The organism is Rhodoferax sp. GW821-FHT07F03 (assembly GCF_059418745.1).
This window is the reverse complement of the sequence record NZ_JBWKQM010000001.1, coordinates 461,374-575,083: the sequence shown is the minus strand read 5'-3', so window position 1 is coordinate 575,083 and position 113,710 is coordinate 461,374. Positions and strand designations below refer to the sequence as shown.

Below are 113,710 nucleotides of genomic sequence, written 5' to 3'. Positions count from 1 at the left end.
AAGGCGGCGATGGTTGGCGCGGTGCTGGACAGCGACAAGGCATTCTTGGCATCAAACGCCTGGGTGTTGGCGGTGGCGTCGAAGAACTTGGTGCCGGGCAGGAACACGGTGTATTCCTCGGGCGACATGCTGACCACCTTAGACATGATCTTGGCGGCTTCGGCGGGTTGCTCGCGGATGAACTTCTCGGTCTCGAACCAGGCCTTGATCATGCCGACCAGCTCCTTGCGCTTGGTCTGGATGGCTTTGTCTTGCGCCACCAGCAGGTCGGGCACCAGGCCCGGCATGTCTTTGGAAGTGAACAGTGGCTTGCCCTTGCCGCTGGCTTCGATCTGGTGCACCCAGGGGTTCCACAGCACGGCAGCATCGACCTTGCCGCTGATGAAGGCGGCGGCGGCATCACCGGCCGACAGGTTGACGATCTTCACGTCGCCCAGCTTCATGCCGTTCTTGGCCAGCGCCGTGGCCAGCACAAAGTGCGAAATGCTGTACTGCTCCAGCGCCACCTTCTTGCCCTTGAGCTGGGCGAAGGAGGTGATCTTGGGGCCGACCATCAGCGCGTCGTTGCCGGCCGAGTTGTCGTTCACCAGAATGGCCTTCAGCGGCAGGCCCTTGGCCAGCGGGCCCAGGGTGTCGGACCAGGTTTGCGAGTTCGCATCCAGCTGACCCGAAGACAGCGCGCCGATGGAGTCGGTGTAGTTGGCGAACCAGACGAGCTTGACGTCAGCGCCATGCTTCTTGAAGAAGCCTTTTTGCTCGGCCACATACCAGGCGACCCAGCCCGGCCAGTCGGACAGGCCGACCTTGATTTCGGCGGCAGCCGGCCGGGGCAGGCTGACCGCCCCCAGGCCGACCAGCACCATACAGACGCTGACGGCACAACGTTTGAACGCAAAAGAAATCGGAGAAAAATGGAAAGACATAACAGCTCCAAGGTTGACGAACAAATGCGGGAGACCACCTCGACAACGAAGTGAACCTCCCGGGCTTTTGTCCCGCCGTGGAGCCGGCAGCGGTATGGGCCGCTGCTGGCCGACTGCTCTCGGACCAGACACCGCTTGATGCTCAAGCGGCCGGAACCCTAGCTGTCATTTGAAGAAGCGATCCAGAGTGGCCGCCCCGCGTTGACGGAGCAAGCAAATTTAATGCCAACAAAGAAGCCTGACTGAAAAACTGCGAGCCCGCCTCTGTGCACACGTTAGCTCAACCCAAAGTTCTAGATCAGCAAGGCATACAAAAGCGCATTTCTCGGCACACAGATGGTGCCTATGCACGACTGCGGTGCACCCATGCCGGGTTCAGCAGTCCCAGTTCTCAAGCTCTACAAATACTATATTTTTCACAGCACCATACGCAGTATTTACATGCGCCAGCCGCACATCAGGCCGCATGCAGCAAGTCCGCCAGCGCGGCCGCCAGGGGCAGACCGCTTTGCGCCTCGAACGCGCTATAGGCGGGCAAGGGGTGGACTTCAAAGCAGACATAGGTGCCGTCCGGGCGCAAGCGCAGGTCTATGCTGGCCAGCGGCAGGTCCATGGCCTGCGACATGCTCACGCATTGGGCGGCTACGGCATCTGGCAGGCTGGTGGCGCTCCAGCCAGCGTCGCTGCTGGCCTCGGCGGCAAACACCTGCTCGCCCACCACATGGACGCAGATGTCCACCCCGGGCACATGGGCCTGGAACTGGGTGGGCAGCAGCGCCAGGCGGTGCATGCGCGACAAGCTGGCGTCATCCAACTCGGCCACACCCACATCTGCGTCGCTGATGGAGCTGAACATCACACGCCCATGCTGATTGCGAAAGCTGCGCACCGCCTCGGGGTCGGAGCTGACCAGGGTGGCCGGCACCAGAAAGCCCGCTTCGCCCATGCGCTGGGTCTGCAGGGGTTTGGAGGCATTGGCCTGTATGGCAGCGGGCCGGCTGACCACCAGTGCCGGGGCGATGTCAAACCAGTCCAGCAGCTGCTGGTGCAGGGTTTGCGCATGCGCATTGGCCGCCGAAGCGCCATCCAGCAGCATGGGTGGAGAGGGGCGCGCGTAGACGGCACGAATGTCTTGCAGGAGCAGTGCCTGCCTGACCACCACCAGTTCGCCCGATATGCCCGGCGGGCCGACCGAGATGTCCAGCGAAGCCTGGTCCAACGCGGCCGTGTCCAGATGCAGATAGGCTGCGTCTACGGCCTGCAAGGCCCGCACCAGGCAGCTGATGGGTGGGTCGTCCGCCTGGCCGTAAACGAGGATCATGCGACGCCGTCGCGCTCCAGCTCGACAGCAGCCTGGCTGTGCACCAGATCACAGATGCAGGTGGCCACAGCGTCTATGTCCTCCAGGTCGGTCAGGGCCGGGTACGGGCTTACGCCGACCAGCACAAAAATCTGGTCTCTGCGCACGAAGCGGAACTCCAACACAGAGAACCCCAAGGCCTGGCTCGCCGCCACGCAAGCCCGGCCAAAGCGACCCGCCAGCACGCCCGTGGTCTGCGTGCCCGCCACCAGTACGGTGGCATCCCATTCCAGCGCCGGCATGCCAGCATCGCGCTGCGCCACGGGCAGGCCGCACTGGGCCGCCGCCTGGGCCCAGCGCAGCATGGGTAACTGCGGTGACAACAAGGGCTGGTTGCGCAGCGAATGCAGAACGCGGTCACCGAAGGATGCCAGCCAGCTTTGCATCAAGGCATGGAACTCGGCCGCCGCGTAGTCGCGGTCCTGGGCGCTGCCGTGCAAAAAACTGGGCATGGGCAGGTGCTGGATACGGTTGAAAACAGCGCGCACCTGGCTGCTGAGCAGCGCGGGCCGGCCCGGCAGCGTGAACTGCGTTTCAGCATGGCCATGGTCATCCACATGGTGCGACCAGATGGCCTGGCTGAGCATGGCGGGCCGCACGGTCCAGACCTCCACCGCAGCGCAGGCGCAGTCTTCGCGCAGCATGGAATGCAAGGATGCCGCAACCGACGCAGCACCCGCATCAGCCGCATGGGCCAGCACCAGAACGACTTCGCTCATAGCACTGCACCTCGCACGGGCACGGGCCGGCCATAGGTCTTGGGCAGGCTGGGGCGTACGGGGCAAAAATGGGCGTTGCGACAGTTCATCAGGGGCTCTCCTCAAGTAGATCTGCAGCGTGACACGCTGCAGCTACGAGAGTGCAACAGCGGGTAAAGCGGTACAGCATTCACCCATTTGGGCGACCCCTGAACGATAGGCGCGCACAGGGGCTACGTCACCCACGTCTTCCACCTTTTTGAGGGAAAAACCCAGCACAAGATATAGCGCGTGTAAAGCTCCGCAACCCGCGCCGGAGCTGCCTGCCTACCAGACGTCGGAGCGCACCTGGGATTCCCATGCACCGTCGCGCACGCGGTAAACACCGATTACGCCATAGCGTTGTTCACCCTTGGCATCCCACTTCATGGAGCCGGTCACGGGTGCATAGCCATCCAGCTTGCGCAGCGCCTCCACGATGGCCGCAGGCTTGGCCGAAGGCGTACGACGGATGGCTGCGGCCAGCACATAGGTGGCGTCGTAACTGTAGTGCCCTGCATAAGCGGGGTCGATCTTGAACTTGGCGCGATATTTGTCCAGGAAGGCCTGGCCGGCGGGGAATTCCCCCACATCCAAACTTGGCGACGTGGCGAATACACGCTGTCCAGCAGAGACTCCCTTGCGCATCAACGTAGTCTTGATGGTGTCGCCGCCGAGCAGGGTCACATCGGCATGGTCAACCTTTTTCAGCGCCTCAAACAGGGCCAGCACCTGGAAGTCGTTCAGCGTAGAAACGATCACTTCCACGCCCTCGGCCTTCATCTTCTGGGCCAGCTCATCGAACGCAGTCGTTTTATCGTCAAACGACTGCACCAAAACGATGTTCTTTTGAGCCGCCTTGAGCTGTGCTCCAGCGCCAGCGGCCAGCCCTTTCCCGTAAGGCGTGCCATCGTCCAGCAACGCGTATTTGCTGCCCTTGATTTGTGATGCCGCAAAGCTGCCAATGGCCTTCGCCTGCAACGTGTCATTGGCTACAAGCCTGAAGGTTGTGTTGAGGCCCAGCTCGGTAAATTTGGGGTTGGTGGAAATAGCCAGCTGTGCGATGCTCTTTTCGGCATAAACAGGCGCCGCCGCGATGCTGACACCGGAATTCAAATCGCCCACGACGGCCACTACGCCGGCATCCACCAGTTGGTGGGCTACCTCCACGCCTGTCTTGGCATCAGCGCGGTCGTCCACGGCCACCACCTCCAAGGTCACAGATTTGCCATTAACCTGAAACCCTTGCTTGTTGAGCTCTTCTACCGCCAATGTGACCCCATTGAGCATGTCTTGCCCCAACGGCGCTAAATTGCCGGTCAAGGGCTGGGCTACACCAATTTTGATAGTCGATGGTGGACTGTCACAACCCTGAAGCAGCGCCAGGCAAGCGCCCAACAGAGCTAAATGCAAGCCACGGGTGTACCGAACGGAAGATCGCAGAGGCATGGGCATTTCCAGTAAAAAAATGGTTCGAATTGAAACAAAGCGTATCTAGTATGCATTCTTTGGGCCAAGGGCGAAAATGCCAGACCCTAACCGCCCCCTCTTTTGCCGCCTTTCCCTGCTTGCACCGGAACGCCTGCGCCTTTCTTTTATTCAGCGTACCGCTGCACTAGATACACAACGGACCCAGGATGTGCACCTGATCTGTGCAGATAGCCTGCCTGGCCTACAGCGACTTTTGCTTGGGTGATACCGGCGCCATATTGGGCCATTCCCAGGCCATTGCGACGCTTAGCGCTTGGCTGGACGTGTTCGAAGCATTTTCACGTGAATTGAGCGCGCACTGATTTGCTATCAAAAAAAGAGCTGCTAGCGCAGTTAGCACCTGCGCTAGCAGCTCTTTCTATTCAAAACCCTGTAGATCAAAATCCGTCCGCGTAACGCTCCAGCTCCCAGGCGCTGACATGACCGGCATACGCGTCCCATTCAGCGGTTTTGAGTGCCAGAAACTGCCGGCAGAACGAGTCGCCCAGGCTTTGGCGCAACACCGCGTCTGCTTCCAGCGCGGCCAATGCCGAGCACAGGTCGCGCGGCAAACGGGCAGGCATGGCATCCGGATGTTGGACCTGCTGGACATACAAATCGACAGAACAAGGCTCGGGCGCCCGCATCTGCTGGTCCAGGCCATCCAGACCAGCCGCCAAGGTCGCGGCCACTGCCGCATACACATTGCAGGACGGGTCTGGCAAGCGCCACTCAATGCGCCCGGCCACTGTGCGCGCCAGGCAGGTACGGTTGTTCTCGCCATAGGCCTTCCACACCGGCGCCCAGGTGGTGCCCGATGCACTGTGGCTGGCAGCCAAACGCTTGTAGCTGTTCACAGTGGGCGCACACAGCGCCGTCAGCGCATCCGCATGGTGCAACAGACCGGCAATAAAACTGTAGCCCCCGGCGCTCAGCCCCAGCGGGTCGGCGCCCTGGGCAAACACCGGCTGGCCCTGGGCATCCGTGATGCTCAGATGCATATGCAAGCCGCTGCCGGGCGCATGCGCCAGTGGTTTGGGCATACAGCTGAAATGCAGCCCGTGTTTTTGCGCCACCGCATGGGCTGCCAGCTTGAACAACATGTAGCGGTCAGCAGCGGCCAGGGCGTCGTCAAAGCGGTAGTTGATCTCGTACTGCCCGGTCGCGTCTTCGTGGTCGATCTGCTCTAGCTGGAAGCCCAACGCCACCAGGGTTTGGCGCATATCGTCCAGATAGGCCTGGTTGCGCTGCAGCGCCTTCAGGTCGTACGAAGGCTTGTCCAAGGTATCGAGCACATCGCCTACGCACCACGCCCCCTGTGCGTCCTTGCGCAGCAAGAAGAACTCGGGCTCTATGCCCACCCAGAGCGTCCAGCCTCGCTCTTTCAAACGCGCCAGCTGCCGCTTCAGCAGTTGCCGGGAACAGGTGTCGAGCGGCTCACCGCCCGCAAAACCATCGGCCACTGCATGGGCCACGCCAGGCATGAAAGGCAGGGCCTGTACATGCTCCAGGCCCATGCGTGCGTAGTACTCGCTGCGTGGCCCCAGGCGCGGCAAGCCCGTGCCCCAGATGCTGGGGCCTGCAAAGCCCGCCCCAACCTCCACCCATTGACGCAGATGCTCCACCGGCACCAGCTTGCCCTTGGCCACACCGTGGATGTCGGCAAACTGCACCAGGATGCTGTGTATGCCCTGGGCCTGCAAGGCTTGCTGCACATCCTCTACCGTCGCTGTCGTATCACCCATGGGATCAGACCGGGCTATCGATACGGATCCACGTTGTCTTGCACTCCGTGTATTTGTCAAAGGCGTGCAGCGACTTGTCACGCCCCACCCCGCTTTGCTTGAAGCCACCAAACGGCACGGTGATGTCGTCCTCGTCATACTGGTTGACGTGCACCGTGCCAGCGCGCAGGGCGCGTGCCACGCCGTGGGCCTTGTTCAGGTCACTGGTCCAGACGCCGGCCTGCAAGCCGTAGATGGTCTGGTTGGCCTGGCGCACTACTTCGGCGGTATCGGTGAAAGACAGCACAGACAGCACCGGGCCGAAAATTTCTTCACGTGCAATCGTCATATCGTTGCGAACGCCGTCAAATACCGTGGCCTGCACGTAGCAGCCGCCGGTGTCTGCCAGGGCCTGTTCGCCACCGGCCAGCAGCTTGGCACCTTCGGACTTGCCCAGCTCGATATACCGCAGCACATTGTTCATCTGCACGGTGTCCACCAGGGCACCCATGATGGTGTCCGGCTCCAAGGGGTTGCGGGGGGCGTACTGGGGCAGCAGGGCCAACGCTTTTTCCAGGAAAGCATCCTTGATGCTGGCTTCCACAAACAAGCGCGAAGGTGCGTTGCAACTCTGGCCCTGGTTGAAGAAGATGCTACCCACGGCGGCTTCCACCGCGCGGTCCAGATTCGGACAATCGGCGAATACGATATTGGGCGACTTGCCGCCCAACTCGGTCCAGGCGCGCTTCAGATTGCTTTGGCCGGCCATCACGTGGATCATCTTGCCCACGGCGGTGGAGCCAGTGAAGGCGATGCAGTCCACGTCCATGTGCAGGGCCAGCGGCGAACCGGCTTCCGGCCCGTAGCCAGGCACCACGTTGAACACGCCGGCGGGTATGCCTGCCTCCAGCGCCAGGTCGCCCAGGCGCAGCGCAGTCAAGGGGGATTTCTCGCTGGGCTTGAGCACCACGGAGTTGCCCGCAGCCAGGGCCGGAGCAATCTTCCAGGCGGCCATGATCATGGGGTAGTTCCAGGGCACGATAACCCCGACCACGCCGACCGGCTCACGCGTGATGAGGGCCAGCGCCGTGTCGGCCGTGGGGGCAATTTCGTCATACACCTTATCCACCGCCTCGCCATACCAGCGCAGACAGTTGGCCGCGCTGTTGACGTCCACGGCCTGGGCATAGCGCAGCGGCTTGCCCATGTCTAAAGTCTCAGTCAAGGCCAACTCCTGGGCATTGGCCAGCACTAGGTCGGCGAAGCGTGTCATCACCTTCTTGCGCTTGGCCGGTGCCATGCCGGACCAGCGGCGATCTTCGAACGCGATGCGTGCGGCTGCCACGGCGGCGTCGATGTCGGCAGCCTCGCAGCGGGCCACCTCGGTCAGCACCGCACCATCCACCGGTGAGATGCAAGTAAAGGTCGCGCCGCTGCGGGACGCTACGCGTTGGCCATTGATAAGTGCACGGCCGTCAAAGGTGGGTCGGGTCAAAGTCTGCATAGCCTCATTTCCTGGACTGAAAAATACGGGAATCAAATACTCTCAAGCCATGAGCGATTCCCGTATTCAATCAAATCCGGATCAAAGCTTTACCCCGCCTCAAAGGCGCGGTCAGAAGTTCACGATGGTCTGTAAACCGATCGTGGTGTTGCTCTTGCGGTAGGTGCCGTCAGACCATTGGTAGAACGAAGGCGTAGTAGCGCGGTCAAACCGCAGCTCGCCACGGAATGCCACATTGCGCGTCAGCCGGTAAGTTGCAGCGCCCGTCACAGAGAACCGGTTCGCACCCTTGTTCGGGTCGTAGTTGGGGTCCGTTGGATCTCCTGGGCCAAATCCGTTGTAGAAGTCGCCCACGGCAACGCCAGCGCCTGAGGGATCATTTGCAAATACGTTCGGCGTTCCGCCACCATTCTTCTGGTTGTTCAGGTAGTCAAAGCGGCCCGCAAATGTCCAGGCAGGCCCCACCTTCTTGGACAACATGTAGGACATGCCGTACCACTGGGAATCCCCCCCATTGAAGGCTGCAAGTTGCTGACGCCCAAGGGTCAGCTGCAGATTGGTGTTGATGTCACCACGCGTCCACCAACCGTCGATCTCGAACTGGTCCAAACGGGTCGCGGAGGGTGTACCAGTCAAAGACGAATTGGGATTGGTCACCTTGCCCTCGTAGCCCGTGAATTCCACCCCCCAGAACTCATCCTTGGCATAGGTTGCGTTGTAGATGAAGGAAGGAAGACGAGAAGACGATGTGCTGCTGCCGCTCACGTCATTGCGCGCCGAGTTGAAGTTGGCCAAGAACAGCTTGGTGTCCCACGGACCTCGCACCAAGTCCAGACCCACGCCGGTATACGCTGTCGCGGCAGTGAAATCAAACAGCAAGTTCTTGGTCACGAAATACTCGGCATAGCCTGGGTACAGTAAGTTGGAAGACAGGCTATTGGCGCCCACAAAGCTATTGAAGAAGGGTTGGTAGCCCGATACATCCGGCATTTGCCCCACCAGCAATCGGGTGGAAGGGCCGTCGATCGGGATGGATACCGACGCTTCGTGCACGATATTGCCGAAATTGAAACCCGCCCCAGCTGATTTGCTAGGCGCCAAGGTCAAACGGAACCGGGTACCGCCGTCGTCCATTTCCTTCTGGATGTCCAAGTAGGCCAAACCAAAGAACGAGTTGTCATAGGAGTACACCTCGCCACTGCCATTCACATCACCAAAATTATTCAAGAACGCAAACGAGCTTGATTGCTTGTTGCGGTTGTAAATATAGGTCGGATCAATTCCGCCGCTGATACGTAGGCCTTTGAAACCAGCCACTTCCGACTGGTCCTCCATAGCCTCCACCTTGGTCTTGATGCGGTTGAACTCATCCGGATCTACCGCTGATGTCTGCGCGGCTTGCACGGGAGCCGACGCCGGCGCAGCACCTTTCAACGCCTCGGTCAACTGCTTAATCTGCAGCTGAAGTGCATCAATTTGGCGTTGCAGATCAGCATTCGACTGGGCGCTGGCCAGTATGGGAAAAACCAGAGATACAGCTAACGCAGTTTGTTTCAGTTTCATCATCGGATCTCCATCTCCATGGGTTACATCAAACAATCAATCCTCAAGCAGCGACGGTCTGGCCCTCTCGATACGCCGCGGCTTGCTCTGCAGAGCGTTGACGCTCCTTGCGGCTCATCCACAAGCTGCCTGCCAACACCCCCACCGACACCACGGCAACGGTGATGGTGGCAATCGCGTTCACCGTAGGATTCAGGCCCAGGCGCGCCCGGGACAAAATCACAATGGGCAAGGTGGTCGATCCAGGGCCGGACAAGAAGGCGGTGGAAACCACGTCATCCAGCGAAATCGTGAATGTCAGCAACCAGGCGGACATTAGCGACGGCGCAATCATGGGCAGGGTGATCAGGTAAAACACCTGGAACGGCTTGCAGCCCAGATCCACAGCGGCTTCCTCCAGAGAGCGGTCCATTTCCAGCAAGCGCGACTGGATCACGACAGCCGCATAGGACAGACCAATCGACGTATGCCCCACCCAAATGGTGAAGATGCCGCGTTCTGGCATGCCAAACATGCGCTCGCACATGACGAAGAACAGCAGCAGAGACAGGCCAGTAATGACTTCGGGCACAACCAGAGGTGCATTGATATGGGCATTGAAAGCCGTGCGGCCAAAAAACTTCTTGTAGCGCACCATAGTGAACGCGGCCAAGGTGCCAAACACCACCGACGCCGTGGCCGTCAAAAGCCCAATCTTGAGTGACAGCAAAAAGCCGTCAATGACCTCAGTATCGTGCGTGATCACCCCATACCACTTGAAGGTAAAGCCGCCCCAGAGGGTGACCATCTTCGAATCGTTGAACGAGAAAACGATCAGCGTGACGATGGGTAGGTAGAGGAACACATACCCTGCCCCCAGCCAGAATCTTCCTATACGCGAGTCCATGTTCAGTTTCCTCTCACACCGCCGGAATCGGCTTGGTATTTGTTGAGAATCGCGAGCGGAATCAGGATCAACACCACCATGGTGACTGCCACCGCAGAAGCCATTGCCCAGTCGTTGTTACTGAAGAACTCGTCCCACAAGACGCGCCCAATCATCAGCGTCGAAGGACCGCCCAGTAATTCCGGGATCACGTATTCACCCACGCTCGGGATAAATACCAACATGGCGCCAGCGATGATGCCGTTCTTGGACAAAGGCACGGTAATCAGCCAGAACGCCTTCCAGGGTGTAGCCCCCAGATCTTTGGCCGCCTCCAGCAAACGCAGGTCCATCTTTACTAGGCTTGCATACAGCGGAAGAATCATGAACGGCAGGTAGGTGTAGACCATGCCGATGGTCATGGAAAACCCGGTGTGCATCATCTTGATCGGTTCGTCGATCGCATGTATGGCAAGCAATATGTTGTTGAAAACGCCGTGGTCATCCAACAATCCCTTCCAGGCATACACGCGCAGCAGATACGACGTCCAGAACGGCAGCGACACCAGCATCAACAGCGCGGGTCGCATGCTCACCGGCGAGCGCACCATGAAATACGCAAACGGGTATCCCACCAACAAACACCAGAATGTATTGATCAGAGCAAACCGTATTGACGACAGATAGGTCTGAACGTAAAGCGGGTCCGTCGTCAAAAACACATAGTTGGACAGCTTGAGGCGCAGCGTCAACATCCCGTCGACATAACTCGTCAAATCGGCATAGTGCACGCCATCGGAGTCCGAGACACTGATCTTCAACACCACGAAAAATGGCACCGTGAAAAACAGTATCAAGAAACTGTAGGGCACGCCGATCACGCTGCGCTTGCCCCACCCCTGCGACAAGGCGCGCAGGTAACGGTTGTTGGATAGGCTGCTCATGGTGGGAATACCCTGTGCTCAGCTTGTCAACACCACCAGAGCATCTGGTGCGAATGTGGCGTATACCGTCTCGCCACGCTGGAACAGCTCACCATGACGCTGACCATGGGTGATCTGGATCTGCAACTTCTTGCCACCCGCCAAGTTCATGCGATAGAGAGAGAAGCTGCCGAAATACCCGTTGTCGGCAATTTCGCCGCGCAGGCAGTTGTGTTGCGCATCGGTTGGCGGGTCGCGCTGCAGGCTGACTTTTTCCGGACGCACAGCCACGGTAGCCGGCATGCCCAGCGTACCCGTCACCCCGTGGTTCACGTAGAAGCTACCATGCTCGGAGCCCACCACGCAGTGGTCTGGCTCATCAATCTCCAGCTTGCCATCGAACAAGTTCACGTTGCCGATGAAGTCAGCCACGAAGCGGCAGCTAGGGGTTTCGTAAATTTCACTAGGCCGCCCCACTTGCTTGAACTGGCCCTCGCTCATGACGGCAATGCGGTCGGCCATGGTCATGGCTTCTTCCTGGTCATGGGTGACCAGCACGCAGGTCACGCCCACGCGTTTGATGATGCTGTGCAGCTCAAACTGGGTTTGTTCACGCAGCTTGCGGTCCAGCGCACCCAAGGGTTCGTCCAACAGCAATAGCTTCGGGCTCTTGGCCAGGCAACGGGCCAATGCCACCCGCTGCTGCTGGCCGCCAGAAAGCTGGTGCGGCTTACGTTTGGCGTAGGGCTTGAGCTTGACGATATTAAGCATGGCATCCACACGCTCATTGATTTCGCTCTTTGGCAAGCTGTCACGCTTCAGACCAAAGGCAATGTTCTCCCACACCGTCAAGTGGGGAAACAAGGCATAGGACTGGAACATCATGTTGATGGGCCGTTCATATGCCGGCATGGAGACGATGTCGGAACCCGCCAACAAGATATGACCAGAAGTGGGCGTCTCAAACCCTGCCAGCATACGCAACAGCGTGGACTTGCCGCAGCCAGATGAACCCAACAAGGCAAAAATTTCGCCCTTCTCGATGTCCAGTGAAACATTGTCTACGGCAGTTGCTTCATCGAAGCGCTTGGTCAAGCGATCAATGCGCAAGAAACTCTTATCGTGGGCTGCGCCAACGGCACCCAACTCTGGATTCGACATATGAAAGCCTCTGTCAATTATTGTTTTGAACCATTGGAGCTGGCGTGCTCCAATGGTTTTCGCTCGCGCCTACAACCCGGTTTTTATGGAGGTGTACAAACGCGTACGTAGTCTACGTATGTCGCTGTTGACTGCATCCGGCGGCACCATCCGTGCCAAGTCATCCTGCGCCATGAAAACCGACTTGTTGCTGGCAACCTCTGGCTTGACGAACTTGAGTGCGCTGGGCACGGGGTTGGCATACAGCACCTTGTTGACGATGCCGGCGTTGACTTCAGGTCGATAGATATAGCTGATCCATTTGTAGGCATTCTCAGCGTGCGGCGCATCGGCAGGAATGGCCATGGTGTCAAAGAACAGAACAGCGCCAGATTTGGGCACCAAGGACTTGATGACATTGCCATTCTTGGCTTCGTTCGCACGGGCCTGGGCAATGCTGATGTCGCCGTTCCAACCCATCACCAGACACAAGGAGCCACCTGCTAGGTCATTGATGTAACCCGAAGAAGAGAACAGCGTGATGCTGGGGCGAATTTTCTTCAACAGCTCCGCAGCTTCCTGGTAGTCCGCAGAATTCTTGCTGAACGGTGGCTTGCCCAAATAATGCAGGGCCGCAGGGAACAGTTCGTCGCCCGAATCCAACACGGACACGCCGCAAGATTTGGCCTTGGCTGCGTACTCCGGCTTGAAGAGCAAGTCCCAGGCATTGTCGGGCCAGGGCAAATTGCCTAACGCTGCTTTAAGCTTGGTTTCATTGACGCCAATCGTGGTGATGCCCCAGGCCCACGGAACCGTGTATTGGTTGCCGGGGTCCATTTCAGCCAACTGCTTCATCACATAGGGGTCAAGATTGGCGTAAGTCGTGATCTTGCTTTTGTCGAGCTTGGCCAAAAGACCGCCCTGGGCCTGGATCTTGGCCCAATGGGATGAGGGCACCACGATGTCATAGCCCGTTTTACCAGCCACCATCTTGGCATGCAGGGTTTCGTTGCTGTCAAAGGTGTCGTAACGCACCTTGATGCCGGTCTCCTTTTCAAAATTGGCGATGGTGTCGTCGCCAATGTAGTCAGACCAGTTGTAGATATTGAGCACCTTCTCATCTGCTGCATGCACGTTTGCGGCAGCACCCAGCAAGGCCCCCACTGCAAACAGGCCATACATGAGTCGACTAACCCCCCGTTTTTTCAAACCCAATTGCATATTTATCTCCTGATGACAAAAGAACAATGTAAAAGCATGAAACAAATCATGATGATGAATGACACCGGCAAGAAAACGAGAAACTTTACGCAACAGTAACAGTCTGTCAACGAAAGCAACTGGCCTACAGCTCGCTAGCCCAATAGCTTCTTGTCTTTCAACTCCGCGTAGGTCAAATCCAGGCACCGCGTAATCAACTCCACCATCTCGTCTATCTGGGCGTGGGTCATGGTTAGCGGTGGTGCAATGATCATCCGGTCGCCGACTGCCCGCATGATCAAGCCATTGGCGAAACAGTGGCGGCGGCACACCATGCCTACCGCCAAATCTTCCGCAAACAGCTCCTGCGTTGCCTTGTTCTTGACCAGAATCAAACCGGCGGTAAAGCCGCAGGTTTCCGCTACGCCAACCAAGGGATGCTCGCCCAAGGCTTTGAATTTTTCTGCAAGATATGGGCCAACATCCGTCCGGACGCGGCCCACCAGGTTCTCGCGTTCCATCAAGGCAATATTGGCCAAGGCCACCGCACAAGCCACGGGGTGGCCGCTATAGGTGTAGCCATGGTTGAACTCTCCACCCTTTTCAATCAGCACCTTGGCAACGCGGTTCCCCACCATCACGCCTCCCAGCGGGATGTAGCCGCTGGTAACACCCTTGGCGAACGTCACCAGATCAGGCTTGTAGCCAAACTTTTCGTAAGCAAACCAGTAGCCCAGACGGCCAAAAGCGCAAATCACCTCGTCGCTGACCAGCAAGATGCCGTATTTATCGACAATGCGCTGGATTTCGGGCCAGTAACTGTCTGGCGGAATGATCACGCCGCCAGCACCCTGCACCGGCTCACCAATGAAGGCCGCCACCTTGTCCGGTCCTACTTCTAATATTTTTTCCTCCAGCCAGCCGGCCGCGCGTAGACCAAAAGCCTCTTGGGTTTCACCGGGCAGCGCATTCTCAAAAAAGTAAGGCTGCTCGATATGGGTGATGTTTGGAATCGGCAAGTCCCCCTGTGCATGCATGCCAGACATGCCGCCGAGCGACGCCCCCGCCATGGTGCTGCCGTGGTAAGCATTCTTGCGGCTGATGATCACCTTGCGCTGGGGTTGGTCCAGCAGATCCCAGTAGCGTCGCACCATGCGCACATTGGTGTCATTGCTTTCGCTACCGCTGCTGGAGAAAAACACGTGGTCAAACCGCCGGTCACCCACAGGCTTGGCCAGGGTGGACAACTTGGCGGCTAGCTGGGTCGCCGGCACATTGGTGGTCTGGAAGAAGCTGTTGTAGAACGGCAGCTCCATCATCTGCTGGAAGGCAGCCTGGGCCAACTCGGTGCGTCCGTAGCCGGCGCTGACGCACCACAGTCCGCTCATGGCATCCAGTATCTTGTTTCCCTCGGAGTCCCACACGTAAATACCATCGGCCTTGGTGATCACTCGCGAGCCACGGGTAGCCAGGTCCTGGTGGTCGGTAAAGGGGTGCATGTAATGCGCGCTGTCCATGGCCTGTATGGCCTTGGTATCCAACACGCTTTCACGGCGAACAATCGCGGGCGGGGACATGAAGTTCATGGGTGAATTCATTTGCGTAACTCCAAATCAAATCAATGCGTTAACCAATTACGGCTGGCCTGACACAGCCATACCAGCCATGCACATCAAACGTGCAACAGCAAGTGCTCTCGCTCCCAGGGAGAAATCACTTTCATGAACTCTTCGAATTCCAGGTCTTTGACCTCGGTGTAGACGGTGATGAACTCCTTGCCCAGCACCTCGTGCAGGTCTGGCTCATTGCGCAGCAAGTCCAGCGCCTCGCCCAGGCTGCGGGGCAATGAATACGGCGCCAGATAGGCGTCGCCCTTCATCTCGGCCTTGGGTTTGATCTTCTTCTTCATGCCCAGATAGCCGCAGGCCAAAGTCATGGCCATGGCTACATACGGGTTCGCGTCCACGCCGATCACCCGGTTTTCCACGCGCCGTGCAGCCGGCGTCGAAATGGGGGAGCGGATGCCAACGGTACGGTTATCAAAGCCCCACTCGATGTTGATGGGTGCAGCCGTATTGCGCGACAGACGGCGGTAGCTGTTCACATAGGGCGCCACCAGGGCCATGGCTGCAGGTATGTAGCGCTGCAAGCCGCCGATGTAGTGGAAGAAAGCCTCCGAGGGCGTACCGTCCTCGTTACTGAAGATATTCTTGCCAGTAGCGACATTGAGAATGCTCTGGTGCACATGCATGGCACTACCCGGCTCGCCGGCAATCGGCTTGGCCATAAAGGTGCAGTACATGTCGTGGCGCAAGGCCACCTCGCGGGCCATGCGCTTGAAGAAGAAAACCTCGTCCGCCAATCCCAACGGATGGGCGTGGAAGAAATTGATCTCCATCTGCCCGGCACCCGCCTCATGGATCAGCGTGTCGACGTTGAGCTCCATCTTCTCGCAGTAGTCGTACATCTCCTCAAACAGCGGATCGAACTCGTTCACCGCGTCGATGCTGTAAGACTGGCGCGAGGTTTCTGCCCGGCCGCTGCGGCCAATCGGGGGGCGCAACACAGTATTCGGATCGGTATTGCGGGCCACCAGATAAAACTCCAACTCTGGCGCCACCACCGGGTCCAGCCCCTCGGCGGCATACAGGTCGCAAATGCGGCGCAACACACTGCGCGGCGCAAACGGCACCAGCTTGCCGTCGCGGTCATAGCAGTCATGGATTACCTGCGCCGTGGGGTCCGTAGCCCAGGGCACGATGCGCACCGTGGCTTCGTCCGGCTGCAGATGCATGTCCCGATCCGTCGGATCAATCACGTCGTAGTAGGGGCCTTGCTCAGGAAATTCGCCCGTCACACCCATGGCCACAATCGCCTGAGGAATGCGCATGCCGCGGTCTTCGGTGAACTTCTCGCGTGGCAAGATCTTGCCGCGGGCCACCCCGGTCAAGTCGGGTACCAGACATTCCACCTCGGTGACTCTGCGCTCGTTCAGCCACAGCTCCAGATCGTTGAAGCTCATTGCTTTGCGTTGGTCCATTTCCATCTCCTCTTTTAGTTCGACGCGCCAGCCAAGCGCGCGGTGTGGCGGGCCTGGCAGGCCTCACCGAATGCATTCAATATGGCGGTGTAAAACGGGTTCTCGGCAAACTTCCACTCGGGATGCCACTGCACGGCGTAGGCAAAAGCCGGCGCACCTTGCACACCAAACGCCTCCACCAACCCATCCTCAGCCCAACCCAGCGGCTCCAGACCTGGCGCCAGTTTGTGGATGCCCTGGCCATGCAAGGAGTTCACCATGGCGGTGTCTCCACCGGCCCATTGGGTGAATGCACTGCCGGGCGCAAAGCGCACCACATGTCTGGGCGCGTACTGCAAGTCCAGCGGATCTTCCTCGGGCTCGGTGTGGTCCATCAAGCCCGCGACACCATGTACCTTTTGGTGCAGCGAGCCGCCCAGCGCCACGTTGATTTCCTGAAAGCCCCTGCAAATGCCCAACAAGGGCACGCCTTGCTGGATACACGCCTGGATCAAGGGCAGCGTCAAGCTGTCGCGTTCTACATCCAGCGGCAAGCTGGGGTCCAACACGGTTTCAAAAAAATGCGAGGGATGCACATTGGACGGCGAGCCGGTCAACATCACGCCATCCACCAGATCCAGCAGGCTGGCAATCTGGCTGCTTTGCACCAGGGGGAAGATCACGGGCTGGGCATGGGCACCAAATTTGCAGGCGGTTGCGTACTTCTCGCCCAGCATCAAATAAGGCAGATCGGCAGAGCCACTATCACGGCCGCGATGGTCCGCCGGCAGCCATACAAGACAAGCGGTTTGTGCTTTTTGCATGGCTTATATGTGAATAAATAATTGCATATTACTGACAATTGTGCCGGGCTATTGGTTTAATAATAGATCCAGTTTGCAAAGGTCGATGGTGCCACTTTGCAGCCACTTTAGCCCCGGAGCCTGCATGCTGAGCGAATTCCTCGTTACCGAAATCAACAAAGTGGGGGCCCAGGATGCGCTGCCTCTACACCGCCTGCTCTATGAGTCGCTGCGCCGGGCCATCCTGGGCGGCAAGATTGCTGCAGGCGAGCGCCTGCCGTCCAGCCGCAAGCTGTCGGAAGACCTGGACGTGTCGCGCAACACCGTGGTGGCGGCTATCAACCAGCTTACGGTTGAAGGCTATCTGGTGAGCCATGTAGGCAGTGGCACCTTCGTCAGCGACAACCTGAGCAAAGTCACTCTGGCGCGCAAGCACAGCACGCGCGCAGAAGCCGGGCACTGCACCCAGCTGTCCAAACGCGGCCGGGCGCTGGCCGAAACCTTTTGCGCCAGTGAGCTGGAGGTGCAGCCATTCACCCCGGGCATTGCCGACTTCAGCGCCTTTCCGGTACAGCTATGGCAGCGCCTGCAGAACAAATACTGGCGCATGACATACCCCGACATGCTGGACTACAGCAGCTCGGGTGGCTACGCCCCGCTGCGCCGTGCCATTGCCAACCATTTGCGTATGTTCCGCAGCGTCTTCCTGGACCCCAGCCAGGTACTGATCACCAGCGGCACCCAGCAGTCGCTGGAACTGTGCGCGCAGCTGCTGGCCGACCATGGCGATACCGTGTGGCTGGAAGACCCAGCCTACTGGGGCGCCGCCAAGGCCTTCATGGCCACTGGGCTGAAGCTGCACCCCATCTCTGTGGACCAGGAAGGCATTGCGCCCGACGCAGCCGACAACGCCCACGCGCCGCGCCTGGTCTACGTCACGCCATCGCACCAGTACCCCACGGGCGCGGTGATGTCGCTGGCGCGGCGGCACTTGCTGCTGGCCGCCGCACGCAAACACGACGCCTGGATACTGGAAGACGACTACGACAGCGAGTTCCGCTTCACCGGCCCCCCACTCTCGTCACTAGAAGGGCTGGACCAGGACGGCCGGGTGCTCTACATGGGCAGCTTTTCCAAGGTGATGTACCCGGGTCTGAAGCTGGGCTACCTGGTCGTACCCAAAGCCCTGATCACATCCTTCAAGCAAGCCCACTACGACCTGAACCGACCGGGCCAGATGCACCTGCAGGCGGCCCTGGCCGAATTCATTGAAATGGGACACTTTGCCAGTACCCTGCGCCGCGCCAAGCAAAGCCACGCGCAACGCCGCCAATGCCTGCTGGAAGCCCTGGCGCCCTGCCTGGGCGAACACGCCAGCATCACCGGTGCCGAACAAGGGCTGCACCTGTGCCTCAAGCTGCCGCCGCAAGTGGACGACGCTGCGTTGGCCAAGGCCCTGGGCGGTTACGGGTTGACCGTGCGCCCGCTATCCGCCTACTGCCTGGCCCGGCGCGACATCCGCGGCCTGGTGATTGGTTACGGCTACACCATACAGGCCGATATTGCCGCCAGCGGCAAACGCATCGCCGACATGGTGGCTGGCGTCACGGCTGCAGCCGCGCCCAAAAAGACCAGCCGCAAAAATTAAACCAGATCGCGCAAGCGGTGGTACAGCATGCCCAGCACCAGGCTGGGCGTGCGCAGCAAGGCGCCGCCAGGGAAGCTCTGGTGCCGCAGCCGCGCAAACACATCGAAGCGCTCGGCCTGGCCGGCAATCGACTCGGCTACCAGCTGCCCTGCCAGCCCCGTCAGCGCCACGCCGTGGCCGCTGAAGCCCTGCAGGTAATACACATTCGTGCCCAGCCGGCCAAAGTCAGGTGCGCGGTTCATGCTGATGTCCACAAAGCCGCCCCACACATAGTCCAGCGGCACACCTTGCAGCCCCGGAAACACTTTGGCAATACGGGCCTGCATGCGCTGCGCCAGATGGGCCGGCGTCGAGGTGCTGTAGCTCACCCGACCGCCAAACAGCAACCGGTGGTCCTCGCTGAAGCGGAAGTAGTCCAGCACAAAATTGTTGTCACACGCCGCCGCGTTGCTGGGTATGAGCTGGCGGCACATCGCCTCGCCCAAAGGCGGTGTGGCCACGATATAGGTGCCCACCGGCATGATGCGCGGAGTAATTTCGGGGGCCACCGCGGCGCCGTATTCGGCCAGCATGCAATTGCCGGCCAGCACCGCGTAATCGGCTCGCACCTGGCCCTGCGCGGTGTGTGCACAAACCTTGGCGCCACGGTCCAGCTGTGTGACCGCCGACCCGGTGTAGATGCGCACGCCCAGTGCCCGAGCCGCTGCAGCCAGGCCCAGCCCGAATTTCAACGGATGCAAATGACCTGACAACCGTTCATAGGCTGCCGCGCAGTAGCGCGGGCTGGCGATATGCCGCTGCACCGCGCTGCCTTCAACAAAGTCCACCGGCAGCCCGTACTGCGACTGGGCCGTGCGCATTTCGGCCTCCAGCGCACGCGCCTTGCGGGGCGAATCCGCCACGTACAAATAGCCGTTGACCCGCTCGCATGCGATGTTGAACTGGGCAATGCGCTGGTCCACTAGCGCAATCGCCTCCAGCGACATCTGCCAGGCCCTGCGGGCATCCGCGGCGCCCAGCTGGTTTTCAAACACGTCTTGGCCACTGGCAAAGCCCACGATGGTCTGGCCGCCGTTGCGCCCGGAGGCACCGCTGCACACCTGGTCTGCCTCCAGCACCGCCACCCGCATGCCACACTGTGCCAGCTCGATGGCGGCAGACAGGCCGGAAAACCCCGCGCCCACGACCACCACATCAGCCGTCTCGGCACCGCGCAACACCGGGTCGGGTACGCCGCGCTGGACGCTGGCTTCGTAATAGCTTTTCTGGTTCAGCTGGGTGTCGGACGCCACCAGAGATTTACGCAGCATGCGGCGCTCCTTTCAGCTTGGCGACCTGCCCGCACAGATAAGTCCACACGCAAGTGGCGGCCGCCAGCGTGGTCAGCTCGGCATGGTCGTACGCGGGTGCCACTTCCACACAATCCATGCCCACCATGTTCAATCCTGCCAATTGCTCCAAGAAGGTCATCAGCTGCGAGCTGGTCAAGCCGGCAGGCTCGGGCGTGCCGGTGCCGGGTGCAAACGCCGGGTCCAGGCAGTCGATATCCAGGGTCAGATAGCAAGGCCGGTCGCCCAGGCGCTGGCGTATGGTGTCCAGCACCGGATTCAGGCCGGCACCGTCCAGACCGCGCAGCTGGCGCGCGGTGAATATCAGGCCACCCTGGTCTTGCACGTATTCACGCGCGGCCCGCTCGCCGCTGGAGCGCAGGCCGATCTGCACGCAATGCGTAGGGCTGACCAGGCCTTCCTGCAGCGCCTCGTAGGTCCAGGTGCCGTGGCCGGACGGCTCGCCAAAATGGTCTACCCAGGTATCGCAGTGCGCGTCGAAATGCACCAATGCCAACGATCCATGCTGGGCGCGGGCGGCCCGCAGCAACGCCAGGGTGACGGAATGGTCACCACCCAGAAACACGCAATGGTGGCGCTCCATAAGCTCCGCCGCCTGTTGCTGGATATGCGCGCGCACCTCGGTCAGGGGCGAAGCATTGGGCAGGCGCATGTCCAACGCATCGCCCAGGTAACCCAAAGGCGACACGCCGAAATAAGGGTGGAGACCGTCGCACAGCATCAGGCTGGCACGGCGAATCTCCTGCGGGCCAAAGCGCGCGCCTGGGCGATTCGTCACAGCGCCGTCAAACGGCACACCAGCCAGTGCAAACGGCTGCGCGGCCAGCGCCTGGGTGGCTAAAAAATGGTTGTTGTTATTGGCGTATGCAAAATTTCCGAGTCCCATAGATTTCAATGCCTTCATGCAAAGACCGCACGATAGGGCAAATTGGCACCTAGCCCGGTGCCACTTTGAAGCGGCTATAGGGGGCCACTCACAACGCGCCCCGCCCTACACTGCGCCCTCCAGCAAAACGAAAACGGGCCTGCGGGCCTGACCCCAGATTCCCTCGCCTGTATGAACCCTGCCCCCCTTGGCCCTTTGACCGCGCGCCTCTGTCTAGCCTCTGGCATGGCCCTGGTTGGCGTGTACGTCACCATATCCAAGCCACTGGTCGCCGCCCTGCCCGTGTTCCTGCTGGCCTGGCTGCGCTTTGGCATTGCAGCAGTAGCCATGCTGCCCTGGCTGAAAAAGCCGGAGTCCGAAGGGCCGATGTCCACCCGCATGCGCTGGCTGGTGTTTCTGGAGTCCTTTCTCGGCAACTTCCTGTTTTCCATCTGCATGCTGTACGGCGTGAGCATGACCAGCGCTGTCTCTGCCGGGGTGATCCTGGCGGCCATCCCGGCTACGGTGGCCGTGCTGAGCTGGCTGATCCTGCGCGAGCGCATCGGCCTGCGAGTGTGGGCTGCGGTGGCTTGCGGCGTGCTCGGCATCGGCCTGCTTGCACTATCAAAACCAGAGCACCTTGCGCAGGTATCTTCTACGTCAGAGGCCGATTTGGCTTCAAATCACCGCTGGGGCAATCTGCTGGTGTTTGGGGCCGTGCTGTGCGAGGCCGCGTATGCAGTGATCGGCAAAAAGCTCACTGGCAGCATCAGCCCCAAGCGCATCAGCGCCCTCATCAATTTGTGGGGTCTGGTGCTGATGACACCCGCCGGCCTGTACATGGCCATGTCGTTCAACTTCGGCACGGTGCATCCGGGCATTTGGTTGCTGCTGGTGTTCTACGCCATGGCCGCCAGTGTGGGCACGGTGTGGCTGTGGATGACTGGCCTGCGCGTGGTGCCGGCGGCACAGGCCGGTGTGTACAGCGTGCTGCTGCCCATCGCCACGGCGCTGACCGGCGTGCTGGTACTGGGCGAAACCTTGGGAGCCATGCAGCTGTTGGCCTTCGGCGTGGCCTTGTTGGGCGTGGTACTTGCAACACTGCCCTCGTCCCTACCTGCAAGCTGAGGAGCCCCCATGCGTCTACGCCACATCGAAGTCTTCAACGCCATCATGCTCACCGGCAGCGTGAGCGCTGCAGCGCGGCTGATCAACGTCACCCAGCCTGCCGTCAGCCGGGTGCTGGCGCATGCCGAGCTGCAGCTGGGCTTTCCGCTGTTCCAGCGCACCAAGGGCCGGCTCACGCCCACCAACGAAGCGCAGACCCTGTACCCGCACATCGAGCGGCTGTTTGCCCAGCTGGACGATGTGCAACGCTTGGCCAACAGCCTGCGCCAGGGCCACCAGGACGGTGAGCTGCACATCCTGACCGTGCTGGCGCTGAGCTACGAGGTGCTGCCCCGGGCGCTGAAGCTGTTCCGCCAGCAGCATCCAAATGTGGTGGTGACCATGGACGCGCTGCACTCGCCGCAGATCATCTCGTCGCTGGTACTGCAGGAGGCCGATGTGGGCCTGGTCTTCAGCGCCATCGCCCACCCCTCGCTAGAGCAAAAGCACCTGGCCGATGGTCGCATGGTCTGCGTAGCGCCCAAGGGCGTTCTCAGTGCCAAGCAAGTCAAACAGGGCCTGGTGAACCTGGCCGACCTGGCCCAGGTGCCGGTAGTGAATATCGATGTGCGCGACCCGGTGGGCTCCACCCTCAGCCACGCCTGCCGCGAGGCCGGCGTGGGCCTGTCATCCAGCATTACCGTGCAGACCTACCACGCGGCACTGGCGCTGGCGCACCATGGCCTGGCGGTGGCGTTGATCGACAGCTGCACCGCCCTGTCCGCCGATCTGGGCAAGGTGGATGTGCTGACCCTGGAGCCGCACATCGCCGTGCCCATCAAGGCCCTGCGCGCGGTGAACCGGCCCGGCTCGCTGCTTGCCAGCGCCATGACGCAGTGCGTGCAGCAGGTGATCGAGCAGGCACTGCAGCCCGCCGCATAGCTAAGCGGCTGCAAGTGCGTCGGCCACCGCCTGGGCTGTACCGAACGCGAGGGTGAACCCCAGGGCCCCGTGGCCGGTATTGAGCAGCAAGTTTTCCGGCCCCTGCGGGTGCCGTCCCACCAGAGGCAGGCCGGTCGGCGTGGCCGGGCGCATGCCGGTCCAAGGGTGCAGTTCCAGTCCCTGGTCCAGCCCAGGGAACACAGCGCGGGTTGCCTCGCTGAGTTGCTGGATGCGCTGAGGAGCAATGCGGCTATCGTGCCCCACCAACTCCGCCATGCCCGCGACACGCAGCCGCTGGCCGATGCGGGCGAAAACCACTTTGCGCGCGGCATCGGTCACACTCACCTGCGGTGCCGCATCCGATCCATCGGCCAGGTCTAGCGTGATGCTGTAGCCCTTCAGCGGGTAAACCGGTAGGCGCAAGCCCAGCGGGCGGGCAAACCCCGCGCTGGCGCTACCCAGGGCCAGTACAAACTGGTCTGCCGCAACATCGCCCGCAGCCGTTCGCACCGCCTGCAACCGCCTTCCCTGCTGCACCACGCCCAGCGCCTCCTGGCCCAGCACAAAACGCACGCCACGCGCTTGCAGTGCCGCGTACAGGCCGTTGCAGACCTTGGCGCAATCAGCAGCACATTCGCTGGGCGTATAAACCGCGCCGGCCATGTGGGCCTGGTAATACTGCAAAGCCGGCTCCAGCTCCACGCAACGCTGGGCCGACACCACCTCTTGCACACTGCCCAGGCGCTGCTGCAGCTCCACCTGTCTGCGTGCGGCCTCCAGGCCGGCGGCACTGCTGTAGACCACCAGCTTGCCGCTGCGCGCAAAATCACAGTCCAGTGCCAAGTCCTGCAGCATGGCTTCAAAACCCTGGCGGCTGCGCAGTGCCAGCTGCAGCAACTGGGCCGTGCTGCGGGCAGAGGTATCGGCATTGCAGGCGCGCAGAAACTCCAGCCCCCAGCGCCACTGCTGCGGGTCCCATTGCGGCTGGAATTTCAACGGTGAGTCGGCCGCCAACAGCAACTTGGGCAACTGGGTCCAGATGCCGGGGTCGGCCAAGGGTTGCACATAGCTGTAGCTCAGCTGGGCCCCGTTGCCACCGCTGGCACCCGCACCGGGAGTGGCTCGGTCGACCACCGTCACCTCCTTACCCTGCAAACGCAATGCGTAAGCCGTGGCCAGCCCAACGATTCCCGCTCCTAAAACAACGACATGCATGTGTATCCACCCTTTGGGCAACACTGTAGGCACGCGATCTGCATGGCGCCAATGCCAAACACAGGCCTAGCCATCAGCAAAAGTTATGCCCAGGTGCCGCCGCCAGCCCATAACTTCAGGTTATGGTGCGCCCCGAAAAAGGCACTATGCACTGCGGCCAGCCCTTTCTAAACTGCCCCACAGCTCCTCCATCACCTCTACTTCAAAGGGTCATCATGCAAGCCTCCTCCGTACTGTCCACGATGTTTCTGGCCGCAGGCCTGGCTGCCACGGCCGTAGCCCATGCGGACACTCTGCAAAAAATCGCCGAATCCGGTCAGATCACCCTGGCCTACCGCGAGTCGTCCGTGCCCTTCAGCTACCTGGCCGGTGGCAGCACGCCCGAAGGCTTCTCGGTAGACATCGCCAACGCCGTAGCCGACGCGGTGAAGAAGCAACTGAAAAAGCCTGACCTCAAGGTTGCGCTACAGGCCGTGACATCGCAAAACCGCATCCCGCTGCTGGTCAACGGCACGGTGGACCTGGAGTGCGGCTCCACCACCAACAACACAGTGCGCGGCAGAGACGTGCAGTTCGCCATCAACCATTTCTACACCGGCACCCGGTTGCTGGCGAAGAAGTCGTCTGGCATCAAAAACTACGCCGACCTGGCCAACAAGCCGGTCGCCAGCACCTCGGGCACCACCAACGCCCAGGTCATCCGCAAATACAACCAGGACAAGAGCCTGGGCATGGACATCAAACTGGGCAAGGACCACGACGACTCCATGCTGCTGGTGGACAGCGGCCGCGCCGTGGCCTTTGCGATGGACGACATCCTACTGTTCGGCCTGATCGGCAATGCCAAGAACCCGGCGGAATGGGAAGTCGTAGGCGACTCGCTGCAAGTCGAGCCCTATGCCTGCATGCTGCGCAAGGACGACCCGCAATTCAAGCAGCTGGTCGATGGAGTCATCGCCGGCATGATGAAGTCCGGCCAGTTCGAGAAGCTCTACACCAAGTGGTTCATGTCGCCCATTCCCCCCAAGGGCCAGAACCTGAACCTGCCCATGAGCAAAGATTTGCGCGACAACCTCAAGGCGCTGAGCGACAAACCGGCGGTCTAACCATGCAAGTCGTAGGCATCCTGGGCGGCATGGGGCCTGCCGCCGGCGCGGACTTCGTGCGCTTGTTCGTGCAGTCCTGTATCGAGCATATGCAGGCCATCGGTGTGACGGTGAGCGACCAGCGCTTCCCCGAGCATTGGCTGGCCCAGGTGCCGGTACCGGATCGTACGCAGGCGCTGGAAGACGATACCAGTGGCGCACAGCAGCCACTGGAGCCCATGTTGCAGGCGCTGGGCCGTCTGGCAGCCTTGGGTGCGCGCTGCGTGGCCATGCCCTGCAACACCGCCCACGCCTGGCATAGCCGTATGCAGGCGCGCTTTCCACAGCTCGACGTGCTGCATATCGCCAACGAGATGGCGCAGCAGTTGGCCTTGCAGCGCATACCGGCAGCCGCGCTGATGGCCACCGATGGCACCTACCGTAGCGGCGTGTACGAGCAGGCGCTGCAGCGCGCCGGAGTGCAATGCCATTTGCCAACAGCCGCTGAGCGCGCGCGCATCATGCAAGGCATTTACGACGGTGTAAAAGCCGGCAATATGCCGCTGGCGCAGCGCTGCTTTGGCGAGGTGGCCCAGGCCCTGGCCGAACGCCACGGCGGTGCGCCGCTGATACTGGGCTGCACCGAAATTCCGCTGGCACTGGACGGCGCGGCACAGATGACCGGTTTGCGCAGTTTCAACCCAGCACAGGTGCTGGCAAAAACCTTGGCGCAGCGCGCGTACGCAGCAGCTTAAAGAGCTTCAGGCCCAAACGCCGGTAGCCTCCAGCACCGGCGACAGCTGGGCCTCGCCCCAACGCAAGGCCAATGCACCGGGCCGGCGCAAAGCGCCCAGCACCTGCATCCGCAGCAGACGCTGGGCGCCGGCAAAGCCAGCCAGATCCGGGCCGTCCCACAGAATCTCTGCACGCACCGCCACCTGCAGCAGATCGCCGGTGGCGTAGTCAATGAACAGCAGTCCGGCCTGCGGGTTCACCGCCAGATTGCCCAGGGTGTTGAAAAAGAAGTTGCCTAAAAAGTCTGGCGCCGTCAGCCACTGCTGGCCAGCGGCATCCACCTCGACCCGCACAAAGCCCGACTTGCCGCCACGGTGCGATACGTCCACCCCATCGGCACGCCCCTCGGGCTGCAAGGCCTGCGGGTGCGCGGAGGCGATGAAGAAAGTGTCCGCCCCACGCACCAGCCGCAGCGCGGCCGCGTCAAGCTGGCTGCTGGCAATCGCCGCCGCCGGCACTTCGATCGGGGCCAAATACACCGGCTCGCGCGCCTGGATGTACTTGGGGCAGTTGCCAAAACTCTGCTCTATGCGCAAGCCAAAGCCGGTGCCATCCAGCGCCATCACCCTGCCGTTGGCGCGGTTGCGCCTGCGGGTATGCGGCTCAATACCCAGCAGGCCAATGGGCGCGTCTGGCTGCAGCGTTTGCGCCAATGGGTCGGCGGCATCCGGCAGCGCCTGCAGCCGCAACAGCGTGGCATCCGGTGAACGGATGAAACCCGGCGGCTGTGCCAGCACCGAGGCCCAGGGCTGGCCCTGCGCGTCCAGGCTGCCCAGCACCACAAAGGGCAACTGGGCGAAGAAATCGCGGTGCTGGTCGGGCATGTAATCGCGGATCACCCGCGGCCCGACCTCGGCCATGCGCTCGAACACACCGGCGCGCTGCTGCACCGCACGCTCACCGGCATGGAAGGTGGCGTTCATGCGGCCAACCCAATACGGCTGCGCACCATGGGCACAAAGCCGGGCAATGCCTCGATGCGGGCCAGCCAGGCGCGCAGATACGGATACGGCTCCAGCGCCACATTGCCCTCGGGTGCATGGGCGATGTAGCTGTAGTTGGCAATATCGGCAATGGTTGGCGCGCTGCCGACCAGGTAGTCGGACTGCTGCAGGTGCGCGTCCATCACCTGGAACAGCTGGTTCGCCCGCTGGATCGCATCTTTGGGATCGGTGGGCAGCTTGAACAACTGGATCACCCGCGCCACCGCCGGGCCAAAGGCGATCTGCCCGGCCGCCACTGACAACCAGCGCTGCACCTGGGCCGCCCCCAGTGCTTCGGTAGGCAGCCAGGCGCCAGGCGCGCCATAACGCGTCGCCAGATACACCAGGATGGCGTTGGAGTCGGCCAGCGTGACGTCGCCGTCCTGGATCACCGGCACCTGGCCAAAGGCATTCAGCGCCAAAAATTCCGGCGTTTTTTGGGCCTTGGCCAGCAGGTCCACATCAATCAGATCGAACGGCAGATCCAGCAGTGACAACATCAGCTGCACGCGGTGCGCGTGGCCCGAGATGGCATGGCGGTACAACTTGATCGGCTGCGCGGGGCAGGGGGACGTTGATATGGACATATTGTTCCTAGGTGCAAAGTGGTGAAAGAAGTAGTGATTGTGTTTAATCCACTTCACAAGATAAATGACGACCCAGGCATTTAACTACTCCATATATCGGTTTAATATGACCGTATGGACAAACTCAAAGCCATGCACACCTTTGTGCAGATTGCTGACCAGGGCAGCCTGACCGCCGCCGCCCAAGCGATGGACGCGTCGCTGCCTGCCGTGGTGCGCAGCCTGGCCGCGTTCGAGGCAGAGCTGGGGGTGCGCCTGTTCAACCGCACCACGCGGCGCATCTCGCTCACCGACGAGGGTCGCCGCCACCTGGACAGCTGCCGCCAGGTGCTGGCCACATTGCAGGAGGCCGAGGCGGCCCTGAAGGCCGAATCTAGCGAACCCGCAGGCCACCTCACCATCACCGCGCCAGTGCAGTTTGGCCAGCTCCATGTGGCCCCGGCCGTCACCCGTTTTGTACAGCGCTATCCGCAGATGCGCTGCAGCGTGCTGCTGTACGACCGGGTGGTGAATTTGCTGGAAGAAGGCATAGACCTGGGCATACGCATAGGCCCGTTGGAGGACTCTTCTCTGGTGGCGCAAACCATAGGCCGTATCCGCCGCGTGGTGGTTGCCAGCCCCGGCTACCTAAAGCGCGTAGGGCTCCCCCGCCACCCCAAGGACCTGCTACAGGCCAACTGCATACGTAACACCGGCAACAACCCCAGCTGGGGGCCCTTCATCGACAAGGGCCGGTCTTTCAGCATTGCCGTCAGCGGCAACCTGGAGTTCAACCAGATCGCGCCCACGGTGCAAGCCTGCGTAGCAGGCCTGGGTTTGGGCATGTTTCTGTCTTACCAGGTAGCCCCCTATCTGGCGCAGAAGCAGCTGCAGGTGGTACTGGAAAGCTTCGAATCACCACCCCGTCCGCTAAGCGTGGTCTACCCGCATGCACGCTTGCTGCCCACCCGAACGCGGGTCCTGGTGGACTGGATGCGTGAGGAATTGAAAGGCTTTGCCAATCCAGCTGACCAAGGCGAGCGACGCTAGACCAGCGCGGCTGCTCCCAGCACGATGCCGTCCTCGTCGGCATACAACCAGTCGCCGGGCATGACCCACACGCCTTGCACATGCACCGCCACATTGCTCTGGCCCTGGTTGCGCTTTTCGGTGGGCAGGGGCATGGACGCTAGTGCACGTATGCCTATCGGCAAGGCAGCCAACTCGGCCACGTCCCGCACACAGCCGTCGATGACCACGCCGGCCCAGCCATTGCGGTGGGCAGCCGCCCCCAAATTGCCGCCCAGCAAGGCACGGCGCAAAGAGCCGCCGCCATCCACCACCAGCACCCGGCCCTCGCCGGGCATGTCCAGCGCAGCCTTGACCAGGGAGTTGTCTTCAAAGCATTGCACGGTCCACACCGGGCCGCTGAAGGTGCGCGTGCCGCCAAAGTCGCGGAACACTGGCGGCAATACACGGAAGGCGCCAGACACATCGTTCTTGTGCACATCGCACAGGTCGCAGGTCGCAAACACAGTCGTCATGGAGAGCTCACTTTCTGGGCAGAAGGCTTGATGTTCTCACGCCGCGCGGGCAGCACCTGGGCGTTTTCGCGCGGAGCGTTCAACACGATCGAAGTCGAGGTGGTACTGAGCAGACAGAACTTGCTGACCACCGCATCCAGGTGCTGCACATCGATGACGGCGATCTCCAGCACCCAGCTGTCTTCGCCGGTCACGTTGTAGGCATTCAGCACCTCCGGGGTCTGGCCAATCAGCTTGACCACCCGTGCGTACTCGGCCCGGGCCACGCGGATGATGGCGCGGATACCATAGCCCAGCCGGGTCAGATCCACTTCGGCGCGGTAGCCCTTGATGACGCCACTGGTCTCCAGCTTGCGCACCCGCTCGGTCACCGCCGGCTGGCTCAGGTGTACGCGTCGCCCCAGCTCGGCCATGGTGATGCGCGCGTCGCGCTGCAGCTCCGCCAGGATACGATCGTCGCACGCGTCAAATTCAGAAACTTCGGTCAGCATAGTGCTCCAGCAAGAAAATTGAGGCCAATATCCGTTATTACCAAGAATATTGCATGGCGCAGACGGGTTTGACTGCCTAACATCATGGCATGCAAAACCCGCGCCACAACTCTACCCACAACCGCCTCGTGCTGCCCGCATTACTGGCTTGCTATTTCATCTGGGGCTCGACCTACCTCGCCATCCATATTGCCCTGCCCAGCTTTCCGCCGTTCTTCCAGATGGCGACCCGCTTTCTGGCGGCCGGCGGCCTGCTGATGGCATGGCTGTGCCTGCGCGGCCATGCCCGGCCCACACGCACTGAATGGCGCAACGCCCTGCTGATTGGCATTCTGATGCTGGGCGGCGGCATGGGGCTGACAGCCCAGGCCTCGCTGCACATAGGCTCCGGCCTGATCGCCACCTTTATCGCCATCGTGCCCATGATGACCAGTGGCTGGGGCCTGTTGTTCGGGCAACGCCCGTCGCGGCTGGAACTGGCGGGCATGCTGACCGGACTGGTAGGCGTGTGCGTGCTGGTGCAGGGTGCCAGCTTTTCCGCGGCGCCCGTGGGTCTGCTGTGCATCATCGGCGCCACGCTGACCTGGTCGCTGGGCTCGGTACTGTCCACCACCCGCCTGCCCCTGACCAAGGGACCGATGGGCTTTGCCAGCCAGATGCTGTGCGGTGGGGCCGCCCTGCTGCTGGTATCCCTGGCGCTGGGCGAGCACATGGTGTGGCCGCCCACGCTGGAAGCCAGCGCCGCCTGGCTGTACCTGGTGCTGGCCGGTTCGCTGGTGGCCTTCAGCGCCTATATGTACCTGCTGGCCCACGCCAGTTCTGCCGTGGCCACCAGCTATGCGTTCGTGAACCCCTTGATCGCGCTGTTTCTGGGTGTAGTGCTGGCCGGTGAGGTGGTAATGGCCAAGGAATGGCTGGCCTGCGGCATCATCCTTTTGGGGGTGGTTTTCATCCTCGTGGCGGGTCAAAAGTCGCCGAAACACTGAAAACGCATACCCCAGAGAGGCTTTACACGGAAAAACACGGGTCTTCAGAGCTAAAAATATGCGCTCCACCTAGGAAACCCGTTTTTTCTCCAGTAGCATCTCGGCCTACCGGTGGAGAAGCTGTTTTTCGCTGGTGAATATTCAACTCCAAGAAGGACCGTCCGTCATGGCAACTGCGAAAAAAACCCCGGCTAAAGCCGCCGCTCCTGCAAAGAAAGCTGCACCAGCAGCCAAAGCCGCTCCGGCAAAAGTAGCCGCCAAGGCAGCGCCTGCCAAGAAGGCAGCTGCAGCCGCTCCTAAGCGCGCCGTCAACGCCGCTTTCATGAAGGCTCTGACCCCCAGCGCCGCTCTGGCTGCTGTGGTCGGTGCAGCACCGCTGCCACGTACCGAAGTCGTCAAGCAACTGTGGGTCTACATCAAGAAGCACAAGCTGCAAAACGAAGCCAACAAGCGCAACATCAAGTCCGACGCCAAGCTCAAGGCTGTGTTCGGCAAGGACGAAGTCACGATGTTCGAAATGGCTGGCCTGATCGGCAAGCACCTGAAGTAATCGGCCCACGGCCATTACCAAAAGCCGCAGCGATGCGGCTTTTTTTGTTTCTGCCAGGGATGATGACTCTGGCAAGGATGTGGTGGTGAGGATCGGGATGGGTAAGAAGAGCAACATCCTAGACCGCCCGAGTCCATGCCGCCACAGACCGCAGGAAGTTATGCAGAGCATCCCTTGGTGTAACCTTTTCCGGCCTGGCCGGTATAAGAGCCACACAACACGAAGGCAACTATGAAACGCTGGCTCCTGAACAACCGTGGCTTCCTGGCATTTGTACTGTGCCTGGGCCTGTTCCGCACCGTCATGGCCGACTGGAACCCCATTCCCTCGGGCTCCATGCGCCCTACCTTGCTGGAAGGCGATGTGGTGCTGGTCAACCGCCTGGCCTACGACCTGAAGCTGCCGCTGAGCGATATCAGCCTGGCCCCTACCGGCCAACCGCAGCGCTTCGACGTAGTGACCTTCAGCTCACCGACGGATGGCGTGCGTCTGATCAAACGCATCGTCGGCCTGCCCGGCGACGTGGTGGAGATGCGCGACGAGGTGCTCTACATCAACGGTGTGGCGGCCAGCTACGACCCGCTGCGCTCCAGCGAAGCCCTGAACGGGGTATCCCACAGGCTGCAACTGCTGCCCCAAACTCCCGCCCTGCGCAGTTTCGGTCCGGTCACCGTGCCTCCCGACCAGTACTTCATGCTGGGTGACAACCGCGACAACAGCGCCGACTCACGCTACATCGGCCCGGTGCCGCGCAAGCTGCTGATCGGCCGGGCCCACCACATCCTGGTGTCGGCCAATATCCTGGACCACTGGCAGCCCCGCCTGGACCGCATCGCCCACGCCGTGCAGTAATCTACGCCAGCAATCTTGCCCTTGCCCCCCGCTTTGTTGCAACGCATGGCCGCTGGCGATACGCAGGCCTTTGCCGAACTGGTGGATATGTACCAAGGCCCGCTGTTCGGCTTTCTGGGCCGCATGGGCTGCCAGCAGGCACAGGCGGAAGACCTGGCGCAAGAAACCTTCTTGCGCGCCTGGACGCAGCTGCCCCGCTACCAGCCCGATCGCGCCCAGTTCAATACCTGGTTGTTCACGATAGCCCGCAACCTGGCCTGCAACGCACTGCAGAGTGCGGCGCACCGGCAAGAAGCCAGCGGCGAGGCCCTGCCCGAAATCGCCTGCCCCCAGCCCGGCCCCGAACACACACTGGACCAGCTGCAGCAAAGCGCCCGCCTGCAGGCCGCACTGCGCCAGTTGCCCCTGGCCGACCGCAGCGCGCTGGCCCTGGTGTATGTGCAGGACCTGGCCCTGGCCGACGTGGCACGCATAGAAGGCGACAGCCTGGCCGCCATCAAAACCCGCCTGCACCGGGCCAAACAACGGCTGCGCGCCTTGCTGGCCACTGACACGGAGAAGCCCCATGACTGATACCGATCTGGACACCCTGCTGCAGCGCGAACTGCTGCAACCACCGCCCGACTTTGCACAGCGCGTGCTGCGGCAACTGCCACGCCAGACCATGCCTGTGGCACCACCAAAGCAGTACAAGCAGCCCACGCCATGGTCGCGCCTGCGCTGGCTGCTGGCTGCTACCGGCCTGCTGGGCGGTGGTGTGCTGGGTCTGAGCCAGGCCGGCGGCTTTGTCTTTGGCCTGTGGCTCGGTGCCGCAGCCTTGTAGAACTGTTTGAAGGAGCCCCCATGCCCTCTATCTCCATCACCCCACGCCGCCCACTGGTGGCGGCTCTGGCCTCGCTGGTGTTACCCGGCTTTGGCCAGCTCTACAACGGCGCGCTGAACCGTGGCATCTGGCAGTTCCTGGTATTTGCGCTGCTGTGCATTCCCGGTGTGGCGCTGGTCGCGCTCTACCTGCCAAGCAGGCTGATGCTGCCCACGCTGCTGCTGGGCCTGGGCCTGACCCTGGCCGTGTGGGCCTACAGCGTGTGGGATGCCTGGCGCGGCGCGCGGCGCCACCCCGGCGGCCCGGCCCTGGCCTGGCAGCAAAGCGGGGTGTATGCGCTGGTGTTCGTGCTGTGCGATTTACTGGCCCTGCCCCTACTCAGCCTGTACGTGCGCCAGCACCAGGTGGAGCCCTTCTACATCCCGTCCAGCAGCATGGAACCCAGCGTGCGCCGGGGTGACTTGATCTGGGCCGACAAGCGCTACAACTGCCCCGGCTGCCAGCAAGGCGTGCACCGTGGCGACATCGCCGTATTTGCCTACCCCAATGACCGCAGCGTGCGCTACATCAAGCGCGTGATCGGCCTGCCCGGCGACCACATCCAGATCGACGGCCAGCAGATCTGGGTCAACGGCCAGGCCTTGCGGCGTGACCCACCTGCGCCCGGCAGCACCACGGTGACCGAGTCCATAGGCCCGCGCCAATGGCAAGTGCAGTGGCAGGCGCCCCCCGCCCTGCCCGCCCCCGCCACGCCCAACCCGGACGTGAACCGTGCCCCACATAGCCCGCAGACCAACGCCGACCTTACCGTGCCCGACGGCCAGGTCTTCGTGCTCGGCGACAACCGGCTGGCCAGCACCGATTCCCGCAGCTTTGGAACCGTGCCCATGCAGGACATTCTGGGTCGAGCCCGGCAGGTATGGTTCTCCATGGACAGCCAGGGCGTGCGCTGGGAGCGCCTGGGCCAGGTTCTGGACCAAGCATCAAAATAGCCTTCAGCGCAGGTATCTTCTGCGCAAGCAGCTACCAATTCAATAGCAAACCATCAAATCAGGTTGCGCATGGCCTGGGCGGTTTCGCGCAGCACCGGCAGCACCCGGGCCACGGCATCCGCGCCCGACTCATGGCCCATGGGCATGGTGACGCTGAGGGCGCCCACGGCATCGCCGTTGCGGTCGCGCAGCGCCACGGCGATGCCGCGGTATTTCAGCTCCAACTGCTGCTCCGACAAGGCCCAGCCCTGCTGGCGTATTTGCGCCAAGGTGGTCAGCAGCTTGTCCTTGTCGGTGATGGTGTGGGTGGTGTAGGTCTTCAGCTCATGGCCGGCCAGCCACTCCTCCAGCTGCGCAGGCGTGCGCAGGGCTAGCATCTGCATGCCGGCGGCGGTGATCTCGGCCTGCACCCGGCCGCCCAGCACATAACCGGTGTTCATGGCCCGGGTGGGGCCGTTGCGGGCGATGTATACGATGTCGTCGCCATCCAGCACGCTGAGGTAGGCCACCTCCATGGTGCCGGCCGTGATGCGCTGCAAAAACGGCTGCACGATGCGCGGCAGGCGGGCCGACTCCAGATAACTTTGCCCCAGCCGCAGCACCCGCGGCGTCAGCCAGAACAGCTTGCCATCGGTCGCCAGATAACCCAGATGCGACAGCGTCAGCAGATAGCGGCGCGCTGCAGTGCGTGTCAGCCCGCAGCGCTGCCCTACCTGGGTGGCGGTCATGCGCGGATGGGCGTCGTCAAACGACTCCATCAGGCCCAGCCCCTTGTCCAGGCCGGCGATCCAGTCTCGGCGGGCCAATGGGGTCGACTTGTCAGTTTCTGTTGCCATGTGTTAACCCTAGTTACGTTTAATTATCGCACTCACGTGTTCATTAATCGCGCATTTAAGTCCCACAAGAATTCCGCAGCACCGATGGCTCCCCTACATTCCACCCCCATCAACGCCCCATTCATGCCCACCCCGATCTGACCATGCCCAACGCCGATATCCGCACCGTCATGCCGACGATCAACGGCCATACCGATGTGTATTTCATCGTCGGGGATCCGGTGCAGCAGGTGCAGGCGCCCACCACCTTCAACCGCATCTTCAGCCTGCTGGGCATCAACGCGGTACTGGTGCCGGTGCACATTGCGTCGGCGGACCTGCAGGGTTTTGTCAGTTCCGCCTTCAAGGCACCGAACATCAAAGGTGTGTGGGTCACCATTCCGCACAAGGCGCCCATGCTGTCCTGGCTGGACAGTTGCAGCGACCTGGCCACCATGGCCGGTGCCGTGAACGCAGTGCGCCGCAATGCAGATGGCCGGCTGGAAGGCGGGCTGTTCGACGGTGAAGGGTTTGTAGCCAGTCTGGACTATTTCCAGATCCGCTACCAGGCCAGCCGGGTGCTGATTCTGGGTGCGGGTGGCGCTGCGGCGGCCATTGCCGCATCGCTCGCCCTGGCCGGTGCCTCGGCCCCGGCAGAAATTGCTTTTTTCGACCCCGCTCCGGGCCGCGCAGCCAGTGCCGCACAGCGCATGGCGGCCATGTCACCGGTGCCCTTGGTGGTGGCGGCCAACAACGACCCTGCGGGCTACGACCTGGTGATCAACGCCACGCCGCTGGGCATGCAGGCCAGCGACCCGCTGCCCTTCGATGTGCGCCGCATGGGGCCGCAAGCGGCACTGGTGGACATCCTGATGAAGAACCAGCCCACGCCGGCCGTGCGTGCCGTGCGCGCCCGCGGCTTGGTGGCCGAACCCGGCTTTGAAATGCTGATCCAGCAAACCCATCGCTACCTGGACTTCTTCGGCTTTCATGCTGCAGCGCAACACGTACGCCAGGATGCAAATTTTTTGCGCGAACTTATCTACCCAAGCGAGTTGCTGGATGAAATTCGCCGCTAAATTACCGTAAGCTTTCAACCCACCTCGTTACCCCAACCTCACTCCAGGAGACAGTGCATGCAATCCCAAGTTCAAAAACGATTCGCTCTTAAAGTCATAGCAGCTTGCGCAATTGCAGCCAGCGCTGGCGGCGCATTCGCCCAAGCAACCATCAAGCTGGCGAATATCGTCGAGCTGTCCGGTGGCGGCGCAACGGCAGGCACCAACTTCAAAAACGGCGTGGAGCTGGCCGTCAAGGAAATCAATGCCGACGGCGGCGTGCTGGGCAAGAAATTCGAAACCATCACCACCGACACGCAAAGCAACCCCGGCGTGGCCAAGGGCCTGACCCAAAAAGCCATCGACAACGATGTGTTCGCCATCTTTGGTCCGGTGTTCTCCGGCTCCATCATGGTGAGCATGGCCGAAAGCCGTAAGGCCGAGGTGCCGAACTTCACCGGTGGTGAAGCGGCCTCCATCACCAAGCAGGGCAACCCCTACGTCTTCCGCACCAGCTTCACCCAAGAAACCGCCATGCCCAAGGTGGCGCGCTACATCAACCAAACCGTCAAGGCCAAAACCCTGGCAGTGATCTACGTAAACAACGACTTCGGCAAGGGCGGCCTGGACTCCATCAAAAAAGCCCTGGCCGGCACCGACACCAAGATCGTTGCAGAAATCTCGTCTGACAGCGGCCAGGTGGACTTCACCGCCCCCGTGCTGAAGGCCAAGCAGGCCGACCCAGATGCGCTGTTCGTCTACACCAACGAAGAAGAATCCGCCCGTGCCCTGCGCGAGCTGAAGAAGCAAGGCTGGAGCAAGCCCATCATCGGCGAAACCACCCTGACCGGCCAAAAAGTGATCGACCTGGCAGGTGAATCCGCCAACGGCGCCATCGCCCACGTGGGCCTGACCGTGGATGCGCCCATCCCGTCGATCCGCGCCTTCAGCGCCAAGTTCGAAAAGGCCTACGGCTATGTGTCGGACCACAACGGCATGAAGGGCTATAGCGGCGTATATGTGTTGAAGGCCGCGATTGAAAAGGTCGGCAAGCTGGACCGCAAGGCCGTGGCTGCCGCGCTGCACGGCCTGAAGGTCACCACCGACAAATACCCAGGCGTGCTGATGAACGTGGAGCTCGACCAGAACGGTGACCTGGACCGCGAAAGCTTCATCGTCCAGGTGAAGAACAACAAGCAAGACGTGATCGCCATCGTGCCACCGCTGAACGCCTCCAACGTCAACGTCAAGACCAAGAAGTAAACGCCCGGCGGACACTCGCGCCAGCCCTCTCCCCTGCGCGGGAGAGGGCATCACAAAGTGCCCCACCCACTGCCGTGGGTGCGTACAACACCTCCAGGAGCCCCTCCCGTGACCGACTTCCTCCAACTCTTCTTCAGTGGCCTGGCCACCGGAGGCATCTATGCGCTGGCCGCACTCGGCTTCACGCTGCTGTGGCAAGCCGCCGGCACCATCAACTTCGCCCAGGGCGAGTTCGTCATGCTGCCCGCCTTCATGATGCTGGCCTTCATCAACATGGGAGCGCCATTCCTGGTCAGCTTTCTGCTCACCTGCATACTGGCCACCGCCGTCCTCGGCTGGGCCTTCAAACGCGGCATCGTGGACCCGCTGTTCAAGTTCGGCATGATGCCCATCGTGGTGGCCACCATCGGCTTGTCGATTGCCATGCGCAACGGCATGCGTGCCGGCTACAGTGCCGAAGCCCACCCCTTCCCCAGCCTGTTTGCCGACAAGCTGTTCAACATCGCCGGCGTCACCATCACCATGGCCGACGTAGGCACCCTGGTGCTGGCCCTGCTGCTGGTGTTCGGCACCCAAGCCTTTCTGAATAAGACCATCACCGGCCGCGCCATGCAGGCCGTGGCGCAGAACACCGAGAGCGCCAGCGTGCTGGGCATCAATGTGCCGCGCATGATCTTCTACACATTCGCCATCAACGCCATCCTGGCCTGCGCCGCCGCCGTGCTGATCACGCCGACCTACCTGGCCAAGTTCGACATGGGTGAAAGCCTGGGCAACAAGGCCTTCTTCGCGGCCATCATCGGCGGCTTCAACAACTCGCGCGGTGCACTGCTGGGCGGGCTGATCGTCGGCGTCTGCGAAAACCTGGCTGCTGCCTATATCTCGCCGGCCTACAAGGACGCCGTGGCGCTGGTGATTTTCATGGTGGTGATCCTGTTCAAACCCCAAGGCCTGCTGGGCAAAAAAGAAGAACGCAAGGTCTGATCATGAAAAAGAGCACTCTCATTTCCATAGCAGTCGCCGCAGTATTTCTGTGCGTTACGCCGCAATTTCTTAAAAACTACGGAATCTACCTGCTGACCACCTGGCTGATCTTCGTGGTCGCCACCATGGGCTTGAACCTGACCGTGGGTTACGCCGGCCAGAAATCTCTGGGCCACGCCGCCTTCTTCGGCATTGGCGCCTACACCATGGCCCTGCTGCTCAAGGCGGGCTTCAGCTGGTGGCTGGGCATTCCGGCTGCGGCACTGCTGTGCTTTGCAGTAGGCCTGGTGCTGGGCTTCCCGGCACTGCGCGTGCAGACCATCTACCTGGCGTTTGCCACCCTGGGCTTCAACACCGCCGTCTGGCTGGTGATGCGCAACGAGGAATGGCTGACCGGCGGCACCTTCGGTATCAACGATATCGCCCGCCCCGCATTTGCCAACGCCAACCTGAACTATTACTACCTGGTACTGGCCTTTGCCGTGGTGCTGGCACTGCTGCTGTGGGGCCTGCTGCGCTCACCTTGGGGCAAAGCCTTCACAGCGCTGCGCGACAACCCGATCCGTGCGGAAAGCCTGGGCATCAACATCCGCAGCTACACCCTGCTGTCCTTCGCCATCGGCGCGGCCTACGCAGGCATTGCCGGCGCACTGTTCGCCTCGCTGGTGCAGTTCATCGAACCCGCCCCGTTCGCCGTAGGCGCATCGATCATGATGTACCTGATGGTGGTGGTCGGCGGCCCCGGCTACTTCCTCGGCCCCATCGTTGGCGCCGCCGTCGGCGTGGTCGTGCCAGAGTGGCTGCGTGACGTGCCCGGCGTGTCCGACTGGTACCTGCCGCTATTCGGCGCCGCTGTGGTGGTGCTGATGGTTTGGCTGCCCGATGGGCTGCTGAGCCTGCCTGACCGCCTGAAGGCCAAGAAACAATCCAAAGAAGCCAGCGCCGCACGTGCTGCCGCAGGAGCCAAACCATGAGCCAGTCCCTGTTAAAAGTCACTGACCTGAAGAAAGCCTACGGCGCCATCCAGGCCGTGGGCGGTGTCAGCTTCGAAGTCCAGCCCGGCGAAATCTTCGGCGTCATCGGCCCCAATGGTTCGGGCAAGACCACGCTGTTCAACAGCATGCTGGGCCAGATCACGCCCGACACCGGCAAGATCGAACTCAACGGCGAAGACGTGACCCATTGCGGTCCGCTGGAGCTGAACCGCAAGGGCGTGGGCCGCACCTTCCAGACGCTGCAGGTGTTTGGCAAGATGAGCGTGCGCGACAACCTGATCGTGGCGGCCCAAGAGCACCACGGCAGCATGTTCAGCCGAATGTTCGCGCCCGGTGACTCGGGCCTGGGCGGCAAGGCCGATGCCTTGATCAAGCGCTTCCGCATTGAGCACGTAGCCGACAAAAAGGCCGGCGAACTCAGCTACGGCCAGCAAAAGCTGGTCGACATCGCCATGGCCTTCATGAGCGAGCCCGACCTGGTGCTGCTGGACGAACCCTGCGCCGGCGTGAACCCCAGCCTGGTGGGTGGCATCTCCACGCTGCTGAAGGACCTGAACCGCAACCCTGCCAGCGGCAAGAAAAGCAGCTTCGTGGTCATCGAACACAACATGGACTTTGTGATGGACCTGTGCCACCGCATCATGGTGATGGTCGAAGGCAAGGTCATGGCCATCGGCACACCGGCGGAAATCCGTGGCAACAAGCAGGTGCTGGACGCCTACCTCGGAGCATAAAAATGAGCGATATTTGCATTGAATTCGACGACGTGGTGGCCGGGTACAAGGACTTTATGATCCTGAACAACCTGAGCTTCAAGGCCAAGACCGGCTCCATCACCCTGCTGCTGGGCCCCAACGGTGCCGGCAAGTCCACGGTGCTGAAGACCTTGTTCGGCCTGCTCAAGCCCCGCCAGGGCACGATCAAGCTGCACGGCGAAAGCATTGGCGGCGCCACGCAAAAGGAACTGCTGGCCAAGGGCATCGCCTTCGTGCCGCAGGGCCGCAATCTGTTCGGCCAGCTGACGGTGTGGCAGAACCTGGAACTCGGCGGCATCACCATCGGCAAGGAGCTGACGCACGCGCGCATCCCCGAGGTGCTGGAGTTCTTCCCGCGGGTCAAGCAGCGCATGAACAGCATGGCCTCGGCCCTGTCGGGCGGCGAGCAGAAGCAGCTGGAGATCGGCCGCGCCCTGCTGCTGCGCCCCAAGGTGATACTGATCGACGAGCCCAGCATCGGCCTGAGCCCCATGGTGGTGGGCGATGTGTTCAAGCTGCTGCGCAAGCTGGCCGACCAGGGCACAACCGTGCTGATGGTGGAACAAAACGTGAAAAGCGCGCTCAAAATTTCGGACGAAGCCATCGCACTCGAATCCGGCCGCCTGGTGCTGCAAAAGCCGGCATCCGAATTGCTTGCCGATCCGAATATTGAACGACTATTCTTGGGTGGGGCGCACGCAGCGCCTGCACCAGCAGCTATTTAATCAGGAGCAACCTAGCTATGAGTGACTTACTCGTCAACGACAGCCGCGAGCCGCTGCAGGCCTCTTTCAGTGACGCTGCCAACCCCCTGGGGCTGGACGGAATCGAGTTTGTCGAATACTCCACGCCCAAGCCCCAGGCCCTGGGCCAGGTGCTGGAAATGATGGGCTTCAAGCCCGTGGCGCGGCACCGCTCGCGCGAGATCCAGCTGTACCGCCAGGGCGGGCTGAACATCGTGGTCAACGGCCACCCCAGTGATGCCCAGGGCGCCGGCCATGGCAGCGAGTCGCCCACCATCTCGGCGGTGGCCCTGCGGGTGCGCGATGCCCGTGCCGCCTACCACTATGTGCTGGAGCGCGGCGCCTGGGAGGTGCCCACCCACGCCGAGGTAATGGAGCTGAACATCCCCGCCATCCACGGCGCGGGCGGCAGCCGCATCTACTTTGTGGACCGCTACAACGAGTTCTCCATCTACGACGTGGACTTCATCCCAATTCCTTCGGTGGAGCAGCATCCTGAGGCCACCGCTGGCTTGCACTTCTTCGGCGTAGTGCAGTACATCGGCCCCGAGCGCAGCTACGACTGGATCGAGTTCTACAACGCGTTGTTCGGCTTGGAGCTGATCCCCGACGAGCAACGCTTCGGCATCATGCCCAAGGGCAAGTTGCTGCGCAGCCCCGCGCTCTCCGAAGGCAGCAGCTTCATGCTGCAGCTGATCGAGCCTGAGGTCAATGTGATCGACGTGAATGAACGCCTGCAGCGCATCGGCCTGGGCGTGCCGGACGTGCTGGCTGCCGTGGCTGCGCTGCGCAAGCTGGGCGTGGAGTTTGTGGAAACCCAGGCCACCCACACCGAAAGCCGTGGCGCCATCACCAAGACCTATCTGGGTTCCGTAGTATTCGAACTCGTGCACAGCGAGAAAGCAGCATGAAAGCCCACGCCATCCAAGGCTTCGGCATGGACACCATCACCCTGGCCGGGCCGCTGAAGGCCAAGCTCAAGGCCATGGTGGATGCCGGTTTCACCCAGGTGATGCTGAAGGCCAATGACATTGTCGGCCACCCAGACGGCATGGAAGCCGCGGTGGCCGAGGTCAAGGCCAGCGGCCTGCGCGGCACCGGATTCCAGGTGCTGCGTGACTTCGAGGGCCTGAGCGGCCACCTGCACGACTACAAGATCGACATCGCCAAGGCCATGCTGCAGATGTGCGCCGCGCTGGACTGCAAGGTGCTGCTGGCCTGCTCGTCCACCTCGGCCCACGCCACCCAGGACCTGGACCACATCGCCAAAGACCTGCGCAAGCTGGCCATGCTGGCCGTGCCCTACGGCATACGCATCGCGTTCGAAGGCCTATCCTGGGGCCGCACCATCAACGAGTTCACCACCGCCTGGGACGTGGTCTGCCGCGCCGACTGCCCCAACCTCGGCATAGGCATAGACTCGTACCACATCCTCGCCGCCAAGACCCCGCTGGACGAGATCGACTACCTGGACCCGTCCAAGATCTTCCTGGTGCAGCTGGCCGACTTCATGTGGCAAGAGACCCGCACCTTTGAAGAGCGCATGACCACCGCCCGCACCTTCCGCGTATTCCCCGGCGAGGGCGTGCACAGTGAGCAGCTGGTGGACCTGGTGCTGCGCCTGGACAAGCTCGGCTACCGAGGTGACTACAGCTTCGAAGTCTTCAACGACGACTACGTCAACATGCCCCTGCCCATGGTGGCGGCCCGCGCCCGCAAGAGCGCGCTGTGGCTGAGCGAAGACGTGCTGCGCCGCTCCACGCCGCTGCCCAATGACATGCGGCTGAAGCAACGCAGCTGAGGGCAGCCCAAGCCTCGCATACCAAACAGGCTGCCAGCGCATGTAAATCCTGCGCTGGAAGCTATTGAATATGTAGCAGACCCAAGAGTGGAACAGCCAGACCAGCCTGCGCCGCGGGCTGTTCGATACACATGCAGCGCCCACCTCCCCACAGGCCGCAAAATAGCAGCCTAGTAAAAGGGACACAAGGGACAACAGTGGCAAAGACTTCCACCATCAAGGACGTAGCAGAACACGCAAAGGTATCCAAGGCAACCGTATCACGCTATCTGGGCGGAACCCTGGTGCTGCCACCCAAAACCGCCAAGCGCGTGGACGATGCAGTCGTCGCGCTCAAATACCACCAGAACAGCCTGGCCCGGCGCCTCAGCCTGGGCAGCAGCGAAACCATAGGGCTGGCCATGCCCGACGTGGCCAACCCCTTCTTCGCCGAGCTGGCCGACGAGGTGGAACAGGCCGCTTCTGAGGCCGGCTACGGCCTGGCGCTGTGCATTACCCGCAACCTGCTGCAGCGCGAGGAAACCTATTTGCGCTGGCTGGACACCACGCACCTGGACGGCCTGATCCTGATCACCAACCGGCCAGACGACGGCTCGCTCAAGACACTTCTGAGCGGGCGCAGCAACATCGTGCTGATCGACGAAGACGTGCCGGGCGCGGTGGTGCCCAAGGTGTTTGTCGACAACGTGGAAGGCGGCTACCTCGCCACCCTCCATCTGCTGGCCGCAGGCCACACCCGCATCGCCCACGTAACCGGCCCCCAGGATTTGTTCACCGTGCGCGAACGCCTGGCCGGCTACCGCAAGGCGCTGGAAGAAGCGCATCTGCCCTACCAGCCAGAGCTGGTGCGGTTCGGCTCGTACGAGCGCAAGTTCGGTCAGCAGGCCGCCAGTGAGCTGCTGTCGCTGCCCGAGCCGCCCACCGCCGTGTTCGCGGCCAGCGACTACCTGGCCGTAGGCATGCTGGAAACCCTGCGCGACCGAGGGCTGGACGTGCCGTCGTTTATGTCCATCGTGGGCTTTGACGATATGGAATTTGCAAGTCTGCTGATGCCACCGATCTCCACGCTGCGGCAGTCGGCCCGCGACCTGGGCCGCACCGGCGTAGCCACCCTGCTGGCATTGCTGGACGGCAGCGCAGCAGCCCATGGGCCGGCGACCATCCAGAGGCTACCCGTTCAGCTGGTGCAGCGCGCGTCTGTAGCGGCTCCGCGCAACCTGGGCTAAGCCCTTCCGGGCACAGCACCTGGGCGACGCTGACGCCCTCCTCCACTGATCGAAAATTTTTTGTGTCCGTTTGTTGACACCCCAAAAACACGCCAGTACACTTTTGTAACCCGGTTTACTAAATACGCAAAATAGCCACCGGGTTGGGGGTATGCAACAACGTTTTCTGCTGGAAAGCAAGGCGCGGCGCGGGCTGGCGCGGCTTGTGCTCCGGTCCAACCATGAAAAGGATTAGTCCATGCGCACAACTTTCAACTTCGGCCGCCTCAGCTCTGTTTTGCTGTTCGCGGGAATCATGGGCGCCAGCAGCGCCGCCTTTGCGGCAACGCCCAAAACCATTGCTCTGGTGCAGATCAACCAGGAGGCGCTGTTCTTCACCCAGATGAACGAAGGCGCGCAAAAAGCCGCCAAGGCCGCCGGGGTGGCGCTGACCATCTTCAACGCCAACAACGACCCGAACGCACAAAACAACGCCATCGAAACCTTCATCCAGCAGAAGGTGGACGCGATTCTGGTGGTGGCCATTGATGTGAACGGCATCAAGCCCGCGATCAGCCAGGCCAAGAAGGCCGGTATCCCGGTGGTGGCCATCGACGCCATCGTCAACGGCGACAACGCATCGCAAGTCGGCGTGGACAACAAGCAGGTCGGCGTGGACATCGGCAAGTACACCGCCGACTACATCAAGACCAGCCTGGGCGGCAAGGCCCAGATCGGCGTGGTGGGCGCACTCAACTCCTTCATCCAGAACGTGCGCCTGGACGGCTTCAAGGCCGGCGTGGCCGGCGCGCCTGGTGCCAAGATCGTCTCCACTGTGGACGGCCAGAACGTACAGGACCAGGCGCAAAGCGCGGCCGAAAACCTGATCTCCGCCAACCCGGACATGCAGGTGGTGTACGCCACGGGTGAACCGGCACTGATCGGCCTGGTGGCTGCCACCTCGGCCCAGAACGCGGGCAAGCGGGTCAAGGTCGTCGGTTGGGACCTGAGCGCGCAGGCCATCAAGGGCATGGACGACGGTTATGTGTTGGCAGTCGTGCAGCAAGACCCCGAAGGTGAAGGCAAGGCCGCAGTGGACGCCGCCATCAAGCTGGTCAAGGGCGAACCCGTCGCCAAAAGCATATCGGTGCCGGTGACCATCGTGACCAAGGCCAACGTGGGTAAATACCGCACGGTCTTCAAATAGGCCTCTGTGCCATAAGCGCTTGCATGGCGTGACATCGCCACTGGACCCACGCCATGCAAGCCACAGCCTTTCTCTGCAACAAGGAATCGGACATGGACACAAGGGCAACGCCACCACGCGTTCGCATGCGAGGCATCACCAAGAGCTACGGCGCCATACAGTCGCTGCGCGGCGTAAATCTGGAAGTGGCGCCTGGTGAAGTGCTCGGGCTGGTGGGAGACAACGGCGCAGGCAAATCCACGGTATCCAAGGTCTTGTCGGGTGCGGTGATCCCCGACAGCGGCCAGATTGAAATCGACGGCAAACCGGTGCACTTCGCACACCCTGGCGACGCCCGGGCGCACCACATCGAGATGGTCTACCAGGACCTGTCCTTGTGCGACACCATCGACGTGGCAGGCAACCTGTTTCTGGGTCGGGAGCCGACCCGCCGCGTATTCGGCAAGACCGTGCTGGACCACGCAAAAATGCACTTTGAGGCCCGCGCCATGCTCAGCGGACTGGGCATTCGCATACCGGATACGCACCAGGAGGTCGAGAACCTCTCAGGTGGGCAACGCCAGGCCATCGCCATCTCGCGTGCAGCGTCCTTCAACCCCAAAGTACTGATCATGGACGAGCCCACGGCCGCGCTGGCGGTGGCCGAGGTCGAGGCCGTGCTGGAGCTGGTGCGCACCATCAGTGCACGCGGCGTCAGCGTGATTTTGATTAGCCATCGGCTGCAAGACCTGTTCCTGGTGTGCGACCGCATCAGTGTGATGTACGAAGGCCAAAACGTGGCCGACCGTTTGATTGGCAACACCAGCCTGCAAGAGGTGGTGGACCTGATCGTGGGCCGCAAATTCACTGCCCGTTCCGCCCAGCCCCTGGTGGAGAGCTAACCATGGAAATGACTGTGTCCCACGTTCCCAACCCCACTTCCGCACCCACGTCTGCCCCCGCTTCCACCCCACTCAAACGGCTGCTGGGCCGTGACCCCGGCGTGACCAGCATTGCGGCGTTTTTCCTGTGCTGCGTGCTGGCCTTCAGCTTCTCAACTGACACGTTTTTCACCACCGGTAACATCCTGAACGTACTGCGTCAAAGCGCGCCGCTGTTGATCGTCGCCACAAGCATGACGCTGGTGATCACCACCGGCGGCATCGATCTGTCCATCGGCTCCACGCTGGCATTGGTGGGCGCGCTGGCGGCCGTCAGCCTGGACGCCGGCGCGCCGGATGTGGTGGTGCTGACCGGCGGCATAGCGCTGGGGGGGCTGATTGGCGCCATCAACGGCTACTTCGTCGCATTTGCCGGCATGCCGGCCTTTATCGTCACGCTGGGCACGCTGTCGGTAGTGCGCGGCGTGGCCTTGCTGCTCACCCAGGGCTATTCCATCCCGGTCAAAGGCACGGGCCTGTTTACCGAGCTGGGGCGCGCGGTGGTCTGGGGCGTGCCGGTACCGGCGGCAATTGCGGTGCTGGTGCTGGTGGCCGGCTGGGTCTGCCTGCGCCACACACGTTTTGGCCGCTACATCATTGGCATTGGCACCAATGCCGAGGGCGTGCGCCGTGCGGGTGTGAATGTGCGCAACATCACGCTCAAGGTCTACATCCTGAGCGGCGCGGCCGCCGGTCTGGCTGGGCTGATCACAACCGCACGGCTGGGCAGTGGCTCGTCCAACCAGGGCGTGGGTTTTGAGCTGGCCGTGGTGGCTGCGGTGGTGCTGGGCAGCACGAATCTGTTTGGCGGGCGCGGCACCATCCTGGGCACCCTGCTGGGCGCGCTGACCATTGCCGTGCTGGGCAATGGGCTGATACTGATTCACGTGTCGCCGTTCTACACGCAGATCATCCAGGGCGCGATCATGCTGCTGGCCATTTACATGAACACGCGCATCTTCACGCCGCAGCGCCAACGCAAGGGCTGACGCAATGCAGAACTCCATTTTCAGCCACCCCGAGCCGCTGCCCGTGGGCGTAAGCAGCGGCCATGTGATGACGGTGCTGGGTCCGTTACCCGTCGCCCAGATGGGCGTGACACTGATGCACGAACACATCCTGCTGGATGCGTCTGGCAAGTGGGTTGCTCCATCGTGCTGCAGCGAGCGGCACATCGGAGAACAAAAGGTGCACATGGGCATCCTGGGTGCCCTGCGCATGAACCCGCTGGCCAACCGCGACAACTGCCAGCTGTTCGACCCCGACATGGCGGTCGAAGAGCTGATGAAGTTCCAGGAACTGGGCGGCAACACCGTGGTAGACCCGACCAACCTGGGCATAGGCCGCGACCCGCAGGCGCTGCAGCGCATATCGCGCCGCACGGGCCTGAACATCGTCATGTCCACCGGCTTTTACCTGGAGCCTTCGCACCCCAATTACGTGGCGAAAAAGTCCGTGGAGGAGCTGACCGAACAGCTGGTGTACGACGTGGGCGGCGGCGCCCGCAAGCCCGAGGTGATCGCCGGGCTGATCGGTGAAATCGGCGTTTCCCACGACTTCACCGCCAACGAAGAAAAATCCCTGCGTGCCGCCGCGCGGGCCAGCGCCCAGACGGGCGTGCCCCTGTCGGTTCATCTGCCCGGCTGGCTGCGCCACGGCCACCGCGTGCTGGACGTTGTGGAGTCCGAAGGCGCGAACCTGAACCATACCGTGCTGTGCCACATGAACCCCAGCCACCGCGATACCGAATACCAGCATTCGCTGGCGCGGCGCGGCGCCTGGCTGGAGTACGACATGATAGGCATGGAGTTTTATTACCCCGAAGAACAGGCGCCCGCGCCATCCGACGAGGACAACCTGCGTGCCATCCGTGCCCTGATCGACGCGGGTTTCATCGACCGCCTGCTGATCTCCCACGACGTATTTTTGAAAACCATGCTGACCCGCTTTGGCGGCCACGGCTATGGCTACATCCTGAAATATTTTGTGCCCCGCATGCGCCTGCACGGCGTGACCGATGCGCAGATTGAAACCCTGCTGGTGCACAACCCGCAGCGGGTGTTCGCCAACACCGTAGGCTGAGGTCTTGCACCAAGAGTTCGCACCGCACAGGCCATTTTGTAAACCGCTTTCCAATGCCATCCACGGAGCCGATGGCACCCCTACACAACAACACCCAAGGACATAGACATGAAGAAATCCATACTGCTGGCCGGAGAGACCTGGACCAGCACCGCCACCCACATCAAGGGCTTTGACCAGTTCCCCACCATCACGTACCACAACGGTGCCACGGCCTTCCTGGACGCATTCAAGGACGGCGACTACCAGATCACCCATATGCCGGCCCATGTCGCGCAGGAAAGCTTCCCCTCCACACTGGAAGGCCTGCAGGCATTTGACGCCATCATCCTGTCCGACATTGGCGCCAACACCTTGCTGCTGCACCCGGACACCTGGGCCAAAAGCCAGCGCACGCCCAACCGGCTCAAGCTGCTGCGCGAATACGTGCGCGGCGGCGGTGGCCTAATGATGGTGGGCGGCTACCTGAGCTTTCAAGGCATCAACGGCAGCGCGCGCTTCCACAAAACCCCGGTGGAAGAAGTGCTGCCCGTGCAGTGCCTGCCCTTTGATGACCGCGTGGAAGTGCCAGAGGGCTTTACCCCGCAACTGCTGGCTCCACACCCCGTCACCGCCGGGCTGGGCACGCAGTGGCCGCACCTGCTGGGCTACAACGAGGTCACAGTGAAACCCGGCGCCACACTGATTGCCACGGTGCCAGAAACCGGCCATCCGCTGCTGGTGGCGGGCCAGTTTGGCCAGGGGCGTACATTGGCCTGGACCAGCGATATGTCGCACCACTGGCTACCGCCCGAGTTTTCCGACTGGCAGGGCTACCGCCAGCTCTGGCAGAACAGCCTGGACTGGCTGACCAAGGTGGTCTAACCCCTATCCAACAGCAGGAGCAGTGCAATGCTAGCCATCGATCCTGTAGAACTGACCCGCCAACTGGTGGGCTTCACCTCGGCCAACCCGCCGGGGGACGAAGAAGACTGCGCGCGCTTTCTGGCTGGCCTGCTGCAGGAGGCCGGCTTTGCGGTACAGCTGCACAGCTTTGGCGAACGCCGCATCAACCTCGTCGCCCACATCGAAGGTGCTGCGGGAGGTGCCCCCCTGGGCTTCACCGGCCACCTGGACACCGTGCCCCTGGGCGCTGCCCCATGGCAGCACGACCCTTATGCCGGCGAGGTGGTGGATGGCAAGCTCTACGGGCGCGGCAGCAGCGATATGAAGGGCGGTATCGCCGCCTTCATCGCCGCCTGCCTGCCACTGCTTGACAGCCTGCGCCAGGGCAGCGGCCTGCAGCTGATACTGACCGGCGGCGAGGAAACCGGCTGCGACGGCGCCCATGCGCTGATTGCGGCCCAGCCCGCCTGCCTGGTGCCGCTGGGTGCGTTGATCGTGGGCGAGCCCACAGGCAACCGCGCGCTCATTGGCCACAAAGGTGCTTTATGGCTGAACGCCACGGCACGCGGCGTCACGGCACACGGCGCCATGCCGGAACAGGGCGTGAACGCCATCTACGCCGCCGCCGATGCGCTGGTAAAGATCAGGAGCTTCGAGGTCGGCCCGGCCCATGCGCTGATGGGTTCACCCACGCTGAACGTAGGCACCATCCAAGGCGGTTTGAACATCAACTCAGTGCCCGACCAGGCCCGCTTTACCATCGACATCCGCAGCGTGCCGGGCATAGAGCACCGCTGCGTGTCGGAGCGCTTGCACGCCCACCTGGGCAATATCGAACTCGCGCCCTTGATCGACCTGCCGGCGGTGTATTCCGACCCCGAGCACTCGTGGATCGCCCGCGTCACGCAGCTGGCGCAGCAGCATGGCGAGCCCTGCACCCACCGGCGCACGGTGCAGTATTTCACCGATGCCGCCGTGCTGACGCCGGCCACCGGGCATCCGCCCACCATCATCCTGGGGCCGGGCGAAAGCGACATGGCCCACAAAACCAATGAATACTGCCGCGTAGACCGGCTGCACCAGGCGGTGCGGCTCTATGGCGAAATCCTGCGCGACTGGGTGGCGCACAGCTCTGCGCCGCAGGCAGCATGAGGCAGCGCGGCAGCCAGGTATGCGTAGTAGGCAATGCCGCCTTCGATTTTCTGCTGCAGACCGAGCGCCTGCCGCGTGCCGGCGAAACCCTGCTGGCTGGCCACACCCAGCTGGACTATGGCGGCAAAGGCGCCAACCAGGCGGTGTGCGCAGCGCGCACGGGCACAGCGGTGGTGTTGTTCTGCGCGCTGGGCGATGACGCGGACGGCTGGCGCTTTCTGTCCCGGCTGGTGGACGAAGGCATAGACACACAGCACATCCGCCGGCTGCCCTGCGCCACCGACCTGTCGGTGATCACCGTGGACCTGCAGGGCGAAAACACCATCGTCACCCGCAACGAGGCTGCCGCCCAGTACCGGCCGGACCCGCAGGTCGTGCTAAACGCCACCGCCGCAGGCGACTGGGTGGTACTGCAAGGCAATCTGGACGCCAGCCTCAGTACCGACATCTTGCGCCTGGCACGCAGCCAACAGCGCCGCACCCTGCTCAACCCCGCGCCCGTACCGGAAGCCTGCCTGCAAATGCTGGGCTACGTGGATGTCTTGGTACTCAACCAGGTGGAAGCCGCAGCCATCACCCAGCTTGACGGGGCCGCCGAAGCGGCCCGCCGGCTACAGCAGGCGGGCGCACAGCATGTCGTTGTGACCCTGGGCGCCGCCGGCCTGCTGTGGTGCAGCGCCCGTGGCATACAACAACTACCTGCGGTACCCGCCCAGGCCGTGGACACGGTGGGTGCGGGTGATGTCTTCTGCGGCACCCTGGTTGCCGGCCTGGCGCAGGGCTACGCCATGGCCAGCGCCTTGCAATGGGCCCAGGCTGCCGCGGCACTGTCCGTCACACGCCACGGCACCCAGGCCAGCTTTCCCACCCATCCAGAGATGCGCAGCCTGCAGCCTGCGTGGCCGCCCACAGGCACATAAGAAATAGGCCTCTAGCGCAGGTAGTGCCTGCGCAAGAAGCTATCATTTATGCAGCGCGATAGTTTGCTACTACACTACGGCCCCCTGCTTTCGCTTGAGCCCACCCGTGCCCATACCCGCCATCGCCGCGCTGCGCAGCCGCGCCACCCAACACCTCACGCCCTGCGACGACGGCCATATCGTCTGGCACAAATGGGGCCCGGCCGATGGCGGCCAGCGCCCGCTGCTACTGTTGCACGGCGGCAGTGGCAGCTGGACCCACTGGGTACGCAACATCAACGCCCTGGTGGACGCGGGCCGCCAGGTCTGGGTGCCCGACCTGCCCGGCTTTGGCGACTCCGCCCTGCCCCCGGACGGCATGGACGCCGACGTGATCGCCGCACCGCTGGAAGCCGGCCTGCAGCAGCTGCTGGGCGCGCAGCCGGTGGATGTGGTGGGCTTTTCATTCGGCGGCATGGTGGGCAGCTTTCTGGCCGCCGACTACCCGGCGCGGGTGGCTCGCCTGGTGGTGGTGGGCGCCGTGGGGCTGGGCCTGGTGCCGCGCAACACCGTCAAGCTCAAGGGCTGGCGGCATCTACAGGCCGAGGACGCGCGCGACGCCATCCACCGCTTCAACCTGGCCGCACTCATGCTGCACCAGCCTGAGGCCATAGACGCCGACACGCTGGCCCTGCACAAAGCCAATGTACAGCGCGACCGCCTGCCCGCGCGCCGGCTGTCCAACACCGATGTGCTGAAGCAAAACCTGCTGCGCGTGGCATGCCCCGTGTCGGCCATCTATGGCCGCGAGGATGCGCTGTACGTAGGCCACCAGGACTTGCTGCAAGCCAGCTTGCAAGCCCTGCCGCACTTTCAGCAATTCGCGTGGATAGACCAGGCCGGGCACTGGGTGCAGTACGAGCGCGCCGATGCCTTCCACACCGCCCTGCAGCAGCTGCTGCCTCCTATACTGGGCGAATGAACGAACCCGACCATTCGCGCAGCAAGGCCAAGGACGCACGCACCACGTCGCGCACCAACAACCCGGACCGCACGCGCGAAAACATCATCGAGGTGGCCACCCGCGAGTTCTCCGAAAAAGGCCTGGCCGGCGCCCGCGTGGACGTGATCGCCGACACCACGCACACCAGCAAGCGCATGATCTACTACTACTTCGGTAGCAAGGAAGGCCTGTACATCGCCGTGCTGGAGGCCGCCTACAGCCGCATCCGGCAAATAGAGTCCGAGCTGCACCTGGAAGACCTGGAGCCCGAGTTAGCCCTACGCACCCTGGTGGCCTTCACGGTGGACTACCACTACGCAAACCCCGCATTCGTACGCCTGGTCATGAGTGAGAACATGCAGCGCGGCGAATTCCTGGCGCAAAGCACCAGCATCCAGCAGCGCAACGAGCCCGCCATCGAAGCTATCACCGCCGTTTACCAGCGCGGTGTGGCGGCCGGCGTATTCCGCAGTGGCCTGGACCCGGTGGACCTGCACATGTCGATCAGCGGTCTGAGCTTTTTCAACGTGGCCAACAGCCACACTTTTGCACTGATCTTCCAGCACACACTGGACAGCCCGGACGCCATGCGCCAGCGCTGCGCCAATGTGGTGGAAATGGTGCTGCGCTACGTAAAGGCCTGAGCCCGGCGGGCCTGGCCAGGCCCAACCATTGCGCCGTTGCATGGCGATGCTGAAGATCCAGTCTTAATTCCCAGCGGCCAAGCGCTGGTCGATCCAGCTGAAGGCGTCTAGCACGTCGTAGTTGCCGGCGTGCCCCTGATCCCAGAAGAGTGCGTAATCAACATCCTTGACCTTGGAGTCCGCCTTCAGCGCACGGCTGAGGTTGTAAGCCACGGTGAAAGATGTGTCGCGGTCTCGCGCGCCAACGCGGATGCGCCAGTGCGTCGTGATGCCGGCGGTTTTGCCGACATAGGGCAGAGCGTTGATCATCTTGTACTGGTTCAACAGATACGCCTGCTGCGGGTTGGCAGCCCAGGTGTAGCCGGTATTCGCCAAGCCCACATCGCTTTGCGCGGCGTTGATGGCGTCCCCGCCGTTGTTGTTGTTCCAAGCGTACTCGGTGAAGTTGGAATACACCTGGGCAGCGGTGCCGAACAAATTGGACTCGCCTCCGCTGTAGTTGCCATAGATAGTGGCTCCCGCCAGGGTGGTGTCCGCCGTAGCAGTCGTCGCGAGGGCGGCAGTTTGACCGAGTTGGTCAAAAGCCGGCACGGCCTTGAGCCGGGATTGCTTGGCCACGAACTTCAGGTAGTTCGACATATTGAAGTTGGTTACCGTACCACTCGAATCCACGTTGATGAAGTCGTTCTTGTAGTACAGGGTTCCGCTTCCGCCGACCACGCCATTGGCCGCAGCACTGCCATAAGCGTTGTAGGCTACGAAAGTCTTGCCAGCCTTGACGTACGTGCTTGCCGCTTTCTTGATTTCGGTCTGCAAGGCGGCCAGCATATTGTCGGTGGTCAGCGCCGTGCCATCATCATTCTTCAAGCCCAGGCCAGCTTGGTAGGTCGCGAACTTATTCATCAGCGCGGTGCTGCCCGTCGGGTCTGGATTCGAGGCACGGACGAGTTCATTACCGCTCGCATCCACGATCAGCCCGGCCTTCTGGTCCGCAGACACCAGTGAACGCGTATCCAGCACATTGAACATCCACTCGTAAGCCAGGTCGGCACTGCCCAGGTCCTGAATGGGGCAATAGGCCACGACGGCATAGACACTGTCGCTGATGGAGCTCTTGCCGCTCGTGTCGATGCCGGCCGCACCGGCAGCTTTCAGATACGGCAAATAGTCTTCGCCGTCGCCCGTGGCACCAAGCTGCGTGCTCTGCGCACCACCACCGCTGGTGCCGTTCACCACGATGCGGCTGGCACTGCCCGGCATGAGGCTGTCATTCAGGCGCAAATAGCGCACGGCGGCCTTGGCATCGACGATGGCGGCTGGCGCCTTGCCCTGGTAGATGCCGTCGTCGTAGACGCCAGCGGGGGCCACCGCGCCGCGGCTGCGCGAGGCCATGTTGATATAGACGAAACCACGGGCCAGCGCAGCCCCCTTCTTGTCGGTATCGCTGTTGCTGACGTACGTGCCGCCGTTGACGATGTCGGCCCCGGCGTAATTGCTGTTGGTGATGGGGTCCGTGCCATTCCAGCCGCCCTTGCCCCCTTGGTAGCTGGCCAACCAGCCGGCGTTGTTGACGTTCAGCAAGATAGCGTTGTCTTGCTTGGCCGCATCCACCTCGCGCACAAAGATGTTCATGTTCTGGTAGCCGCAGCTCTGGTTGTCCACCGCTCCGGCGGACTGCGTAGCCGCCAATTGCATGGGCTTGCCGACGTAGCACACCTCGCGGTACCAGCGTACCGGCGTGCTCACACCGTCCAGGGTGACCGTGATCGTCGTGTACTTGGTCGTATCGAAAGCCAACTGGCTGTCATATACACCGGGGCCTGCGGTACTGGAAGCAGCGCTGCTGCCGCCGCCGCAGGCCGTCATCAGGCCGGTAACCGATATCGCGGCAATGGAGGCCGCAAGTGCGCGCCGTTTGAATTGTGTGTGCATGCTTGTCTCTTTAATGAAGTGATTGAACGTGGTCTCCTCAGGGTCCGACGTGCCGGCTCTAGCCGCTCTTGTGCCCGTGTGGGTGGCTGCAGGCCAGCGGTTGGCCGACCTTTGTCGTCATGGAAGACAGTGCATGGGTGCCGCGCCGCTTCTGAAACTCTTGCAAACCTTGGGCTGGATGGCCCGGTGCGTGGTTTTCTTTGCTTCGAGTCAATGACATGAAGGGGCACTTTACGCAGCCGACATGCGTCGCAGAAGATGCCGCGTTAAGGGGCGCGATAACCCCCAAACATCATGGTTTTCCATAGGCAGCAATGAAATTGCACCGCAGGTGCGGGTAGACGCCCGCAAGTTGAAGGCAGCTGGAACGGCACGGCAAGTGCATGGCGCGAAACACCGCCATCCCGCGGCGCAACGGCTGCGTCGAATCGCTCTTCGCTACATGCAGAAATAAGCGCCCGCATGGGCGCAGCGGCAGGAGCTAGCCTACCGCTTTGATCAAGCCGTCGCGCCCAGCCTGGACCAGCATGGAAGCCACCGCGCAGGACGCCAGCCGGGCCGACTCAGAGTCCGCCCGGCTGGTGAGGATGATCGGCACCTTGGCCCCCAGCACTATGCCCGCGGCATAGGCCCCGGCCAGAAAGGTCAGGCTCTTGGCCAGCATATTGCCGGCATCCAGGTCGGGCACGATCAACACGTCAGCATGGCCGGCCACGGGCGAAGTGATGCCCTTGATGCGCGCGGCGTCCAAGTCGATGGCGTTGTCCATGGCCAGGGGGCCGTCCAGCTGGGCACCGGTGATCTGACCCCGCTCGGCCATCTTGCACAGGGCCGCCGCGTCGATGGTGGACGGTACTTTGGAGCTGACCGTTTCCATCGCCGACAGCACGGCCACGCGCACCGGCGAGACATGCAGCGCATGCGCCAGGTCAATGGCGTTCTGCACGATGTCCACCTTCTCGTCCAGACCCGGCGCGATGTTGATGGCGGCATCGGAAATGATCAGGGGCCGTGGGTGTCCGGGCACGTCCATCACAAAACAATGGCTGATGCGGCGGGACGTGCGCAGCCCCCCTTCATGCTTGACGACGGCTGCCATCAACTCGTCGGTATGCAGACTGCCCTTCATCAGCGCGTCCACCTCGCCGCGCAAAGCCATTGCCACCGCCACTTCGGCCGCCGCATGGCTGTGGGGTGCGTCCACCATGTACAAGCCGCTCAGGTCCAGATGCGCCTGCTGCGCAATCGCCTCCAGCTTGGCGCGCGGCCCCACCAGCAGCGGCGTGATCAAGCCCAGCCGAGTCGACTCCAGCACCGCCTGCAAAGACACATCGTTGGCTGGGTGCACCACGGCCACCCGCAGCGGTGGCCACTGCCGGGCAGCTGCGATCAGCCTGTCGTAGTGGGGATGGGAACTGGCGATGGTGGTTGGGACGGAATCAGGCATGGGCATAATTAAAATGGGAAACAAGGAACGCACAAGCATGGGCGGGCCAACCATCGTACCGCCATACACCCACCCCTTAGTGACACACACATCCCATGCCGCTCACAACCCACAGCGATCTGATAGCGGTAGCCAACGCTGGCTCCTCCAGCCTGAAGTTTTCACTGTATGAATGGCATGCCGGGAATGCGCTCACGCTGCTGATGCGCGGCCTGGTCGAAGGGCTGGGCACGGCCCCGCACTTCGTCGCCAAAAGCCCCAGCGGCAAGATCCTGGGCGAACGCGTACTGGCCCCTGACGCGGCATTGGGCCATGACGCCGCGCTGCACCACGTGATCGAGTTCGTACGCGGACTGGTGCCAGACATCCAGCTGCGCGGCATCGGCCACCGGGTGGTGCACGGCGGCCTGACGCACGCGCAACCCGTGCAGGTCACGCGGGCCGTGCTGGAAGATTTGCAAGCCCTGTCGCCCCTGGCGCCGCTGCACCAGCCGCACAATCTTTCGCCGATACGCCTGGCCTTTGATGCGCTACCGGGTGTGCCGCAAGTCGCCTGCTTTGACACCGCATTCCACCGTGCCCATGCCGAAGTCGCGCAGATGTACGCCCTGCCCTATGCCCTGCATGAGTCCGGCGTGCGCCGCTATGGTTTCCATGGCCTGTCCTATGAATACATTGCCTCGCGCCTGCCCCTGGTAGCCCCCGCGCTGGCACAGGGGAAGGTCATCGCGCTGCACCTGGGCAATGGCGCCAGCCTGTGTGCGCTGCAAGGTGGGCACAGCGTGGACAGCACCATGGGCTTCACCGCGCTGGATGGCCTGCCCATGGGCACCCGCTGCGGCGCCGTGGACCCAGGCGTGCTGCTCTACCTGCTGCAAGCCAAGGGCATGGACGCCGCGCAGGTGGAGTCCATGCTCTACCGGGAATCGGGCCTACTGGGTGTGTCGGGCATCTCCAGCGACATGCGCGTGCTGCTGGCCAGCGACGCGCCCCGCGCACAACTAGCGGTGGATCTGTTCGTCTACCGCATCCTGCGCGAAATTGGCTCCCTGGCCGCCGCACTGGGCGGCGTGGATGGCATCGTATTCACCGGTGGCATAGGCGAGAACGCGGCCGAGATACGCCGCCGGGTCGTCGACGGCCTGGGCTGGCTGGGCTTCAGCCTGGACAGCCAGGCCAATGCCACCGGCGGGCCCTGCATTTCTGCTGCGGGCAGCGCCCGCTCGGCCTGGGTCATCCCCACCGACGAGGAATGGATGATCGCAAGCCATACCGCCCAGCTGCTGAGTGCGCGCCCGGCGGAATTTTCCGCCTGAGCCCATCCTCACGCTACAAGCCTTTTAGACCTCTTGCGCAGGAACTACCTGCGCAAGCAGCTATAAATTAAGTAGCATCACGCGCACCCGCAGATCAGCGCCCAACCATGTTGCCGGGCACCACCCATTGGTCAAACTGCTCGCCCGTCACATGGCCGGACGCCACGGCCGCCTCGCGCAGGCTGCTACCCTCCTTGTGCGCCTTCTTGGCGATGAAGGCGGCCTTGTCATAGCCAATGTGGGTGTTCAGCGCCGTCACCAGCATCAGCGAGCTGTTCACCAGCGCGGTGATGCGCTCGCGGTTTGGCTCTATGCCCGCCGCGCAGTGGTCGTTGAAGCTGACCATGCCGTCGGCCAGCAGGCGCACGCTCTGCAAGAAGTTGTGCGCCACCATGGGGCGGAACACGTTCAGCTCGAAGTTGCCCGAGGCGCCGCCGAAGTTGATCGCCACGTCGTTGCCAAACACCTGGGCCGCCAGCATGGTTACGGCCTCGCTCTGCGTGGGGTTGACCTTGCCCGGCATGATGCTGGAGCCGGGTTCGTTCTCGGGAATGCTCAGCTCACCAATGCCGCTGCGCGGGCCGCTGGCCAGCCAGCGCACATCGTTGGCAATCTTCACCAGGCTGGCAGCCAGGGTCTTCAACGCGCCATGGGCGTGCACCAGCGCGTCGCAGCTGGCCAGGGCTTCGAACTTGTTGGGCGCCGTCACAAACGGCAGGCCGGTCAGGCGCGCCAACTCGGCTGCGGCCTGCTCGGCATAGCCCTTCGGTGCATTCAGCCCGGTGCCCACCGCCGTGCCGCCCAGCGCCAGTTCACACAGATGCGGCAAGGCGGCCTGCACATGGCGCGCGCCATGTTCCAGCTGGGCCACATAGCCCGAGAACTCCTGGCCCAAGGTCAGCGGCGTGGCGTCCTGCAAATGGGTGCGACCAATTTTGACGATGTCGGCAAAGTCGGCGGACTTCTTAGCCAGCGTGGCGCGCAGCTTTTCAATCGCGGGCAGCAGCTTATGGGTCAATGCATCCACCGCCGCCACGTGCATGGCGGTGGGAAACACGTCGTTGCTGGACTGGCTGCGGTTCACGTCGTCGTTCGGGTGCACCAGCCGGCCCTCGCCACGCTCGCCGCCTAGCAGCTCGCTGGCACGGTTCGCCAGCACCTCGTTGACGTTCATATTGGTTTGCGTGCCCGAGCCGGTTTGCCACACCACCAGCGGGAATTCGGACGGGTGCTGGCCGGCAATCACCTCGTCAGCCGCGGCCACGATGGCCTGGGTTTTCTTCTCGTCCTGCAGGCCCAGCGCGTGGTTCACCACCGCAGAGGCCCGCTTCACCTGGGCCAGCGCGCGAATGATTTCGCGCGGCTGTTGTTCGCCCGAGATGTCGAAGTTCTGCAGCGAGCGCTGCGTCTGCGCGCCCCACAGTTTGTCCGCGGGCACATCGATGGGGCCGAAGGTGTCGCGTTCGGTACGGGTGCTGGTATGCATGAAATCAGAGCGGCCAGTGCCGCTGGTATGGATGGCATTAAATGGTATCAATTCTCATTAAAACCACGCTGCCGGCGTGCTTTTACCGGCGGACGGCCTATGGATTAAGCACCCCAACCCATTCACCCAGCGGCGGCACAACTATTGCATAGTCGCCGATTGGTATATTCCGCGATTGGTTTAGCAAACACTTAACCAATTTTCTCACCATCCTACAAGTACCTCCCATGAAAATCATCCACAAACTCGCGGCCTCGCTCGGCCTCTTCGCGATTGCGCTCGGCTCCGTCGGCAGCGTCCAGGCCCAGAACAAAGAGCTGGTGGTCGGCTCCAGCGCCACCTACCGCCCGTTTGCGTACGAGAGCCCAAGCAAGGAAATCGTCGGCTACGACGTGGACATCATCAAGGCCGTGGCGCAAAAAGCCGGCCTGCAGATCAAGATCGTCAACACCCCCTGGACCGGCATCTTCGCCGCGCTGAACAACGGCGACGTGGACCTGGTGATCTCCGGCGTGACCATCAACGACAAGCGCAAGCAGTCGTACGACTTCACCGCCCCGTATTTCGAAGCCCGCCAGCTGATCGCCGTGCCGCAAGCCAGCACCGCCAAGACGCTGAAAGACCTGGCCGGCAAGAAGATCGGCGTAGTTACCGGCAGCACCGGCGACGATATTTCTTCGCGCGAATTCGGCAAGACCAACCCCGACATCCGCCGCTTTGAAAGCACGCCCGTGGTGATCGCCGAGCTGGCCAATAGCGGCCTGGACGCCGCCATTGGCGACAACGGCGTGATCGCCTTCCGCGTGCAGGAGCACAAGCAGCTGAAGACAGTGAACGACCCGAGCTTTCCTAAAGAATTCTTCGGCATCGTCGTCAAGCAGGGCAACAAGGCGCTGCTGGACAAGCTGAACACCGGCCTGGCCGCGGTCAAGGCCGACGGCAGCTACGCGACGATCTACAAGAAGTGGTTCCAGGCCGACGCGCCCACCCTGCCCGCGCAATAAACCGAGCCCGGTAGTTTTTTTCGATGGAACAAGTTCTCTGGTTCGGCTGGTTCCGCGCCGACATCATTGCGGAATACGCCGAGCTGTTCTGGCGCGGCCTGCAGATGACCATCACCGTCACGCTGATCTGCATCGTCCAGGGCACGGCCCTGGGCCTGGCGATCGGCATGGCGCGGGTGGCCGAAGCCCGCCACGCACCGGCGCGCCAGCTGTGCAAATACCTGCTGCGCTGGCCGTCCACCGTGTACGTCAGCTTCTTCCGCGGCACGCCGCTGTTCGTGCAGATTCTGCTGATCCACTTCGCGGTGCTGCCACTGTTCATCAACCCGGCCGATGGCTTGTTCATCTCGGGCGACACTGCGCGCAACATCAAGCAGAACTACGGCGCCTTTGTATCGGGCATCGTGGCGCTGACCTTGAATGCCGGCGCCTATATCTCGGAGATCTTCCGCGCCGGCATCCAGTCGATCGACAATGGCCAGGTGGAAGCCTCACGCTCGCTGGGCATGTCGTTTCGGCGCACCATGTTCCACATCGTGCTGCCGCAGGCGTTTCGCCGCATGCTGCCGCCGCTGGGCAATAACGCGATTTCGCTGCTGAAGGACTCGTCGCTGATCTCGGCCATCGGCCTGGCCGAGCTGGCCTATGCGGCGCGCACCGTGGCTGGCGCCTACTCGCGCTACTGGGAGCCGTACCTGGCGATTTCACTGATGTACTGGGTGCTGACCCTGGGCCTGGCCTACGGCATCAAACAACTGGAGGCTCGCTATGGACGTGGTGATTCGCGTTGAGAAACTGACCAAGCAATTCGGCACGGCACCGGTATTGCGCGGCATCGACTGCGCGATCCATGCGTCCGAAGTGGTCTGCGTCATCGGGCCGTCCGGCTCGGGCAAGAGCACGTTTCTGCGCTGCCTGAACGGTCTGGAAGACGCATCCGGCGGCACGGTGCTGGTGAACAATGTGTCGGTGCACGACCCCAAGACCAATATCGACGCGCTGCGCGCCGAGATCGGCATGGTGTTCCAGCGCTTCAACCTGTTCCCGCACAAGACCGTGCTCGAAAACATCACCCTGGCGCCCAGCAAGGTGCGCAAGCTGACCGACGCCCAGGCCCGGGCGCGTGCCAGCGAGCTGCTGCTGAAGGTGGGACTGCTGGAGAAGATCGACGCCTACCCGAACCAGCTGTCCGGCGGCCAGCAGCAGCGCGTGGCAATTGCCCGCGCGCTGGCGATGCAGCCGCGCATCATGCTGTTTGACGAGCCGACCTCGGCGCTCGACCCGGAAATGGTCGGCGAAGTGCTGGCGGTGATGCAGGCGCTGGCCGAAGAAGGCATGACCATGGTGGTTGTGACCCACGAGATGGGCTTTGCCCGCCAGGTGGCCGACCGCGTGTTGTTTCTGGACGAAGGCCTGGTGGTCGAGCAAGGTACGCCGACCGAGCTGTTCGACAGCCCAAAGGAAGAGCGCACGCGCAAATTCCTCAGCAAAGTGCTGTAAGCACGCTGTTGCTGGCTGTACCCGTGCAAAAGCCCGCCGATTCCTCGGCGGGCTTTTTTTATGGATGCTGAATCCAATAAGAAAAAGAGCCTCCAGCGCAGATAGAACCTGCGCTAGAAGCTCTCTTTTCAATAGCAACGAGCTACCAGGGATCAACCCAGCTTGATGGCCACCGGGTCGGCGGTCAGGTAGCCCACGGCGGCGCCGAAGCGGTCTTTGTAGTTGGCGCGCACCAGCGGGTCCAGCACGGCTTGCACCTTGCCGTGCAGCGGGGGCAGCCAGTCGCCGGCGTGCTGGAAGTTGCTCATCACATAGGTCCAGCCGTTGATCTCGTCCACCGCGTGCAGGCCAGTGGATTCGGCGCCTGCAGGGGTGGACAGCACGCGGGTCAGCGCCTTGGTGTCCACGTTGTAGGCCCACAGGTAGTTGTTGACGTGCAGGCTGGTGTCTTCGCCGATGAACAACGTGCGCAGCTTTTCCGAGAACTTCAGGTTGTCGGGGTTGGCGATCTTGTCGATGTGGGCCAGGTTGCCCATGGCATCGGCGGCGATGTCCTCACCGGCCAGCAGGGTCTTGGTGACGGTAGGTACCCATTCGCTCTGGATGGCAGCACCCTGGATGTCCTTCTGGCCGCCGGCCAGTTTGTGCTCGACCACGGCGCCGGCCACCAGGGCCTTGCTGACAGCGATGCCGCTGCTGGCCGTCCAGCCCTTGCCGCCCTTGACCATGGAGTTCTGGATGTAGGACAGCGCGGAGTAGGCCACCTTGTCCTTGATGTTGACAGTGGTGCCTTCCATTTTGGTGAAGGCCATGGTGCCGCCCATCACACCGGCGTAGCGGTGGGTTTCCAGGAAGGCGGCGGCTTTTTCCATGCCGGGTTTGACCTTGACCCAGTTGGCCACGCCGTCGATGAAAACCTGGGTGAAGCTGGCGTCCTTGGGGTCGGCCTTGCGCACGTCCATGATGTCGCTGGGCTTCAGGGAGTTGGCCATCTGCTCGATCTCGGCGCTGGTGGCATGGCCCAGCTTGATCCAGTACACGCTGGCACCGGCAGCGGCCGGGTCCACCGAGAAACCGGCGTCCAGGCTGGCCACGTACAGCGTGCCGGCGGACAGGTCTTTTTCCTTGTCGGCCACGAACATAAACAGGCCGCCGTTGGTGAAGTCATCGCCCATCAGCGCGGTGCGGTTGTCGGGCATGACCTGGATCAGCTCGTGCGAGATGCGGCCCAGGCAGTAATGCTTTTTGATGGTGCCGGTGCCGTCGGGGTTGACGGTCACTTCCGGCAGGTGGCCGTAGTGGTAGGGGTTGGCCTTGTTCTCGTCGCCAAACAGGTTCTTGCTGAAGGTCTTGAAGTGCTTGACTTCGTCGATAAAGGGCGCGTTGGGCTCGTATTCTTCGCTGGACAAATGGGTGTTCCAGGGCGACAGGCTGGCGCCGCAGGTGATCCACAGGCCATGGGCGCTGGAGGTGTCCACATTGTGGTACTTCACCAGGCTGAGCTTGCCGGTCTTGGGGTCCTGGTCCAGGGTCAGCACCGCGATGGGCGACGGCAGCGTGCCGTAGGCATCGGCACCGGCCTGGTCGCGGGTGGCGTATTCAAACTGCACCACGGCAAACACGGACTTGCCTTGGATGCCGGGGACGTTGGCATTGGGCAGGCTCAGCATCGAGGAGCCGTCCGGGCAGTCCGAGTAGAAATGGCGCTCCTTACCGGCCACCGACTTGTCCAGAATCGGCTGGTTGCGGATGTCGAAATAGCCACCGGCCAGCACCTTGCCGCCCTTGCCGTCCGGCACCATGTCGCCAGTCACAAAGAAAGGCTGGTAGGCCAGCTTATAGCTTTGCGTGGTGTTGTCCTTGTAGGTGATATTCAGGGTGGAACCTACGGCCACGGTCGCCATGGCGGCCGGGTTGGCCAGCGTGGGCGCGGCCATGCCAGTGAAGCTGGCCGAGGCGAAACCGGCCGTGCTCGGTGCCGTGGTGGCGCAGCCCGACAGCAGCGACGTGGTGGCGAAAGCGCCCAAGGGCAGCATGGGCGCGGTGGCCAGGAATTTCAAAGCGCTGCGGCGCGAAGCAAGGTTCAGTTCAGACATGGAGGCTTCCGTGGGTTTATGAAATTCGGCAGCGTTGCAACAGCAGGTGTGCAACACATGTAACCGGAATCATAGGAAGCGCATGTGTCAGTTTTTTGACTGTCACAACCCATGCTAGGGCGGTGTGGCGCCAGGCTAAACCATACGGTTTATAAAAAAGAGGCCGCTAGCGCAAGCAGTACCTGCGGTAGCAGCTATTTTTTATGTAGCAACCACCAGGACGGCTGGCTAAACCTTGAAGGCATCTACAGCCGTTTGCAAGCGGTCCACCTGCTCCGCCATGGCCGAGGCAGCAGCAGCGGTCTCATCGACCAGGGACGCGTTTTGCTGCGTCACCAGCTCTAGCTCCATCACCGCCTGGTTGACGTGCTCAATGCCATCGCTTTGCTGCAGCGACGCATCCTTCATTTCTGCGAGCACACCGGTAACCTGCTGCACGGCCTGCACGATTTCCTGCATGGTGCGCCCGGCCTGCCCCACCCGCGATGCACCACTCTCCACCTGGGCCACGGAATTGCCAATCAGCCCCCGTATCTCTTTGGCCGCTTCGGCGCTGCGCTGGGCCAGGTTGCGCACCTCGCTGGCCACCACGGCAAAACCCCGCCCCTGCTCGCCGGCACGGGCGGCTTCCACGGCGGCATTCAGCGCCAGGATATTGGTCTGGAAGGCGATGCCTTCGATCGCGCCAATGATGTCCACAATCTTTTTGGAACTGGCGCTGATCGCGTCCATAGTCACCACCACCTCGCCCACCACGGCGCCACCGCGCAAGGCGATCTGCGACGCATTGCCCGCCAGTCCATCCGCGCTCTGGGCCCGCTGGGCGTTTTCGCGCACCGTGGCGGTGAACTGCTGCATGCTGGATGCCGTCTTTTGCAGCGAAGCCGCCTGGGACTCTGTGCGCTGCGATAAATCCGCGTTGCCCTGGGCGATCTCCCGAGAGGCCACGGCGATGGAACCCGTCGCGTCCTTGATACGCAGCACCAGATCGCTGAGCTTGGCCTCCATATCGCCCATGGAGCCGAGCAAGCGGCCAAACTCGCCACCGTCCTGCACCTCGAACTTCTGGCTGAAGTCACCCGTGGCGATGGCTTCTGAAAGCAGCAAGGCCTGGTTCAACGGCCGAACAATGCTGCGGCCCATCGCAAACGCAGCGCCACTGCCCAGCAGCAAGGCAGCCAGCCCCAGGCCCAAGAGCAAACTGCGGGTGGTGCGGATACGCTGCAGCACGTCCGCCGCATCGGCATCGGCCAGCTCTTTTTGCTTGCCCACCAGCGCTTCCACCTGGGCTTGCATGGCGTCCAGGGTGGGCAGGGTCTGCTCCTTGGATTCCTTGCGCGCATCGGGCAGCTCCTCTTCCGCGATGGAATGCAGCACCTTGGCAAACGAGTCCGCGTGCTTTTTGCGGTTGGCTTCGATCGCCGCCACCATGGCGCTGCCTTCCGTGGAGCCCTCCAGCCGCGCCAGGGTTTGCAGGGCATCCGTGATTTGCTTCTTTTCGGCCTCGATGTCCGCCACCGTCTTGTCTTCCTGCGCCTTGTCCACAGCAAAGAACAGCTCGACGGTACGGCGCGCAATGGTCCGCGTCGCCACATTGATACGGGCAGCCGCCGCTGTTTTGACAAAGCCCTCGTCCACCATGCGCTGGTTGATCTGCCCCAGGTCGCCCAGGCGCACCAAAGCCACCGCGATGACCAGCGCCAACAATGCCAGCACCAAGCCAAACACCAGATTCAAACGGGTCATGACTTTCATGTGGGTAAAAATTTGCATGCTCACTCGATTCTGATAATAAAAACAATGCACAAGTCTATGCTGGGCTGCCAAGAACCTTAACCCATCGCAACAGAGATAATCCTAGGGTTTCCCCACAACTACCGACCCCACCATGAGCACGTCCATCCGCCAAGCCGACCTGATCGAATCCGTAGCCGCCGCCCTGCAGTACATCAGCTACTACCACCCCACCGACTACATCGCCCACCTGGCGCGCGCCTATGAGCGCGAGCAAAGCCCGGCGGCCAAGGACGCGATTGCGCAAATCCTGACCAACAGCAAGATGAGTGCCACCGGCCAGCGTCCGATCTGCCAGGATACCGGCATCGTCAACGTATTCCTGAAAGTGGGCATGGACGTGCGCTGGGAAGGCTTCACCGGCAGCCTGGACGACGCCATCAACGAAGGCGTGCGCCGTGGCTACAACCACCCCGACAACACCCTGCGCGCCAGCGTGGTGGCCGACCCGCACTTCGATCGCAAGAACACCAAGGACAACACCCCCGCCGTAATCTTCACCGAGATCGTGCCCGGCAACACCGTCGAAGTCACCGTCGCGGCCAAGGGCGGCGGCAGCGAAAACAAGAGCAAGATGGTCATGCTCAACCCCGGCGACAGCATCGTCGACTGGGTGCTGAAGACCGTGCCCACCATGGGCGCTGGCTGGTGCCCGCCCGGCATGTTGGGCATAGGCATCGGCGGTACCGCTGAAAAAGCCGTGCTGATGGCCAAGGAAAGCCTGATGGACGACCTGGACATGTACGAGCTGCAGGCCAAAAAGGCCTCCGGTGCCGAGCTGACCAAGGTCGAGGCCCTGCGCATCGAGCTGATGGAAAAGGTCAACGCCCTGGGCATTGGCGCCCAAGGCCTGGGTGGCCTGACCACCGTGCTGGACGTAAAGATCAAGATGTACCCCACCCACGCCGCCAGCAAGCCCGTGGCCATGATCCCCAACTGCGCGGCCACCCGCCACGCCCACTTCGTGATGGATGGCAGCGGCCCGGTTTACCTGGACCCACCATCGCTGGACCTGTGGCCCAACGTGAACTGGACGCCCGACTACAAAACCAGCAAAAAGGTAGACCTGAACACCCTGACCAAGGCCGAAGTCGCCAGCTGGAAACCCGGCGACACCCTGCTGCTGAACGGCAAGATGCTGACCGGCCGCGACGCCGCCCACAAGCGCATCCAGGGCATGCTGGCCAAGGGCGAGCCGCTGCCCGTGGACTTCACCAACCGCGTCATCTACTACGTTGGCCCGGTCGACCCCGTGCGTGACGAGGCCGTGGGCCCCGCCGGCCCCACCACCGCCACCCGCATGGATGGTTTCACCGAAATGATGCTGAGTGAGACCGGCCTGATCGCCATGATCGGCAAGGCCGAGCGCGGCCCGGTCGCCATCGAAGCCATCAAGAAGCACCAAAGCGCCTACCTGATGGCCGTGGGCGGCGCCGCGTACCTGGTCAGCAAGGCCATCAAGACCGCCAAGGTCGTGGGTTTTGCCGACATGGGCATGGAAGCCATCTACGAATTCGACGTGGTGGACATGCCCGTCACCGTGGCAGTGGACGCGGGCGGCACCAGCGCCCACATCACCGGCCCGGCCGAATGGCAAAAGAAGATCGCCACCGGCGAATTCAAGGGCATTGGGGTAGCCGCCGCTTGAACCTGAGCACCGCCCCCATAGGCGTCTTCGACAGCAGCATCGGCGGCCTGAGCGTCTTGCAGGCGCTGCTCGCCGAGCTGCCGCTGGAGCACTTCGTCTACCTGGACGACGGAGGGCACGCGCCCTACGGTGAGCGCGGCGACGCCTATGTGATCGCCCGCAGCCGGGCGGTGACGCAGCATCTGCGCAGCTGCTACGACATCAAGGCCCTGGTGATTGCCTGCAACACGGCCACCATGGCGGCCGTGGCCCTGCTGCGCGCCGAGCACCCGGACCTGCCCATCATCGGCGTGGAGCCTGGCCTGAAGCCGGCTGCCGCGGCCAGCAAAACCAAGCGCGTGGGCGTAATCGGCACGCGCGGCACCGTCACCAGCGCCAAGTTCGACGCCCTGCGACGCAGCCTGCAGAGCCAGGCCGAGTACATCGTGCAGCCCTGTGACGGCCTGGCGGACGCCATCAGCCGCAGCGTGGCCACGGCTGATGATTCAAAAGTGATAGCACTCTGCGCAGATTACATAGGCGCCATGGGTAGATTTGGCACACAGGCCGATGAGATCGACACCCTGGTGCTGGGCTGCACCCACTATGTGTTCGTGCAAGACCAGCTGGCTGAATTGGTAGGCCCGCAGGTGCAGATTTTGTCCACCGGCAAACCGGTAGCACGGCACACCCGCCGCCTGCTGGAGGCCGCTCAGACCTTGGCCACAGCCGGCCCGGGCCGGGTCCAGCTCACCACCACCGGCGACCCGGCGGTGCTGCAGGCCGCCGCCCAGCGCTGGCTGGGCTTTGCGACCGAGCCGGCCTTTATTGCAAGCTTCTCGGGCAGCCCCGATCAGGCCTTGCCAGTAGAGCCGTAACCGCCCTCGCCGCGCTCCGACGCGGTGGGGAATTCATTCACGATATTGAACTGTGCCTGCACCACCGGCACGATCACCAGTTGCGCCAGGCGCTCCATGGGGTCGATGGTGAAAGGCACCGTGCTGCGGTTCCAGGCGCTGACCATCAGCTGGCCCTGGTAGTCGCTGTCAATCAGGCCCACCAGGTTGCCCAGCACGATGCCATGCTTGTGGCCCAGGCCGGAGCGCGGCAATATCAGCGCCGCATAACCGGGGTCGGCCAGGTGGATGGCGATGCCAGTGGGCACCAGCTTCCAGGCGTTAGCCACCAGGGTCAGCGGCTCGTCCAGGCAGGCGCGCAAGTCCAGGCCAGCACTGCCAGGGGTGGCGTAGGCAGGCAGATGGTCTGCCATGCGGGGGTCAAGAATGCGAACGTCGATTTTCATAGCGGGAGTCGGGTAGCGATCTCGGCGACCAGGCGGCGCGCCAAGCTCAATTTGGAAGCGTGGGGGAGTTCGGTGGCGCCGTGCGCATCCACCAACAGCAAAGCATTGTCGTCCTTGCCAAACGTAGCCGGACCGATATTGCCCACCAGCAGGGGCACGCCCTTGCGCTTGCGTTTGGCCTGGGCGTTGGCCAGCAGGTCCTGGCTCTCGGCGGCAAAACCTACGCAGAACAAGGCGCCGCTCAAAGCCCGGGCAGACTGGGCCACGGTGGCCAAAATGTCGGTGTTCTCCACAAACTGCAGCTGGGGCGTGGCGCCCGAGCCGTCTTTCTTGATTTTTTGCTCGGCGGCCTGGGCGGGGCGCCAGTCGGCCACCGCTGCAGTCGCAACAAAAATACTAGCTGCCTGCGCAGATTCCACCACCGCTGCAAGCATGTTTTGTGCAGATTTCACGTCGATGCGTGTCACGCCACGCGGCGTCGCCAAAGCCACCGGCCCGGCCACCAAGGTCACCTCGGCACCGGCCTCGCGCGCCGCACGGGCGATGGCAAAGCCCATCTTGCCGCTGCTCAGATTGGTGATGCCGCGCACCGGGTCGATGGCCTCGTAAGTCGGTCCGGCCGTGACCAGCAGGCGCTGGCCGGCCAGCGGCTTGGGCGCGAAAAAGGCAATCACATCTTCCAGCATCTCGGCCGGCTCCAGCATGCGGCCATCGCCGGTCTCGCCGCAGGCCTGCGGGCCGTTACCCACGCCCAGAAGATGCACTCCGTCTTCGGCCAACTGGGCCATATTGCGCTGGGTGGCCGGGTGCACCCACATTTCGCGGTTCATCGCCGGGGCAATCAGCAAGGGCACCTTGGCGATCGGCCGGGCCAGGCACAGGAGGCTCAGCAATTCGTCCGACCGGCCCTGCACCAGCCGCGCCATGAAGTCGGCGCTGCAGGGCGCGATCAGGATGGCATCGGCCTCGCGGCTCAGGTTGATGTGCGGCATGGTGTTGGGCTCGCGCACATCCCATTGGGATGTGTACACCGGCCGGCCGCTTAACGCCTGCATGGTGGTGGGCGTGATGAATTGCTCAGCCGCCTCGGTCATCACCACTTGCACCGTTGCGCCCTGCTTGATCAGCAGCCGGCACAGTTCGGCCGATTTGTAGCAGGCAATACCGCCGGTGAGGCCCAGCACGATGTGCTTGCCCGCCAGGTCGCCATCGGCCGAAAGAAGTGTGTTGGGGTTCATGGCGGGCAATGTAGCAGAGCAAATACCAAGGCACTCGGCAAGGCTCAAGGGCAAATTCCAGAGACACCGTGGAACTGGCTTTGCCAGGCCACTGGTGTCGCCCCCTGCAAGGGGGTTGGCGTAGCGACACGCAGTGCGCGAAGACTGGGGGTGAGCCTTATATAATCACCATTTCCACCTCCTCGGGATTACGTCCCGACTTTGAGATGACCAAATTTGTCTTCGTCACCGGCGGTGTCGTGTCTTCCCTCGGCAAGGGAATCGCTTCAGCCTCTCTTGCAGCTCTTCTCGAATCGCGTGGCCTCAAAGTCACCCTCATCAAGCTGGACCCCTACCTCAACGTAGACCCGGGCACCATGTCGCCGCTGCAACACGGCGAAGTTTTCGTCACCGATGACGGCGCAGAAACCGACCTGGACTTGGGCCACTACGAGCGTTTCGTTGAAACGCGCATGCGCAAGTCCAACAACTTCACCACCGGCCAGATCTACCAAAGCGTGCTCGACAAAGAGCGCCGTGGCGACTACCTGGGCAAGACCGTGCAGGTCATCCCGCACGTGACCAACGAAATCCAGGAGTTCATCAAGCGCGGTGCGCGCTTTGGCGAAGCCGATGCGGTGGACGTGGCTATTGTCGAAGTCGGTGGCACCGTGGGCGACATTGAGTCCCTGCCCTTCCTGGAAGCTGTGCGCCAGATGAGCCTGAAGCTCGGCCCGAACAACACAGCCTTCGTGCACCTGAGCTACCTGCCCTGGATTGCCGCCGCTGGCGAGCTGAAGACCAAGCCCACCCAGCACACCGCCAAGCAGCTGCGCGAAATCGGCATCCAGGCCGATGTGCTGCTGTGCCGCGCCGACCGCCCGATTCCGCAGGAAGAGCGCTCCAAGATATCGCTGTTCTCCAACGTCGCCGAATGGGGTGTGATCTCCATGTGGGACGTGGACACCATCTACAAAGTGCCGCGCATGCTGCACGAGCAAGGCCTGGACGGCCTGATCTGCGACAAGCTGCGCCTGAACACCCCGCCCGCCAACCTCAAGCGCTGGGACGACCTGGTCTATGAGACCGAGCATCCCAAGGGCGAAGTCAACATCGCCATGGTCGGCAAGTACGTGGACCTGAGCGACAGCTACAAATCGCTGAACGAAGCGCTGCGCCACGCCGGCATGAAGAACCATGTGCGGGTCAAGATCAACTACATCGACTCCGAAACCATCACCCCGGCCACCGTGTCGCGCCTGGGCGGTTTTGACGCGGTGCTGGTGCCCGGCGGCTTCGGCAAGCGTGGCATCGAAGGCAAAATTTGCGCAGCCCGCTTTGCCCGCGAGCACAAGGTGCCCTACCTGGGCATCTGCCTGGGCATGCAGGTCGCCACCATCGAATTCGCCCGCCATGTGGCCGGCCTGACCGATGCCAACAGCACTGAGTTCGAACCCGAGACGCCCCACCCCGTGATCGCACTGATCAACGAGTGGAAAGACGCGGACGGCACCATCAAGATCCGCGACGAAAACTCCGATCTGGGTGGCACCATGCGCCTGGGCGCGCAAAGCTCTGACGTGGCTCCCGGCACGGTAGCGCACAGCATTTACGGCGATGTCGTGACTGAACGCCACCGCCACCGGTATGAGGCCAACGTCAACTACCTGGACCGCTTGCGCGAGGCCGGCCTGGTGATCTCGGCGCTGACCCAGCGCGAACAGCTGACCGAAATGGTCGAGCTGCCGCAGAGCCAGCACCCCTGGTTTGTGGGCGTGCAGTTCCACCCCGAGTTCAAGTCCACCCCCTGGAACGGCCACCCGCTGTTCAATGCCTTCGTGAAGGCATCCCTGGACCACCAAGGAGCAAACAAATGAAACTCTGCGGATTTGACATTGGCCTGGACAAGCCCTTCTTCCTGATCGCCGGCCCCTGCGTGATCGAGTCCGAGCAGCTGCAGATGGACACCGCCGGCACGCTGAAGGAAATCACCACCGAACTCGGCATTCCCTTCATCTTCAAGAGCAGCTTCGACAAGGCCAACCGCAGCAGCGGCAACACCTTCCGCGGCCCGGGCATGGAAAAAGGCCTGGAAATCCTGGCCAAGGTGAAGCGCGAACTCGGCCTGCCGGTGCTGACCGACATCCATGACGAATCGCAGATCGCCCATGTCGCCAGCGTCGTTGACGTACTGCAGACCCCGGCCTTTTTGTGCCGCCAGACCGATTTCATCCGCGCCGTGGCCCAAAGCGGCAAGCCGGTGAACATCAAGAAGGGCCAATTTCTGGCCCCCGGCGACATGAAGAACGTGATCGACAAGGCCCGCGCTGCCGCCAAGGAAGTCGGCCTGAACGAAGACAACTTCATGGCCTGCGAACGCGGCGCCAGCTTTGGCTACAACAACCTGGTCAGCGATTTGCGCAGCCTGGCCATCATGCGCGAAACCCACGCCCCCGTGGTATTCGACGCCACCCACTCGGTGCAGCTGCCCGGCGGCCAGGGCACCAGCAGCGGCGGCCAGCGCGAGATGGTGCCGGTGCTGGCACGCGCAGCCGTCGCCGTGGGCGTGGCTGGCGTGTTCATGGAAACCCACCCGGACCCGAGCAAGGCCATGAGCGACGGCCCGAACGCGGTGCCGCTGAAACACATGCGCGCCCTGCTGGAAACGCTGGTGGCGCTGGACCGCGTGACCAAGAAGAACGGCTACCTGGAAAACAGCTTTTCCGCATAACGGATGGCAAACGGCGGTTACGTACCCTGAACAATCGCCAAGCCATCCGTTACACAGCCCCAAGGCATGCAAAAATCCCATATTGAGCTCCTGGCCCCAAGCCACGCCCGATTTTTATTTAACTAGGAAGACAAAAAATGAGTGCAATTGTTGACATCGTCGCCCGTGAAATCCTGGATTCGCGCGGCAACCCCACCGTGGAATGTGATGTGCTGCTGGAATCCGGCACCATGGGCCGCGCGGCTGTGCCGTCGGGCGCATCCACTGGTTCGCGCGAAGCCATTGAGCTGCGCGATGGCGACAAGAAGCGCTACCTGGGCAAGGGCGTGCTCAAAGCCGTTGAAAACATCAACACCGAAATCGCCGAAGCCGTGCTGGGCCTGGACGCTGCTGAACAAGCCTTCCTGGACAAGACGCTGATCGACCTGGACGGCACCGAAAACAAATCCCGCCTGGGCGCCAACGCCATGTTGGCCGTCTCCATGGCCGTGGCACGCGCTGCGGCTGAAGAGTCCGGCCTGCCCCTGTACCGCTACTTTGGCGGCATGGGCGGCATGCAACTGCCTGTGCCGATGATGAACGTCATCAACGGCGGCGCACACGCCAACAACAGCCTGGACCTGCAAGAGTTCATGATCATTCCGGTCGGCGCTCCCAGCTTCCGCGAAGCCCTGCGCTACGGTGCCGAAGTGTTCCACGCGCTGAAGAAGATCCTGCACGACCGCCACATCAGCACCGCTGTCGGCGACGAAGGCGGCTTTGCCCCCAGCGTGGAAAACCACGAAGCCGCCATCCAGCTGATCCTGGAAGCCATCTCCCTGGCCGGCTACACCGCCGGTGAAGACATCGTGCTGGGCCTGGACTGCGCCGCAAGCGAGTTCTACAAAGACGGCCAGTACGTACTGGAAGGCGAAGGAGGCATCAAGCTGTCGGCCGCGCAATGGACCGACATGCTGGCCACTTGGTGCGACAAGTACCCCATCATCAGCATCGAAGACGGCATGGCCGAAGGCGACTGGGACGGCTGGAAACTGCTGACCGACCGCCTGGGCAAAAAGGTGCAGATCGTGGGCGATGACCTGTTCGTCACCAACACCAAGATCCTGCAAGAAGGCATCGACAAGGGCATCGCTAACTCGATCCTGATCAAGATCAACCAGATCGGCACCCTGACCGAAACCTTCGCCGCGATTGAGATGGCCAAGCGCGCCGGCTACACCGCCGTGATCTCGCACCGCTCGGGCGAAACCGAAGACTCGACCATCGCCGATATCGCCGTGGGTACCAATGCTGGCCAGATCAAGACTGGCTCCCTGAGCCGTTCCGACCGCATGGCCAAGTACAACCAGCTGCTGCGCATAGAAGAAGACCTGGGCGATGTGGCCACCTACCCCGGTCGCAAAGCTTTCTACAACCTGAAGTAATGCTGGCCTGCCGGCTCGACGCCCACGCTCGCACCCTGCTTGCAGGCGTGTGGGGTATCGCGCCGGCATGACTGCGTTTTAGGCGCAACACCATGGGCTCACGCATCGTTCCTGTCATCCTGCTGGCTTTGCTGGGCATGCTGCATGCGCAGCTCTGGCTGGGACGCGGCAGTCTGCCCGAGGTAAACCGCCTGCAACAAAAGCTGGAGTCGCTGCGCGAGCACAACGCGGCCGCCCAAACGGCCAACGACCAGCTGAGTGCCGAGGTGCGCGACCTCAAGGAAGGCCTGGAAATGGTCGAGGAACGTGCCCGCTTCGAACTGGGCATGGTCAAGGCCAACGAAATCTTCGTGCACATCACCGCTCCACGCATGCCCCGCTGATTGCGGCCCCCAACAGTGTTGAAAATCGCCTTGCTGGGCGCGGAGAGCACGGGCAAAACCCAGTTGGCCCAAACCCTGGCAGACAGTCTGCGCGAACGCGGCCACAGCGTCGCCTTGGTACCTGAATGGCTGCGCACCTGGTGCGACCAAGCCGAACGCACACCCCACGCTGATGAACAGCAGGCCATCGCACTCACACAAGCAGCCCATATCGCGCAAGTGCCTACCAGCACCGAATACTTGTTGGCCGACACCACGGCCCTGATGACCGCCGTCTACAGCGATCTGCTGTTTAACGATGACACGCTCTACCCCCTGGCCTGGAAGCTGCAGCGCGGCTTCGACATGACGCTGATCACCGGGCTGGACCTACCCTGGGTCGCCGACGGCCTGCAGCGCGACGGTCAGCACATGCGTGAACCCGTGGATGCCCGGCTGCGTACAGCCCTGGCGCGCGGCGGCATTCCCTACCAGGTGGTCTATGGCCGAGGCAGCGCACGCACCGTCAACGCTTTGCGCGCTATTGATTCAATAGCTGGTAGCGCAGATAAATCCAGCGCTGACAGCGTATTTTCCTCACAAAAACCGTGGACCTGGAACTGCGAGAAATGCAGTGACCCAGTCTGCGAACACCGGCTGTTCAGCGATTTACTGAACCACTGACGGCCCCGGCGGGGTCGCGTCGGGCGTGGTGAACAGCTGTGCCGCGTCCACCGGATCAAAGCGGTACTGCTTGCCGCAGAACTCGCAAGCCACCTCCACCTGTCCGCTTTCAGCCAGGATGCTCTCCACCTCGTCCGTGCCCAGGCTGCGTATCATCGCGCCCACGCGCTCGCGGCTGCAGGTGCAGGCAAATTTGGGAGCTGTCGGCCCCATGTGCGGGCTGAACATCAGCACCTGCTCTTCCCAGAACAGGCGGCGCAAAATGGTGTCCACATCCAGCGTCAGCAGCTCTTCGCGCTTCAGGGTGCTGGCCAGGTGGGCAATGCGGTTGTAGTGCTCGCTCTGGCCTATTTCGTCCTCGTTCTCCTGGCTCACCAGGCTGCCGGCCAGGTTCTTCTCGCCCTTGACCGGCAGGCGCTGGATCAGCAGGCCGGCTGCCACCTGCTCGTCGGCCGCCAGCACCATCAGCGTGTCCAGCTGCTCGCTTTGCAGCATGTAGTGCTGCAGCACATCGCTGAGCTTCTCCAGCTTTTCCTTGCGGTCGCCAAATAGCGGCACCACGCCCTGGTAAGGCTGCTGTCCAGGGAACTTGTCCTTGGGGTCCAGGGTGATGGCGCATCGGCCTTCGTTGTTGACATTGACCATCTGGCTCAGGCTGGCACCCACTGGCACCTCGCCCATCACGCTGGCAGTGGTGCGCAGACTCAGATCGGGCTGTACCTCGACCACCGCCACCTTGACCGGGCCGTCGCCAAAAATCTGCAGCACCACGGCGCCGTTGAACTTGATGTTGGACTGCATCAGCACGCCCGCCGCCGTCATTTCACCCAGCAGCTCGGCCACAGGTGCGGCATACGGCCCCGATGTGGTATTGGAGGCCCGGCGCTGCAGGATTTCCTGCCAGGCGTCGGTAAGGCGCACGATGCAACCGCGTACGGGCAGGCCGTCGAATAAGAATTTGTGGAGTTCAGACACTGTGTTTCCCTAACAATTGCATTTCTAGATATGGCGACGACATACAACGAAGCAAGCCCAGACAACGGGCTGAACGCTCCGACACCAGAGATACCACAGAACCGGCTTTGCCGGGCTGTAGGTATCGCCCCCTGCAAGGGGGTGGGCGGAAACGCGAAGCGTGGAGCCTGGGGGTATACGCATAATTGTAGGTATGGAACTTCGAACCCGCGCACTGCAGGCCCTGTGCCTTTCTGATCCGCAAGAAAAAGTGGCTGCAGCGCAATTGCTGCAAGCGCAGGCAGCTACACTTTCAATAGCAAATCATGCGCAGACCCCTAGCGCCCCAGTACCCGGGCGCCCGGCCCGCCCGCTGCTGGTGGAACGCGTGACCAAGCCCCAGCGTTCACCCTTCACCACCGATGGCCTGGCCACCCTGCTGCACACCGTGGCACACATCGAATTCAACGCCATCAACCTGGCCCTGGACGCTGCCTGGCGCTTTGATGGCATGCCCGACGCCTACTACCGCGACTGGGTGCGTGTGGCTGCCGAAGAGGCCCTGCACTTCCAGCTGCTGCGCGGCCTGTTGCAAGAGCTGGCAGATGGCGAGCAGCGTTGGGACTACGGCGACTTCCCGGCCCATGACGGCCTGTGGACAGTCTGCGCCGCCACGGCGGTGGATGTGGTGGCGCGCATGGCTCTGGTGCCGCGTACGCTGGAGGCGCGCGGGCTGGACGCCACGCCGCTGATACAGGCCAAGCTGCGACGCGTGAATACTCCCCCTGCGCAGCGTGCGGTGGACATCTTGGATACCATTTTGCGCGACGAGATCGGCCATGTGGCCGTGGGCAACCGCTGGTACCGCTGGCTGTGCGAGCGCGACGGACTGGACCCCATCGCCCATTACCGCCTGCTGCTGGACCGCTACGCCGCGCCGCAGCCCAAGCCCCCGTTCAACACCGATGCCCGGCGGCAAGCCGGCTTCACCGATGCCGAATTGGCCGTGTTGCTACAGTAATTGCACATCCAAGCCATTGGATGTACGCTGAAAGCTCGGCGGCGATCGCATACACGTTACGATAGACCGAGACTGCCCACACCCGCACACCCAGACATGCCCCCATCAGACACCCCCTCCACACCGGCAACGCCTGATATCGGCGGTGCCATTGTGATTGCACGCCAGCCCATCATGGACGCCCAGCGCGCTGTGACGGCCTACGAACTATTCGACCGCTCCACGGCGCACCACAATGCCGCCAGTGACGTTGCACTGATCTTCAACGCCATGACCCACACCGGCATGGATTCGCTGATCGGCAAAGTCACCATTTTTGTCAACTGCACGTACGAAAGTTTGGCTGGCGGACACCTGGATCTGGTGCAGCCGGACAAGGTGGTGCTGGAAGTCGGACCCGTGCCCGGCCATGCGCCGGATGAAATCGCAGCACGCCAGCACACGCTGCAAGAGCTGCGCAAACGCGGCTTCCGGCTGGCCTTCAACCACACGGTGCTGGCACCGGTCTATGCCGGATGGCAGCCCTTGGCCGATTTTGTCAAGCTGGACCTGCGCGCTCTCAAACCCGAGCAGTTGCAGGCCATTGTGCAGGCGGTCAAAACCCGCACCAAGGCCGCCATCGTGGCCGAGAAGATCGAAACCGAAGCCCAGTTCGCCACCATGGCCAGCTATGGAGCCACCCTGTTTCAAGGCTACTGGTTTGCCCGGCCCGATGTCATCAAGACCAAGGTCGTCACACCCGCCCAGGCCCATGTGCTGCAGCTGATCAATCTGGTGCGCAACCAGGCCGCGACCGAGGAGATCGAAAAAGTCCTGAAGGCCGATGCCATCCTGGGCTTCAACCTGTTGCGCCTGATCAACTCGGCCAGCTTTGGCCTGAACAACGAGATCACCTCCTTCCGCCAGGCGGTGATGTTGATGGGCCTGAAAAAGCTGTTCCGCTGGGCCGCCCTGTTACTGACCTCGGCCCGAGCCGACGGCACAGCCGCCGCCGTGGGAACCACCGCCGTGGTGCGCGGACGCATGATGGAGCTGCTGGCCACTGGCACCCTGACGCCCGAGGAGTGCGACGGGGCTTTCGTGGTGGGCATTTTCTCGCTGCTCGACGTGATGCTGGGCATCCCCATGGAGCAGGCGCTGGACCTGCTGTCGTTGCCGCCGGCCGTGAACGAAGCCCTGCGTAGCGGCACCGGCATCTATAGCTCCATGCTGGCGCTGACCAAAGCCTGTGAAAACAACGACGACGACGCTTTCAACGCAGCGGCACACTCCTTGCACTTCACCAACCACCATATCAATATGGCGCACATGGAGGCCATGGTCTGGGCCGACGGGCTCATGACCTAGCTCACATCCTGATACAAAGCCCCCTTTCGGTCGCAAGCCTCCTTAAAATCGATTACAAACCGACCTTTTTTACCTTGAGTGTTCCTTCAGCCGCCATGTCCACCATTCCCGACCAGCTCCACAGCCTCACGCAGTCCCAAGACGAAGCTCTGGAAAACCGGGTACGCATAGCGCGCCAAGCCATCGTGGACGAAAACCGTGTGGTGTTCGGCTACGAGCTGTTTGACCGCTCCCAGCCCACCGAAGGCTATTCGGCAGATTCCGATGCAGCTTTGCTGGTCAACGCCCTTTCATTCACCGATACCGAAGCCCTGGTGGGCAAAAAGCTGGTCTTCATCAACTGCACGCTGCAGAGTCTGACCGGCGGCCACCTGGAGCTGGTCCACCCCGACAAAGTGGTACTGGAAGTCCCGCCCGTACCCGGCAACGTGGTGGAAGACATAGAACGCCACGCCTTGGTGTTACAAGATCTGCACAAACGCGGCTTTCGTTTCGCCTTCAACCATACGGTCCTCACAAAGGGTTACGCATCCTGGCGTCTGTTGGCCTCGTATGTGAAGCTGGACATGACGGCTCTCAAGCCAGAGATGGTGGAGCCTTTCGTACAGTTCGCCAACAAAAACACCAAGGCCATGCTGGTCGCCGAAAAGGTGGAAACCGCCGCCCAGCACAAAACCCTGGCCGGCTATGGCATCAAGCTGTTCCAGGGCTACTGGTTCTCCAAGCCAGCCCTGGTCGCTGCGCAAACCGTGAGACCCTCGCAGGCCACCATACTGCAGCTGATCAACCTGGTACGCAAACACGGAGAGGTCAACGAAATTGAGGAATTGCTCAAGCGCGACCCCACCTTGTCTTTCAATCTGCTGCGCTTCATCAACTCGTCCGGCTTCGGGCTGAGCTGTGAAGTCACCTCGTTCCGCCATGCGGTGATGATTCTGGGCATGAAGAAGCTCTACCGCTGGGCCTCTCTGCTGCTGACGACTTCGCGCGGTGAAGGTGGCGCCCCTCCCGCCGTGGGACAAACCGCCGTGGTGCGCGGCCGCCTGATGGAGCTGCTGGCCGCCGAAATGTTGACCGCCGAAGAATGCGACAACGCCTTCGTGGTCGGCGTTTTCTCGCTGGCCGACGTGATGCTGGGCATGCCGCTGGCCAAGGCGTTGGAGTCTGTCGCCCTGCCCCAGCCAGTGCTGGACGCCCTGCTGTACCGCACCGGGGTTTTCGCCCCCTTCCTGGCGCTGACAGAGGCCTGCGAAAACGGTGACGACACCCAATTTGCCCGCAATGCCGAAGAACTGCACCTGTCGAACAAACAGGTCAATTGGGCCCATCTGCAGGCCCTGGCCTGGGCAGACGCCGTCGGCGCCTGAGCTTGTCCGTCTGCCAGTCCAGGCGGTTTTCAATGCGCTGCGGTGAATCTGATCGCGCTGCAGCGACTTGAGCAAGGCTTTGAACTTGCCCTCATCAAGGCCTTCGGCGCCCCGGCGCTAGGTGAATTCGAAAAACTCAGCTCCCGGCCAGTTTTCCGTGGCCGCCAGCAGATCATCGCAAGCCAGGCGATGCGGCCAACGGCCCCCACTCATGCGCCGCGAAACGGCCGGGCGCACAGCAGTACTCCAGCGAACCCGTCTACGATCCAGCATCTGCACACGCAGCGTCACCGACCGGGGCCGCACACGCCCCATCTGGAGGAGGAAAACCTATGCAAGCATTGCGCGGACTGGCCTTTTTGCTGCTGGTACAGGCTCTGGGCGAGGGCATCACCCACAGCCTCGGCCTGCCCTTCCCGGGGCCGGTGGTGGGGCTGGTGATTTTGCTGCCGGCCCTGGGCTGGGCCCGGGTGCGCGAACCCATCGCCGCCATGGCCGAGCTGCTGCTGGGCCATCTGTCGCTGCTGTTTGTGCCGGTAGGCGTGGGCGTCATCACCCATTTGCAGCTGGTGTCGCAATACGGCGCGCAGCTGCTGGTGGTGATCGTGCTGTCCACCTGGGTTGGCCTGGCGGTGACTGCCCTGGTGCTGCGCCAGCTACTGCGGGAAGAGCCCACGCAAGAAAAGCCCGCGCAGGAAGACAGCCATGGCTGATTTCGTCCAACTCTGGGTCTACCTGGCCACCACGCCGCTGTTTGGTCTGACGGCCACCTTGCTCACCTATGTGACCGCGCAGGCGTTTTACGAACGCATGGGCCGCGCACCCTGGGCCAACCCGGTGCTGTGGTCGGTGGTGCTGCTGGGCTGCGTGCTGGTCGCCACACACACGCCCTACCCGAGCTACTTTGCGGGGGCCCAGTTCATCCATGTGCTGCTGGGCCCGGCCGTGGTGGCACTAGCCTGGCCGCTGTGGCTGCGCCGCCACGAGGTGCGCCAACGCGGCGTGGCCTTGACCCTGGCGGTGCTGGCTGGTGGCCTAGCAGCGGCTGCCAGTGCGGTGGCCATGGCCTGGGCCCTGGGCATGCCGGACGACGTGGTGCGCTCGCTGGCGCCCAAGTCGGTCACGGCCCCCGTGGCCATGGGGATTGCCGAGCGCATTGGCGGCGTGCCCGCACTGTCCGCCGTGTTTGCGGTACTAACCGGCCTCGTCGGCGCCTTGTCAGGCAAGTACCTGTTCAATCTGCTGGGAATCAACAGCTGGGCCGTGCGCGGCCTGGCGCTGGGCACGGCATCGCACGGAATAGGTGCCGCCAGGGCCTTGCAGGTCCACCCCGATGCAGGCGCCTACGCCGGCATTGCGCTGGGCATGCAGGCGATTTTGTCCTCGGTGCTGATGCCGCTGGTCTTCGGCTGGTGGACTTGAGGCTGTTTAGGAAAAATACTTTTTAGGGCTCTAGCGCAGGTATTACTTGCGCAAGCAGCTATAAAAACAATAGTAATCAGTGGGTCCGTGGTGCGGGCAAAGTACGCAGCACGGATTGCAGAATTTCTTCCGACAGAGCCGCATCGTCCACCGCGCGGGCCAGCACCACGGCTCCCACCATGCTGGCGTACAGGGCCAACGCCTTTTCACGCTGGGTCACCTTTGAGCGGCCGGGCATCCACTGGGCCAAGATCTCCACCATGGCGCTGATGCCAGCGGTGACGGCACGACGCACCGGGCCGGCCTGACGGGCCGCATCGGCGCCCAGGGCGGCCGCCAGGCAACCCTGACCCGGCGCATCGCGGTGCGCAGCCGACAAATAGCCGCGCGCGATGCTCTCCAAAGGCTGTGTACCGCCCGCCTCGGCCAGTTGCTGCCACCAGACGCCACCATCGGCCAAAGCACGGGCGCTGGCCTGGGCCATCAGATCTTCCTTTGACGCGAACTGACCGTAAAAGCCACCATGGGTCAACCCGGCGGTCTTCATGATGTCGGCCACGCCCACACCGTCAAAGCCACGTTCGCGGAACAGCTGTGCGGCCACGGCCAACACACGTTCGCGGTTTTCGGCGGCTTGTTCTCGGCTGACTTTCATGGCGGACTTTCACAAAAACGGTAGATGCTTGACATTTTAAATGACGATCAACATATAATTCAATCATGACGAACGTCATATAACCAACCACTCAAGGACTTTTCACCATGACAGCAAACACCTCTCTCGGCACCGCCCTGGTCACAGGCGCATCCAGCGGCATCGGTGCCGTTTACGCAGACCGCCTGGCACGGCGCGGCTATCAACTGGTACTGGTTGCACGCGACCATACCCGGCTGGAAGCCCTTGCCGAGCGCCTGCGCAGCCAGACCGGCGTACGCGTGGAAGTACTGGCCGCCGACCTCAACGCCCCGGCCGAGCTGGCCCTTGTGGAGCAACGCCTGCGCACAGACAGCGCAATCAGCCTGCTGGTCAACAACGCAGGCGTGGCCAGCATGGGCCCGCTGGTCAGCTCGGACATCGCCAGCGTGGACAAGATGTTGCAACTCAACGTAGTGGCGCTGACCCGCCTGGCCGCCGCCGCGCTGGCCGGCTTTGTGCCGCGCGGCAAGGGCATTCTGGTGAACATCGGCTCGGTCGTCTCTCTGGCGCCCGAAACCTTCAACGCCAGTTATGCCGCCACCAAGGCCTATGTACTCAGCCTGTCCCAAAGCCTGCAGGCCGAAGCCGGCCCCAGCGGCGTACAAGTGCAGGCCGTGTTGCCCGGTGCCACCCGCACTGAGATCTGGGACCGCGCCGGCTTCAGCGTGGACCAGTTGCCCGCAGAGATAGTGATGGACACGGACAAGCTGGTGGACGCGGCCCTGCTTGGCATGGACCGGCAAGAACGCGTAACCATTCCGTCGCTACCGAATGCCGCCGACTGGGACGCCTTCATGGCCGCCCGCGCCGCGCTGGGGCCTAACCTGTCTCACAGCCAACCGGCCCCCCGCTACCGCGCATAACGCTACTGTTTGAATAGTTTCCAGCGCAGATAGACCGTGCGCTGGAAAGCCATATGACTTCGGATAAAAAGATGCGTACGGCTCACGCACAATAAGCGCTGCGTTGCACATACTTGTCGTCACCCTCCCTTTTCCACTGGCACTGGCCCAGCGCTTTGGCGCCGACAACGGACGCATCGCCCGCATCATCCTGGTGACTACGGTCGTAGCCTTAGAACCTCACGATCTGACGGCCGCGCCGATTTCAACCTAACATAGGTCTCCCTTGCGCCCGAGGTCCGGGCGCGTCAGCCAAGGAACGGTATGAAAGTAGCAATCATGGGTGCGGGCGGTGTAGGCGGCTATTTCGGGGCTCGGCTGGCGCACAGTGGCTGCGACGTGCACTTCATCGCCCGTGGCGCCCACGGTGCCGCCCTGCGCAGCCAGGGCCTGCAACTCAACAGTGCCCTGGGCGACTTGCATCTAAAGGACCTGCAGGTCACGGAAACGCCCCATGACGTAGGCGTGGCGGACGTGGTGCTGTTCGGTGTGAAGCTATGGGACACCGAAGCCGCGGCCGAGGCCATACGCCCGCTGGTCGGGCCGCACACAGCGGTCATCTCGCTCCAGAACGGCGTGGTCAAGGACGATATTTTGCGCAGCGTGCTGGGCCCGCAGGCGGTGGCCGGGGGCGTTTGCTACATCGCCGCCACGATTGCCGCGCCGGGTGTGATCGCGCACACGGGTGTGTTGCAAAAGCTGGTGTTTGGGGAATACGACGGCAGCCGCTCGGCCCGACTGGAGGCATTTCTGCAGGCCTGCCAAGGCGCCGGCATCGAGGCCGAGATCAGCGCCGATATCCGCAAGACGATCTGGGAAAAGTTCGTGATGCTGGTGGGTTTGTCGGCCACCACCGCCGCCACCCGCCTGCCCATAGGCCGGGTGCGCAGTCACCCGCAGTCACGCCGCGTGCTGCAGCAGATCATGGAAGAAGTGGTGGCGGTAGGCCTGGCGCAGGGCGTACCCCTGGCACCCGATTTCGCGGCCGACCGGCTGCGCTTTTGCGACCAGTTGCCGGCGGCTATGACCTCCTCCATGGCACACGATTTGGAGCGAGGCAACCCGCTGGAGGTGCGCTGGCTCAGCGGTGATGTGGCCCGGCGCGGCGCCGAGCTGGGTGTGCCCACACCTGCGAATGCGCTGGTGCACGGCATCCTGGCCCTGCATGCCGAGGGCCGCAAGGTCTGAGCTCAGGGCGTATCGGGCAGCGGCAGCTTGGCCGTTACGCACTGGATGCCTGTCAGGCCGGCGCTGGCGCTGCCCACGGTCTGGCAGGCAATCGCCCGACCGGAAGACGGATCATGGAACCAGGCCACGCTGGACGCCCCACTGGCCGAGGTACCCATGGGCACATAGCTGGGGTTGGCGCGGATCTGCGAATGCGCAGCTGGCGCCCAGGACGACAGCAGCACAGCGCCGCTGCCCCCTACGGCGGCCAGCAGGCCCAACAACGATCGCTTCATGGCGTGCTCCTTCAATAATTTGGGCCAGGCCGCGCCCCACGCAGTCCGGCCCTGGATATGAATAAAAAATGGCTCTAGCGCAGGAACTACCTGCGCAAGCAGCTACTGAATATATAGCAGAGAGATGACCAAAAACCGCTACCGGCTTACAGCTTTACGAAGCCAAATACGGGCGGATTCATACCGCAGCTGTGGGTTGCAATGTCCTCACCCACCTTGCCGCTGGCGTTCACCGAGAACTTGGACTTGGCAGTGCCGGCCACCACCAGCGGCGCCGTGAGGTTCAGCCCATTAGTGCTGCTGGTGCTGTCGGGCTGCACAAAGGTATTGCCGCCGGTGCCGGCCAGGGCGTTGGTGGTCAGGTAGAGGTAGACCACGTCCGCCACAGGCACACCGGGCGTGATCACGCTACCGTTGACGCTGGGGTCGGTGCCGGTGCAGGCGGTGGTGCCCGCCACGTCCGGGGTGCTGGTCTTGCCGCTGTTGTCCGCACGGCAGACATCGGCCGAATATTCCGTCGCGGCCTGGCACCAGCCCGAAGTGCTGCTGGGCGTGAACTTGATGATGTCCGCCATCTTGATGATGACGCAGTTGTACGTGCCATCCGGCGGGTTGCCGCTGCCCAAGGTGGGAGCACTAAGGAAATCCACCTCGGTCGCCGTTGCACTACTGAAAACGGTGATGGGGCTGGAACACAGCGGGCTGGTGGAAAGCATCACACCATAGACCTTGAGCTTGAGCGCGCTTGCGTCCAGCGCCATCGCCTGGGTGCACAGCAGTGCCAGGCTGATCAATACGTAACGGGTGTATTGGGTGTAGCGGGTGGATTGCATGGCCATACTCCTTGCGGCTAGCTGCCGGAACCAACGATCGTCAGCTTGTCCGGCGTACTGGTGGCCGAACTGCCACCTCCACCACAAGCCGCTAGGCCCAACGCCATAAGGAACATACAGAGCATCGTCGCAGCAACTTTCAACATAAGGCCTCCTTTAAGGTGCTTGCACTTTGCTCCCTAGCCCTCTCTTGCGCAAGATGGGGCTTACGTTAAAAAGTGCCGCTCACCCCCCCACGCCTACCGCAACGCAAGCCAGAACACCAGCCCGCCCGCGCCCAACACCAGCAACGCGTTCACCCGGGCCCAGAACACCAGCACCAGGGTGGACAAAGCCGCCACGGCCCAGGCCCACACTCCGCCCTCGGCTGCGCGCAGCACGGTGCAGGACGCGGCCAGGATCATGCCCGCGGCCACCGGTGCCAGCCCGGACTCGATGGCCCGCACCAGCATATGGCCCCGGTAACGCGACCACACATGGGCAAGGCCGTAGACCAGCACCGAACTGGGCAGAAAGATCGCCGCCGACGCCACCAAAGCACCCCACAGCCCGGCCACATGCCAGCCCACCAGGGCTACCAGCAGCGAGCCCGGCCCGGGCGTGATGCGCGACAGGGCGAACAGGTCCAGAAACTGCCCGTCATTCATCCAGCCCTGCACCGCTACCGATTGGCGGTGGATGTCGGCCACGATGCTCTGGCCACCACCCACCGTCAGGAAGGACAGCGGCACAAACACTGCCAGCAAATCGCCCAGCAGCTGCAAATTCATGGCGTGGCGCCTTCACGACTCTCAGCGCGGATGCGCAGCCAGGCCAGGCCGACGGAGAGCGGCACCATGCAACCCACCACCCACAGCAGCGGCAGACGCCAAAAGAAGATGGCCACAAAAGTCACCGCCAGAATGCCCGCGCGCAACCAACCCTTGGCCGCATGCCGGGCCGCGCGCAAGCCGGTCTGCAGCGACAGGCCCACGGCAGCCGCCGCAACGCCGGCCAGCACCAAATGCACAGCATGCACATCGCCCAGGCTGGAGAACGCGCTGGCCAGCACCATGGCCAAGGCCATGGACGGCAGCACGATGCCACAGGCTGCCGCCAGCGCGCCAGCGCCACCGTGCAGCTGGTAGCCGATCCAGATGGCCAGGTTCACCACATTCACGCCCGGAAAGGCCTGCGCCAGGGCCAGGCCGTTAAGGAACTCCACCTCGGTCAACCAGGCGCGGCGCTGCACGAATTCGCGCAACATCCAGCCACTGAGGCCGCCACCAAAGCTGGTCAAACCGATCTTGGAAAAAGCGCAGAAGATGCCGCGCAGCGTGGGCGCGTTGCTGGAGTCTGGATGCACGTTCTTGAACCAGAAGTGGACGAAAAAAGATTGTAGAAGCGCCCTGACGAGCGCCCGCAGGCCATGCACAACTTTACCGTTCAGCGTACTGTTTATCTGCGCTAATAGCTACGAAATAAATAGCAAAAGAATCAAAACCCCAGGCTGTAGCGCAGTTGCACAAAGGTCTCGCCCGGGTTGGGTTGGCGCAGGCCGGCGTTGGACACATGCTTCACATACACACCCAGGCTGTGGCGCTGTTGGGCGCCAAAGTTGCGCCCCAGGCCCAGGTGGTCGCTGAAGTTCCACTGCGTGCTGAAGTGGCCCGACGGCGTGTAATAGGTTTTGTCCAGGTATGACAAGCCTACGCCAGCCTCTACAAACCAGGGCGATTGCCCGCCGTCAAAGCGATAGCGGAACATGGGCACCAGGCCGATCTGGGCGTAATGCCGGTCCTGTCCCACCGTGGCATCGGCGTTCCACTGGCTCACATATACATCCCAGGCACCGGTGATGCGTCCATCCCAAAAGCTGCTTTGCATGGGCCAGCGCCAGCCCAGCGTGGCGGTGCGGGTGGTGATGCCGCTGCGCAAATTTTGCCCAGCCTCGGCATAGATGGATGCAGGTTCTGCAGCGGCCGCCTTGTCGGCCGCGAGGATGAGTAGCCAGGGCAAGAGTGCGGTACCGAGCAGTTGGCGCCATAGTTTGCGGTGCGGGCGGTACGGCAGCGCGAAAAGGTGTGGTTTCAGCATTTTTGTTGTTCTCCCGGCGGCGCGTGACGGACTACCAACGCCTACTCTGTCGATGCGATGTTTGGATAAATTGTGCCCTGGCCGGCTGCCTTAGAAGTAACTATCGCTCCATCGCCCTGCACATGGTGCAGCTATCGCAGCCCCGTCTGCAACGGCTGCAAAGCCTGCGCTACAGTGTGGGACTACAAGGTGTGGATTGGCAGCGTAGGCGGTGGTCTACCAGCCGGGCAACGCACCATCGGCTCAAATAAGCGCAGCTGCCGTGCGCTGCACATAGCGCTCAAAGTCCTGGGCCGGCAAGGCCGGGCTGAACAGATAACCCTGGTAGGAATGACAGCCATAGCGGGCCAGCCAGTCTTTCTGGGCCTGTGTTTCCACCCCTTCGGCCATCACCTCCAGCCCCAGGTTTTGCGCCAGGGCCACCACGGTACGCGCAATCGCCGCGTCGCTGGGGTCTATCAGCACATCGCGCACAAAGGACTGGTCGATTTTCAGCTGGTGCAGCGGCAGCCGCTTGAGGTAGGACAGCGAGGAATAGCCGGTGCCAAAATCGTCCAGCGAAAAGCCAATGCCGCGCGCGCGCAGCATGGCCATCTTGTGCACCAGGTCTTCAAGGTTATCGACCAGCATGCTCTCGGTCAGCTCCAGCTTCAGACGCTTAGGGTTGGCCCCGGTGGCGCTCAGCAAGTCCAGCAGATCCTGGGCAAACTCAGGCTCGCGGAACTGCCGGGCACTGACGTTCACCGCCAACACCAGGTTGCCCAACAGAGGGTGCGGAGCCCAGGCCACCAGCTGTGCACAGGCGGTCTCCAGCACCCAGCGGCCCAGGGTCAGGATGTGGCCGGTCTCCTCCGCCAGGGGGATGAAGTCAGCAGGCGACACCCGGCCGCGCTGCGGATGCGGCCAGCGCAGCAGAGCCTCGGCACCGGTGACTTGGCCGTGCGCATCCAGCTGCGGCTGGTAGAAGAGCAGAAACTGCCCCAGCACCAGGGCCTGGCGTAAGTCGCCCTCCAGCTCCGCGCGCGCATTCACCGCAGCCTGCATGGCCGGGTCGAAAAACCGCAGCGCATTGCGGCCCTGGGCTTTGGCCTGGTACATGGCCATGTCGGCCTGCTTGAGCAGCTCGTCCATAGGCAGGGTCTGGCCGTGGAACAAGGCCACGCCCAGGCTGGCCGTGCTGTTGAAGTCCAGCTCGCCCAGGCTGTAGGGCCGGTTCAGCACGGTGACGATTTTTTCCGCCACGGACTTGGCGACAGCGGCCGCCATTTCCGAGCTGGCCTCCAGGTCTTCCAACATGACCAGGAATTCATCGCCGCCCAGCCGGGCCACGGTGTCGCTGTCGCGCACGCAGTGCACCAGCCGCAGCGCCACTTGCTGCAGCAGCACGTCACCTTTTTCATGGCCCCGGGTGTCGTTCAGGGTTTTGAAGTTGTCCAGGTCTATGTAGAGCAAGGCGCCGGTGCGCTTGCTGCGCTCACTGGCAGCCAGCGCACGGTGCAGGCGGTCCATGAGCAGCCGGCGGTTGGGTAGATTGGTCAGCGGGTCGAAGAAGGCCAACTGGCGAATCTTGTCCTCGGCCATCTTGCGCTGGGTGATGTCTACCACGGTGGCGACGTAGTGGCTCAGGCCGCCTATGCCATCCAGCACCGCGCTGATGCTGACCCACTGCGGAAAGCGTTCGCCGTCCTGGCGCCGGCTCCAGATTTCACCCACCCACTGGCCCTTGCGCGCCAAATCCTGCTGGATGCCGCCAAAGTAGGCCTCGCCATTCGGTTCGGCGTTCAGAAAAGCCAGCGTCTGGCCCAGGCACTCCGCCTCGCTATAGCCCATGCTCTGGGTGAAGGCCTTGTTCACCCGCTGTATCACCTGTTTGGCATTGGTCACCACCACGCCGACCTGGGCCTCAAAAGCCACGGCGGCGATGCGCAACTCGGATTCGGCCCGTACCCGGTCGGACAGATCTATATCGATGCAGAACATCTCGGCCGGCTGGCCCGGCGTCTGTACATAGGCGTGGCTGGAAAACACGGGTACGCGGCTACCGTCCTTGCGCATCAACGACAACTCGCCCGCTGGAATGGCCTGCTGGGTGGTGAACATCTGCTGCATGGCCTGGCGCACGCCATCGCGCATTTCAAGCGGAATGATGAGATCGGTGAGGTTGCGGCCCAGCACTTCGTCGGCCGCGTAGCCATAAAGCTGCTCGGAGGCCTTGTTCCAGTAGCGCGTCGTGCCATCGGCCGCATAGGCCTGGACCGAAACCGAGGGGATATCCATCAACAGGCTGCGCAAGCGGTTCTCGGAGTCGCGCAGGGCTTGTTCACGGGCTTCGCGGTCCAGCCCCTCCTGGATCAGCAGCCCCAGGAACACCATGGCCGGCGTCATCACGGCAACCAGGGCCAGCCCGACGACGAGCAACTCATCCGCCGGTGGATGGGCCGGCACAAGCCACATGGAGCCCAAGGCCAGCAGTTGCTGCAGCAGGCCAAATACCAATAGCTGCCATACGTTCACACGGGCCCAGCCCCGGGCCACGGCGTAACGGTAGAGCAGACCCAAGCCAATGCTGGCGACGAGCAAAGGCAGGCCTATGGCATAGTCTGCCTGGCCAGGCAATTGGCCGTAGCCCACGGATATGGCGGCTGCCACCAGCGCAGCCAGCGGCCCGCCAAACAGGCCCACCGCGCCTAGCACCACGCAGCGCGCATCGACCACCAGCCCCGGCATGCTGGCCGACGGCGTGACTATGCCCAGCACGCAGATACCGCCAAACAGCAGCCCGGTCACCAGTTGGCGAAGCACGCTGCGGGGCTTCCAGGCGCGTAGGTGCAGCCCCTGCAGCACACCCAGAACAAAGATCCAGGCAACCCCCTGGACCAGGTGAAGAACCATACACAGCCTCCAGCTTGGGCGTCGATCGGCGGTCCCAGGACATATCTCCAGGGCGCAGGCTGCTGGGAGCCCCGCCGGACCGACAACTTGCGGCTACTTTAGTGCCGTTTACTGGGGCTGAGAACTAAAACTTCATCCATAAGAACAATGCCCCGGTACGCAAGCACCGGGGCATTGTTTTTAAATCCCATACATCATCAAAATAGATAGCAGCCAGCGCAGGCATTACCTACGCTAGCGCCATATTTCACTCCAAACCCAGTTCCTGGATTTTGCGGGTAATGGTGTTGCGGCCAATGCCCAGCTTCTGAGCTGCCTCAATGCGACGGCCCCGGGTGTTGTGCAGCGCTGTCAGGATCAGCTTGGACTCGAAGCGGCGCGTCAACACGTCCCACACGTCGTGGCGATCGTTAGCCAGCAGTTCCTGGGCCTCAGCCTCCAGGCCCAGCTCCCAGGCGCTGACCGGGGCGGTGCTGGCCGGCGGCAGTGTGACGATGGCGGCATCGCTGTCCAACGGAACGGCCTGCATGCCGGCAATGTCATCCAGTGCCGACAGATCCGTCTCAGGATGCACGACCGGCGTGCTCACCACCATGCGCGGCAGAGCGTGACCCAGGCCACTGGAAGGTGCCACCACGGCGCCGGTGATTTCAGGTGGCAAATCCTTGGGCTCGATCACCTGGGCCGGCGCCATGACGGTCAGCCAATGGCACAGGTTCTCCAGCTGGCGCACGTTGCCGGGAAACGGAAACAAGCCGATCTGAGCGAGCGCCGCATCGGAAATGCGCTTAGGCTCCACGCCCAGCTGCTTGGCGCTTTGCTGCAGGAAATGGCGTGTCAACATGGGCACGTCTTCGATGCGCTCGCGCAGCGCCGGCAGGCGCAGGCGGATCACGTTCAGGCGGTGGAACAAATCCTCGCGGAACACGCCATCGCGCACGCGCTGCTCCAGGTCCTGGTGGGTGGCGGCAATCACGCGGACCTGGGCCTTGACGGCATTGTGGCCGCCCACACGGTAGAAGTGGCCATCGCTCAGCACGCGCAGCAAGCGGGTTTGCAGGTCGAACGGCATGTCGCCGATTTCATCCAGAAACAGCGTGCCACCATCGGCCTGCTCGAAGCGGCCCCGGCGCATGGTTTGCGCACCGGTGAAGGCACCGCGCTCATGGCCGAAGAGTTCACTCTCCAACAGGTCCTTGGGGATGGCTGCGGTATTGATGGCAACGAACGGGCCGTTCGCACGTGGCGAGTGCTTGTGCAGTGCGCGCGCCACCAGCTCCTTGCCGGAGCCGGATTCGCCGGTGATCATCACCGTCACGTTGCTTTGGCTGAGCCGACCGATGGCACGGAACACGTCCTGCATAGCGGGCGCCTGACCCAGCATCTCCGGGGTGTCGGCCATGCGTTCTTCGGCCACTTCCTCGCGCTGGCTTTCTTCCACCGCGCGGCGGATAAGCTCCACGGCCTTGGGCAGGTCAAAAGGCTTGGGCAGGTATTCGAAGGCGCCGCCCTGGAAGGCTGATACGGCACTGTCCAGGTCGGAGAACGCGGTCATGATGATGACCGGCAAGCCGGGGTGCTTGGCTTTGACCTTTTCCAGCAGGTCCAGGCCGGAGCCGCCTGGCATGCGGATGTCGCTCACCAGAATTTGGGGGCCGTCCTCTTCGCCATTTTCTTCCAGCGCCAGCAATACATCACGCGGGTTGGTAAAGCTGCGCGTGGGCAAGTCTTCACGCAGTAGCGCTTTTTCGAGAACGAAGCGTATGGATTGGTCGTCGTCTACTATCCAGATCGGCTTCATAAGAGAGGGCACCTCGGGTCAAGCTGCGTGAATCAATTTCTACGGCAGCGGTATTAATAATTTAAAGTCCGTTCGGCCCGGAACACTGTCACATTCGATCAAGCCATGGTGTTGCTGCACGAAGGTTTGCGCCAACGTCAGCCCCAGCCCGGATCCACCATCTCGCCCCGACACCAGCGGGTAAAAAATACGGTCCTTGATCGACTCCGGTACACCCGGGCCGTTGTCGATGACATGCAATTCCAGTGCCAATCGATAACGTTGTTTCCCAAACGTTACCTGGCGTGCAATACGCGAGAGAAAAGTGATCTGCGCGTCCCCTTCGGCAATGCGTTCACTCAAGGCCTGGGTTGCGTTATGGGCCACATTCAGCACCGCTTGGATGAGCTGTTCGCGGTCACCGCGAAACTCTGGAATCGACACATCGTATTCACGCTCAATCTTCAGCCCGCGCGGGAATTCGGCCAGTATCAGGGAGCGCACACGCTCGCAGATTTCGTGGATATTCACATCGCTGACCACGTGCGGACGGCGGTGCGGCGCCAGCAGCCGGTCCACCAGACTTTGCAGGCGGTCGGCCTCATGGATGATGACCTGGGTGTACTCAATCAGTTCGCGCGACTCGATCTCCATCTCCAGCAACTGGGCAGCGCCACGTATGCCGCCCAGCGGGTTCTTGATCTCGTGGGCCAGGTTACGGATGAGTTCCTTGTTCGCCTGGGCCTGGTCGATCAAACGTTCCTCGCGGTCCTGCTTGGCCTGCTGCTCCTGCGGCAGCAACTCGATGATGACCTCGCCCGGACGCTCGGTCTGCGCCAGGATCACGTGTACCGGCACCGGTTCGTGGTTCAGGCGCTTGAGCCAGGCGTCGTAGCGCAGGGCCGCAAACTCATTGCTACCTGCCCCCTCCAACGCGTTCTGCAAAATGTGCGGCTCGGTGAAACAGTCCGGGAAGTGCGAGCCTTCGATGGTGCGGCGCGAGGTGCCCAGCGCGTCTTCCAAGGCTGCATTGGCAAACATCACCGCGCCGTCGCTACGCAGCACCGCCACCAGCGTGGCCAGCAAATCAAACGCCTGAAAGCGCGCAATATGGGGGTTGGTTGGGGTGTTCAAGGTAGTCAGGGGGTAGTTTTAGGAGGAGGAAGACGGGCCAGCTCACGCTTCAGCCCAGCGATATCGCTCTCATTGCGGGCAATGGCAGCCTTGAGCTCGGCTACACGGTCTATGTACTTCTGGTAGTTGCGGGCTTCTCCGCCCTGCTTCTCCGGCTCGCCCTGGTTGTACTCCTTGAGCAGGTCTGCCTGCCGGGCTTCGGCCTTTTTCAGCTCGGCTTCCAGGATCATCCGGGCGTCGCTGTCGCGCGCACGCTGCTCGGCGCCACCGCCATTGTTGGCCGCGGGCGCACGCACGGCCGCCGCGTTCGCATCGGGCCGCGGGGCCTGGATCACGCTGACATTGCCACCCTCTACCAATTTGCAGCCACGGGCTGCAGCGGCCTTGGGGTCTTTGATGGAATTGGTGTATTCGTTGCCGCAGCGGTAAACCGCGTTGTCTTGCGCGAAAAGCGGCGCCGAGGCAGCCGCCAAAATCAGTAGCCAATAGGGTTTCATGCTCATGGAATATGCCGACAGGGCCTTATCTGAATGGGTTGCCGCAACGGTACTCTGTTTCTATTGCTTTCCCAAGCCAAAACGCAAAAAGGACGGCTTGCGCCGTCCTTATGAGAAGCCTGGTTGCGCGTTGCGAGCGTTCCCAGGCTAGTAGCGCTGCTTACAGCGAATAGTACATGTCGAATTCCACCGGGTGGGTGGCCATGCGCAAGCGCGTGACTTCCTGCATCTTCAGATCAATGTAGGCGTCAATGTAGGCATCGGTGAACACGCCGCCCTTGGTCAGGAACGCACGGTCTTTGTCCAGGCATTCGAGAGCTTGGTCCAGGCTGTGGCAGACGGTGGGGATCAGCTTGTCTTCTTCGGGTGGCAGATGGTACAGATCCTTCGTAGCGGCTTCGCCAGGATGGATCTTGTTTTCCACGCCGTCCAGACCTGCCATCAGCAGAGCCGAGAAGCCCAGGTAGGGGTTCATCAGTGGATCGGGGAAACGTGCTTCCACGCGGCGGCCCTTGGGGTTTGCCACGAAAGGAATACGGATGGAAGCAGAGCGGTTCTTGGCCGAGTAAGCCAATTTCACTGGAGCTTCGAAGCCAGGAACCAGGCGCTTGTAGCTGTTGGTGCCGGGGTTGGTGATGGCGTTCAGAGCACGGGCGTGCTTGATGATGCCGCCGATGTAGTACAGCGCGAATTCAGACAGACCTGCATAGCCGTCGCCAGCGAACAGGTTCTTGCCGTCTTTCCACACGGACTGGTGCACGTGCATGCCGGAACCGTTGTCGCCAACGATGGGCTTGGGCATGAAGGTCGCGGTCTTGCCATAAGCGTGGGCGACGTTCTGGATCACGTACTTTTGCAGTTGGACCCAGTCTGCGCGCTGGATTAGCGTGCTGAACTTGGTACCCAGTTCCATTTGGCCGGCATTGGCCACTTCGTGGTGGTGCACTTCGACGGGAATGCCCAGGGATTCCAGCACCAGGCACATTTCCGAACGCATGTCCTGGAAGCTGTCAACTGGAGGCACGGGGAAGTAGCCGCCCTTAACTGCGGGACGGTGGCCGGTGTTGCCGTGTTCGTATTCCTTGCCGGTGTTCCAGGAAGCTTCTTCCGAATCGATCTTGGAGTAGCAGCCGGACATGTCGTTTTGCCAGCGCACGCTGTCAAACACGAAGAATTCGGGTTCTGGTCCGAAGTAAGCGGTGTCGCCCAGGCCGGAGGCCTTCATGTAGGCTTCTGCGCGCTTGGCCAGCGAACGGGGATCGCGCTCGTATGGCTTGCCGTCGGCTGGATCGACCACGTCGCAGGTCAGGATCATTGTCGTTTCTTCGAAGAACGGGTCGATGTTGGCGGTGTTGGCATCGGGCATCAATTGCATGTCCGAAGCTTCAATGCCCTTCCAACCAGCAATCGAAGAACCGTCAAAAGCATGGCCTGACGTGAACTTGTCTTCGTCGAAGTGCGACACAGGCACGGTCACGTGCTGTTCCTTGCCGCGGGTATCGGTGAAGCGGAAGTCAACAAACTTGACTTCGCTTTCTTTCACCATCTTCATCACGTCTGCGACGGTCTTTGCCATCAAGAATCTCCTGGTTAGGTTGAGCAAAAATAAATCAACAAGATGGGAATGCAGTTTCTATGCCACCAGCCGAGGCCGCTTGTAAACACATTCACCCTTGTATTTTGCCTTGGCCGCAGCGGCCTTCAGCGGGAATACGGCCCATCCGAGAAACAAATACCTGTGCCAATGCACCAAATTGGATCTCCATTTTTGCACCAAATATGTGCAATCAAGAACGCACCAATTCCGGGCCCAATTGCACATCAAAATTGTGCAGGCCTGCCAACAAAGCCGGGTAAGCCAGCTCCACCAGGCTGGGCAAACCCTTCACGCCCAGCTCAATATGGCGGCCATGTTCGGCATGGTCCACGCTGGGCAGACTGAATACCTTGACGCCTTCAAAACGCTGCTCCATAGCCTCCATCAGCGGGGTCAACGTGGCCTCCATGCTGCCGTACACGATGACCGATTTTTCCACCCAGGCCGCCTGCTGGAACCAGGGCTGGTAGTACTGGTCCAGTACCCATTCCACCATGGGCCAGGCCATCACCGGGAAGCCGGGCACAAAATGCACATGGCCCACGGAGAAGCCTGGAATCTTGTTGTAGGGGTTGGGAATGATGCGGGCACCTTGTGGAAACACGCCCATATTCAGTCGGTGGATATTGTCTGGACGGTCCGGCTCATACAAAGTACCTTGTTCACGCGCCGTATCCTGCATGCGCTCGCGTATCAAGGCCTCGGCCTGCGGATGCAAGGCCAACGGCACATCCAAGGCCCGCGCGGCGCACTGGCGCGTATGGTCGTCGGGCGTAGCGCCTATACCGCCGGTGGAAAACACCACGTCACCCGAGGCAAACGCGCGGCGCAAGGTACTGGTGATGCGCTCAGGATCATCGCCTACGTATTCGGCATAGCCCAGCTGCAAGCCGCGTGCGCCCAACAGTTCGATGACCTTGGGCAGGTGCTTGTCGGCACGCTTGCCAGACATGATCTCGTCGCCGACGATGACCAGGCCGAAAACCGGCGCCGACTCAAGGGGCTGGGAGGATGGGATTGGCAGGCTCATGGACAACAGATTCCGTTTTAGGTTCGACATCGACAACCGGGCCCGCAGCGGCGCGGGGCGGCACGGCAGACACAGGCACCTCGGCACGCAATGCCTGCAATGCGGCCAGCACATAGTGGGTAAACCACAGCGAGGAAAACGCAAACACCAGGGTGTAGATCCATATCGCTAGAGGCACCAGCACCACAAAAGCGGCGGCAAACAAGGCACCCGAGGCCCACACCAGGCTGGGCGCAGCGCCCAGGTAGCCGGCCAACACCCCCATACCCAGCAGCGTGACACGGTGGCGGCGGAATATCTCACGCCGCTCCTGCTTGCTGGCATGCACGGCCAGAGCGTCATAGGCCATGACGCGGTAGGTCAGCCAGCCCCAGATCAAGGGCGGCAGTACCAATATCAAGGGCGGCACCAGCCACAAGGGCATGGACACCACCATGGCCACCACCGCCAGCAGCACCGAACCCAGGGCCCAGAACAATCCGCCAACCAGGGTGCCGCCGTTTTTCTTCTCCAATTGGGGGAAGCGCCGCTCAGCCACCAGGGACACCAGGGCCGGCGTCATCATCAGGGCCACGGCCAGCAGGGACAACACTACGATCAGCGGGGTGATGGCAAAGATCACCAGCAAGGGCGCCAGCGCCACCTTGAGCTGGCCGACACCGGCAGTCTCCAACCAGGTCCACATGCGGCCGACCCACTCAGATGCGTCCAGCATGCCGCGCACAGCATCCAGGGCAGGCTCCCAGTAGAAGTAGCCCAATCCCAGCGACAAGGCCACCATCAACAACAGGGGTAGAAACGAGAGTGCAATTACCCGGGGGTGCACGCAGTACGCCACGGCGCGCCAGAAAGAATCAAGAAGCAACTTCATGGGGGCAAGCATACCCGCATGCCGTTAAGGCCTGGTAACGGCCAAACTTGCCCACAGCCGGCGCAAACCCAGCCACTGCTGGCGCCAGAAGCCGCGGCCGTAGTCGCGCCCACCCTCGCTCTCCAGTTGGTCGCGGATGCCGGTGGGGTCGTAGCGCAGCTCGAAGTTCGCGGTACCGAACAGCATGTCCCACCATGGCAGCAGCACACCAAAGTTGTGGCCGCCCAAGGTGTTCTTACCCGCGGACTCATGTCCGATGCCAATGCTGTGGTGCAGACGGTGAAAGCGCGGGCTGACCCACAGGCGCTCGCCCACGCGGCCAAACCAGAGCCTCACATTGGCGTGCTGCAAGCTCTCGCTCAGCTGGGTAAAGGCCACGATGGCGATGAACTGTCCCGGCGCCACGCCAATCAACTGGGCAGCCACCACCACGATGATGTCGCCAATCACGTCGTCCAACAGGTGGTTGCGGTTGTCGCTCCACAAGGTCATTTGCTGCTGCGAGTGGTGTAGCGAGTGCAGGCCCCACCACCATTCAAACTGATGCTGGCCCCGGTGCACCCAGTAGCCCAAAAAGTCGAACGCTACCAGGTACAGCGCAAAACTGACCACAGGCAGATCAGTCACGCCGGGCCACAGGGCATCCAGGTGCCAGGTGCCCATGCCGGCGACCCGCAGCGTGCCAAAAATGCCGTCCATCACAGGGTCCAGGGTAAAGAACAATGCCAGGCGGAACAGGCCCAGGCGATGCACCAAGGTGTAGACCATGTCGATACGGATGGCCGCGCGGTCCTGCATAGCCTCTACCGGACGCCAGCGTTGCAAGGGCCCCAGCACCGCCACCAGCACCACCAGCTGCAGCAGGCCGACCAGCAGCCAGCCCGTGGCATCGAATGCATCTTCGACCAATCCGCCCAGGCCCATGCCGAACACCAGGGGTTGCACAGCGGCCTCGAACAGCCATTGCTGCGCGTCAGAAAACAAATTGCTCAATACATCCATGGGCAGATTATTGGGGATGGGCAGAAATCCACGCGGTGTAGTCGGGATGCTCGCGCAGCGTGCGGAAGCAGAAACCACGCTCCTTCAGGCCCACGATCAGCGGCTCCAGCACGGCCGGCGCCCATGGGTCTTTGCGCGACCAGATGCCCAGGTGGGCCATCAAAATATCGCCGCTGCGAATATTGCGCAGTGACTGGGCTAGCAACTGGGCATTGCTGGCGCGCTCGCTGGACAGCTCATCGCCCAGAAACCCTGCCGGCGCCCAGCCCACGTGGGCATAGCCACAGCCCTTGGCGGCCGCCAGCAAGGCCGGTGAAGTCTTGCCGCCAGGCGCCCGAAACAAGGGCAGCGGCACCTGGCCAGTCATGGCCTGCAGGCGCTGGTTGGCATGGCGGATTTCTTCGCAGTATTGTGCTGCCGTCCAGGTGAATTCCTTGTCGGCATCCGGCCCGGCCGAGGGCTTGACGCGGAATTGGCCGGGGCTGCCGGCCACATCGCCGCGCCAGTACACATGGTCGAAGGTGTGCGAGGCAAATGCATGGCCCTCTGCGGCACGGGCCTTCCACCAGGGAGCCCAATGCTCGCCCATGCTGCCATCGCCCTCCTGCGTACGCTCGTGGGCGCCAAAGAAGGTGACCTTGACCTGCTGGCGGTTCAGCACCTCGGCGATCAGCGGGGCCACGCCCATATGGCCGGTGTCAAAGGTCAGATAGACCGGTTTATCACAAGGTTTTTCTACTGTAGCGCAGATGGCACCTGCGCCAGCCGCTATCAATACCGCAGCAAAACCAACTTTAGCGGGGAGCGTGGTCCAGCGTCCAAACGCCATGGGGAGATCTTCCAACATTGATTTGTCGCACCACTTTCTTGGATTCCACATCCACCACGGTGAGCTTGCGGGCCCAGCGCGAACCGACATACAGCAGCTTGCCGTCGCCAGACACGTCCATGCAGTCCGGCCCGCCGGGCGCGGGATAGGTAGCGACCGACTCCAGGATTTGTAGATCGATCTTGCTGATGCTGTTGCTGACGCGGTTGCTGACGTAGACATGGCGCTTGTCGCCCGCCGCCCGGAAGGCGTGCGAGCCCTTGGCGGTGGTAATCACCTTGGTCCGCACCGGGGTTTTGCCGGAGACGTCATAGACCTCCACGCCCTCCCCGCCCGTCAGCCCCACCAGCAGGGTCTTGTCGTCGGCGGTGCCGAACACATCGGCCGGCATGGAACCGGTGGGCGTACGCCATTTGATGCTTTGCGTCGCCAGGTCCACCGCCACCAGCTCGTCACTGTCCTGCATGGTGGAGTAAATCGTGGTGCTCTTGCTGTCAATCCACAGGTGGCTGGGCGTTTTGCCGGTGGAGATGCGCTTGGCCAGCGTAATGTCCTTGCCGTCCCAGCGGTAGATGTCGATATGGTTCAGCCGATTCGCCGCCGTAACAAACCACTTCATGTCGGGCGAAAAGCGCAGCTGGTAGGGGTCGAGTATGTCGCGCACCACGCGCTGCACCTCGGCCGTTTTCGGATCGACGAAGGTCAGCGTATCGGCCAGGGCATTGGCGATGATGAGCGACTTCTCGTCCGGCGTCAGGTACAGATGGTGGGGCTCTTTGCCGGTGGGAATCCGCTTGGTCTCAAGCCAGGTGGCGGGGTCCACCACGCTGACGCTGGCATCCAGCGAATTCAGCACAAAGATCGGAGAGGACTGGGCCTGGGCGGCCAAGGGCGCAGCGGCGGCGAAGACAAAGCCCCAAGAGGCAACACAACGGACAAACAACTTCACGGCACACCACAGGTAAAAGACAACCGTCAAGTGTAGCCGCCGGGGCCAGCAACTTTTGCCAGCCGGTGTAACAAGCCCGGAGAGGACTAGGCCAGATCTTTGGCCGACAGCAGTACCAGATCCTCGGCGCTCAGCCAGCGCCACTGGCCGGGCAGCAGGTCCGCCGGCAGCGCAAAGCCGCCCTGTTGCGAGCGGTGCAGGCCCTCCACCCGGTTGCCTACCGCCGCCAGCATGCGCTTGACCTGGTGGTACTTGCCCTCGGTCAGCGTCAGGCGCAAGTGGTGGCTGCTGACGGCTTCACAGGCGGCTGCGCGCACCGGCTTGGGGTCGTCGTCCAGCACCACCCCCTCCAGCAGGCGCGACACCTGCTTCTCGTCCAGCGAATGCTTGGTGGTGACCTCGTAGACCTTGGGCACATGCTTCTTCGGCGAGGTCATGCGGTGGATGAACTGGCCGTCGTCGCTGAGCAGCAGCAAACCGGTCGTGTCCTGGTCCAGCCGGCCCACGGCCTGCACGCCCTGCAGCGCGCCCTTTTGCGGCCGCAAACGCAGAGGTGACGGCAGCAGCGTATAGATGCTGGGGTAGGTGGAAGGTTTTTGCGAACACTCGGTGCCCGCAGGCTTGTTCAGCAGCACGTAGGCCAGCTGGTGGTACGACCAGTCCACGCCCTGGACCCGGAAGCGCAGCCCTTGCGCTTCCAAATCCATAGCAGAGTCCGTAACCACTACGGGCGCTGTGCCCGTGTTGTCCATATAGACCTCGACCAGGCCCTGCTGAACCAGACCGGCGCACACGCGGCGTGTGCCAAAGCCTTGCGAATAAAGAATGTCTTGAAGCTGCATGCCCCGAGTATCGCAAACAGCTGGCAGCGCCCCGCCTCGTCGCTCACAGGCGACAACCGGGCGGCCATGGCCACCAACCTCCCCAATATCAACGAAAAAACATGCGGCGAAAACATACACAAGGTTTACAAATGTTTATCCCATGGAGACACAAATGCGCGCGCTATTCACCACCCTGTTTGTTTTTGCCGCAGCCTTCATGCTGTGGCGAACCATGCGCCCGCAACGCCACCACCATGGCTACCAGGTGGTGTCTCCCTCGCAGCTGCCCTTGGAGGCCGAAACGCTGGATGCGCAGCTGTACAAATGGCCATCGCTGGGGCTGTTCAGCTTCACGCTGAGCGACGGCGACCAGCACCAGGCCGCCCTGAAAGACATCGCCGACGGCACGCCCATAAGCTCGTCAGGCGCGCGGGTGCTGGCCGCGCTGCACACCGGTGCCAACAACCCAGACATCTGGAAACCGGTGGAAGTGCGAGTCCACGGGAAACGCGTGGGCTTTTTATCCAAGGGCGACGCCACCCGCTTCCAACGCCGTCTGGCCTATGAGGGCCGGGCCGGCCAGACCACCTGCTGCGACGCGCTGATCTCCCTGGAAGGCACAAGCGGCCAAGCACGCTACGTGCTGCGCCTGGACCTGAAGGAATTCCGGCATTAAGCGCCAGACTCTTTAAGACTGGCCTAAGCCAGCATCCCCATAGTCGAGCCATCGCAACGCTCTTCCAAAGGATGCTTCCATGAAAACGCAATCGCTTCACAACACCAAACTGGTATTGGCTCTGGTCGCCGCAGGGGCGATCGGCGGCATCGGTGGCTCACTGGTCCACAACATAGACCAGGCCCATGCGACCCCGCCCGTGGTCAGCAGCGCCAGTAACGCCCCCATCGCATTACCCGACTTCGCGCAAATCACCGCCCAGAACGGCCCGTCCGTGGTCAACATCAGCGTGGTCGGCAGCGCCAAGGCATCGAACGACGACGGCGAAACCGCGCAGCGCCAGGGCCGCGACGACCCATTTGGCAACGACCCGCTGTTTGAACTGTTCCGCCGCTTCCAGCAGGGCCAGGGCGGCCAGGCACCGCGCGCCATGCCCACGCATAGCCAGGGCTCGGGCTTCATCGTCAGCGCCGACGGCATCATCATGACCAACGCCCATGTGGTGCAAGACGCCAAGGAAGTCACCGTCAAGCTCACCGACCGGCGCGAATTCATCGCCAAGGTGCTAGGCTCCGACCCCAAGACCGACGTGGCCGTACTGAAGATCGACGCCAAGAACCTGCCCGTGGCCACCATCGGCAAGACCAGCGACCTGCGCGTGGGCGAATGGGTGCTGGCCATAGGCTCGCCATTCGGCTTTGAAAACACGGTCACCGCCGGCGTGGTCAGCGCCAAGGGCCGTACCCTGCCCGACGACGGCGCGGTGTCCTTCATCCAGACCGATGCGGCCGTGAACCCCGGCAACTCCGGCGGCCCACTGTTCAATACGCGCGGCGAGGTGATCGGCATCAACTCGCAGATCTACAGCCGCACTGGCGGCTACCAGGGCGTGTCCTTCGCCATTCCGATGGACCTGGCCGGCAAGATCAAGGACCAGATCGTGGCCCACGGCAAGGTGGAACATGCGCGCCTGGGCGTAGCAGTGCAAGAGGTCAACCAGACCCTGGCCGACTCCTTCCACCTCGACAAGCCTGAAGGTGCACTGGTCTCCAGCGTGGACAAATCCGGCCCTGCCGCCAAGGCCGGGCTGGAGCCGGGCGACGTGATCCGCAAGGTAGACGGCCGCACCATCGTGTCCTCGGGCGATCTGCCGGCGGCCATCAGCCTGTCTGCACCGGGTGAAAAAGTGCAGCTGGACGTGTGGCGCAAGGGCTCGGCCCAGACCATCGAGGTCAAGCTGGGCAGCGCCAATGACAAGCCCGAACAAGTTGCCAGCAGCAAGGAGCCCGCATCCCAAGGTCGCCTGGGACTGGCGCTACGCCAGCTGCAGCCTGAAGAGCTGCGCTCAGCCGGCGTGGAAAACGGCCTGCTGATCGAAAACGCTGGCGGTGCCGCTGCCAATGCGGGCGTGCAGAGCGGTGACGTGCTGCTGGCCATTAACGGCACGCCGGCCAAGAACGTGGAGCAGATCCGCGCCGTGGTGGCCAAGGCCGACAAATCGATTGCGCTGCTGATACTGCGCGACGGCGACAAGATCTTCGTGCCCGTACGCATAGGCTGAGCGAACAACGGGCCCTGAGCGGCCCATAAAAAAAGGGGCTGACTCCATTTGGAACCAGCCCCTTTTTTTGCGCTTGCGTCGCGGACTTTTTAGTGCGCGCCGGCGGCTGCCTCCGAGGCAGCCGCACCTGCGGCCTGGGGCCTGCGGGTGATCCACACCAGCGGTATCAGCATCAAAAACAGCATGGACGAGGCAAAGAACACATCGTTCGCCGCCAAGGTTGCGGCCTGCTGGCCTACCAGGCGGTTGACCTGCTCCAAAGCCTGCTGCGGGTCCAGACCCGCATTGCCCAGACCCGACAAGGCGCCAGTCGCCACCTGCCGCCCCTGGTTGATGTACTCCACCAGCTGCGCATGGTGCAAGGCCGTGCGGTTTTCCCACACCGTGGTGACCAGGGATGTTCCCATGGCACCGGCCGTGATACGCACAAAGTTGGTCAGGCCGGAGGCCGCGGGAATGCGGTCTGGCGGCAGACCGGAAAGCGTCAGGATACTCAGCGGGATGAAGAAGAAAGCCATGGCCACGCCCTGCACCAGGGTCGGCACCATCAGCGTGGCTTCATCGGCCTGCACGTTGAACTTGGAACGCATCCACAGCACCAAGCCAAACACGATGAACGCGAACGAGGCAAACATGCGCGGATCCATCTTGCCCACATTCTTGCCCACGATGGGCGACAGCACGATGGCGAACAAGCCCACCGGCGCCAGAATGAAGCCGGCCTGGGTGGCGGTGTAACCCATGTACTGCTGCAGCCACAGCGGCAGCAAAACCACGTTGCCGAAGAACAGGCCGTAACCCACCGACGTCGCCAGCGTGCCGGCCCAGAAGTTACGCCGGGCGAACAGGCGCAGGTCCGTCACCGGGTGCTTGTCGGTCAGCTCCCAGGCCAGGAAGAACAAAAAGCCCACCAGCGCCACGGCTGCCAGTATCTGCACCTCGGTGGAGTGGAACCAATCAAGCTCCTTGCCCTTGTCCAGCATGATCTGCAAGGCACCCACCCAGACCACCAGCAGGCCCAGACCCACGCCGTCGATCGGCAGCTTCTTGGTCTGCGACTCGCGCTTGTGGTACAGGGTCCAGGCGGCGCCGGCGGCCAAGATGCCCACCGGTATGTTGATGTAGAAAATCCAGGGCCAGGAGATGTTGTCGGTGATCCAGCCGCCCAGCAGCGGCCCCATCACCGGCGCCACCAGGGTGGTCATGGCCCACATCGCCATGGCGGTGCCCGCCAGCGCCTTGGGGTAGCTGGACAGCAGCAGCGCCTGCGACAAGGGGATCATCGGTCCGGCCACAAAGCCCTGCAGCACACGGAACGCGATCAGCATGCTCATGTTTGGCGCCAGGCCGCACAGCCACGAGGCCAGCACAAACATGACGATACTGAGCGTGAACAGGCGCACCTGGCCAAAGCGCTGCGACAGCCAGCCGGTCAACGGCACCGAGATGGCGTTGGCCACGGCAAAGCTGGTAATCACCCAGGTGCCCTGGTTGGGGCTGACACCCAGGTCGCCAGCGATGGCAGACAAGGATACGTTGGCGATCGAGGTGTCCAGCACGTTCATGAACGTGGCGGTGGACAAGGCGATCGTGCCCCACATGCGGGCCGAGCCCTCTAGCGGCGGGGGCGGAACATAGCTGAGGTTGGAGGACATGGCTTCAGACCCGTAGTACCGGCCGCAGCCGGCTTATTGCACCTGCGCAGGAATGGACGCGGCGGCCAAGGCCGCAGGCGCTTCAACCGCCTTGGAAGCCTTGGGCGCATCATTGCGCGCCACCACGGCACGGCCACCCAGGTTGGCAGCGATCACGCGCTGCACTTCCAGGTCGGCGCCCTTGTCGGTGGGGGCGGCCAGCCTGGCCAGCGATGCGCTGCGCGGCGCATCGGCCAGCATCTTGCCGTCTTGCTTGGTGACGTCGATAGTCGCGTCCATGGACAGGCCCACGCGCAGTGGGTTGTCCACCAACTGCTTGGCGTCCAGGGCGATGCGCACCGGCACACGCTGTACCACCTTGATCCAGTTGCCGGTGGCGTTCTGCGCCGGCAGCAGGGCAAAAGCAGCGCCGGTTCCCACGCCCAGGCCTTCCACCGTGCCGGTGTATTCCATCTTCTTGCCGTACAGGTCGGCGGTTAGCTTCACGGGTTGGCCGATGCGGATATTGCGCAGCTGCACTTCCTTGAAGTTGGCGTCCACCCAGACCTGGTTCAGCGGGATGATGGACATCATGGGCGTGCCGGCGGCGATGCGCTGGCCGAGTTGCACCGTGCGCTTGGCCACATAGCCGTCCACCGGCGCCACCACGGCAGCGCGCTGGGACGCCAGGTAGGCCTCACGCACGCGGGCGGCGGCGGCCAGCACATTCGGGTGCTGTTCGACGCTGGTGCCTTCGGTCATGGCCTGGTTGCTGGCCAGTTGCTCTTGGGCTGCAGCCACGCCGGCCTGGGCCGAGGCCACGCTGGCCTGCACAGTAGACAGGCCCGCCTTGGCGTTGGCCAGCTGGGTCTGGGCGTGGCTGAGTTCTTCCTTGGACACGGCACCGTTGCCAGTCAAGGACTGGCGGCGGCGCAGGTCATCGGCGGCACGCTCCACCTCGCTCTGGGCACGGGCAATGTCGGTCTGGCTACGCGTCACATCTGCCGTACGCTGGGCCACCTGGGCCGACAGCGCGGAGTTGTTGGCGTACAGGGTACGCACCTGCCGCACGGTCTGGGCCAGGTTGGCTTCGGCCTGGTCGAGTGCCAGCTTGGCATCAGCGGGGTCGAACTGCACCAGAGGCTGGCCGGCCTTCACGAAGTCGGTGTCGTCAGCCATGATGGTCATCACGTTGCCGCTGACCTGGGGCGTGATCTGGATGATGTTGCCCTGCACGTAGGCGTTGTCGGTGTTCTCGTAATGACTGGCAATGACGGCGTCGTAGGCAGCCCAGCCCAGCCCTGCCAGCACCACCACGCTGGCGATGGTGATCAGCGCCTTCTTGCGCTGGGGATTACCGGCGGGGGCGGTAGAAGCAGTGGGGGTTTCGGAAGCAGCGGGAGTGTTTGCGGATTCGGTCATGGTGTTCACCTGCATTCAATAAGGTATGAGTAGGGAGGGACAGAGCTCAGCGCACGAGCCCATTGTTTTTTGCATCCGATGGGGTGCTGGCGTACTGGCTATCTGCGCCGGCAGCTGCGTTTTTTGTAGCATCTTGGCTTGCATCCATTTGGGCTTCGGAGTAGCCACCGCCCAGTGCGCGCACCAGGGCGACCTGGGTGTCCAGCGCGCGCGCGGCCAGGTCTACCTGGGTACGGCGTTGATTCAGCACAGCGGTTTCGGCGCTCAGTACGTTCAAGTAGTTGCCCAGGCCGGCGCTGTAGCGCTGCACGGCGATCTCATACGCCGACTCGGCTGCCTGCTGGGCGGCACGCTGTTCGACCTGCTGGCGGGTGATGGACTGCTGCGAGGCCACCTGGTCGGCCACATCGCGCACGGCGTCGATCAGGGCGGCGTTATAGCTTTCCACCGCGGCGTCCAGGTCAGCCGTCTTGCCCTTCAGGCCGGCACGCAAATGGCCTGCGTCGAATATGGGCAGATGGATGGCCGGGCCTATGCCCCACTGCCGGCTACCCGATTCCAGCAGCTTGTCCAGGCCAATACTGGAAAAGCCGGCAAAGCCCACCAGGTTGATATTGGGGTAGAACTGGGCCTTGGCGCTGGCCACGTCCGAGCTGGCCGCCTCCACGCGCCAGCGGGCGGCGGTGATGTCGGCACGGCGGCCCAGCAGGTCGGCCGGTACGGCAGCGGCAGACGCTATGTTCTTAATAGCATCCAGCGCAGGTAGATTCTGCGCCAGTGCCAGATTTGGCTGACCTACCAACGCAGCCAGGGCATTGCGCGTCAGGACGATCTGCTCTTGCACGGCTTCGACCTGCTGGCGCGCCTCGGGCAGACTGCCCTCGCTTTGGCGCAGCTCCAGGCGCGTATCCAGGCCGGCGCTGACGCGGTCGCGCACCAGGTTCAGCAGCTCGGTGCGCTGGGCCAGGGTACGATTGGCTAGGCCCAGCTGAGCGTTCAGGCGCAGCAACTGGAAGTAGTTGCGTGCCACCTGGCTGGCCAGCAGGACGCGGGCGGCCTGGGCGTCGGCCTGGGCGGCCTTGGTCTGGCCCACGGCGGCGTCCAGCGCAGCGCGGTTCTTGCCGAAGAAGTCCAGCTCCCAGCTGGCTTCGAGCTGGGCGGTACCCGAGTCATAGATATTGCCGGCCAGGGGCGCGGGATACAGGCCGTTGGCGGTGTAGAGCTGGTGCGTGGCATCCACGCCGGCATTCACCTTGGGCAGCAGTGCCGAGTGGGCCACGTCGGCACCGGCCTGGGCGCGGCGCACACGGGCCTGGGCGAGTTGCAGACTGGGGCTGGATTGCAGGGCCTGGGTGATGAGGCTGTCCAACTGGGCATCCTGGAAACCCAGCCACCATTGCGCATCTACTGCTGTGGCCTGGGCACTGGCATCCAGCCCCAAGGACTGGGGCGTGCGCAGTTGCGCTTCAGGCTTGATGCCAGAATAGTTGGCGCAGGCAGCCAGGCCGGCCAACAGGGTAGCGGCCAGCGCAAAACGTGGCAGGCGGTGGATCGATTTACTGCGCATCTTTTTCTCCGGCGGTATTGTTTGCGTGTGCCTGTACGGCGGCGGCGTTGTCCAGAATGCGTTGCAAAAAGCTCTTCAGGGTTTGCCATTCCTCGCGGCTGAAACCGGACAAATAGGCGTTGTGCACATTGCTGAGCACCGCAGGCACGTCCTTCACGGCTTCGCGGCCGGCATCGGTCAGCGCCAGATTGACCACGCGGCGGTCCTGCTCGGAGCGCTCACGCTGGCACAGGCCCTTGGCTTCCAGGCGGTCCAGCAGGCGGGTCATGCCGCCCGCGTCCAGGGTGCACTGGCGGGCCAGCTCGGCCACCGTGGAGGCATTGGTATAGGCCAGCTTGAACAGCGGCTTCCACTGGGCATTGGTCAAGCCACTGGGCTCGAACTGACGCTCCATCTCCTGCGTGAAGGCAGCCACCACGCGGGACATCAGATGGCCCACGCTGTCGCCTCCGGCAACATAGTTGTCAGGTTGATAAAAATCGACCGGCGGCGGTAAAGGGGCGACGCTGGTCGCGTTCACGGCGTCTGAAGAGTTATTTGCAGTCATGGCCGAATATTAATTGCCTAGACAATTACTGTCAAGTCTTTGTTTGTTGCATCATCGTATATGGCTACACTCCGGGTATGGCAACCTCCCCCTCCTCTTCTCAAGCCGCCAAAGGCTCTCCGCGCTCCCTGTCCGGCCTGCTGCCGTTCCTGCGGCCGTACCGCGGACGCATCGTGATGGCCATCGTCTTCCTGATCCTGGCGGCGGGCGCCACGCTGGCCTTTCCGCTGGCGCTGCGCTCGCTGATCGACCAGGGCCTGGTGACGCAGGGCGCGGACGGCGGTGTGGACCGCGGGGCGCAAATCATGGCGCTGCGCAACCATTTCTTCGAACTGTTCGCGGTGGCAGCGGCGCTGGGCCTGTTCTCGGCGGCGCGCTTCTACACCGTGAGCTGGCTGGGCGAACGCGTCACGGCCGACATCCGCAACGCCGTCTACGCCCATGTGCTGAAGCAAAGCCCGCAGTTCTTTGAAACCACCCAGACCGGCGAGGTGCTGTCGCGCCTGACGGTGGACACCACCCTGGTCCAGACCGTGGTCGGCTCGTCGCTGAGCATGGGCTTGCGCAATGCGGTGATGGGTGTGGGCGCTTTGGGCGTGCTGGTCTGGACCAACCCGCTGGTGATGACCCAGGTGTTTGGCGTGCTGCTGCTGATCGTGCTGCCCAGCGTGTGGTTTGGCCGCCGGGTGCGCAAACTGTCGCGCGCCAGCCAGGACCGCGTCGCCGACAGCAGCGCCATCGCCGCCGAGGTGCTGAACGCCATTCCCGTGGTGCAGGCCTATACCGCCGAGGGGCGCGAAGCGCGCCGCTTCAACGACTCCACCGCCGCCGCCTTCCAGACCGCAGTGGGCCGCAGCAAGGCACGTTCGGTGCTGGTGGCGTTCATCATCACCGCCACCTCCGGCGCGCTGCTGTGGGGCCTGTACCAGGGAACGCAGGCGGTGCTGCAAGGCAGCATCACGGCGGGCCACCTGGGGCAGACCGTGGTCTACGTGATCATCCTGGCGGGCGCCACCGCCGTGCTGGGCGAGGTGTATGGCGATGTGTTGCGCGCCGCCGGCGCCAGCGAGCGGCTGATGGAGCTGCTAGCCACCGAGTCGCCCATTCAATCCGCACCGAATGCGGCTCCTACGCAGACAACATCTGCGGGAAGCGCTATCAATTTAGAAGCAATCGAGTTCCGCTACCCATCGCGCCCACTGCAGCCAGCGTTGAGCCAGTTCAACCTGGATGTGGCGCCCGGCGAAACCGTGGCTCTGGTGGGCGCCAGTGGCGCGGGCAAGAGCACGGTATTGCAACTGCTGCTGCGCTTTTACGACCCGCAGGCCGGCAGCATCCGCATCAACGGCGTGGACACGCGGGCCATGGACCTGCAAGACCTGCGCCAGAACATCGGCATCGTCCCGCAGGACGCGGTAATGTTCTCCACCAGCGCGCTGGAGAACATCCGCTACGGCCGGCCCGATGCGACCGATGCCGAAGTCATGGCGGCCGCCGAGTCGGCCTTTGCCCACGGCTTCATCACCGCCCTGCCCGATGGCTATAACACCTTCCTGGGTGAACGCGGCGTGCGCCTGAGCGGCGGCCAGCGCCAGCGCGTGGCGATTGCCCGGGCCATGCTGAAAAACGCGCCGCTGCTGCTGCTGGACGAAGCCACCAGCGCACTGGACGCCGAGAGCGAACGCATGGTGCAGGCCGCGCTGGAATCCGCCATGCGGGGCCGCACCACCCTGGTCATCGCCCACCGGCTGGCCACGGTACAGCAGGCCGACCGCATCGTGGTGCTGGACCACGGGCACATCGTGGAGCAAGGCACGCACGCCGAGCTGGTCGCGGCCGACGGCGTTTACGCCCGATTGGCAGCGCTGCAGTTCACGAGCTGAAGCCGCCAGCGCACAGGCTCTGGCACGCCATTTGCGACACGGTTTATTTGCATAAAATATGCCTCTAGCGCAGTATTTATCTGCGCCAGCAGCTATTTTTTAGATAGCAACCCGTGTAAAGCCTTATGCCCTTCTTCCCGCTGTCCCAGTTCTTGCGCCGCCTCTGGGCGCTGGACACCTTTCCCTATAGCCTGCGCATCTTCATCGCGCTGAGCACCACCATGGCCGTGGGTTGGGAACTGGACGAGATGGCGCTGGTGATGCCTATCTTTCTGGGCACCATCGCCTCGGCCCTGGCCGAGACCGACGACAACTGGCGCGGCCGCCTGCACGCTCTGCTGGTCACCCTGCTGTGCTTCACGCTGGCGGCCTTTACCGTGCAGTACCTGTTTCCACACCCCTGGCTGTTCCCCTGCGCGCTGGTGCTGGCCACCTTCTGCCTGACCATGCTGGGCGCCATCAGCCCGCGCTACCAGGCGATTGCCTATGGCACGCTGATTCTGTCGATCTACACCACCATCGGCATGGACCAACGTGGCGGCTCGGCCAGCGCGTTCTGGCTGGAACCCATGCTGCTGGTGGGTGGCGCGGCCTGGTACGGGCTGTTGTCGGTACTGTGGTGCGCCTGCTTTCCACACCAGCCGGTGCAGCAGAACCTGGCGCAGCTGTACCGCGTGCTGGGCGACTATCTGCGGTTGAAGGCCTCGCTGTTCGAGCCCGTTCGCGGCATCAACCAGGAGGTCAAACGCCTGGCCCTGGCACAACGCAATGGCACGGTGGTCAACGCGTTGAACACCGCCAAGGAAAGCATTCTGAACCGCCTGGAGGCCGCGCCCAGCCGGCCGCTGCAGCACTATCTGCGGCTGTACTTCATCGCCCAGGAGGTGCACGAGCGCGCCAGCTCATCGCACTCGCCGTACAGCGAGCTGACCGACACCTTCTTCCACAGTGACGTGCTGTTCCGCTGCCAGCGCCTGCTGACGCTGCAGGGCAATAGCTGCAACCGCCTGGCCCGCGCCATCCTGCTGCGCCAGACCGTGCGCGAAGACAGCGCAGGCAACCAGGCCCTGCAGGACCTGCAAGACTCCCTGGCGCATCTGGAAGGCCACCAGCTGGCGCAAACCGCCGCCTGGCAGCGCCTGCTGGCACCCCTGCGCGCCCTGGCCAAGAACCTGGGCACGCTGCAGGCCCGGCTGGCCCGTGCCAGCCAGCCTGACGACAACACCGAGCCGCAGGACGACAGCCTGCTGGATCGCTCGCCGCAGTCGCTGCGCGAAGCGGTGGACCGCATACGCCTGCAGCTGACGCCCTCGGCCCCACTATTCCGCCACGCGCTGCGCCTGAGCATTGCCCTGGCCGTGGGCTACGGCCTGTTGCACTGGGTGCATGCCCGCCAGGGCTACTGGATTCTGCTGACCACGGTGTTCGTCTGCCAGCAAAGCTTTGGTGCCACCCGCAAGCGCATGGCGCAGCGCATCAGCGGCACTCTGCTGGGCCTGGTGGCGGGCTGGGCGCTGTTCCGGCTGTTCCCCAGCCTGCTGCTGCAAGCGATGTTTGCGGTGGCGGCCGGCGTGGTGTTCTTCAGCACGCGTACCCGGCGCTATATGCTGGCCACGGCCGCCATGACGCTGCTGGTACTGCTGAGCTTCAACCAGCTCGGCGACGGCTACCAACTGATCGTGCCGCGCATGGTGGACACGCTGCTGGGCAGCTTGATTGCCGGGCTGGCGGTGTTCCTTATCCTGCCCGATTGGCAGGGCCGGCGCATGCACGTGGTGGCCGCCCGCACGCTCACCACCTGCCATGCCTATCTGCGCGAAATCATGGCCCAGTACCAGACCGGCAAGCGCGACGACCTGGCCTACCGCCTGGCCCGGCGCAACGCGCACAACGCCGATGCCGCGCTGTCCACCGCGCTGTCGAATCTGTTCCAGGAACCCGGCTTTCTGCAGGGCCGGGGCGATAGTGGACTGCGCTTTTTGCTGTTGTCACACACGCTGCTGAACTATCTGTCGGCCCTGGGTGCGCACCGTGAAACCCTGGCCGAAGCCACCGGCGACACGCCCACTGCGCAGGCGGCCAGCCTCGCGCAGCGCGTGCTGGAGCAACTGGCCAACAGCCTGGCCAACAGCCAATCGCTGGCTCCAGCAGACGCATCCGAGCCCATCTTGTTGGAAATGCTGCAGCGCACACCCGAGGACGCACCACCGGCCCAGCGCGTCGTGCACACCCAGTTGGCGCTGATTTACCAGCTGCTGCCCCAGCTGCGCGTGCAAGCTGAACAGCTGCTGCAGCTGGATGGCAAGCCGGCCGTGTAACGGCTTTGTTCTCTTTATGCATTAAACACATAACATGCATAGAACCTGGCGTTAGACAAAGGCACAAGGCGGTTCTAAGCTCGCGGCTTCAACGTCCATCAAGGAATTTCATGTTGCAAGTACCGTCCACCACGGCCCCGACCGTGCACTCGCTGCCCTCTTACCTGAACGCCGACCACCTGGGTCCCTGGGGCATCTTTCTCAAGCAGGTTGACCGGGTGGAGCCCTATCTGGGTAACCTGGCGCGCTGGGTTGAAACCCTGAAACGCCCCAAGCGCATTCTGGTGGTGGACGTGCCGATCCACCTGGACGACGGCACGGTGCGCCATTTCGAAGGCTACCGCGTGCAACACAACACATCCCGCGGCCCAGGCAAGGGCGGCGTGCGTTTCCACCAGGACGTAACTTTGTCCGAGGTGATGGCACTGTCAGCCTGGATGTCGATCAAGAACGCAGCCGTGAACGTACCCTACGGCGGCGCCAAGGGCGGCATCCGCGTAGACCCCAAGACCTTGTCGCGCGGCGAGCTGGAGCGCATGACACGCCGCTACACCAGCGAGATCGGCATCATCATCGGCCCGAACAAGGATATTCCCGCGCCGGACGTGAACACCAACGAACAGATCATGGCCTGGATGATGGATACCTACTCCATGAACCAGGGCTCCACTGCTACGGGCGTGGTGACCGGCAAGCCAGTGGATCTGGGCGGTTCGCTCGGCCGCCGTGAAGCCACGGGCCGCGGCGTATTCACCGTGGGCGTGGAAGCTGCCAAGCACATCGGCTTGGACGTATCCACAGCCCGCGTGGCCGTGCAGGGCTTTGGTAATGTGGGTGGCGTAGCGGGCAAGCTGTTTGCCGAAGCCGGCGCCCGTGTGGTTGCCGTACAGGACCATGGCGGCACCATCTACCGCGAAGCCGGCCTGGACGTACCCAACCTGCTCAAGCACGTGCAAGCCACAGGTAGCGTGGGCGGCTTTGAAGGCGCGGAAGTCATCAGCAATGACAAGTTCTGGGAAGTGCCTTGCGACATCCTTATTCCGGCTGCACTGGAGCAGCAAATCACGGCGGCCAACGCCGGCCGCATCCAGGCTCGCCTGGTGATCGAAGGCGCCAACGGCCCGACCACGCCGGAAGCGGACGACATCCTGCATGAACGCAACATCCTGGTACTGCCCGACGTGATTGCCAACGCCGGCGGCGTGACGGTGAGCTACTTCGAATGGGTACAGGATTTCTCCAGCTTCTTCTGGGACGAAGACGAGATCAACGCCCGCCTGGTGCGCATCATGAAGGAAGCGTTCTCTGCTGTCTGGCAAGTCGCGCAAGACAACAAGGTCAGCCTGCGTACCGCCACCTTCATCGTGGCTTGCAAACGCATTCTGCACACCCGCGAACTGCGCGGCCTGTACCCCTGATGCCAGAGCGGGGGCCAACGGCCCCTGCCACGGGTATTACTGCAAACGGCCTTTGAAGCCGGCAGGGATGGGCAAAGGCAATACGTCTATGCCCTCGTCCAGCAATGCCTCGGTTTCTTCAGGCGAGGCCTGGCCGAGGATGTTGCGCGCCTCGCTCTCGCCGTAGTGCATCTTGCGCGCTTCTTCGGCAAACTGGGAGCCTACGTCTTCCGTGTTGTCCAGCACGTGGCGCAGCAGCTTCATCCAGGCCACTTGGGGCTCAGACGCCGCCGGTAAAGCCACATCGGTGCCCGCAGCCTTTGCTGGCTCAGTCGAGTTGGCCGTCGGAGCTTGGGGCGCACCCAGATTCAAACGCGGCGCACTCAACATCTTGGTGATATGGGTGTCACCGCACAAAGGGCATTCCACCAAACCTCTGCCAAGCTGGCTCTGGAAGTCGTCCTCCGAGCCAAACCAGCCTTCAAAGCTGTGCCGGTGCGCGCACTGAAGATCCAGAACTTTCATATGGACTCAGTCGACGGCCACCAACGCGTCGGCAGTCTGCCATTCCAGAGACCAGGCACCCGATGCCACGTTCTGCAACCACAGTGCAGCCGTCAGCGTTTTACCGTCTGTAACCTGGCCATCGCGGCACCATTGCAATAGCTCGGGCAAGCTCGCCGTGAAAACATCCAGAAACTCACCAGCGTCCAGCTTGCGCTCGCCAAGGCTTAGCCCGCGCGCAAACCAGATGTCAATGAACTCTGTCGAATAAGCAATCACAGGGTGCAACTGGCCGGCATGGGCCCACTCTGTGGCGGTATAGCCAGTTTCTTCCAATAGCTCGCGCTGCGCACAGT

Annotated in this window: 107 protein-coding genes and 1 riboswitch (2 of these 108 running past the window's edge); of the genes, 54 read left to right on the top strand and 53 right to left on the bottom strand. The window is 62.6% G+C overall.

Annotated features, from left to right (window positions below):
* From AC07R0_RS02595 to AC07R0_RS02530, 14 genes are all read right to left on the bottom strand, one after another.
* Positions 1-923, bottom strand: the 5' portion of a protein-coding gene (locus AC07R0_RS02595) for an ABC transporter substrate-binding protein (protein ID WP_495103662.1). Its footprint begins 85 nt before the window's first position; only the first 923 of its 1,008 coding nucleotides appear in the window; it begins with the start codon at positions 921-923; the stop codon falls past the left edge of the window.
* 54 nt (positions 924-977) lie between these two features.
* A riboswitch (guanidine-I (ykkC/yxkD leader) is annotated at positions 978-1,096 on the bottom strand.
* Between the two features lie 284 nt (positions 1,097-1,380).
* Positions 1,381-2,244 carry an ATP-grasp domain-containing protein gene (locus AC07R0_RS02590; RefSeq protein WP_495103661.1) on the bottom strand — a complete coding sequence of 288 codons (864 nt, stop codon included), beginning with the start codon at positions 2,242-2,244 and terminating at the stop codon, positions 1,381-1,383.
* Entirely contained in the window at positions 2,241-3,002 is a 762-nt protein-coding gene (locus AC07R0_RS02585) for a hypothetical protein (protein ID WP_495103660.1), read from the bottom strand. The genes AC07R0_RS02590 and AC07R0_RS02585 overlap by 4 nt, the downstream gene beginning before the upstream one ends.
* A 306-nt stretch (positions 3,003-3,308) precedes the next feature.
* Positions 3,309-4,469, bottom strand: coding sequence for a branched-chain amino acid ABC transporter substrate-binding protein (locus AC07R0_RS02580; protein ID WP_495103659.1), 1,161 nt, complete (start codon positions 4,467-4,469; stop codon positions 3,309-3,311).
* A gap of 419 nt (positions 4,470-4,888) precedes the next feature.
* The gene (gene glnT / locus AC07R0_RS02575; protein WP_495103658.1) at positions 4,889-6,235 is read right to left on the bottom strand and encodes a type III glutamate--ammonia ligase; all 1,347 of its coding nucleotides are present in this window, start codon (positions 6,233-6,235) and stop codon (positions 4,889-4,891) included.
* Positions 6,236-6,239: 4 nt separating this feature from the next.
* On the bottom strand, positions 6,240-7,718 hold the full coding sequence (locus AC07R0_RS02570; protein WP_495103657.1) for an aldehyde dehydrogenase: 1,479 nt from the start codon (positions 7,716-7,718) through the stop codon (positions 6,240-6,242).
* Between the two features lie 111 nt (positions 7,719-7,829).
* Positions 7,830-9,317, bottom strand: a complete 1,488-nt coding sequence (locus AC07R0_RS02565) for a DUF3138 family protein (protein ID WP_495103656.1) — start codon at positions 9,315-9,317, stop codon at positions 7,830-7,832.
* 7 nt (positions 9,318-9,324) lie between these two features.
* The gene (locus AC07R0_RS02560; RefSeq protein WP_495103655.1) at positions 9,325-10,167 is read right to left on the bottom strand and encodes an ABC transporter permease; all 843 of its coding nucleotides are present in this window, start codon (positions 10,165-10,167) and stop codon (positions 9,325-9,327) included.
* 2 nt (positions 10,168-10,169) lie between these two features.
* Positions 10,170-11,090, bottom strand: a complete 921-nt coding sequence (locus AC07R0_RS02555) for an ABC transporter permease subunit (RefSeq protein ID WP_495103654.1) — start codon at positions 11,088-11,090, stop codon at positions 10,170-10,172.
* A gap of 18 nt (positions 11,091-11,108) precedes the next feature.
* Positions 11,109-12,230, bottom strand: coding sequence for an ABC transporter ATP-binding protein (locus AC07R0_RS02550; RefSeq protein WP_495103653.1), 1,122 nt, complete (start codon positions 12,228-12,230; stop codon positions 11,109-11,111).
* A 69-nt stretch (positions 12,231-12,299) separates the two neighbouring features.
* Positions 12,300-13,430, bottom strand: a complete 1,131-nt coding sequence (locus tag AC07R0_RS02545; RefSeq protein ID WP_495103685.1) for a polyamine ABC transporter substrate-binding protein — start codon at positions 13,428-13,430, stop codon at positions 12,300-12,302.
* A gap of 134 nt (positions 13,431-13,564) precedes the next feature.
* Positions 13,565-14,995 (bottom strand): aspartate aminotransferase family protein, encoded by a 1,431-nt coding sequence (locus AC07R0_RS02540; protein ID WP_495103652.1) that lies wholly within the window; start codon positions 14,993-14,995, stop codon positions 13,565-13,567.
* An 86-nt stretch (positions 14,996-15,081) separates the two neighbouring features.
* Positions 15,082-16,449: a glutamine synthetase family protein gene (locus tag AC07R0_RS02535; protein ID WP_495076650.1), complete on the bottom strand. Its 1,368-nt coding sequence runs from the start codon at positions 16,447-16,449 to the stop codon at positions 15,082-15,084.
* Positions 16,450-16,463: 14 nt separating this feature from the next.
* The gene (locus tag AC07R0_RS02530; protein WP_495103651.1) at positions 16,464-17,252 is read right to left on the bottom strand and encodes a gamma-glutamyl-gamma-aminobutyrate hydrolase family protein; all 789 of its coding nucleotides are present in this window, start codon (positions 17,250-17,252) and stop codon (positions 16,464-16,466) included.
* A gap of 124 nt (positions 17,253-17,376) precedes the next feature.
* Between AC07R0_RS02530 and pdxR the strand changes: the two genes are divergently transcribed.
* A complete protein-coding gene (pdxR, locus tag AC07R0_RS02525) occupies positions 17,377-18,879 on the top strand; it encodes a MocR-like pyridoxine biosynthesis transcription factor PdxR (RefSeq protein WP_495103650.1) in 1,503 nt (500 codons plus the stop codon).
* Here the strand turns inward: pdxR and AC07R0_RS02520 are convergent.
* Together AC07R0_RS02520 and speB are read right to left on the bottom strand one after the other, a co-directional pair.
* Positions 18,876-20,189, bottom strand: coding sequence for an NAD(P)/FAD-dependent oxidoreductase (locus tag AC07R0_RS02520; protein WP_495103649.1), 1,314 nt, complete (start codon positions 20,187-20,189; stop codon positions 18,876-18,878). The genes pdxR and AC07R0_RS02520 overlap by 4 nt on opposite strands.
* Entirely contained in the window at positions 20,179-21,114 is a 936-nt protein-coding gene (gene speB, locus AC07R0_RS02515; RefSeq protein ID WP_495103648.1) for an agmatinase, read from the bottom strand. Before speB ends, AC07R0_RS02520 begins: the two co-directional genes overlap by 11 nt.
* A gap of 171 nt (positions 21,115-21,285) precedes the next feature.
* Between speB and AC07R0_RS02510 the strand changes: the two genes are divergently transcribed.
* Positions 21,286-22,221, top strand: coding sequence for a DMT family transporter (locus AC07R0_RS02510; protein WP_495103647.1), 936 nt, complete (start codon positions 21,286-21,288; stop codon positions 22,219-22,221).
* A 9-nt stretch (positions 22,222-22,230) separates the two neighbouring features.
* Positions 22,231-23,142 carry a LysR family transcriptional regulator gene (locus AC07R0_RS02505; RefSeq protein WP_495097247.1) on the top strand — a complete coding sequence of 304 codons (912 nt, stop codon included), beginning with the start codon at positions 22,231-22,233 and terminating at the stop codon, positions 23,140-23,142.
* Here the strand turns inward: AC07R0_RS02505 and AC07R0_RS02500 are convergent, their stop codons facing one another.
* A complete protein-coding gene (locus AC07R0_RS02500; protein ID WP_495103646.1) occupies positions 23,143-24,357 on the bottom strand; it encodes a D-amino acid dehydrogenase in 1,215 nt (404 codons plus the stop codon). It lies immediately after the preceding gene.
* Between the two features lie 215 nt (positions 24,358-24,572).
* Between AC07R0_RS02500 and AC07R0_RS02495 the strand changes: the two genes are divergently transcribed.
* The gene (locus tag AC07R0_RS02495) at positions 24,573-25,463 is read left to right on the top strand and encodes a transporter substrate-binding domain-containing protein (RefSeq protein WP_495103645.1); all 891 of its coding nucleotides are present in this window, start codon (positions 24,573-24,575) and stop codon (positions 25,461-25,463) included.
* Positions 25,464-25,465: 2 nt separating this feature from the next.
* A complete protein-coding gene (locus tag AC07R0_RS02490) occupies positions 25,466-26,197 on the top strand; it encodes an aspartate/glutamate racemase family protein (RefSeq protein ID WP_495076659.1) in 732 nt (243 codons plus the stop codon).
* Positions 26,198-26,203: 6 nt separating this feature from the next.
* Here the strand turns inward: AC07R0_RS02490 and AC07R0_RS02485 are convergent, their stop codons facing one another.
* Together AC07R0_RS02485 and AC07R0_RS02480 are read right to left on the bottom strand one after the other, a co-directional pair.
* The gene (locus AC07R0_RS02485; RefSeq protein WP_495103644.1) at positions 26,204-27,160 is read right to left on the bottom strand and encodes a pyridoxamine 5'-phosphate oxidase family protein; all 957 of its coding nucleotides are present in this window, start codon (positions 27,158-27,160) and stop codon (positions 26,204-26,206) included.
* Entirely contained in the window at positions 27,157-27,807 is a 651-nt protein-coding gene (locus AC07R0_RS02480) for a glutathione S-transferase family protein (RefSeq protein ID WP_495103643.1), read from the bottom strand. The genes AC07R0_RS02485 and AC07R0_RS02480 overlap by 4 nt, the downstream gene beginning before the upstream one ends.
* A 114-nt stretch (positions 27,808-27,921) precedes the next feature.
* Here AC07R0_RS02480 and AC07R0_RS02475 point away from each other — a divergent pair, with 114 nt between their 5' ends.
* Positions 27,922-28,836, top strand: coding sequence for a LysR family transcriptional regulator (locus tag AC07R0_RS02475; RefSeq protein WP_495097253.1), 915 nt, complete (start codon positions 27,922-27,924; stop codon positions 28,834-28,836).
* Here the strand turns inward: AC07R0_RS02475 and rraA are convergent.
* Together rraA and AC07R0_RS02465 are read right to left on the bottom strand one after the other, a co-directional pair.
* Positions 28,833-29,330, bottom strand: a complete 498-nt coding sequence (rraA, locus tag AC07R0_RS02470) for a ribonuclease E activity regulator RraA (protein WP_495097254.1) — start codon at positions 29,328-29,330, stop codon at positions 28,833-28,835. The genes AC07R0_RS02475 and rraA overlap by 4 nt on opposite strands.
* A complete protein-coding gene (locus tag AC07R0_RS02465; RefSeq protein WP_495103642.1) occupies positions 29,327-29,821 on the bottom strand; it encodes an Lrp/AsnC family transcriptional regulator in 495 nt (164 codons plus the stop codon). Before AC07R0_RS02465 ends, rraA begins: the two co-directional genes overlap by 4 nt.
* 89 nt (positions 29,822-29,910) lie before the next feature.
* On the opposite strand from AC07R0_RS02465, the gene yedA reads away from it, so the two are divergent.
* The 6 genes from yedA (at position 29,911) to lepB (AC07R0_RS02435) (ending at position 34,024) form a co-directional block, all read left to right on the top strand.
* Complete coding sequence (yedA, locus tag AC07R0_RS02460) at positions 29,911-30,807, top strand: drug/metabolite exporter YedA (RefSeq protein ID WP_495097255.1); 897 nt, start codon at positions 29,911-29,913, stop codon at positions 30,805-30,807.
* A 166-nt stretch (positions 30,808-30,973) separates the two neighbouring features.
* A complete protein-coding gene (locus AC07R0_RS02455) occupies positions 30,974-31,357 on the top strand; it encodes an SWIB/MDM2 domain-containing protein (protein WP_495097256.1) in 384 nt (127 codons plus the stop codon).
* Between the two features lie 231 nt (positions 31,358-31,588).
* A complete protein-coding gene (gene lepB, locus AC07R0_RS02450) occupies positions 31,589-32,209 on the top strand; it encodes a signal peptidase I (protein ID WP_495103641.1) in 621 nt (206 codons plus the stop codon).
* Positions 32,210-32,224: 15 nt separating this feature from the next.
* The gene (locus AC07R0_RS02445) at positions 32,225-32,782 is read left to right on the top strand and encodes an RNA polymerase sigma factor (RefSeq protein ID WP_495103640.1); all 558 of its coding nucleotides are present in this window, start codon (positions 32,225-32,227) and stop codon (positions 32,780-32,782) included.
* Positions 32,775-33,032 carry a hypothetical protein gene (locus AC07R0_RS02440; RefSeq protein WP_495103639.1) on the top strand — a complete coding sequence of 86 codons (258 nt, stop codon included), beginning with the start codon at positions 32,775-32,777 and terminating at the stop codon, positions 33,030-33,032. The genes AC07R0_RS02445 and AC07R0_RS02440 overlap by 8 nt, the downstream gene beginning before the upstream one ends.
* 20 nt (positions 33,033-33,052) lie before the next feature.
* Positions 33,053-34,024, top strand: a complete 972-nt coding sequence (lepB, locus tag AC07R0_RS02435; protein ID WP_495103638.1) for a signal peptidase I — start codon at positions 33,053-33,055, stop codon at positions 34,022-34,024.
* A 53-nt stretch (positions 34,025-34,077) separates the two neighbouring features.
* On the opposite strand, the gene AC07R0_RS02430 is transcribed toward lepB (AC07R0_RS02435), so the two are convergent.
* Positions 34,078-34,860 (bottom strand): IclR family transcriptional regulator domain-containing protein, encoded by a 783-nt coding sequence (locus AC07R0_RS02430; protein WP_495103637.1) that lies wholly within the window; start codon positions 34,858-34,860, stop codon positions 34,078-34,080.
* A gap of 143 nt (positions 34,861-35,003) precedes the next feature.
* Between AC07R0_RS02430 and AC07R0_RS02425 the strand changes: the two genes are divergently transcribed.
* From AC07R0_RS02425 to AC07R0_RS02340, 18 genes are all read left to right on the top strand, one after another.
* Complete coding sequence (locus AC07R0_RS02425) at positions 35,004-35,918, top strand: shikimate dehydrogenase family protein (RefSeq protein WP_495103636.1); 915 nt, start codon at positions 35,004-35,006, stop codon at positions 35,916-35,918.
* 57 nt (positions 35,919-35,975) lie between these two features.
* Positions 35,976-37,160: an ABC transporter substrate-binding protein gene (locus AC07R0_RS02420; RefSeq protein ID WP_495097263.1), complete on the top strand. Its 1,185-nt coding sequence runs from the start codon at positions 35,976-35,978 to the stop codon at positions 37,158-37,160.
* 108 nt (positions 37,161-37,268) lie between these two features.
* Positions 37,269-38,144 (top strand): branched-chain amino acid ABC transporter permease, encoded by an 876-nt coding sequence (locus AC07R0_RS02415; protein ID WP_490590128.1) that lies wholly within the window; start codon positions 37,269-37,271, stop codon positions 38,142-38,144.
* Between the two features lie 2 nt (positions 38,145-38,146).
* Complete coding sequence (locus AC07R0_RS02410; RefSeq protein WP_495076674.1) at positions 38,147-39,118, top strand: branched-chain amino acid ABC transporter permease; 972 nt, start codon at positions 38,147-38,149, stop codon at positions 39,116-39,118.
* Positions 39,115-39,873, top strand: coding sequence for an ABC transporter ATP-binding protein (locus tag AC07R0_RS02405; RefSeq protein ID WP_495076675.1), 759 nt, complete (start codon positions 39,115-39,117; stop codon positions 39,871-39,873). Before AC07R0_RS02410 ends, AC07R0_RS02405 begins: the two co-directional genes overlap by 4 nt.
* 2 nt (positions 39,874-39,875) lie before the next feature.
* Positions 39,876-40,619: an ABC transporter ATP-binding protein gene (locus AC07R0_RS02400; protein WP_490590131.1), complete on the top strand. Its 744-nt coding sequence runs from the start codon at positions 39,876-39,878 to the stop codon at positions 40,617-40,619.
* A gap of 17 nt (positions 40,620-40,636) precedes the next feature.
* Positions 40,637-41,548: a VOC family protein gene (locus AC07R0_RS02395; protein WP_495103635.1), complete on the top strand. Its 912-nt coding sequence runs from the start codon at positions 40,637-40,639 to the stop codon at positions 41,546-41,548.
* On the top strand, positions 41,545-42,438 hold the full coding sequence (locus tag AC07R0_RS02390) for a sugar phosphate isomerase/epimerase family protein (protein WP_495103634.1): 894 nt from the start codon (positions 41,545-41,547) through the stop codon (positions 42,436-42,438). Before AC07R0_RS02395 ends, AC07R0_RS02390 begins: the two co-directional genes overlap by 4 nt.
* A gap of 197 nt (positions 42,439-42,635) precedes the next feature.
* Positions 42,636-43,664 carry a LacI family DNA-binding transcriptional regulator gene (locus tag AC07R0_RS02385; RefSeq protein WP_495103633.1) on the top strand — a complete coding sequence of 343 codons (1,029 nt, stop codon included), beginning with the start codon at positions 42,636-42,638 and terminating at the stop codon, positions 43,662-43,664.
* Between the two features lie 238 nt (positions 43,665-43,902).
* Positions 43,903-44,850 carry a substrate-binding domain-containing protein gene (locus tag AC07R0_RS02380; protein ID WP_495103632.1) on the top strand — a complete coding sequence of 316 codons (948 nt, stop codon included), beginning with the start codon at positions 43,903-43,905 and terminating at the stop codon, positions 44,848-44,850.
* Between the two features lie 53 nt (positions 44,851-44,903).
* The gene (locus AC07R0_RS02375; RefSeq protein ID WP_495103631.1) at positions 44,904-45,731 is read left to right on the top strand and encodes an ATP-binding cassette domain-containing protein; all 828 of its coding nucleotides are present in this window, start codon (positions 44,904-44,906) and stop codon (positions 45,729-45,731) included.
* A 2-nt stretch (positions 45,732-45,733) separates the two neighbouring features.
* Entirely contained in the window at positions 45,734-46,759 is a 1,026-nt protein-coding gene (locus AC07R0_RS02370) for an ABC transporter permease (protein WP_495103630.1), read from the top strand.
* 4 nt (positions 46,760-46,763) lie between these two features.
* Complete coding sequence (locus AC07R0_RS02365; protein WP_495103629.1) at positions 46,764-47,852, top strand: phosphotriesterase family protein; 1,089 nt, start codon at positions 46,764-46,766, stop codon at positions 47,850-47,852.
* 108 nt (positions 47,853-47,960) lie between these two features.
* Positions 47,961-48,716 carry a glutamine amidotransferase gene (locus tag AC07R0_RS02360; RefSeq protein WP_495103628.1) on the top strand — a complete coding sequence of 252 codons (756 nt, stop codon included), beginning with the start codon at positions 47,961-47,963 and terminating at the stop codon, positions 48,714-48,716.
* A 27-nt stretch (positions 48,717-48,743) separates the two neighbouring features.
* Positions 48,744-49,889, top strand: a complete 1,146-nt coding sequence (locus tag AC07R0_RS02355; protein ID WP_495103627.1) for a M20 family metallopeptidase — start codon at positions 48,744-48,746, stop codon at positions 49,887-49,889.
* Positions 49,886-50,809, top strand: a complete 924-nt coding sequence (locus tag AC07R0_RS02350; RefSeq protein WP_495103626.1) for a ribokinase — start codon at positions 49,886-49,888, stop codon at positions 50,807-50,809. Before AC07R0_RS02355 ends, AC07R0_RS02350 begins: the two co-directional genes overlap by 4 nt.
* Positions 50,810-50,915: 106 nt before the next feature.
* Positions 50,916-51,770 carry an alpha/beta fold hydrolase gene (locus AC07R0_RS02345; RefSeq protein WP_495103625.1) on the top strand — a complete coding sequence of 285 codons (855 nt, stop codon included), beginning with the start codon at positions 50,916-50,918 and terminating at the stop codon, positions 51,768-51,770.
* Entirely contained in the window at positions 51,767-52,435 is a 669-nt protein-coding gene (locus tag AC07R0_RS02340; RefSeq protein ID WP_495103624.1) for a TetR/AcrR family transcriptional regulator, read from the top strand. The genes AC07R0_RS02345 and AC07R0_RS02340 overlap by 4 nt, the downstream gene beginning before the upstream one ends.
* A 63-nt stretch (positions 52,436-52,498) precedes the next feature.
* On the opposite strand, the gene AC07R0_RS02335 is transcribed toward AC07R0_RS02340, so the two are convergent.
* Together AC07R0_RS02335 and AC07R0_RS02330 are read right to left on the bottom strand one after the other, a co-directional pair.
* Positions 52,499-54,367: a subtype B tannase gene (locus AC07R0_RS02335; RefSeq protein WP_495103623.1), complete on the bottom strand. Its 1,869-nt coding sequence runs from the start codon at positions 54,365-54,367 to the stop codon at positions 52,499-52,501.
* 481 nt (positions 54,368-54,848) lie between these two features.
* Entirely contained in the window at positions 54,849-55,814 is a 966-nt protein-coding gene (locus AC07R0_RS02330; RefSeq protein WP_495103622.1) for a bifunctional enoyl-CoA hydratase/phosphate acetyltransferase, read from the bottom strand.
* Positions 55,815-55,909: 95 nt separating this feature from the next.
* On the opposite strand from AC07R0_RS02330, the gene AC07R0_RS02325 reads away from it, so the two are divergent.
* Positions 55,910-57,130 (top strand): acetate/propionate family kinase, encoded by a 1,221-nt coding sequence (locus tag AC07R0_RS02325; protein ID WP_495103621.1) that lies wholly within the window; start codon positions 55,910-55,912, stop codon positions 57,128-57,130.
* A 94-nt stretch (positions 57,131-57,224) separates the two neighbouring features.
* Here the strand turns inward: AC07R0_RS02325 and fumC are convergent, their stop codons facing one another.
* Positions 57,225-58,616: a class II fumarate hydratase gene (gene fumC, locus AC07R0_RS02320; RefSeq protein WP_495103620.1), complete on the bottom strand. Its 1,392-nt coding sequence runs from the start codon at positions 58,614-58,616 to the stop codon at positions 57,225-57,227.
* A gap of 227 nt (positions 58,617-58,843) precedes the next feature.
* Between fumC and AC07R0_RS02315 the strand changes: the two genes are divergently transcribed.
* From AC07R0_RS02315 to AC07R0_RS02305, 3 genes are read left to right on the top strand one after another with little or no spacing between them, the layout of a single operon-like run.
* On the top strand, positions 58,844-59,620 hold the full coding sequence (locus AC07R0_RS02315; protein WP_495103619.1) for a basic amino acid ABC transporter substrate-binding protein: 777 nt from the start codon (positions 58,844-58,846) through the stop codon (positions 59,618-59,620).
* A gap of 23 nt (positions 59,621-59,643) precedes the next feature.
* On the top strand, positions 59,644-60,411 hold the full coding sequence (locus AC07R0_RS02310; protein ID WP_495103618.1) for an amino acid ABC transporter permease: 768 nt from the start codon (positions 59,644-59,646) through the stop codon (positions 60,409-60,411).
* Positions 60,398-61,120 carry an ATP-binding cassette domain-containing protein gene (locus AC07R0_RS02305; protein ID WP_315234303.1) on the top strand — a complete coding sequence of 241 codons (723 nt, stop codon included), beginning with the start codon at positions 60,398-60,400 and terminating at the stop codon, positions 61,118-61,120. Before AC07R0_RS02310 ends, AC07R0_RS02305 begins: the two co-directional genes overlap by 14 nt.
* Before the next feature lie 152 nt (positions 61,121-61,272).
* Here AC07R0_RS02305 and AC07R0_RS02300 read toward each other — a convergent pair whose 3' ends face one another.
* Both AC07R0_RS02300 and AC07R0_RS02295 read right to left on the bottom strand, forming a co-directional pair.
* Positions 61,273-63,216, bottom strand: coding sequence for a PhoX family protein (locus tag AC07R0_RS02300; protein WP_495103617.1), 1,944 nt, complete (start codon positions 63,214-63,216; stop codon positions 61,273-61,275).
* A 228-nt stretch (positions 63,217-63,444) separates the two neighbouring features.
* Entirely contained in the window at positions 63,445-64,989 is a 1,545-nt protein-coding gene (locus AC07R0_RS02295; RefSeq protein ID WP_495076692.1) for a methyl-accepting chemotaxis protein, read from the bottom strand.
* A gap of 115 nt (positions 64,990-65,104) precedes the next feature.
* Between AC07R0_RS02295 and AC07R0_RS02290 the strand changes: the two genes are divergently transcribed.
* The gene (locus AC07R0_RS02290) at positions 65,105-66,658 is read left to right on the top strand and encodes a fumarate hydratase (protein ID WP_495103616.1); all 1,554 of its coding nucleotides are present in this window, start codon (positions 65,105-65,107) and stop codon (positions 66,656-66,658) included.
* Entirely contained in the window at positions 66,655-67,515 is an 861-nt protein-coding gene (gene murI / locus AC07R0_RS02285) for a glutamate racemase (RefSeq protein WP_495103615.1), read from the top strand. Before AC07R0_RS02290 ends, murI begins: the two co-directional genes overlap by 4 nt.
* Here the strand turns inward: murI and dut are convergent.
* Both dut and coaBC read right to left on the bottom strand, forming a co-directional pair.
* Positions 67,491-67,940 carry a dUTP diphosphatase gene (gene dut, locus AC07R0_RS02280; protein ID WP_495103614.1) on the bottom strand — a complete coding sequence of 150 codons (450 nt, stop codon included), beginning with the start codon at positions 67,938-67,940 and terminating at the stop codon, positions 67,491-67,493. The two genes, murI and dut, sit on opposite strands and share 25 nt — an antisense overlap.
* Positions 67,937-69,178 carry a bifunctional phosphopantothenoylcysteine decarboxylase/phosphopantothenate--cysteine ligase CoaBC gene (gene coaBC, locus AC07R0_RS02275; protein ID WP_495103613.1) on the bottom strand — a complete coding sequence of 414 codons (1,242 nt, stop codon included), beginning with the start codon at positions 69,176-69,178 and terminating at the stop codon, positions 67,937-67,939. Before coaBC ends, dut begins: the two co-directional genes overlap by 4 nt.
* Positions 69,179-69,384: 206 nt before the next feature.
* On the opposite strand from coaBC, the gene pyrG reads away from it, so the two are divergent.
* From pyrG to AC07R0_RS02250, 5 genes are all read left to right on the top strand, one after another.
* Complete coding sequence (gene pyrG, locus AC07R0_RS02270; protein WP_495103612.1) at positions 69,385-71,034, top strand: CTP synthase; 1,650 nt, start codon at positions 69,385-69,387, stop codon at positions 71,032-71,034.
* Positions 71,031-71,888 (top strand): 3-deoxy-8-phosphooctulonate synthase, encoded by an 858-nt coding sequence (gene kdsA, locus AC07R0_RS02265; RefSeq protein ID WP_495103611.1) that lies wholly within the window; start codon positions 71,031-71,033, stop codon positions 71,886-71,888. The genes pyrG and kdsA overlap by 4 nt, the downstream gene beginning before the upstream one ends.
* Before the next feature lie 137 nt (positions 71,889-72,025).
* Positions 72,026-73,312 (top strand): phosphopyruvate hydratase, encoded by a 1,287-nt coding sequence (gene eno / locus AC07R0_RS02260; RefSeq protein WP_495103610.1) that lies wholly within the window; start codon positions 72,026-72,028, stop codon positions 73,310-73,312.
* A gap of 92 nt (positions 73,313-73,404) precedes the next feature.
* Positions 73,405-73,695, top strand: coding sequence for a septum formation initiator family protein (locus AC07R0_RS02255; protein WP_495076698.1), 291 nt, complete (start codon positions 73,405-73,407; stop codon positions 73,693-73,695).
* Positions 73,696-73,710: 15 nt separating this feature from the next.
* Entirely contained in the window at positions 73,711-74,358 is a 648-nt protein-coding gene (locus AC07R0_RS02250) for an AAA family ATPase (RefSeq protein WP_495103609.1), read from the top strand.
* On the opposite strand, the gene hslO is transcribed toward AC07R0_RS02250, so the two are convergent.
* Positions 74,344-75,333, bottom strand: a complete 990-nt coding sequence (gene hslO / locus AC07R0_RS02245) for an Hsp33 family molecular chaperone HslO (protein ID WP_495103608.1) — start codon at positions 75,331-75,333, stop codon at positions 74,344-74,346. The two genes, AC07R0_RS02250 and hslO, sit on opposite strands and share 15 nt — an antisense overlap.
* Before the next feature lie 193 nt (positions 75,334-75,526).
* On the opposite strand from hslO, the gene AC07R0_RS02240 reads away from it, so the two are divergent.
* The 5 genes from AC07R0_RS02240 (at position 75,527) to AC07R0_RS02220 (ending at position 80,469) form a co-directional block, all read left to right on the top strand.
* Positions 75,527-76,333 carry a ferritin-like domain-containing protein gene (locus tag AC07R0_RS02240; protein ID WP_495103607.1) on the top strand — a complete coding sequence of 269 codons (807 nt, stop codon included), beginning with the start codon at positions 75,527-75,529 and terminating at the stop codon, positions 76,331-76,333.
* Between the two features lie 96 nt (positions 76,334-76,429).
* The gene (locus AC07R0_RS02235) at positions 76,430-77,680 is read left to right on the top strand and encodes an EAL and HDOD domain-containing protein (protein ID WP_495103606.1); all 1,251 of its coding nucleotides are present in this window, start codon (positions 76,430-76,432) and stop codon (positions 77,678-77,680) included.
* A gap of 95 nt (positions 77,681-77,775) precedes the next feature.
* Positions 77,776-79,047 carry an EAL and HDOD domain-containing protein gene (locus AC07R0_RS02230; protein WP_495097289.1) on the top strand — a complete coding sequence of 424 codons (1,272 nt, stop codon included), beginning with the start codon at positions 77,776-77,778 and terminating at the stop codon, positions 79,045-79,047.
* Between the two features lie 332 nt (positions 79,048-79,379).
* Positions 79,380-79,760, top strand: a complete 381-nt coding sequence (locus AC07R0_RS02225; protein ID WP_495103605.1) for a CidA/LrgA family protein — start codon at positions 79,380-79,382, stop codon at positions 79,758-79,760.
* Positions 79,753-80,469: an LrgB family protein gene (locus AC07R0_RS02220; RefSeq protein ID WP_495097291.1), complete on the top strand. Its 717-nt coding sequence runs from the start codon at positions 79,753-79,755 to the stop codon at positions 80,467-80,469. The genes AC07R0_RS02225 and AC07R0_RS02220 overlap by 8 nt, the downstream gene beginning before the upstream one ends.
* A 76-nt stretch (positions 80,470-80,545) precedes the next feature.
* Here AC07R0_RS02220 and AC07R0_RS02215 read toward each other — a convergent pair whose 3' ends face one another.
* Positions 80,546-81,124: a TetR/AcrR family transcriptional regulator gene (locus AC07R0_RS02215; protein WP_495103604.1), complete on the bottom strand. Its 579-nt coding sequence runs from the start codon at positions 81,122-81,124 to the stop codon at positions 80,546-80,548.
* A 107-nt stretch (positions 81,125-81,231) separates the two neighbouring features.
* Here AC07R0_RS02215 and AC07R0_RS02210 point away from each other — a divergent pair, with 107 nt between their 5' ends.
* The 3 genes from AC07R0_RS02210 (at position 81,232) to AC07R0_RS02200 (ending at position 83,256) form a co-directional block, all read left to right on the top strand.
* Complete coding sequence (locus AC07R0_RS02210) at positions 81,232-82,029, top strand: SDR family NAD(P)-dependent oxidoreductase (RefSeq protein ID WP_495076706.1); 798 nt, start codon at positions 81,232-81,234, stop codon at positions 82,027-82,029.
* Between the two features lie 103 nt (positions 82,030-82,132).
* Entirely contained in the window at positions 82,133-82,282 is a 150-nt protein-coding gene (locus AC07R0_RS02205) for a hypothetical protein (protein ID WP_495103686.1), read from the top strand.
* Between the two features lie 50 nt (positions 82,283-82,332).
* On the top strand, positions 82,333-83,256 hold the full coding sequence (locus tag AC07R0_RS02200) for a ketopantoate reductase family protein (protein WP_495103603.1): 924 nt from the start codon (positions 82,333-82,335) through the stop codon (positions 83,254-83,256).
* Positions 83,257-83,258: 2 nt separating this feature from the next.
* Here AC07R0_RS02200 and AC07R0_RS02195 read toward each other — a convergent pair whose 3' ends face one another.
* The 16 genes from AC07R0_RS02195 to AC07R0_RS02120 all read right to left on the bottom strand — a co-directional run bounded on the left by AC07R0_RS02195 (position 83,259) and on the right by AC07R0_RS02120 (position 99,863).
* Positions 83,259-83,531: a hypothetical protein gene (locus AC07R0_RS02195; RefSeq protein ID WP_495103602.1), complete on the bottom strand. Its 273-nt coding sequence runs from the start codon at positions 83,529-83,531 to the stop codon at positions 83,259-83,261.
* A 146-nt stretch (positions 83,532-83,677) separates the two neighbouring features.
* The gene (locus AC07R0_RS02190; protein ID WP_495076709.1) at positions 83,678-84,364 is read right to left on the bottom strand and encodes a hypothetical protein; all 687 of its coding nucleotides are present in this window, start codon (positions 84,362-84,364) and stop codon (positions 83,678-83,680) included.
* Between the two features lie 239 nt (positions 84,365-84,603).
* Positions 84,604-85,134: a chromate transporter gene (locus tag AC07R0_RS02185; RefSeq protein WP_495103601.1), complete on the bottom strand. Its 531-nt coding sequence runs from the start codon at positions 85,132-85,134 to the stop codon at positions 84,604-84,606.
* The gene (locus AC07R0_RS02180) at positions 85,131-85,709 is read right to left on the bottom strand and encodes a chromate transporter (RefSeq protein WP_495103600.1); all 579 of its coding nucleotides are present in this window, start codon (positions 85,707-85,709) and stop codon (positions 85,131-85,133) included. Before AC07R0_RS02180 ends, AC07R0_RS02185 begins: the two co-directional genes overlap by 4 nt.
* 131 nt (positions 85,710-85,840) lie before the next feature.
* Entirely contained in the window at positions 85,841-86,440 is a 600-nt protein-coding gene (locus AC07R0_RS02175) for an acyloxyacyl hydrolase (protein ID WP_495076713.1), read from the bottom strand.
* A 243-nt stretch (positions 86,441-86,683) separates the two neighbouring features.
* Positions 86,684-89,332, bottom strand: a complete 2,649-nt coding sequence (locus AC07R0_RS02170; RefSeq protein ID WP_495103599.1) for an EAL domain-containing protein — start codon at positions 89,330-89,332, stop codon at positions 86,684-86,686.
* 247 nt (positions 89,333-89,579) lie between these two features.
* Entirely contained in the window at positions 89,580-91,133 is a 1,554-nt protein-coding gene (gene ntrC / locus AC07R0_RS02165; protein WP_495076715.1) for a nitrogen regulation protein NR(I), read from the bottom strand.
* A 39-nt stretch (positions 91,134-91,172) separates the two neighbouring features.
* Complete coding sequence (glnL, locus tag AC07R0_RS02160; RefSeq protein ID WP_495076716.1) at positions 91,173-92,246, bottom strand: nitrogen regulation protein NR(II); 1,074 nt, start codon at positions 92,244-92,246, stop codon at positions 91,173-91,175.
* 5 nt (positions 92,247-92,251) lie between these two features.
* Positions 92,252-92,743, bottom strand: coding sequence for a hypothetical protein (locus AC07R0_RS02155; RefSeq protein ID WP_495097379.1), 492 nt, complete (start codon positions 92,741-92,743; stop codon positions 92,252-92,254).
* 160 nt (positions 92,744-92,903) lie between these two features.
* Complete coding sequence (glnA, locus tag AC07R0_RS02150; protein WP_495076717.1) at positions 92,904-94,319, bottom strand: type I glutamate--ammonia ligase; 1,416 nt, start codon at positions 94,317-94,319, stop codon at positions 92,904-92,906.
* A 211-nt stretch (positions 94,320-94,530) separates the two neighbouring features.
* Entirely contained in the window at positions 94,531-95,370 is an 840-nt protein-coding gene (locus AC07R0_RS02145; protein ID WP_495097299.1) for a competence/damage-inducible protein A, read from the bottom strand.
* Positions 95,336-96,241: an EI24 domain-containing protein gene (locus AC07R0_RS02140; RefSeq protein WP_495076719.1), complete on the bottom strand. Its 906-nt coding sequence runs from the start codon at positions 96,239-96,241 to the stop codon at positions 95,336-95,338. Before AC07R0_RS02140 ends, AC07R0_RS02145 begins: the two co-directional genes overlap by 35 nt.
* A 24-nt stretch (positions 96,242-96,265) precedes the next feature.
* Positions 96,266-97,243, bottom strand: coding sequence for a sterol desaturase family protein (locus tag AC07R0_RS02135; protein WP_495103598.1), 978 nt, complete (start codon positions 97,241-97,243; stop codon positions 96,266-96,268).
* 7 nt (positions 97,244-97,250) lie between these two features.
* Complete coding sequence (locus tag AC07R0_RS02130) at positions 97,251-98,072, bottom strand: polysaccharide deacetylase family protein (protein WP_495103597.1); 822 nt, start codon at positions 98,070-98,072, stop codon at positions 97,251-97,253.
* A complete protein-coding gene (locus tag AC07R0_RS02125) occupies positions 98,038-99,015 on the bottom strand; it encodes a YVTN family beta-propeller repeat protein (RefSeq protein ID WP_495103684.1) in 978 nt (325 codons plus the stop codon). Before AC07R0_RS02125 ends, AC07R0_RS02130 begins: the two co-directional genes overlap by 35 nt.
* 92 nt (positions 99,016-99,107) lie before the next feature.
* Positions 99,108-99,863 (bottom strand): 16S rRNA pseudouridine(516) synthase, encoded by a 756-nt coding sequence (locus AC07R0_RS02120; protein ID WP_495103596.1) that lies wholly within the window; start codon positions 99,861-99,863, stop codon positions 99,108-99,110.
* Positions 99,864-100,017: 154 nt separating this feature from the next.
* Between AC07R0_RS02120 and AC07R0_RS02115 the strand changes: the two genes are divergently transcribed.
* The gene (locus AC07R0_RS02115; RefSeq protein WP_495103595.1) at positions 100,018-100,521 is read left to right on the top strand and encodes a hypothetical protein; all 504 of its coding nucleotides are present in this window, start codon (positions 100,018-100,020) and stop codon (positions 100,519-100,521) included.
* A 79-nt stretch (positions 100,522-100,600) separates the two neighbouring features.
* Positions 100,601-102,082: a DegQ family serine endoprotease gene (locus tag AC07R0_RS02110; RefSeq protein WP_495103594.1), complete on the top strand. Its 1,482-nt coding sequence runs from the start codon at positions 100,601-100,603 to the stop codon at positions 102,080-102,082.
* Between the two features lie 89 nt (positions 102,083-102,171).
* Here the strand turns inward: AC07R0_RS02110 and AC07R0_RS02105 are convergent, their stop codons facing one another.
* The 4 genes from AC07R0_RS02105 to AC07R0_RS02090 are packed head-to-tail and all read right to left on the bottom strand — an operon-like array spanning position 102,172 to position 107,252.
* The gene (locus AC07R0_RS02105) at positions 102,172-103,737 is read right to left on the bottom strand and encodes a DHA2 family efflux MFS transporter permease subunit (RefSeq protein WP_495103593.1); all 1,566 of its coding nucleotides are present in this window, start codon (positions 103,735-103,737) and stop codon (positions 102,172-102,174) included.
* Between the two features lie 33 nt (positions 103,738-103,770).
* A complete protein-coding gene (locus AC07R0_RS02100; RefSeq protein WP_495103592.1) occupies positions 103,771-105,138 on the bottom strand; it encodes an HlyD family secretion protein in 1,368 nt (455 codons plus the stop codon).
* 46 nt (positions 105,139-105,184) lie between these two features.
* On the bottom strand, positions 105,185-106,705 hold the full coding sequence (locus AC07R0_RS02095; RefSeq protein ID WP_495103591.1) for an efflux transporter outer membrane subunit: 1,521 nt from the start codon (positions 106,703-106,705) through the stop codon (positions 105,185-105,187).
* Positions 106,695-107,252 carry a MarR family winged helix-turn-helix transcriptional regulator gene (locus AC07R0_RS02090; RefSeq protein ID WP_495097309.1) on the bottom strand — a complete coding sequence of 186 codons (558 nt, stop codon included), beginning with the start codon at positions 107,250-107,252 and terminating at the stop codon, positions 106,695-106,697. Before AC07R0_RS02090 ends, AC07R0_RS02095 begins: the two co-directional genes overlap by 11 nt.
* Positions 107,253-107,329: 77 nt before the next feature.
* Here AC07R0_RS02090 and AC07R0_RS02085 point away from each other — a divergent pair, with 77 nt between their 5' ends.
* The 3 genes from AC07R0_RS02085 to AC07R0_RS02075 all read left to right on the top strand — a co-directional run bounded on the left by AC07R0_RS02085 (position 107,330) and on the right by AC07R0_RS02075 (position 112,871).
* A complete protein-coding gene (locus AC07R0_RS02085) occupies positions 107,330-109,135 on the top strand; it encodes an ABC transporter transmembrane domain-containing protein (protein ID WP_495103590.1) in 1,806 nt (601 codons plus the stop codon).
* A gap of 125 nt (positions 109,136-109,260) precedes the next feature.
* Positions 109,261-111,453 carry a YccS family putative transporter gene (gene yccS / locus AC07R0_RS02080; RefSeq protein ID WP_495103589.1) on the top strand — a complete coding sequence of 731 codons (2,193 nt, stop codon included), beginning with the start codon at positions 109,261-109,263 and terminating at the stop codon, positions 111,451-111,453.
* Between the two features lie 110 nt (positions 111,454-111,563).
* Positions 111,564-112,871, top strand: coding sequence for a Glu/Leu/Phe/Val family dehydrogenase (locus AC07R0_RS02075; RefSeq protein ID WP_495097312.1), 1,308 nt, complete (start codon positions 111,564-111,566; stop codon positions 112,869-112,871).
* 36 nt (positions 112,872-112,907) lie between these two features.
* Here the strand turns inward: AC07R0_RS02075 and AC07R0_RS02070 are convergent, their stop codons facing one another.
* On the bottom strand, positions 112,908-113,375 hold the full coding sequence (locus AC07R0_RS02070) for a DUF1178 family protein (RefSeq protein WP_495103588.1): 468 nt from the start codon (positions 113,373-113,375) through the stop codon (positions 112,908-112,910).
* Positions 113,376-113,381: 6 nt separating this feature from the next.
* Positions 113,382-113,710 carry the 3' portion of an NUDIX domain-containing protein gene (locus tag AC07R0_RS02065; protein WP_495103587.1) on the bottom strand. The gene runs 271 nt beyond the window's last position, so only the last 329 of its 600 coding nucleotides appear in the window; the start codon falls outside the window, past its right edge — the gene reads right to left on this strand; its stop codon occupies positions 113,382-113,384.

Excerpts from the sequence above, each read along its gene's own strand:
- AC07R0_RS02590 (WP_495103661.1), bottom strand. The coding sequence starts at position 2,244 with ATGATCCTCGTTTACGGCCAGGCGGACGACCCACCCATCAGCTGCCTG.
- AC07R0_RS02585 (WP_495103660.1), bottom strand. The coding sequence starts at position 3,002 with ATGAGCGAAGTCGTTCTGGTGCTGGCCCATGCGGCTGATGCGGGTGCT.
- AC07R0_RS02580 (WP_495103659.1), bottom strand. The coding sequence starts at position 4,469 with ATGCCTCTGCGATCTTCCGTTCGGTACACCCGTGGCTTGCATTTAGCT.
- glnT (WP_495103658.1), bottom strand. The coding sequence starts at position 6,235 with ATGGGTGATACGACAGCGACGGTAGAGGATGTGCAGCAAGCCTTGCAG.
- AC07R0_RS02570 (WP_495103657.1), bottom strand. The coding sequence starts at position 7,718 with ATGCAGACTTTGACCCGACCCACCTTTGACGGCCGTGCACTTATCAAT.
- AC07R0_RS02560 (WP_495103655.1), bottom strand. The coding sequence starts at position 10,167 with ATGGACTCGCGTATAGGAAGATTCTGGCTGGGGGCAGGGTATGTGTTC.
- AC07R0_RS02555 (WP_495103654.1), bottom strand. The coding sequence starts at position 11,090 with ATGAGCAGCCTATCCAACAACCGTTACCTGCGCGCCTTGTCGCAGGGG.
- AC07R0_RS02550 (WP_495103653.1), bottom strand. The coding sequence starts at position 12,230 with ATGTCGAATCCAGAGTTGGGTGCCGTTGGCGCAGCCCACGATAAGAGT.
- AC07R0_RS02545 (WP_495103685.1), bottom strand. The coding sequence starts at position 13,430 with ATGCAATTGGGTTTGAAAAAACGGGGGGTTAGTCGACTCATGTATGGC.
- AC07R0_RS02540 (WP_495103652.1), bottom strand. The coding sequence starts at position 14,995 with ATGAACTTCATGTCCCCGCCCGCGATTGTTCGCCGTGAAAGCGTGTTG.
- AC07R0_RS02535 (WP_495076650.1), bottom strand. The coding sequence starts at position 16,449 with ATGGACCAACGCAAAGCAATGAGCTTCAACGATCTGGAGCTGTGGCTG.
- AC07R0_RS02530 (WP_495103651.1), bottom strand. The coding sequence starts at position 17,252 with ATGCAAAAAGCACAAACCGCTTGTCTTGTATGGCTGCCGGCGGACCAT.
- pdxR (WP_495103650.1), top strand. The coding sequence starts at position 17,377 with ATGCTGAGCGAATTCCTCGTTACCGAAATCAACAAAGTGGGGGCCCAG.
- AC07R0_RS02520 (WP_495103649.1), bottom strand. The coding sequence starts at position 20,189 with ATGCTGCGTAAATCTCTGGTGGCGTCCGACACCCAGCTGAACCAGAAA.
- speB (WP_495103648.1), bottom strand. The coding sequence starts at position 21,114 with ATGGGACTCGGAAATTTTGCATACGCCAATAACAACAACCATTTTTTA.
- AC07R0_RS02510 (WP_495103647.1), top strand. The coding sequence starts at position 21,286 with ATGAACCCTGCCCCCCTTGGCCCTTTGACCGCGCGCCTCTGTCTAGCC.
- AC07R0_RS02505 (WP_495097247.1), top strand. The coding sequence starts at position 22,231 with ATGCGTCTACGCCACATCGAAGTCTTCAACGCCATCATGCTCACCGGC.
- AC07R0_RS02500 (WP_495103646.1), bottom strand. The coding sequence starts at position 24,357 with ATGCATGTCGTTGTTTTAGGAGCGGGAATCGTTGGGCTGGCCACGGCT.
- AC07R0_RS02495 (WP_495103645.1), top strand. The coding sequence starts at position 24,573 with ATGCAAGCCTCCTCCGTACTGTCCACGATGTTTCTGGCCGCAGGCCTG.
- AC07R0_RS02490 (WP_495076659.1), top strand. The coding sequence starts at position 25,466 with ATGCAAGTCGTAGGCATCCTGGGCGGCATGGGGCCTGCCGCCGGCGCG.
- AC07R0_RS02485 (WP_495103644.1), bottom strand. The coding sequence starts at position 27,160 with ATGAACGCCACCTTCCATGCCGGTGAGCGTGCGGTGCAGCAGCGCGCC.
- AC07R0_RS02480 (WP_495103643.1), bottom strand. The coding sequence starts at position 27,807 with ATGTCCATATCAACGTCCCCCTGCCCCGCGCAGCCGATCAAGTTGTAC.
- AC07R0_RS02475 (WP_495097253.1), top strand. The coding sequence starts at position 27,922 with ATGGACAAACTCAAAGCCATGCACACCTTTGTGCAGATTGCTGACCAG.
- rraA (WP_495097254.1), bottom strand. The coding sequence starts at position 29,330 with ATGACGACTGTGTTTGCGACCTGCGACCTGTGCGATGTGCACAAGAAC.
- AC07R0_RS02465 (WP_495103642.1), bottom strand. The coding sequence starts at position 29,821 with ATGCTGACCGAAGTTTCTGAATTTGACGCGTGCGACGATCGTATCCTG.
- yedA (WP_495097255.1), top strand. The coding sequence starts at position 29,911 with ATGCAAAACCCGCGCCACAACTCTACCCACAACCGCCTCGTGCTGCCC.
- AC07R0_RS02455 (WP_495097256.1), top strand. The coding sequence starts at position 30,974 with ATGGCAACTGCGAAAAAAACCCCGGCTAAAGCCGCCGCTCCTGCAAAG.
- lepB (WP_495103641.1), top strand. The coding sequence starts at position 31,589 with ATGAAACGCTGGCTCCTGAACAACCGTGGCTTCCTGGCATTTGTACTG.
- AC07R0_RS02440 (WP_495103639.1), top strand. The coding sequence starts at position 32,775 with ATGACTGATACCGATCTGGACACCCTGCTGCAGCGCGAACTGCTGCAA.
- lepB (WP_495103638.1), top strand. The coding sequence starts at position 33,053 with ATGCCCTCTATCTCCATCACCCCACGCCGCCCACTGGTGGCGGCTCTG.
- AC07R0_RS02430 (WP_495103637.1), bottom strand. The coding sequence starts at position 34,860 with ATGGCAACAGAAACTGACAAGTCGACCCCATTGGCCCGCCGAGACTGG.
- AC07R0_RS02425 (WP_495103636.1), top strand. The coding sequence starts at position 35,004 with ATGCCCAACGCCGATATCCGCACCGTCATGCCGACGATCAACGGCCAT.
- AC07R0_RS02420 (WP_495097263.1), top strand. The coding sequence starts at position 35,976 with ATGCAATCCCAAGTTCAAAAACGATTCGCTCTTAAAGTCATAGCAGCT.
- AC07R0_RS02410 (WP_495076674.1), top strand. The coding sequence starts at position 38,147 with ATGAAAAAGAGCACTCTCATTTCCATAGCAGTCGCCGCAGTATTTCTG.
- AC07R0_RS02405 (WP_495076675.1), top strand. The coding sequence starts at position 39,115 with ATGAGCCAGTCCCTGTTAAAAGTCACTGACCTGAAGAAAGCCTACGGC.
- AC07R0_RS02400 (WP_490590131.1), top strand. The coding sequence starts at position 39,876 with ATGAGCGATATTTGCATTGAATTCGACGACGTGGTGGCCGGGTACAAG.
- AC07R0_RS02395 (WP_495103635.1), top strand. The coding sequence starts at position 40,637 with ATGAGTGACTTACTCGTCAACGACAGCCGCGAGCCGCTGCAGGCCTCT.
- AC07R0_RS02390 (WP_495103634.1), top strand. The coding sequence starts at position 41,545 with ATGAAAGCCCACGCCATCCAAGGCTTCGGCATGGACACCATCACCCTG.
- AC07R0_RS02380 (WP_495103632.1), top strand. The coding sequence starts at position 43,903 with ATGCGCACAACTTTCAACTTCGGCCGCCTCAGCTCTGTTTTGCTGTTC.
- AC07R0_RS02375 (WP_495103631.1), top strand. The coding sequence starts at position 44,904 with ATGCAAGCCACAGCCTTTCTCTGCAACAAGGAATCGGACATGGACACA.
- AC07R0_RS02370 (WP_495103630.1), top strand. The coding sequence starts at position 45,734 with ATGGAAATGACTGTGTCCCACGTTCCCAACCCCACTTCCGCACCCACG.
- AC07R0_RS02365 (WP_495103629.1), top strand. The coding sequence starts at position 46,764 with ATGCAGAACTCCATTTTCAGCCACCCCGAGCCGCTGCCCGTGGGCGTA.
- AC07R0_RS02360 (WP_495103628.1), top strand. The coding sequence starts at position 47,961 with ATGAAGAAATCCATACTGCTGGCCGGAGAGACCTGGACCAGCACCGCC.
- AC07R0_RS02355 (WP_495103627.1), top strand. The coding sequence starts at position 48,744 with ATGCTAGCCATCGATCCTGTAGAACTGACCCGCCAACTGGTGGGCTTC.
- AC07R0_RS02350 (WP_495103626.1), top strand. The coding sequence starts at position 49,886 with ATGAGGCAGCGCGGCAGCCAGGTATGCGTAGTAGGCAATGCCGCCTTC.
- AC07R0_RS02340 (WP_495103624.1), top strand. The coding sequence starts at position 51,767 with ATGAACGAACCCGACCATTCGCGCAGCAAGGCCAAGGACGCACGCACC.
- AC07R0_RS02335 (WP_495103623.1), bottom strand. The coding sequence starts at position 54,367 with ATGCACACACAATTCAAACGGCGCGCACTTGCGGCCTCCATTGCCGCG.
- AC07R0_RS02330 (WP_495103622.1), bottom strand. The coding sequence starts at position 55,814 with ATGCCTGATTCCGTCCCAACCACCATCGCCAGTTCCCATCCCCACTAC.
- AC07R0_RS02325 (WP_495103621.1), top strand. The coding sequence starts at position 55,910 with ATGCCGCTCACAACCCACAGCGATCTGATAGCGGTAGCCAACGCTGGC.
- fumC (WP_495103620.1), bottom strand. The coding sequence starts at position 58,616 with ATGCATACCAGCACCCGTACCGAACGCGACACCTTCGGCCCCATCGAT.
- AC07R0_RS02315 (WP_495103619.1), top strand. The coding sequence starts at position 58,844 with ATGAAAATCATCCACAAACTCGCGGCCTCGCTCGGCCTCTTCGCGATT.
- AC07R0_RS02310 (WP_495103618.1), top strand. The coding sequence starts at position 59,644 with ATGGAACAAGTTCTCTGGTTCGGCTGGTTCCGCGCCGACATCATTGCG.
- AC07R0_RS02300 (WP_495103617.1), bottom strand. The coding sequence starts at position 63,216 with ATGTCTGAACTGAACCTTGCTTCGCGCCGCAGCGCTTTGAAATTCCTG.
- AC07R0_RS02295 (WP_495076692.1), bottom strand. The coding sequence starts at position 64,989 with ATGCAAATTTTTACCCACATGAAAGTCATGACCCGTTTGAATCTGGTG.
- AC07R0_RS02290 (WP_495103616.1), top strand. The coding sequence starts at position 65,105 with ATGAGCACGTCCATCCGCCAAGCCGACCTGATCGAATCCGTAGCCGCC.
- dut (WP_495103614.1), bottom strand. The coding sequence starts at position 67,940 with ATGAAAATCGACGTTCGCATTCTTGACCCCCGCATGGCAGACCATCTG.
- coaBC (WP_495103613.1), bottom strand. The coding sequence starts at position 69,178 with ATGAACCCCAACACACTTCTTTCGGCCGATGGCGACCTGGCGGGCAAG.
- pyrG (WP_495103612.1), top strand. The coding sequence starts at position 69,385 with ATGACCAAATTTGTCTTCGTCACCGGCGGTGTCGTGTCTTCCCTCGGC.
- kdsA (WP_495103611.1), top strand. The coding sequence starts at position 71,031 with ATGAAACTCTGCGGATTTGACATTGGCCTGGACAAGCCCTTCTTCCTG.
- eno (WP_495103610.1), top strand. The coding sequence starts at position 72,026 with ATGAGTGCAATTGTTGACATCGTCGCCCGTGAAATCCTGGATTCGCGC.
- AC07R0_RS02255 (WP_495076698.1), top strand. The coding sequence starts at position 73,405 with ATGGGCTCACGCATCGTTCCTGTCATCCTGCTGGCTTTGCTGGGCATG.
- AC07R0_RS02240 (WP_495103607.1), top strand. The coding sequence starts at position 75,527 with ATGGAACTTCGAACCCGCGCACTGCAGGCCCTGTGCCTTTCTGATCCG.
- AC07R0_RS02235 (WP_495103606.1), top strand. The coding sequence starts at position 76,430 with ATGCCCCCATCAGACACCCCCTCCACACCGGCAACGCCTGATATCGGC.
- AC07R0_RS02230 (WP_495097289.1), top strand. The coding sequence starts at position 77,776 with ATGTCCACCATTCCCGACCAGCTCCACAGCCTCACGCAGTCCCAAGAC.
- AC07R0_RS02225 (WP_495103605.1), top strand. The coding sequence starts at position 79,380 with ATGCAAGCATTGCGCGGACTGGCCTTTTTGCTGCTGGTACAGGCTCTG.
- AC07R0_RS02220 (WP_495097291.1), top strand. The coding sequence starts at position 79,753 with ATGGCTGATTTCGTCCAACTCTGGGTCTACCTGGCCACCACGCCGCTG.
- AC07R0_RS02215 (WP_495103604.1), bottom strand. The coding sequence starts at position 81,124 with ATGAAAGTCAGCCGAGAACAAGCCGCCGAAAACCGCGAACGTGTGTTG.
- AC07R0_RS02210 (WP_495076706.1), top strand. The coding sequence starts at position 81,232 with ATGACAGCAAACACCTCTCTCGGCACCGCCCTGGTCACAGGCGCATCC.
- AC07R0_RS02200 (WP_495103603.1), top strand. The coding sequence starts at position 82,333 with ATGAAAGTAGCAATCATGGGTGCGGGCGGTGTAGGCGGCTATTTCGGG.
- AC07R0_RS02195 (WP_495103602.1), bottom strand. The coding sequence starts at position 83,531 with ATGAAGCGATCGTTGTTGGGCCTGCTGGCCGCCGTAGGGGGCAGCGGC.
- AC07R0_RS02190 (WP_495076709.1), bottom strand. The coding sequence starts at position 84,364 with ATGCAATCCACCCGCTACACCCAATACACCCGTTACGTATTGATCAGC.
- AC07R0_RS02185 (WP_495103601.1), bottom strand. The coding sequence starts at position 85,134 with ATGAATTTGCAGCTGCTGGGCGATTTGCTGGCAGTGTTTGTGCCGCTG.
- AC07R0_RS02175 (WP_495076713.1), bottom strand. The coding sequence starts at position 86,440 with ATGCTGAAACCACACCTTTTCGCGCTGCCGTACCGCCCGCACCGCAAA.
- AC07R0_RS02170 (WP_495103599.1), bottom strand. The coding sequence starts at position 89,332 with ATGGTTCTTCACCTGGTCCAGGGGGTTGCCTGGATCTTTGTTCTGGGT.
- ntrC (WP_495076715.1), bottom strand. The coding sequence starts at position 91,133 with ATGAAGCCGATCTGGATAGTAGACGACGACCAATCCATACGCTTCGTT.
- AC07R0_RS02155 (WP_495097379.1), bottom strand. The coding sequence starts at position 92,743 with ATGAAACCCTATTGGCTACTGATTTTGGCGGCTGCCTCGGCGCCGCTT.
- glnA (WP_495076717.1), bottom strand. The coding sequence starts at position 94,319 with ATGGCAAAGACCGTCGCAGACGTGATGAAGATGGTGAAAGAAAGCGAA.
- AC07R0_RS02145 (WP_495097299.1), bottom strand. The coding sequence starts at position 95,370 with ATGAGCCTGCCAATCCCATCCTCCCAGCCCCTTGAGTCGGCGCCGGTT.
- AC07R0_RS02140 (WP_495076719.1), bottom strand. The coding sequence starts at position 96,241 with ATGAAGTTGCTTCTTGATTCTTTCTGGCGCGCCGTGGCGTACTGCGTG.
- AC07R0_RS02135 (WP_495103598.1), bottom strand. The coding sequence starts at position 97,243 with ATGGATGTATTGAGCAATTTGTTTTCTGACGCGCAGCAATGGCTGTTC.
- AC07R0_RS02130 (WP_495103597.1), bottom strand. The coding sequence starts at position 98,072 with ATGGCGTTTGGACGCTGGACCACGCTCCCCGCTAAAGTTGGTTTTGCT.
- AC07R0_RS02120 (WP_495103596.1), bottom strand. The coding sequence starts at position 99,863 with ATGCAGCTTCAAGACATTCTTTATTCGCAAGGCTTTGGCACACGCCGC.
- AC07R0_RS02115 (WP_495103595.1), top strand. The coding sequence starts at position 100,018 with ATGCGCGCGCTATTCACCACCCTGTTTGTTTTTGCCGCAGCCTTCATG.
- AC07R0_RS02110 (WP_495103594.1), top strand. The coding sequence starts at position 100,601 with ATGAAAACGCAATCGCTTCACAACACCAAACTGGTATTGGCTCTGGTC.
- AC07R0_RS02105 (WP_495103593.1), bottom strand. The coding sequence starts at position 103,737 with ATGTCCTCCAACCTCAGCTATGTTCCGCCCCCGCCGCTAGAGGGCTCG.
- AC07R0_RS02100 (WP_495103592.1), bottom strand. The coding sequence starts at position 105,138 with ATGACCGAATCCGCAAACACTCCCGCTGCTTCCGAAACCCCCACTGCT.
- AC07R0_RS02095 (WP_495103591.1), bottom strand. The coding sequence starts at position 106,705 with ATGCGCAGTAAATCGATCCACCGCCTGCCACGTTTTGCGCTGGCCGCT.
- AC07R0_RS02090 (WP_495097309.1), bottom strand. The coding sequence starts at position 107,252 with ATGACTGCAAATAACTCTTCAGACGCCGTGAACGCGACCAGCGTCGCC.
- AC07R0_RS02085 (WP_495103590.1), top strand. The coding sequence starts at position 107,330 with ATGGCAACCTCCCCCTCCTCTTCTCAAGCCGCCAAAGGCTCTCCGCGC.
- yccS (WP_495103589.1), top strand. The coding sequence starts at position 109,261 with ATGCCCTTCTTCCCGCTGTCCCAGTTCTTGCGCCGCCTCTGGGCGCTG.
- AC07R0_RS02075 (WP_495097312.1), top strand. The coding sequence starts at position 111,564 with ATGTTGCAAGTACCGTCCACCACGGCCCCGACCGTGCACTCGCTGCCC.
- AC07R0_RS02070 (WP_495103588.1), bottom strand. The coding sequence starts at position 113,375 with ATGAAAGTTCTGGATCTTCAGTGCGCGCACCGGCACAGCTTTGAAGGC.